The organism is Hymenobacter montanus (genome assembly GCF_014699115.1).
In the GTDB taxonomy this organism is placed as follows: domain Bacteria; phylum Bacteroidota; class Bacteroidia; order Cytophagales; family Hymenobacteraceae; genus Hymenobacter; species Hymenobacter montanus.
Genome location: NZ_JACXAD010000009.1, coordinates 1 through 115,343, shown reverse-complemented (window position 1 = coordinate 115,343; position 115,343 = coordinate 1). Strand labels below are relative to the sequence as shown.

Annotated in this window: 93 protein-coding genes and 1 pseudogene (1 of these 94 running past the window's edge); 41 read left to right on the top strand and 53 right to left on the bottom strand. The window is 59.2% G+C overall.

Translation table 11 applies throughout. The features are described 5' to 3' along the window. The 6 genes from IC235_RS09970 to IC235_RS09945 form a co-directional block, all read left to right on the top strand. On the top strand, positions 1-2,582 hold the 3' portion of the coding sequence (locus tag IC235_RS09970; protein ID WP_191005028.1) for a hypothetical protein. The gene continues 202 nt to the left of window position 1, outside the view; 2,582 of the gene's 2,784 nt are visible here — the last part of the coding sequence; the start codon falls outside the window, past its left edge; the stop codon is at positions 2,580-2,582. Positions 2,583-2,593: 11 nt separating this feature from the next. Beyond that, complete coding sequence (locus tag IC235_RS09965) at positions 2,594-3,304, top strand: ABC transporter ATP-binding protein (protein WP_191005027.1); 711 nt, start codon at positions 2,594-2,596, stop codon at positions 3,302-3,304. A gap of 860 nt (positions 3,305-4,164) precedes the next feature. Further along, positions 4,165-4,713 (top strand): cob(I)yrinic acid a,c-diamide adenosyltransferase, encoded by a 549-nt coding sequence (locus IC235_RS09960; protein WP_191005026.1) that lies wholly within the window; start codon positions 4,165-4,167, stop codon positions 4,711-4,713. A 169-nt stretch (positions 4,714-4,882) separates the two neighbouring features. Beyond that, the gene (locus tag IC235_RS09955) at positions 4,883-5,947 is read left to right on the top strand and encodes a branched-chain amino acid aminotransferase (protein WP_191005025.1); all 1,065 of its coding nucleotides are present in this window, start codon (positions 4,883-4,885) and stop codon (positions 5,945-5,947) included. 142 nt (positions 5,948-6,089) lie between these two features. Further along, positions 6,090-7,193: a glycine cleavage system aminomethyltransferase GcvT gene (gcvT, locus tag IC235_RS09950; RefSeq protein WP_191005024.1), complete on the top strand. Its 1,104-nt coding sequence runs from the start codon at positions 6,090-6,092 to the stop codon at positions 7,191-7,193. An 89-nt stretch (positions 7,194-7,282) separates the two neighbouring features. Then, positions 7,283-8,056, top strand: a complete 774-nt coding sequence (locus IC235_RS09945; RefSeq protein WP_223847188.1) for a 2-phosphosulfolactate phosphatase — start codon at positions 7,283-7,285, stop codon at positions 8,054-8,056. 269 nt (positions 8,057-8,325) lie between these two features. On the opposite strand, the gene IC235_RS09940 is transcribed toward IC235_RS09945, so the two are convergent. Together IC235_RS09940 and dtd are read right to left on the bottom strand one after the other, a co-directional pair. Then, positions 8,326-8,652, bottom strand: a complete 327-nt coding sequence (locus tag IC235_RS09940) for a nucleotide pyrophosphohydrolase (protein ID WP_191005022.1) — start codon at positions 8,650-8,652, stop codon at positions 8,326-8,328. A 35-nt stretch (positions 8,653-8,687) separates the two neighbouring features. After that, positions 8,688-9,134: a D-aminoacyl-tRNA deacylase gene (gene dtd / locus IC235_RS09935; RefSeq protein ID WP_191005021.1), complete on the bottom strand. Its 447-nt coding sequence runs from the start codon at positions 9,132-9,134 to the stop codon at positions 8,688-8,690. A gap of 114 nt (positions 9,135-9,248) precedes the next feature. Between dtd and IC235_RS09930 the strand changes: the two genes are divergently transcribed. After that, entirely contained in the window at positions 9,249-10,766 is a 1,518-nt protein-coding gene (locus IC235_RS09930) for a hypothetical protein (protein WP_191005020.1), read from the top strand. 475 nt (positions 10,767-11,241) lie between these two features. On the opposite strand, the gene mltG is transcribed toward IC235_RS09930, so the two are convergent. Beyond that, positions 11,242-12,282: an endolytic transglycosylase MltG gene (gene mltG / locus IC235_RS09925; RefSeq protein ID WP_191005019.1), complete on the bottom strand. Its 1,041-nt coding sequence runs from the start codon at positions 12,280-12,282 to the stop codon at positions 11,242-11,244. A gap of 173 nt (positions 12,283-12,455) precedes the next feature. Beyond that, on the bottom strand, positions 12,456-13,625 hold the full coding sequence (locus IC235_RS09920; RefSeq protein ID WP_191005018.1) for a ribonuclease D: 1,170 nt from the start codon (positions 13,623-13,625) through the stop codon (positions 12,456-12,458). A gap of 292 nt (positions 13,626-13,917) precedes the next feature. Here IC235_RS09920 and IC235_RS09915 point away from each other — a divergent pair, with 292 nt between their 5' ends. Continuing rightward, a complete protein-coding gene (locus IC235_RS09915) occupies positions 13,918-17,025 on the top strand; it encodes a SusC/RagA family TonB-linked outer membrane protein (RefSeq protein ID WP_191005017.1) in 3,108 nt (1,035 codons plus the stop codon). Between the two features lie 55 nt (positions 17,026-17,080). After that, positions 17,081-18,409: a RagB/SusD family nutrient uptake outer membrane protein gene (locus IC235_RS09910; RefSeq protein ID WP_191005016.1), complete on the top strand. Its 1,329-nt coding sequence runs from the start codon at positions 17,081-17,083 to the stop codon at positions 18,407-18,409. Positions 18,410-18,492: 83 nt separating this feature from the next. Here IC235_RS09910 and IC235_RS09905 read toward each other — a convergent pair whose 3' ends face one another. From IC235_RS09905 to IC235_RS09860, 9 genes are all read right to left on the bottom strand, one after another. After that, positions 18,493-18,666, bottom strand: a complete 174-nt coding sequence (locus IC235_RS09905) for a hypothetical protein (protein WP_191005015.1) — start codon at positions 18,664-18,666, stop codon at positions 18,493-18,495. Positions 18,667-18,947: 281 nt separating this feature from the next. After that, entirely contained in the window at positions 18,948-19,526 is a 579-nt protein-coding gene (locus IC235_RS09900; RefSeq protein ID WP_191005014.1) for an RBBP9/YdeN family alpha/beta hydrolase, read from the bottom strand. Positions 19,527-19,609: 83 nt separating this feature from the next. Further along, positions 19,610-20,041 carry a nuclear transport factor 2-like protein gene (locus IC235_RS09895; protein ID WP_191005013.1) on the bottom strand — a complete coding sequence of 144 codons (432 nt, stop codon included), beginning with the start codon at positions 20,039-20,041 and terminating at the stop codon, positions 19,610-19,612. Positions 20,042-20,163: 122 nt separating this feature from the next. Further along, positions 20,164-20,685, bottom strand: coding sequence for a hypothetical protein (locus IC235_RS09890; RefSeq protein WP_191005012.1), 522 nt, complete (start codon positions 20,683-20,685; stop codon positions 20,164-20,166). A 24-nt stretch (positions 20,686-20,709) separates the two neighbouring features. Then, positions 20,710-21,459, bottom strand: a complete 750-nt coding sequence (locus IC235_RS09885; RefSeq protein ID WP_191005011.1) for an SDR family NAD(P)-dependent oxidoreductase — start codon at positions 21,457-21,459, stop codon at positions 20,710-20,712. A 70-nt stretch (positions 21,460-21,529) separates the two neighbouring features. Further along, entirely contained in the window at positions 21,530-22,513 is a 984-nt protein-coding gene (locus IC235_RS09880) for an aldo/keto reductase (RefSeq protein ID WP_191005010.1), read from the bottom strand. A 127-nt stretch (positions 22,514-22,640) separates the two neighbouring features. Continuing rightward, the gene (locus IC235_RS09875; protein WP_191005009.1) at positions 22,641-23,549 is read right to left on the bottom strand and encodes a helix-turn-helix domain-containing protein; all 909 of its coding nucleotides are present in this window, start codon (positions 23,547-23,549) and stop codon (positions 22,641-22,643) included. Positions 23,550-23,938: 389 nt separating this feature from the next. Continuing rightward, the gene (locus IC235_RS09865; RefSeq protein ID WP_191005007.1) at positions 23,939-24,850 is read right to left on the bottom strand and encodes a prohibitin family protein; all 912 of its coding nucleotides are present in this window, start codon (positions 24,848-24,850) and stop codon (positions 23,939-23,941) included. Between the two features lie 104 nt (positions 24,851-24,954). After that, complete coding sequence (locus tag IC235_RS09860; protein WP_191005006.1) at positions 24,955-25,422, bottom strand: hypothetical protein; 468 nt, start codon at positions 25,420-25,422, stop codon at positions 24,955-24,957. Between the two features lie 149 nt (positions 25,423-25,571). Here IC235_RS09860 and IC235_RS09855 point away from each other — a divergent pair, with 149 nt between their 5' ends. Next, positions 25,572-25,814, top strand: a complete 243-nt coding sequence (locus IC235_RS09855) for a hypothetical protein (protein WP_191005005.1) — start codon at positions 25,572-25,574, stop codon at positions 25,812-25,814. Between the two features lie 235 nt (positions 25,815-26,049). Next, positions 26,050-26,373, top strand: a complete 324-nt coding sequence (locus IC235_RS09850; protein ID WP_191005004.1) for a hypothetical protein — start codon at positions 26,050-26,052, stop codon at positions 26,371-26,373. A gap of 234 nt (positions 26,374-26,607) precedes the next feature. Here the strand turns inward: IC235_RS09850 and IC235_RS09845 are convergent, their stop codons facing one another. The 3 genes from IC235_RS09845 to IC235_RS09835 form a co-directional block, all read right to left on the bottom strand. Then, a complete protein-coding gene (locus IC235_RS09845) occupies positions 26,608-26,937 on the bottom strand; it encodes a hypothetical protein (protein ID WP_191005003.1) in 330 nt (109 codons plus the stop codon). A gap of 110 nt (positions 26,938-27,047) precedes the next feature. Continuing rightward, positions 27,048-28,322, bottom strand: coding sequence for an S-adenosylmethionine:tRNA ribosyltransferase-isomerase (locus IC235_RS09840; RefSeq protein WP_191005002.1), 1,275 nt, complete (start codon positions 28,320-28,322; stop codon positions 27,048-27,050). 34 nt (positions 28,323-28,356) lie between these two features. Continuing rightward, positions 28,357-29,160: a class I SAM-dependent methyltransferase gene (locus IC235_RS09835; RefSeq protein WP_223847187.1), complete on the bottom strand. Its 804-nt coding sequence runs from the start codon at positions 29,158-29,160 to the stop codon at positions 28,357-28,359. 207 nt (positions 29,161-29,367) lie between these two features. Here IC235_RS09835 and IC235_RS09830 point away from each other — a divergent pair, with 207 nt between their 5' ends. Beyond that, positions 29,368-29,988: a hypothetical protein gene (locus tag IC235_RS09830; protein ID WP_191005001.1), complete on the top strand. Its 621-nt coding sequence runs from the start codon at positions 29,368-29,370 to the stop codon at positions 29,986-29,988. A gap of 80 nt (positions 29,989-30,068) precedes the next feature. Here IC235_RS09830 and priA read toward each other — a convergent pair whose 3' ends face one another. The 6 genes from priA to rpsF form a co-directional block, all read right to left on the bottom strand. Next, the gene (gene priA / locus IC235_RS09825; protein ID WP_191005000.1) at positions 30,069-32,612 is read right to left on the bottom strand and encodes a replication restart helicase PriA; all 2,544 of its coding nucleotides are present in this window, start codon (positions 32,610-32,612) and stop codon (positions 30,069-30,071) included. A 176-nt stretch (positions 32,613-32,788) separates the two neighbouring features. Beyond that, entirely contained in the window at positions 32,789-34,873 is a 2,085-nt protein-coding gene (locus IC235_RS09820; RefSeq protein ID WP_191004999.1) for a thioredoxin domain-containing protein, read from the bottom strand. Positions 34,874-34,939: 66 nt separating this feature from the next. Further along, on the bottom strand, positions 34,940-37,501 hold the full coding sequence (locus IC235_RS09815; protein WP_191004998.1) for a GSCFA domain-containing protein: 2,562 nt from the start codon (positions 37,499-37,501) through the stop codon (positions 34,940-34,942). Between the two features lie 97 nt (positions 37,502-37,598). Then, the gene (rplI, locus tag IC235_RS09810) at positions 37,599-38,042 is read right to left on the bottom strand and encodes a 50S ribosomal protein L9 (RefSeq protein ID WP_191004997.1); all 444 of its coding nucleotides are present in this window, start codon (positions 38,040-38,042) and stop codon (positions 37,599-37,601) included. Positions 38,043-38,156: 114 nt separating this feature from the next. After that, positions 38,157-38,390, bottom strand: a complete 234-nt coding sequence (gene rpsR, locus IC235_RS09805; RefSeq protein WP_035561439.1) for a 30S ribosomal protein S18 — start codon at positions 38,388-38,390, stop codon at positions 38,157-38,159. 58 nt (positions 38,391-38,448) lie between these two features. Beyond that, positions 38,449-38,826 carry a 30S ribosomal protein S6 gene (gene rpsF / locus IC235_RS09800; protein ID WP_191004996.1) on the bottom strand — a complete coding sequence of 126 codons (378 nt, stop codon included), beginning with the start codon at positions 38,824-38,826 and terminating at the stop codon, positions 38,449-38,451. Positions 38,827-39,314: 488 nt separating this feature from the next. Between rpsF and IC235_RS09795 the strand changes: the two genes are divergently transcribed. The 19 genes from IC235_RS09795 (at position 39,315) to IC235_RS09705 (ending at position 65,140) form a co-directional block, all read left to right on the top strand. After that, complete coding sequence (locus IC235_RS09795; RefSeq protein ID WP_191004995.1) at positions 39,315-40,667, top strand: cytochrome c3 family protein; 1,353 nt, start codon at positions 39,315-39,317, stop codon at positions 40,665-40,667. A gap of 150 nt (positions 40,668-40,817) precedes the next feature. Continuing rightward, positions 40,818-43,853, top strand: coding sequence for a TAT-variant-translocated molybdopterin oxidoreductase (locus tag IC235_RS09790; protein ID WP_191004994.1), 3,036 nt, complete (start codon positions 40,818-40,820; stop codon positions 43,851-43,853). Between the two features lie 21 nt (positions 43,854-43,874). Further along, entirely contained in the window at positions 43,875-45,332 is a 1,458-nt protein-coding gene (nrfD, locus tag IC235_RS09785; RefSeq protein ID WP_223847186.1) for an NrfD/PsrC family molybdoenzyme membrane anchor subunit, read from the top strand. Then, on the top strand, positions 45,325-45,852 hold the full coding sequence (locus IC235_RS09780; RefSeq protein WP_191004993.1) for a DUF3341 domain-containing protein: 528 nt from the start codon (positions 45,325-45,327) through the stop codon (positions 45,850-45,852). The genes nrfD and IC235_RS09780 overlap by 8 nt, the downstream gene beginning before the upstream one ends. Continuing rightward, positions 45,852-46,616, top strand: coding sequence for a c-type cytochrome (locus IC235_RS09775; protein ID WP_191004992.1), 765 nt, complete (start codon positions 45,852-45,854; stop codon positions 46,614-46,616). Before IC235_RS09780 ends, IC235_RS09775 begins: the two co-directional genes overlap by 1 nt. Positions 46,617-46,619: 3 nt before the next feature. Continuing rightward, complete coding sequence (locus IC235_RS09770; RefSeq protein WP_223847185.1) at positions 46,620-47,945, top strand: quinol:cytochrome C oxidoreductase; 1,326 nt, start codon at positions 46,620-46,622, stop codon at positions 47,943-47,945. Between the two features lie 102 nt (positions 47,946-48,047). Then, on the top strand, positions 48,048-49,121 hold the full coding sequence (locus tag IC235_RS09765) for a cytochrome c oxidase subunit II (RefSeq protein WP_191004991.1): 1,074 nt from the start codon (positions 48,048-48,050) through the stop codon (positions 49,119-49,121). 37 nt (positions 49,122-49,158) lie between these two features. Continuing rightward, the gene (locus IC235_RS09760; RefSeq protein ID WP_191004990.1) at positions 49,159-51,036 is read left to right on the top strand and encodes a cytochrome c oxidase subunit I; all 1,878 of its coding nucleotides are present in this window, start codon (positions 49,159-49,161) and stop codon (positions 51,034-51,036) included. A gap of 175 nt (positions 51,037-51,211) precedes the next feature. Next, the gene (locus IC235_RS09755; RefSeq protein WP_240540715.1) at positions 51,212-52,294 is read left to right on the top strand and encodes a COX15/CtaA family protein; all 1,083 of its coding nucleotides are present in this window, start codon (positions 51,212-51,214) and stop codon (positions 52,292-52,294) included. Between the two features lie 67 nt (positions 52,295-52,361). Further along, positions 52,362-53,213 carry a heme o synthase gene (cyoE, locus tag IC235_RS09750; RefSeq protein WP_191004988.1) on the top strand — a complete coding sequence of 284 codons (852 nt, stop codon included), beginning with the start codon at positions 52,362-52,364 and terminating at the stop codon, positions 53,211-53,213. Positions 53,214-53,307: 94 nt separating this feature from the next. Continuing rightward, entirely contained in the window at positions 53,308-53,895 is a 588-nt protein-coding gene (locus tag IC235_RS09745) for a cytochrome c oxidase subunit 3 (RefSeq protein WP_191004987.1), read from the top strand. Positions 53,896-53,916: 21 nt separating this feature from the next. Then, on the top strand, positions 53,917-54,690 hold the full coding sequence (locus tag IC235_RS09740) for a cytochrome c oxidase subunit 3 (RefSeq protein WP_191004986.1): 774 nt from the start codon (positions 53,917-53,919) through the stop codon (positions 54,688-54,690). Positions 54,691-54,788: 98 nt separating this feature from the next. Then, a complete protein-coding gene (locus IC235_RS09735; protein WP_191004985.1) occupies positions 54,789-55,133 on the top strand; it encodes a cytochrome C oxidase subunit IV family protein in 345 nt (114 codons plus the stop codon). 3 nt (positions 55,134-55,136) lie between these two features. Then, positions 55,137-55,811 (top strand): thioredoxin domain-containing protein, encoded by a 675-nt coding sequence (locus tag IC235_RS09730; protein WP_191004984.1) that lies wholly within the window; start codon positions 55,137-55,139, stop codon positions 55,809-55,811. Beyond that, positions 55,795-56,364: a DUF420 domain-containing protein gene (locus tag IC235_RS09725; protein WP_191004983.1), complete on the top strand. Its 570-nt coding sequence runs from the start codon at positions 55,795-55,797 to the stop codon at positions 56,362-56,364. Before IC235_RS09730 ends, IC235_RS09725 begins: the two co-directional genes overlap by 17 nt. A gap of 70 nt (positions 56,365-56,434) precedes the next feature. Then, complete coding sequence (locus tag IC235_RS09720) at positions 56,435-56,689, top strand: hypothetical protein (protein ID WP_191004982.1); 255 nt, start codon at positions 56,435-56,437, stop codon at positions 56,687-56,689. 17 nt (positions 56,690-56,706) lie between these two features. Continuing rightward, positions 56,707-57,078, top strand: coding sequence for a DUF983 domain-containing protein (locus IC235_RS09715; protein WP_317173551.1), 372 nt, complete (start codon positions 56,707-56,709; stop codon positions 57,076-57,078). 261 nt (positions 57,079-57,339) lie between these two features. Then, positions 57,340-61,227, top strand: coding sequence for a sensor histidine kinase (locus IC235_RS09710; RefSeq protein ID WP_317173550.1), 3,888 nt, complete (start codon positions 57,340-57,342; stop codon positions 61,225-61,227). A 73-nt stretch (positions 61,228-61,300) separates the two neighbouring features. Beyond that, on the top strand, positions 61,301-65,140 hold the full coding sequence (locus IC235_RS09705; RefSeq protein WP_191004981.1) for a hypothetical protein: 3,840 nt from the start codon (positions 61,301-61,303) through the stop codon (positions 65,138-65,140). Between the two features lie 49 nt (positions 65,141-65,189). Here IC235_RS09705 and IC235_RS09700 read toward each other — a convergent pair whose 3' ends face one another. The 10 genes from IC235_RS09700 to IC235_RS09655 form a co-directional block, all read right to left on the bottom strand. Further along, on the bottom strand, positions 65,190-65,801 hold the full coding sequence (locus tag IC235_RS09700; protein ID WP_191004980.1) for a 3'-5' exonuclease: 612 nt from the start codon (positions 65,799-65,801) through the stop codon (positions 65,190-65,192). 238 nt (positions 65,802-66,039) lie between these two features. After that, positions 66,040-67,758 carry a DUF6044 family protein gene (locus IC235_RS09695; RefSeq protein ID WP_191004979.1) on the bottom strand — a complete coding sequence of 573 codons (1,719 nt, stop codon included), beginning with the start codon at positions 67,756-67,758 and terminating at the stop codon, positions 66,040-66,042. A gap of 351 nt (positions 67,759-68,109) precedes the next feature. Next, positions 68,110-70,152 (bottom strand): beta-N-acetylhexosaminidase, encoded by a 2,043-nt coding sequence (locus tag IC235_RS09690; RefSeq protein WP_191004978.1) that lies wholly within the window; start codon positions 70,150-70,152, stop codon positions 68,110-68,112. A gap of 466 nt (positions 70,153-70,618) precedes the next feature. After that, positions 70,619-71,968, bottom strand: coding sequence for a DUF58 domain-containing protein (locus IC235_RS09685; protein ID WP_191004977.1), 1,350 nt, complete (start codon positions 71,966-71,968; stop codon positions 70,619-70,621). A 42-nt stretch (positions 71,969-72,010) separates the two neighbouring features. After that, complete coding sequence (locus IC235_RS09680) at positions 72,011-72,379, bottom strand: four helix bundle protein (protein ID WP_191004976.1); 369 nt, start codon at positions 72,377-72,379, stop codon at positions 72,011-72,013. 48 nt (positions 72,380-72,427) lie between these two features. Further along, a complete protein-coding gene (locus tag IC235_RS09675) occupies positions 72,428-73,576 on the bottom strand; it encodes an AAA family ATPase (protein ID WP_223847183.1) in 1,149 nt (382 codons plus the stop codon). Positions 73,577-73,733: 157 nt separating this feature from the next. Next, on the bottom strand, positions 73,734-75,227 hold the full coding sequence (locus IC235_RS09670; protein WP_191004975.1) for a DUF4350 domain-containing protein: 1,494 nt from the start codon (positions 75,225-75,227) through the stop codon (positions 73,734-73,736). A 17-nt stretch (positions 75,228-75,244) separates the two neighbouring features. Next, positions 75,245-76,003 (bottom strand): DUF4129 domain-containing protein, encoded by a 759-nt coding sequence (locus IC235_RS22600; protein ID WP_191004974.1) that lies wholly within the window; start codon positions 76,001-76,003, stop codon positions 75,245-75,247. Positions 76,004-76,067: 64 nt separating this feature from the next. Beyond that, positions 76,068-76,703: a hypothetical protein gene (locus IC235_RS09660; RefSeq protein WP_191004973.1), complete on the bottom strand. Its 636-nt coding sequence runs from the start codon at positions 76,701-76,703 to the stop codon at positions 76,068-76,070. Between the two features lie 331 nt (positions 76,704-77,034). Further along, positions 77,035-78,012, bottom strand: coding sequence for a stage II sporulation protein M (locus tag IC235_RS09655; RefSeq protein ID WP_191004972.1), 978 nt, complete (start codon positions 78,010-78,012; stop codon positions 77,035-77,037). Positions 78,013-78,247: 235 nt separating this feature from the next. On the opposite strand from IC235_RS09655, the gene IC235_RS09650 reads away from it, so the two are divergent. Continuing rightward, positions 78,248-78,979, top strand: a complete 732-nt coding sequence (locus tag IC235_RS09650) for an RDD family protein (RefSeq protein WP_191004971.1) — start codon at positions 78,248-78,250, stop codon at positions 78,977-78,979. 91 nt (positions 78,980-79,070) lie between these two features. Here IC235_RS09650 and IC235_RS09645 read toward each other — a convergent pair whose 3' ends face one another. Together IC235_RS09645 and IC235_RS09640 are read right to left on the bottom strand one after the other, a co-directional pair. Beyond that, positions 79,071-79,715 carry an energy transducer TonB gene (locus IC235_RS09645; RefSeq protein ID WP_191004970.1) on the bottom strand — a complete coding sequence of 215 codons (645 nt, stop codon included), beginning with the start codon at positions 79,713-79,715 and terminating at the stop codon, positions 79,071-79,073. 262 nt (positions 79,716-79,977) lie between these two features. Further along, the gene (locus IC235_RS09640) at positions 79,978-81,516 is read right to left on the bottom strand and encodes a carbon-nitrogen hydrolase family protein (protein ID WP_191005088.1); all 1,539 of its coding nucleotides are present in this window, start codon (positions 81,514-81,516) and stop codon (positions 79,978-79,980) included. A gap of 1,160 nt (positions 81,517-82,676) precedes the next feature. On the opposite strand from IC235_RS09640, the gene IC235_RS09635 reads away from it, so the two are divergent. From IC235_RS09635 to IC235_RS09625, 3 genes are all read left to right on the top strand, one after another. Continuing rightward, positions 82,677-83,327 carry a Crp/Fnr family transcriptional regulator gene (locus tag IC235_RS09635; RefSeq protein ID WP_223847181.1) on the top strand — a complete coding sequence of 217 codons (651 nt, stop codon included), beginning with the start codon at positions 82,677-82,679 and terminating at the stop codon, positions 83,325-83,327. 339 nt (positions 83,328-83,666) lie between these two features. After that, the gene (locus tag IC235_RS09630; protein WP_191004969.1) at positions 83,667-84,308 is read left to right on the top strand and encodes an NAD(P)-dependent oxidoreductase; all 642 of its coding nucleotides are present in this window, start codon (positions 83,667-83,669) and stop codon (positions 84,306-84,308) included. Between the two features lie 50 nt (positions 84,309-84,358). Beyond that, entirely contained in the window at positions 84,359-85,135 is a 777-nt protein-coding gene (locus IC235_RS09625; RefSeq protein ID WP_223847195.1) for an alpha/beta fold hydrolase, read from the top strand. Between the two features lie 104 nt (positions 85,136-85,239). Here IC235_RS09625 and IC235_RS09620 read toward each other — a convergent pair whose 3' ends face one another. The 6 genes from IC235_RS09620 to IC235_RS09595 all read right to left on the bottom strand — a co-directional run bounded on the left by IC235_RS09620 (position 85,240) and on the right by IC235_RS09595 (position 93,606). After that, complete coding sequence (locus IC235_RS09620; RefSeq protein ID WP_191004967.1) at positions 85,240-86,019, bottom strand: LytR/AlgR family response regulator transcription factor; 780 nt, start codon at positions 86,017-86,019, stop codon at positions 85,240-85,242. Then, entirely contained in the window at positions 86,000-87,109 is a 1,110-nt protein-coding gene (locus tag IC235_RS09615; protein WP_191004966.1) for a sensor histidine kinase, read from the bottom strand. The genes IC235_RS09620 and IC235_RS09615 overlap by 20 nt, the downstream gene beginning before the upstream one ends. 250 nt (positions 87,110-87,359) lie before the next feature. Further along, positions 87,360-87,788 (bottom strand): DUF2147 domain-containing protein, encoded by a 429-nt coding sequence (locus IC235_RS09610; RefSeq protein ID WP_191004965.1) that lies wholly within the window; start codon positions 87,786-87,788, stop codon positions 87,360-87,362. Between the two features lie 163 nt (positions 87,789-87,951). Then, entirely contained in the window at positions 87,952-91,041 is a 3,090-nt protein-coding gene (locus IC235_RS09605) for an efflux RND transporter permease subunit (protein ID WP_191004964.1), read from the bottom strand. Between the two features lie 12 nt (positions 91,042-91,053). Further along, on the bottom strand, positions 91,054-92,142 hold the full coding sequence (locus tag IC235_RS09600; RefSeq protein ID WP_191004963.1) for an efflux RND transporter periplasmic adaptor subunit: 1,089 nt from the start codon (positions 92,140-92,142) through the stop codon (positions 91,054-91,056). Between the two features lie 42 nt (positions 92,143-92,184). After that, positions 92,185-93,606: a TolC family protein gene (locus IC235_RS09595; protein WP_191004962.1), complete on the bottom strand. Its 1,422-nt coding sequence runs from the start codon at positions 93,604-93,606 to the stop codon at positions 92,185-92,187. A 435-nt stretch (positions 93,607-94,041) separates the two neighbouring features. Here IC235_RS09595 and IC235_RS09590 point away from each other — a divergent pair, with 435 nt between their 5' ends. After that, a complete protein-coding gene (locus IC235_RS09590; protein WP_191004961.1) occupies positions 94,042-94,626 on the top strand; it encodes a Crp/Fnr family transcriptional regulator in 585 nt (194 codons plus the stop codon). A gap of 317 nt (positions 94,627-94,943) precedes the next feature. Further along, positions 94,944-95,552: an NAD(P)H-binding protein gene (locus IC235_RS09585; protein ID WP_191004960.1), complete on the top strand. Its 609-nt coding sequence runs from the start codon at positions 94,944-94,946 to the stop codon at positions 95,550-95,552. A gap of 243 nt (positions 95,553-95,795) precedes the next feature. Here the strand turns inward: IC235_RS09585 and IC235_RS09580 are convergent, their stop codons facing one another. The 12 genes and pseudogenes from IC235_RS09580 to IC235_RS22595 all read right to left on the bottom strand — a co-directional run bounded on the left by IC235_RS09580 (position 95,796) and on the right by IC235_RS22595 (position 111,062). Continuing rightward, positions 95,796-96,455: a 3-oxoacid CoA-transferase subunit B gene (locus IC235_RS09580; protein WP_191004959.1), complete on the bottom strand. Its 660-nt coding sequence runs from the start codon at positions 96,453-96,455 to the stop codon at positions 95,796-95,798. A 76-nt stretch (positions 96,456-96,531) separates the two neighbouring features. After that, on the bottom strand, positions 96,532-97,869 hold the full coding sequence (locus IC235_RS09575; protein WP_191004958.1) for a serine hydrolase domain-containing protein: 1,338 nt from the start codon (positions 97,867-97,869) through the stop codon (positions 96,532-96,534). Positions 97,870-97,956: 87 nt separating this feature from the next. After that, positions 97,957-98,652 carry a CoA transferase subunit A gene (locus IC235_RS09570; protein ID WP_191004957.1) on the bottom strand — a complete coding sequence of 232 codons (696 nt, stop codon included), beginning with the start codon at positions 98,650-98,652 and terminating at the stop codon, positions 97,957-97,959. 204 nt (positions 98,653-98,856) lie between these two features. Then, on the bottom strand, positions 98,857-100,104 hold the full coding sequence (locus IC235_RS09565) for a carboxypeptidase-like regulatory domain-containing protein (protein ID WP_191004956.1): 1,248 nt from the start codon (positions 100,102-100,104) through the stop codon (positions 98,857-98,859). 228 nt (positions 100,105-100,332) lie between these two features. Continuing rightward, complete coding sequence (locus IC235_RS09560; RefSeq protein WP_191004955.1) at positions 100,333-101,280, bottom strand: bifunctional riboflavin kinase/FAD synthetase; 948 nt, start codon at positions 101,278-101,280, stop codon at positions 100,333-100,335. A gap of 138 nt (positions 101,281-101,418) precedes the next feature. Continuing rightward, positions 101,419-102,267 (bottom strand): tRNA pseudouridine(55) synthase TruB, encoded by an 849-nt coding sequence (truB, locus tag IC235_RS09555; protein WP_191004954.1) that lies wholly within the window; start codon positions 102,265-102,267, stop codon positions 101,419-101,421. After that, the gene (locus tag IC235_RS09550; RefSeq protein WP_191004953.1) at positions 102,264-103,094 is read right to left on the bottom strand and encodes an undecaprenyl-diphosphate phosphatase; all 831 of its coding nucleotides are present in this window, start codon (positions 103,092-103,094) and stop codon (positions 102,264-102,266) included. Before IC235_RS09550 ends, truB begins: the two co-directional genes overlap by 4 nt. Before the next feature lie 63 nt (positions 103,095-103,157). Then, complete coding sequence (locus IC235_RS09545) at positions 103,158-103,472, bottom strand: DUF3098 domain-containing protein (RefSeq protein WP_191004952.1); 315 nt, start codon at positions 103,470-103,472, stop codon at positions 103,158-103,160. A 118-nt stretch (positions 103,473-103,590) separates the two neighbouring features. Continuing rightward, a complete protein-coding gene (locus tag IC235_RS09540; RefSeq protein WP_191004951.1) occupies positions 103,591-104,490 on the bottom strand; it encodes a cell division protein FtsX in 900 nt (299 codons plus the stop codon). A gap of 517 nt (positions 104,491-105,007) precedes the next feature. Continuing rightward, positions 105,008-105,853, bottom strand: a complete 846-nt coding sequence (locus IC235_RS09535) for a class I SAM-dependent methyltransferase (protein ID WP_223847180.1) — start codon at positions 105,851-105,853, stop codon at positions 105,008-105,010. Between the two features lie 319 nt (positions 105,854-106,172). Next, positions 106,173-106,325 (bottom strand): annotated as a pseudogene (locus tag IC235_RS22050) (IS481 family transposase); the annotation flags it as partial. A 132-nt stretch (positions 106,326-106,457) separates the two neighbouring features. Further along, entirely contained in the window at positions 106,458-111,062 is a 4,605-nt protein-coding gene (locus IC235_RS22595; protein WP_191004950.1) for a translocation/assembly module TamB domain-containing protein, read from the bottom strand. Between the two features lie 276 nt (positions 111,063-111,338). On the opposite strand from IC235_RS22595, the gene tsaD reads away from it, so the two are divergent. The 4 genes from tsaD to IC235_RS09510 all read left to right on the top strand — a co-directional run bounded on the left by tsaD (position 111,339) and on the right by IC235_RS09510 (position 114,551). After that, entirely contained in the window at positions 111,339-112,352 is a 1,014-nt protein-coding gene (gene tsaD / locus IC235_RS09525) for a tRNA (adenosine(37)-N6)-threonylcarbamoyltransferase complex transferase subunit TsaD (protein WP_191004949.1), read from the top strand. Between the two features lie 348 nt (positions 112,353-112,700). After that, positions 112,701-113,144, top strand: coding sequence for a thioesterase family protein (locus IC235_RS09520; protein ID WP_191004948.1), 444 nt, complete (start codon positions 112,701-112,703; stop codon positions 113,142-113,144). Beyond that, positions 113,137-113,595: an SsrA-binding protein SmpB gene (smpB, locus tag IC235_RS09515; RefSeq protein ID WP_191004947.1), complete on the top strand. Its 459-nt coding sequence runs from the start codon at positions 113,137-113,139 to the stop codon at positions 113,593-113,595. Before IC235_RS09520 ends, smpB begins: the two co-directional genes overlap by 8 nt. A 164-nt stretch (positions 113,596-113,759) precedes the next feature. Further along, positions 113,760-114,551 carry a C40 family peptidase gene (locus IC235_RS09510; RefSeq protein ID WP_223847179.1) on the top strand — a complete coding sequence of 264 codons (792 nt, stop codon included), beginning with the start codon at positions 113,760-113,762 and terminating at the stop codon, positions 114,549-114,551. A gap of 244 nt (positions 114,552-114,795) precedes the next feature. Here IC235_RS09510 and IC235_RS09505 read toward each other — a convergent pair. Then, positions 114,796-115,343 (bottom strand): IS630 family transposase (locus tag IC235_RS09505; protein WP_191004945.1); only part of this gene is annotated, 548 nt, incomplete at its 5' end.

Genomic DNA, 115,343 nt, shown 5'->3' with positions numbered 1-115,343 from the left:
GTGGGTTTATCGTAAGCCTGACGCACGACGTGGCCGGGCCCTTTACCCAGCCTCTTGCGGCCAGTATTTTTTTAGTGCTGTTAGCCGGGCTGCTGGTGGGGTGGGTAGCGGTAGTGAGCACGCTGGCCCGCCCGGCTTTTGTGGTCGGCATGGTGCCGGTCATCTTCTTGCTATTATCGCTTAACACCGAGTCACTGGGTATTTTCAGTACTGGAGAGCGGTACTTTCTGTACCTGATGCTAGTTCTGGTGGGGGGCGGTGCCTTTGCCTTGCACGCCTTTGCCGAGCGGCTGTCGTTGGGGTGGCGCGCCGTTGCGATGGGGGCGGTGGTAGCTGGGTTGGGTGCCCTGATCTTAGCGCAAAGCCAACTGCCAGCCACCGAGACGGCGCTGCAGCTGGCGGCCTATGCTACGCCCGGCGGAGCCGTGCTCGTGGCGCTGCTGGTGCTCTGGGTTGGGATCGAGAATATCCGGGCGCTGCTCTGGTTTAACACCCAGGCCGAGCAGCCGGGCAGTCGGTTTGGGCTCGGGCCGTTTCTGGCAGCGAGCGGGCTGTACCTGGGTCCCTTGTTGCTGTATGTATGGAATGATGGCGCGTTGGAGTTGTTGCCGGGAGTGAGCCTGGACCCCCTGGTGCTGCTGCTGCCGGCCGTGCTGGCCGGCGGCCTGGGCCTGCGCCTGCGCGCGCCCAGCTACGCCGGGTGGGTGCCTTATGCTGGGGGCCTGGCGCAGCTTTACCCGCTGGTGGTGACGGGATCCGCTGGGGCCCTGGCCTATGCCTTTGCCACGGCCAACACGCCCTTGCTGGTGGCGGCCCGCAACTTTACGGCCCTGAGCTTTTTGCTCCTGGGGGGTAGCTTCTGGGTGTACGTGCTCATGAACTTCATGCCCCTCATTCAGCAGCGGCTGCGGGTGTACCGGGTGGTTTTCGAGCCGCGCCGGCTGCCTTTCTATACCGTGTACATCCTGGGGCTAGGCGGCATTGCCATCGTCCAAACCCGCCAAAACCTGACCATCCCGGATCAGGTACAGGCCGGCCAGTACAACAACCTCGGCGACCTCACTCGCCAGCAAAGCGAAGACCGCCCCGATGACTTAAGCCTGGCCCTGCTGGCTGAACGGTATTACGCCGAGAGCGGCGACGTGCTTTACCGCGCCAACCGGCACGCGCAATTCGGCCGGGCGGCGCTGTATCGCTTCCGCCAGCAGCGGCAAAATGAAATCAATGCCTTGCGGCGCGCCCTGCTACGCGGCCCCAGCGAGAAGGTATCCTTGCGCCTGGCAGCGCTCTACAACGAGCCCACCGACCTGTTTGAAGGCCTCGACGTATTGCGGCGCGGGCTGAAGGCGCAGCCGCGGAGCGCGGCGCTGGCGGCAGACCTGGCGCAGCTTTTCACCCAGACCTCCCTCACAGATTCGGTGGCGTTCTACTTGGATAAGGCTGAGCGGCTGGCGCCGGGCAGCTACGCCAGCCGGACCAACCAGTTGGGTTTCTTGCTGGCTCAAAACCTGTTGGCGGAAGCTCACAAGCTAAGTGATAAGTTAGCTGCAAGCGCCAACGAGCCCGCTTTTGCCAGTAACCGGGCCCTGTTGCAGCTGCGAAGTGCCCAGGCAGTAGATATGGCTTCCGACCCGCCCGCGGAGAACGTAGTAGAACTCGACGATGCCCGCTTCGCACAGCTTTACCACTTGGTGCTGCTGAACGTGACCAGATACAAAGACCGGCTTACCCCGCAGTTCCTGGCCCGGCTAGCTCGCTTAGGCAATCAGCCAGCCAACGCCAACTACTACGAGCAGTTGCAATTTTTGCAGGCGCTGGGGCGGCACGCGTTGGGCCAGGAGCAAACCGCCCGGCAACTGCTGCTGCCTTTGGCCACTGGCACTACGGCCAGCGCGGCCTATTACCAGGAACTGCTGGGGTTGTGGCAGCTCGAGCAGGGCCAGTACGTCACCGCGGCCGACCAGTTAGCTTTCGCGGCCACCCACGGCGCGGTCGCAGCCAGCGAAGCCCGCGTGTACGCGTTGGCCTTGAGCGGGCAACTCGACTCGGCCGGCGTGGCCGCCACCCGGTTGGTTAACGCGCCCGACTCGGCCCAACGGGCGCTGGGAAGGCGGGCGCAGCAGTACGTAGCGGCGGGTAATTTCATGCCGAGCGGGAATGGTCCGGCCCGCGTGGGCAGTAAGTGGCTGGCCCAGGCTCAACAAGCTGAGCAGCGAAACAACGCGGATGAGGCCGCTCGCTACTACCAGCGCATTGTGCGGGAAGCCCCTTTTAACGAAGCCGGGGTGTTGGCAGCGGCTCGCTTCTACACCCGGCGGCGCGACTATACGGCCGCCTACGAGGCCTTGCGTGTCGGCCTCGACGAAAATCCCTTCTCGCTGCCGCTGCTGAGGGCCTACGTACTGGCAGCGGCCGATGCGGGCCTCACCGACTACGCAGCGGATGCGCTGGCTCAGCTCCGGCGGCAGCTGGCGCCGGCCGCTTATGCTATTTTAGCTGCCGAGTACCGCGCCCGCCAAGCAGCCCGCGCCCACGCGGCCGACTCTTTCTCCGTGGCTCCGGCTGCCTCACCTCTGCAATAAGTTTTCTTGCCATGAACCCGAACGTTATTGAAACCACGGACATCGCCAAAACTTATGTGATGGGGGCCGAGGTAATCCACGCCTTGCGCTCGGTCAGCATCCAGATTCCGCGCGGAGAGTACGTGGCGTTCATGGGGCCGTCGGGGTCGGGCAAGTCGACGCTGATGAACATCGTGGGCTGCCTCGACACGCCCTCTAAGGGCCAGTACATCCTCAACGGCCAGGACGTGAGCCGCATGAGCGACAACCAGCTGGCGGAGGTTCGTAACAAAGAAATCGGCTTCGTTTTCCAAAGCTTCAACCTGCTGCCCCGCGCCAGCGCCCTCGACAATGTCGCCCTGCCGCTCATCTACGCGGGCCTGAACAAGCGCGAGCGCAACGAGCGGGCGCTGGAATCGTTACGCGCGGTGGGCCTGGCCGACCGCGCCTCCCACCGGCCCAACGAGCTGAGCGGCGGCCAGCGCCAGCGCGTAGCCATTGCCCGCGCCCTCGTTAACAACCCGAGTGTGCTGCTGGCCGATGAACCCACCGGCGCGCTCGACTCCAAAACCAGTCACGAGATCATGGACCTGTTCGAGGCGCTCTATGCCAAGGGTAATACCATCATCATGGTGACCCACGAGGAGGACATTGCCCGCTACGCTCACCGTATTGTGCGGCTGCGCGATGGGCTGGTAGAATCGGATGAGGTAAACCTGCAGTTAGCCGTGCACAGCGCCTAATGAGCCATTGCATGGTGAGTAGTCAGCCAAGCTTTTACTCTTGCAGCTTGCCTGTAGCAGTTTTCAGTTCCGTGTACCGGGCGCAGCCGGGAAAACCTTACGGGACCCCTACGGGGCCAACCTCTCTCTACAGGAGAGGGGAGCCTGACGGCGTGTACACGGACGAGGAAACGGCTCTATGTAGTTATCTCAAGTTGCGAAGTAGTCGCGTAGCGGCGCTAGGCTGGGTTGGTAGTAAAGCAAAGAGACTAAATGGCCGAATAGCCGCGTAGCGGCGGTAGGTTGGTAGTAGTTAAAGAGGTTATGTGGTTGAGAGCCGCGTAGCGGTGACAGATTCGGCGGTTGGCTCTGCCACCGCTACGCGGCTCTCGTTTAGCCAAGGTGACCATTCTCTACCAACCTACCGCCGCTACGCGGCTATTCGGCTGGGGAGGCCGCTAGTATGGCTTCCAGGAGGTCAATCATACCTGGCTGGAAGCAGAATGCCGGTCGTGCTAAGCGAAGCCAAACCGAAGCCCGCCTGTTTGACATCGTTACTTTTGTACGAGTAAAATTTAAAGCCGCATTTCCGGATGAAATTTCATGCCTAAGAGCGGGTTTAGATTTTCGCTCAACAGCCCATTAGAACATCCTGCTTGCTCTGGTGTCCGCTGGTCGAAACAGGACCAAAACCTAAATGCCCAAACCGGCTCTAACAAAAGGACGCGAGGCTAGTTGTTGGCTCCGTTCCCGCCTCAAGTCGAGAATTGGAAAGTGTGGCCTTCCGTTCATTTTAAAATAACTGCTAAGAACTTCGTCGGCGGTAGTGCTCCATCTATACACTGGCCGAGCCTCGCCGCTCCTCATTGCTGACCGCTTACATGAAAATCTACACCAAAACCGGAGACACTGGCCTCACCTCCCTGATCGGGGGCACTCGGGTGCCTAAAAGCAGCTTGCGCATCGAGTGCTACGGCACGGTAGATGAGCTAAACTCGCACATTGGCCTGGTCCGCGACCAGGACGTAAACGCCCCCCGTCGGGCCTTGCTGAAGGAAATTCAGGATCGGCTGTTCACCATGGGCTCGGCCCTGGCCGCCGACCCGGAAAAATCAAAAATGAAGCTGCCCGACCTGCACGCTGCCGACGTGACGCTGCTGGAAGACGAGATGGATCGCATGAATGCTGAGCTGCCCGAGCTGCGGGCTTTTATTCTGCCGGGTGGTCATCCGGCGGTGAGCCAGGCCCACGTGGCCCGCTGCGTGTGCCGCCGGGCCGAGCGCATGGTCATTCTGCTAAGCGAGAATTCTTTCGTGGCCGAGCTGGTAATCGTGTATCTGAACCGTCTGTCTGATTACCTGTTCGTTCTGAGCCGCTACATGGCGTACGAGCTGGGCGTGGAAGAGGTAACCTGGAAGGCACGACTTTAGGCCCGTTGCGGTTAATAGATTTATTAGGTTATCAGAGCCTAATATTTTCGGGTTCGATTAATGTAATTTTTTTGTCGATCTTTCCAGTGATTTTGCCATTCTACCCGCCTCATCTCGTTCCTACGTATTCGGAAAATCCCACCCATCTGCACTTCGAAATACCAACATTATGATTGACCTTCTTCCTATTCGCACGCAGCGCACCCCGGTCTCGCGCCTGGCCGAGCTCGACCCGGACAACCTGGAGTTCGGCAAGGTGTTTTCCGACCACATGTTTGCCATGGACTACCGCGATGGCGAGTGGCAGGAAGCCCAGATCGTGCCCTACGGCAATATGGTGGTGAGCCCCGCCAACTCGGCCCTGCACTACGGCCAGGCCATCTTTGAGGGCATGAAGGCGTACCGCTTGACCGACGGCGGCGTGGCCTTGTTTCGCCCCCTCGACAACTGGGCCCGCCTCAACACCTCGGCCGAGCGTATGTGCATGCCCCTCGTGCCGGAAGAGCTGTTCATGCAAGGCTTGCGCGAGCTGATTAGCCTCGATGCGGGCTGGGTGCCCACGGCCGAAGGAGGCGCGCTCTACATCCGACCGTTTATGTTTGCCACTGATGGCTTTATTGGCGTCCGGCCTTCGGATTCGTACCGGTTCATGATTTTTACCACTCCCGTGGGCTCGTACTACACCAAGCCGCTGCGCGTGCGCTTCGAGCAGAAGTACGTGCGCTCGGCCGAGGGGGGCGCCGGCTACGCCAAAAACGCGGGCAACTACGGCGCCGCCATGTACCCTACCAAGCTCGCCCAGCAGGAAGGCTACAACCAGCTCATCTGGACTGATTCGACGGAGCACCAGTACGTGGAGGAGTCGGGTACCATGAATGCCATTTTCGTCATCGATGGCCGCGTGGTGACGCCGGCTCTGAGTACGTCGATTCTGGATGGCATCACGCGCCGTAGCGTGCTGCAACTAGCCCGCGATATGGGCATTGAAGTAGAAGAGCGCAAGGTGAGCAGCCGCGAAGTCATCGCTGCCCTGGTAGCCGGCAAGCTGGAAGAAGCTTTCGGCGTTGGTACGGCGGCCACTATTGCGCCCATTGCCACCATCGGCTACCAAGGCCAGGACTACGATTTGCCGGTTGTTGGGCCCACGGCCTTTACCAAGCGCGTGACCGCAGCCCTTAACGCCATTCGTACGGGTGCCGCCCCCGACTTACACAACTGGATGGTGCGCGTGTAACGACCGCGGAATCAGCTAAACGAGTCGCGTTACGGGTCGCTCCAAAAGAAAAGCCGCTTCCGATTGAAGCGGCTTTTCTTTTTTGCCTCAACTTTGTACCCAATCCATCAATCTCCCCACCCGCTTCTCCTCAACTTGCCGCATGACCGTTTCCCTGAAAACCGTTACCCTCGACGACACGCACCGCAAACTGGGTGCTAAAATGGTGCCCTTTGCCGGCTACAACATGCCGGTGCGCTATTCCTCTGACCTGGACGAGCACCACACGGTGCGGCGGGCGGTGGGTATTTTCGACGTGTCGCACATGGGGGAGTTTCGGCTCCGGGGCCCGCGGGCTCTCGACCTGATTCAGCGCGTGACCAGTAACGACGCCAGCAAACTAACCGCTGGCAAGGCCCAGTATTCCTGCCTGCCCAACCACGACGGCGGCATCGTAGACGACCTGCTGGTATATAAGCTGGCCGACGAGGACTACCTGCTGGTCGTGAATGCTTCCAATATCGAAAAAGACTGGAACTGGATTCGGCACCACAACACGGAGGGCGTGGAGATAGAGGATATTTCCGACCGGACCAGTCTGTTTGCCGTGCAGGGCCCCAAAGCCACCGCGGCCTTGCAAAGTCTGACGGATGTAGACCTGAGCAGTATTCCGTACTACTCTTTTGTGCAGGGTACTTTTGCCGGCGCCCCCGACGTCGTTATCTCGGCCACGGGCTACACCGGGGCCGGCGGGTTTGAGCTGTACATTCCCAACGAGAGCGCCGTCGCCGTGTGGGATAAAATTATGAGTGCCGGCCAGGCTTACGGCATCAAGCCGATTGGCCTGGGCGCCCGCGACACCCTGCGCCTCGAAATGGGCTACTGCCTCTACGGGAACGACATCGACGACACCACTTCGCCCCTGGAAGCGGGCCTGGGCTGGATTACCAAGTTCACCAAGGACTTCACCAACTCCGACAACCTCAAAAAGCAAAAGGAAGCCGGCGTAACCAAAAAGCTGGTCGGCTTCGTGATGGATGGCCCGGGCATCCCGCGCGGCCACTACGAACTGGTCGATGCCGACGGCCAGAAAATTGGCGACGTCACCAGCGGTACGCAGTCGCCCTCGCTGGGCAAGGGCATCGGGCTGGGTTACGTCAAAACTGAATTCGCGGCTCCTGGTACCCCGATTTTCGTACAGATCCGGGGCAAGAGCCTGCCGGCTACCGTCAGCAAATTACCGCTCACCAAGGGCGCGGAAGAATAAGGTCCGCGCCCGTTGGGTGGCTAGTAGCGACGGGTGCGCGACTAGCCACGCAATGCTAGTATAGTACCGCATAAGTTCATAATTAACGTTTGATTCGCCGCCTTCGCGGCAGTACGCGCCGCGAAGGCGGCGCGCCACTTTTCATGCCCAAGCTAGACATTTGCTTCTCGCCCGAACTGCTTCCGCTCTATGATCTACGCGGGCAAGTTGCCGTTATCGTCGACATTCTCCGTGCTTCAAGCACCATCGTCACGGCGCTGGGGGAGGGGGTAACCCACGTTTTCCCGGTAGCTTCGCTGGAAGAATGCGCCGCTTATGGGCGGCAGCACGGCTGCCTGACCGCGGCCGAGCGCGATGGATTGCCGGCCCCGGGCTTTGACCTGGGTAATTCGCCTTTCGGCTTTCTGAATGCTGACCGGCCGCCGCACGGCCGGGCCCTGAGCATCAGCACGACGAATGGCACGGCGGCTTTGCGGCGCTCTCTGGCGGCGGAGGCAATTGTGGTGGGGGCTTTCCTTAACCTGGGGGCCGTGGCTGACTTTACCCGTCGGCAAGGCCGCGACGTGCTCGTGGTATGCGCCGGCTGGAAAGGACAATTTTGTCTGGAAGACACCATATTCGGGGGCGCCCTGGCGGCGCGACTAGCACCTGATTTCGATGTGTACGGCTCCGATGCAACCCTGGCCGCGCTGCACCTCTGGCAGCAGGGCCAGGCCGATTTGTCAGCCTATTTACTGCAGTCGGCGCATGTGCGCCGGCTCAACTCGCTGGAAGCCAACCAGGACTTCGCCTTCTGTCTGCAAATCGACGCCTATGCCAAGGTGCTTCCGCTGTGGCAGAACGACCGGTTGGTGATGGAGTAAGCTGGATGGGCTGGTAGGTAGCGGCTCGTCTCAGAGGTGCTGCCCACCGGTCTTTGTGGTGGAAAGAGTCGATATTACGTCTGGCAGCTGGCTTTGCGTTTGAGACGCGGCCGTTGAACAAGTTGGAAAGGACCAGTTAACAGCGCGGGCGGAGGTGGAAACGCCGAGCTAGCAGGCCCACGCGTCGCAGACGTGCGCCAGCCAATGGTGGTGGACTGTCTTCCCGTGTGCTGCGCGTCTTGCTCGCGGCCCTTAAAGCGTAGCGGGCGTTATCTTAATTTCTTGTTCTCCTGATGGCGCTGGCTGTCGCGTTGGGTTTTCTTGGCCAGGTTCCGCGTCATGGCCTCGGTTAAATCGACGCCGGTTTGGTTGGCCAGGCAGATGACTACGAAGAGCACATCAGCTAACTCGTCGCCCAGCTCGCGGCCGCGGTCCGACTCCTTGAACGACTGCTCGCCGTATTGCCGGGCGATGAGGCGAGCCACCTCACCTACCTCTTCGGTGAGGATAGCCATGTTCGTCAGCTCGTTGAAATAACGAACGCCCGTGGTGTTTATCCAGGTGTCAACGGTCTTTTGAGCTTCGGCCAGAGTCATGGGAAGGGAGATAAAAACAAGTAAATAAGCTCGGCTTAGGTAGGGGAATCCAGCACTATGGTAACGGGGCCGTCGTTAACAAGGCTCACCTGCATGTCGGCCCCAAAAATGCCGGTGGGAACGGGCTTACCCAATTCGGCGGCCACCAGGGCTACAAATTGCTGGTACAGCGGCTCGGCAATGGCGGGCGGGGCGGCCCCGACGTAGCTGGGGCGGTTGCCCTTGCGGGCATCGGCCAACAGCGTGAACTGACTTACCACCAGAATCTGCCCGCCGACATCGACTACGCTACGGTTCATTTGTCCGTTTTCATCCCCAAAAATGCGTAGCTGCACCAGTTTACGGGTCATCCAGGTCAGCGCAGCGGCGTTGTCGGTGGGAGCAAACCCGGCCAGCACCAGCAGGCCCGGACCGATTTGCCCCGTCACCAGGCCTTCGACGACCACCTGAGCTTCGCGGACACGCTGAATAACGAGGCGCATGGATGGGGCAGGGAGAGGGGAGACAGGCGGTTGTTGGTGCGTACTGACCATCAAAAATAAGGGATGTTGGTCGAGGCGTGCCGACCTTCGCGCTGGCTAGTGCCGCTTCCGCTCATGTTACCTACTGGTACAAAGAATAACCGCCCAACCAAGAGCCGTGTCTGCGGACTGCTGCTAGCTCTGCTGGTGGTGGCCGTGCTCCGGTTCTGGCGGCTGGCCGAGGCGGGGCCTGCCGATTACGATTCGGTGCGCAACTGGCAGATAGTGCTGGAACTGGCCCGCGGAAATTTTGCCCAGTTGTTTCACCACGGTAGTCCCGCATTCTTTTTGTTGTACGCGCCCCTGGCAGTCCTAACGAAAAGTTTCCTCGTCTTTCAAACCATCAATGCCGGGTTTGGGATAATCGCGCTGGGCCTTTTCGCCGCCTGGGTTGCCCAAAAAGCCTCACTTACTGGTTTCGAAGCCGCCGGGCTCACCCTGCTGGCCGGCACCTCGCTGCTGCTGACGTTCTCCGGGCGCGATTTTACCATGAGCTCTCTCACGCTGGTGATGTACGTGGGCTTGCTGCGAAGCCATTTTACCCGCCTGCATCAGCCCAGCACCACTGTGGCATTGCGCGTGGTCGGCTGGCTTGCCATAGGGCTGTGCTTCGGCTACAAGTTCTTATTCCTGGTGCCCATTTTAGTTGTGTTGGAGCTCGGGCAAGCCGACGGCCTCTGGCGGCACCGGAGCCTGTGGTGGCGGGCGCTCCTGCTGCTGGCGGCTCCCTATGTGCTGCTAGGTGCGTTTGGGGTACTGGTGGGTCTGCCCTGGTACCGCTGGCTGGGGTTTTACTTCCGCACGGTAGTACCAGCGACGGCTAACCTAGCGGGTCGGCAAAGCACGCTGCACCCAGATTTACTGTATTATCCGCAGTACTTAGCCAGCTATGAATCGCCCCTGCTGCTGATTGGGTTGGTGCTGGCGACGGGGCTGGTGTGGCGCGACTGGCGTAAGAAGCAGTTATTTTCGGGTCAGCCCCTGCCGTTGCTGGCGTACTTGCTGGTTTGGGCTGGGTGCCTGCTAGCGGGCATGTCGTTGCTGATCAAGGCCCCGCGCGGGCTCTTGTTCGCCTACTTGCCGTTGGCGGCGTTGGCGGTACTCAGTAGCCGGAGGGTGCTACCCGGGTGGGCGCTGGGAAGCGTCCTAGCGGCTGCCGTGGGCCTGAACATTTTTCGGATTCAGCGGGAGCTATGGGCCCCATTGCCGACCCAATACTCCCGAGTAGCGGCCTGGCTGCAGCAGCATGGCGCGACTAAAGTGGCCAGCACCGTTGGCCTGGGACTGGCTCCATTTCTGAATGATCAGCAAACCCTAGCTGTCGTTAACGACGAGCATGAACTGGCCCACCTCCGGCGCCAAGGCTACCAGTACGTGCTGCTCGACGGCTACTGGCGCGTAGCCGGGCTGCAGCGTTTCGACTCCTTGCGCTGCCAACCACCCGTTGCCGCCTGGGCCGCGCCCCAGCTTCAGCGGCCGCTGTTGTTCCTGGAGCATTCGGAGTTCACGGGCTTGGGATACGCCGAAACACTCGCCGCCTGCCGCGAGGCCGCCACTGATACGCTGCCCCTACGCTTGTACCAGCTACGTTAGAGCCATTTCGGCGTCAGTATCGGTTGTCGTTCCCGCGTTCGCCTCACGTGCCCCCTGCGTGGCGGGCCCTACCGGGTACGACCCCGGTTCGCTTGAGGCGCGAAGCCGCGGGAGAGGGGAGCCAAACGTTAGGTACACGGACCCCGAAATCGCTCTAGCATGATTTCCGGGGTGGCCTCACGTGACCCCTGTGGGGCGGGCCCTACCGGGTACGACCCCGGTTCACTTCATATGCAAAGCCGTAGGAGAGGTGTGCCAGACCGGTGGGGGTAGGGCCGGCCTCAGTTTGCTGGAGGTGCGAAGCCAAAAGTGAGGGAAACCCGGCGGCAGAAGTACGGGCCGGAAACGGCGCTAAATCGATAATGGGGGCACATCATGCTGCCTTAACAAGCGAACGCTCACCAAGCTTACCGACTGTTTAGGACAGGGAGTCCGCAACGGGCCACGGCATGCTATAGATAGTACCTTTCCAAGGTCAGCGCTTCACGCCCAGGCTATCGAGCCGGTGCTGGTAGCGGCGGGCGTTGCGCTTGTGCTGGGCGTACGTTTCGGCGAAGTCGGAGAAGCCGCTGCCGTCGGGCCTCGCGCAGAAAAACAGGTTTTTATTGTGGGCCGGGCGCAGCACCGCATTGAGCGAGCTTGCCAAGGGCGTAGTGATGGGGCCCGGCGGCAGGCCCTTATGGCGGTAGGTGTTGTAGGGCGAGTCTACTTTCTTATCCACATTCAGCACGCGTTTGCGCTTGCCCAGGCCGTGTAGCGGCCAGAGCAGCGTAGGATCAGCCTGTAAAGGCTGGCCGTTGCGCAGGCGGTTAAGGTACACGGCCGCGATGAGGGGCTTATCGGTGGCCTGGGCGGTTTCGCGCTGCACGATGCTAGCCAGCACGCTCACCTGCGTAGGCGTGAGCTTCAGCGAATCGGCCCGGCCGCGCTGTTCAGCCGTCCAGAACCGGCGGTAGGTCGCCGCGACCGTGTCGAGAAATACTTCCGGGCTAGTATTCCACAGCAGGCGATAACGACCGGGAATAAACAGCGTTCGGATGGTGCAGGTGTCCAACCCGTAGCGCGCGCGCAGGCCGGCATCGTTATCCAGCAAGAGCTGAAGCTTGAAAGAATCGGTTTCCAATTGGTGGCTCACCTGGCGGGGCAGCTGTTCGAGGTAGTGAAAGGGCTTCAACTCGAACTGCACCGTGTCTTGCATTCCTGCCGCTAGTCGCCGAACCAGCGCCAGGTTGCCCAAACCAGGGTCGAGCCGATAGCGCCCCGCCTTTACCCGGCGCGGGTACTCCTGCCACTCGCTTACCCAGGCAAAAGTCGCCGGCTCCACCAGCAACTCGTGCTTTTTTAGCGAATCCAGCACCGCGCCAAATCCAGTGCCGGTGCGAATGTATAAATAAGCCGGGCCTTCGGCAGACACGGTAATGTTAGGCCGATAAAGCACCCGCCAGACCGCGTAGCTCCCCAGACCCACCAGCAAAGCCAGGAAAATCACCCCACCAAATAGCAGCGAACGGCGCATGAGAGCTTAGCTAAAGCACGGATGAAACAGGTCTAACGAGTCAGCCGCACGACCCATCCACAAAATCCATGCAATCCAAAAAAAACGCTCGAACCCCAAACCACCCTTACAGTCACTTTACGAAGTCGTCCACAAAATCCGCGAAATCCGAAAAATCCGAGCGAATCCGTGGTTCAGATAAACGGCTCCGCAATTGATTGGTACGACTCGCCGTGCCGCTCGGCGGTGTCGCGCAGGAGCTGTTGTTGCCAGGGGCGCAGGGCCGCGTTGGCACCTTGCTCGACGATGTCGGCAATAAGCCGGTTGCTGAGCACCATGTTCGCCATCGTGGCGCCGTGGTCGGTGGCCAGGTGTGTTTTGAGGGTATTAAGGAGCGTTTCGCGGGCTTCGGCGCGCGTGGCGGCCGAGCCGCTGAGTCGGCGTCGAAACGGAAACTTGCGCTGCTCGGGGGGCAGAGGAGCATCGGGAGCCAGCTGGGTAGTGCCGATGGCCAGCAATTGCTCGGCGTAGGGAGGGCGTTTCAGCTCGGGGTGCAGGCCAGTGGCGGCGCGCAGCTGGTCGGCGGTTTCGAGGGGCTGACGGGTGAGCTCGACCAGCCGGTCGTTGCTGAGCACGTGGTAGGGCGGGCGGTCGAGCTGCCGGGCCACGGCATCGCGCAAGAGGTAAAGCTCCCGGAAAATCGGCATTTCCTGGTGCGTAATTTTATACTTAGCCGCATTGCGCGACCACGGCCGGGGGTCGTCGCGGCCGTAGCGCACGGCCTCCAGCGCGAGGTTTTCCTGGGCGGCCCAGTCGCTACGGCCCAATTCGGCCAAGCGGGCGCTGAGGCGGTCGGTGAGCTCAAACAGGTACAGCACGTCGTTGGCGGCGTATTCCTTCTGGGCTTCCGTGAGCGGGCGTTTCAGCCAGTTCGACTTTTGCTCGCCTTTGTCGACCTCAAAGCCAAGCTCGGCCTGAATAAGGCGGCCAAGTGAGATATTATTGTCTTCGGCCGCGAGCAGGGTAAACTGCACGCTGGTGTCGACGATGTTGCGGCAGTTGACGCCGAATAGCTCATCGAGCAACAGGATATCCGATTTGCAGGAGTGGAATACCTTGGCTACGGTGGGGGCGCGCAGCACGGCAAACAACGGCTCGAGGCCCGCGGCCATGTCGGGCAGGGAAAGTGGGTCGATCAGGTACGCTCGCTGGCCGTCAAATATTTGAATCAGTGCCAGATGCCGCCCGTACCGGTGGCGCATGTCGTCAAACTCCAAATCAATGCCGATTCGGGGCAGAGTGGCGAAGTGTGCGGCTGCGTCGGCAATAGCGTCGGCCGTAGTGAGATAATGAATCGTTGGCATTGAAGCGGAAAGGAAATCAGTGGGGCTGGTTTGGAGCACGGCTCCTTCGGCAAGGTAAAGGTAGGCATGTACGACAGGGAGCAATAGATTATTGCTAAAACCAGGGAATCGGCTTACTCCCTTACCTTAGCCGTGACATTACGGAGCGAAGCTCGTAAGCAGTCCGTTGTTTGAAAGCCGGCCAATCTATTTCTCAAGCTGGAAATTAGTCCTTTAAGTTCTTCGCTGGGGCGACTCCTTTCCCTACTTCCCACCAATTCCATTTCTACCCCTTCACAAAACCAAGTTTTTTATGAAGTGCAAACTTTCTACCCATCTCAAACTTTTTTCGCTGCTGGCCCTCTGGCTTTTCGCGGCGCCCATCCGGGCCCAAACGCAGTCCATTAGTGGCCGGGTATCAGCCTCCGACGGCGGGCCCTTGCCGGGGGCTACGGTGCTGGAGCGCGGTACGACCAACGGCGTCAGCACCAATGCTGAGGGTGCTTTCAGCCTCTCGGTACAGCCTAATGCCACCCTGGTGATCAGCTCGGTGGGTTACGCGACGCAAACCGTCGCAGTAGGCAACCAAACCACCATTAACGTAACGCTTGCTGCCGAGGCTACCGCCCTCAATGAGGCCGTGGTGGTGGGTTACGGCACCCAAACCAAGACCAGCTTGACGGGGGCGGTCGCCCAGGTATCTGGCCGGGAAGTGCAGAATGCCCCGGTGCCTAGCTTCGAGCAGGCTATCCAAGGGAAAGCGGCTGGGGTATTTATTGAGAACAGCAGCGGCAAGCTGGGCCAGGGCATCAAGGTGCGGGTGCGCGGCACGAGCTCAGTGAGTGGCGGCAACCAGCCGCTGTACGTTGTCGATGGCATTCCAATCATTTCGGAAAACCTGTCGGGCACCGATGCGGCAACCAATCCCATTGCCGATCTGAACCCGAATGATATTGAAAGCATGAGCATTTTGAAAGATGCATCGGCCGCCGCTATTTATGGTTCCCGCGCTTCTAACGGCGTGGTGCTCATCACCACCAAGCGAGGCAAAGCGGGCGATACCCGTTTCACGTTAGGGTACCAGACCGGCCTGAGTAAGCCGACGAATCGGAAAAAATTTCTCAATGCGACCGAATACGTAGAGTACTTTCGAGAAGCTGGTAAAAACGCCAATTTAGAAGCTTTCACGGAAGGTCGCTTACGGCGTTACTCGGCTGGTAACGACGATTACAAGACGGGTGCCGTGAATACGGACTGGCAAAATGAAGCCTTTCAGCGGGCCCCTTTCGAGCAGTATGACCTTAACGTAAGCGGGGGGAATGACAAGACCCGATTCTTTGTTTCCGGTCTGTACAGCAATCAAAGCGGTATTCTGATTGGCAACAAGTTTGAAAAGATGGCTACCCGGATTAACCTCGATCAAAAGGCCAGTGACAAACTGACGCTGGGCGTGAATCTAACCTTGAGCCGGACGCGCAACAACCGTATTTCGAACGACAACGCCTTCAGCTCACCCATGCAAATTGTGGCGCTGGCTCCGATTACCCCCACCATCGACCCGCGTACCAACCAAATAAGCGGCGCCCTGGACACCCTCACGGGCGACCCTAACTCGAACTATCCCACGTACTACAATCCCGTACTGAGCCGGGTTGGCGCGAGCTATATAGCCACGGTGTACCGGAATCTGGGCAACGTGTTTGCCCAATACGAGTTTATTCCCGGCTTGACGTTCCGTAGCGAGCTTGGGTTGGACTTGCTTAACCAAGAAGAGAACCAGTTCGCGGGCCGCGTTACGTCCCGTAACAACGGCCCCAACCGGGGCGATGGGTTTAATCGCCGCCTCACGGTTGCCCGCTTCACCACCAACAACTTCTTTACTTACCGCAAAACGTTCAATGAGAACCACACCCTTGAGGCAGTGGTGGGCATGGCCTACGAAGCGCGTCAACGAAAGTCGAACAGCGTAACCGGTCAGCAGTTTCCCAGTGACAACTATAAAACGATTTTCAACTCCGCACTTATTACGGCGGGATCTTCGCGGGAAACCAGCAACACCCTGCTCTCCTATTTTGGCCGGGCCAATTATGCCTTTGCTAATAAGTACCTGGTGAGTGCCAGCCTCCGGATTGATGGCTCCTCTCGTTTCGGGGTGAATAAGCGGTATGGTTATTTCCCGGCGGCTTCGCTAGGTTGGGTCGTGACGGAAGAATCTTTCCTGAAAGATCAACAAGTGCTGAGCTTTTTAAAGCCCCGGGTGAGTTATGGCCTCACGGGTAATCAGGAGTTCGACGATTTTCCGGCCAGGGGGCTCTATTCCGGCGACGCGGGTTATGCGGGGGTGCCGGGCCAGCGTCCTTTCCAATTGGCCAACCCTGACCTGAAATGGGAGTCCACGGCTCAGGCCGACATTGGACTGGAATTCGGGTTCCTGGATAACCGCATCAGTGGGGAGGTAGACGTATACCAGAAAAAGACCCGGGATTTAGCCTTGAACGTAAACGTGCCCGGCACATCGGGTTTTGTCCGGCAGTTTCGCAACTTGGGCAAACTAGAGAACCGGGGAATCGAAATGGCGCTGAATACGCGCAATTTCGTGGGTGACTTTACGTGGAGTACCAGCGTCAATGCCTCCATCAACCGCAATAAAGTTACCAACCTCGACGGACAGGTGATTGAGGGTGGGTTACTCAATCGGGCCATTGAAGGACAGCCGCTGGGAGCTTTCTACGGTCGGGAGTATGCCGGTGTCGACCCTGCCAACGGGGATGCGTTGTACTATCTTAATACAACCAATGCTGATGGCTCGATCAACCGGGCCACGACCAATAAGTACGACGATGCGCAGCGTGTCCTCATTGGGAATCCTAACCCAAAATGGACGGGTGGGGTAACCAACACGTTTGGGTATAAAGGCATTGATTTTAGCTTTAGCTTCCAAGGCGTTTTCGGAAACGACGTGTACGATGGCGGTGGCAAATATCAATCAGCTAATGCGACGGGAGGGTTCGACAACCTAACCCGCGATCAACTGAACCGGTGGCAGAAACCCGGTGATATTACCAATGTGCCCCGCGCCGTCCTTTTCGACACTCCCCGGCCGGGTAATAATTTTGGTACTGGCGGCGCCGGCGAATCTTCCCGCTTCCTGTCCGACGGCTCGTACGTGCGCCTGAAAACCGTTACGTTGGGCTACAACGTTCCATCAGCGCTCGTGAAGGTGGTCTACTTGCAGTCGGCCCGGCTCTACCTGAGCGCCGTCAACCTGCTCACCTTTACGAACTATAAAGGGTGGGATCCGGAAGTGAATGCGGACTACCTGGCCAGTGACGTGAACACGGGTAACATTTCGCAAGGCACCGACTTCTACTCGGCCCCGCAAGCCAAAACGTACACGTTTGGGGTCAACATCTCTTTTTAAAGCCAACGACTAGGTGCACACCGGTTGGTTTTTACTTCCCATCGATTCTACTATCATGAAAAAAACATTGCAATACCTGGCACTCGCGGTGGTGCTGGCCGCTGGTCCATTGGCTGGCTGCAACAGCAAGCTCGATGTCGAGCCAGTGGACTATGTGCTGACGGAGAAAGCCTTGCTGACTTCGGCCGACGTGGAGGCGGCCCTGATTGGCTCTTACAGCCTCATGAGTGGTAACCGGGTGTACGGCGGCTACATTCAGTTTATTGCTGACCTACTGGGGGCTAACGGGGAAATTGCCTTCGTTGGTACGGCTGTTCAGCCCCGGGAATTTATCCAGAAAACGACGCTGGTAAATAATACATTCTCGGCAGGTACCTGGACGGATTCCTATCAGGCTATCAACACGACCAATAACGTGTTAGCTAACCTCGACAAGGTGGTGGCCGTGCGCAAAGACCGGGTAGAGGGGGAGGCCCGGTTTATCCGCGCAGCCTTGTATTTTGAGCTGGTGCGCCTGTTTGGCCGCGATTGGTCCGATGGGAACCCCCAAACCAATCTGGGAGTGCCGCTGGTGTTCGCACCAACGGTCCGGATCGATGCCGCTTCGCAGGTAAGCCGCAATACGGTATCGGAAGTGTACGCTCAAGTCCTTTCGGATCTTACCATTGCTAAAGCCAAGCTTCCGGCCAGCAACGGTTTTTTTGCAACTAAAGGGGCGGCCTCGGCTATGCTGGCGCGGGTTTACCTGCAGCAGGGCCGCTACGCCGAAGCCCGTGATGCCGCCTCCGACGCCCTTGCGGGCAACCGTTATCCGCTGGTACCCTCTTTCAAGGATGAGTTTGCCACGACGACTAACACTTCCGAAGACATATTTGCCATTCAAATCACTGCTCAGGATGGGCTCAACGATTTGAACACGTATTATTCAAGCTCCCAGCGGGGCGACATCGAAGTCGACACCAGCTTTATTAAGGTATACGACGCGAATGACGAGCGGGGGAAACTTTTTAAAGACAAAACCTACACGCTGAAATACGAGCAGCAATACGGCAACATCAAGGTCATTCGTTCAGCCGAGATGCACCTTATTCGCGCCGAGTGCAACGCTCGGCTGGAAACTGAGGAGGGTGCTACGCCCCTGAGCGATGTGAATACCGTGCGTAACCGAGCCGGTGCTCCCGCCCTCACCACAGTAAACCTGACCAATGTTCTGGCTGAACGGCGTTTGGAGCTGGCCTTCGAAGGCTTTCGGATCCACGACGCCAAGCGGCTGAAAGAGAACGTCGGATCGTTGCCCTACAATTCACCGAGGTTGGTACTGCCCATTCCGCAGCGCGAGCGCGATGTGAACCCCAATCTGGTGCAGAATCCGGGCTATTTGTAGAGCCAGTAATTCTAATCCCTGGTGCATAAAAAACGCCTGGCAACAGTTGTCAGGCGTTTTTTATGCACTATGTAGGTTGTTAGTCAGCTACTTATCGCCCAGTAACAGCTGCGGCCCGTTGCCGCGCACCCCATGATGATGACCTTGGCGTTGGGCGAGGTGGCGATGGCTTGGTTAGGCTTGATGCTCTCGTACTGCAGCAGCCGGTCGCTAAGCCCCTCTCTGCTCACTTCCCTTACGCTGGATGACGTCCTCAACGGGCGTCAATTGGAGCTTGCTTTTGAGGGCTGCTACATCCATGACATCCGCCGCACTAATCTCCGATAATTGCGCCCTATCAGCCCCCAATTGGTACTCGCCCCGCGGTTTGGGAAGTAATGGCCAGCCGCCCCCGCTTAGTGTTGCCCATCCCGCAACGCGAAACCAACGTGAACCCCACGCTGATGCAGAATCCGTCGTACTAACTACGCTTATTGGCGAATTTGCCACAGCCTAACTTAACCAAAAAGCACCGTAGCTTTTATCGTAAAAACGGCCCTTACTGAAGTGTTGCTGCCCGAGTTGCCAGGCCGATTTCCTCTACTATCTCCTTCAGCTCCGTGACATTGTCGAAAGGTGCAAAATGCCCGCCTTCAGCCAAGACGATAAGTTTAGCGCCGGCTTCTTGCACGTACTTCAAGCCGTGCTGCACAGGCTCGGGTTGCAAGACGCGGTCGGTGGGCGTTACGAGCACTACCACTTTTTCGGCCTTTTGCTTCAATCCGCTGAAGTCAAGCGGCGTGGCAAAGAAATCCGCCAAGTTTGGGTAGCCCAGATCAAAGGCCGGCGGAGCTACCAGAATCACCAGCGGGAATTTGTCCGCTCCTTCGTACTGCTCCAGGTAGCGGAGTACGTTGATACAGCCTAGACTGTGCCCGATCAGCACCGTATTCGCGGGCGCTTCATCCGCTATCGGAGCAAACGCATTTTGCCAGGACTGTAGCCGTGAGTGCTCCGGGTCGGGTAACTGTGGAATCTCCATTTCAAACCCTTTTTGCGTCAGTTTCTGCCGGATGTAAGGGTACCAAGCCGTTTCGGGAGTGGCCGGACACGCGTGTGATAAGACGACTCTGTTCATTTCCACGTGGATGTGCTTAGTGTTCTTCCCGATGCTCTATAGCATCAAAGTTGTCGATGAATAGTACCGATTTGATAATTTAGTTATTTCAGAAACCCAATTGCGCGTAAAAAATCTTCGTGCTTTACTCGGTCATAGTATTCGGTTAGTTCGACAATCAAATTATCTTGTAGCCGAATCTTATACATAATATTATTTTTATAAACGCCACTCTTGTGTTTTATTTCTATTTCGTAGGTGGCGAAGAATAAATCTTGATCAGTACTTGGGGTTACAGTTAAATTTTTGGCATCAATCTTTGATACCGATGAACCAATATTCTTCATACTGTTTAACAACTGCTCACGATTGTTAGCGATAATAGTTGGAAAACCGTTCGAAGGATAGGCCAAAATATATTTGCCCTGCGGATGCCACAGCTTCGCAGTCCACTCATCAAACCGCATAGTGGAAAATAGCGTCAAATAATCGGCCATCAGTTCAGCATGGCTGTTTGAGTATTTCGTGTCGTTCATTGCTTTTTTGGGTTGAGCGAGAATAGTTTGACTGCTAATGAGGATGGTAAAAAAATATCAGCAGCAGTTTCATGGTCTTCATTTTAGGGGTATTGTTCTCTCCGGTCGGGCCAAGAAAAGAGTTATTGAAAATTGGCGCGATGCTCACTTATTCCCGCCGCGAGCTGCTCTCGAACCGGATATCCCAACTGCTGCATTTGCTCCATCACCGCTACCGAAACTCGTAGCACGTAAGAATCTCGCTTGGCGATGAGCCGAACGTCTGGGTTTGCTCGCAAGAAATCAATTTTGCCAAACCACTTACCACTTTCGTCGGTCGAACGAGCGGCTTTTTTCGGGCCTTTATCTGCTTGTGCCTCCCAGGCTCCGTACAGCAAAATCCAGTAAACATTATCCTCCAAAGGAATTTCTTCGTTCTGATCCACCGCAAACTCTTCAGTATGGGCGTCAAGCCATTTTAATTGCTCTTTGGTGAATTGCGTGAAGAACGGATTCTTAGCTATTTTCGATAAATTTTTGTGCGTAGCATTCATCGTATATTCCTTATTGCCTACTACTATAACTTTCTTCCTGCTTTGGCATTTGGCAAATGTGCCAACGGTCAATAGCAACCAAGTAAGCAATTTTGGTTTCGCCCATTTCATGTGGTAGGTTCTTTAGGTGAAACGTTAAATAGAATTGCCCCCATCGACTACCAAGTGCTGCCCCGTGATAAACGAAGCTTCCCTGCTGGCCAGGAAGGCTACCGCTTGAGCGATATCTCCCGGCTGCCCCAAACGGTTGAGTGGCGTTTGGCTTTGAATGTAGCCGAGGTAATGGTCGGTGGTGGAGGTGTTGGTGAATACGCCGGCGCTAACTGTTACACCCGGAATAACACTGTTGACGGTCACGCCGCGTTTGCCAATCTCTTTCGCCAATACTTCCACGAAGTATTTGGGCGTCATTTTACTGCCACCATACACAGAGAACCCCGGCAAGGAGAGTAAGGTAGTATTAGAAGAAATAACAATAATCCGGCCTCCCTCGCTGATGTATTTAGTTGCTTGTTGCATCGTGAAAAACGTGCCTTTTGTATTGATATCGAAAGCCTTGTCGAATTGTTCTTCAGTATATTCCATAAACGGGATTTCGATTAGCTCATAACCCGCATTAGCTACCACAATGTCTATTTTTTCAAAGGCTTCTAACGCCTGTTGGAACAGGTTTTCGATGGAAGCGGGTTTGGCAATGTCAGCCTGAATGGCCACTGCTTTTCGGCCCAACGTGGTGATATCTGCCACCACGGCTTGCGCTTCGGCGAGGCTGCTGGAATAATTGATAATTACGTCGGCACCTTCGGCGGCTAACTTCAAGGCAATAGCCTTTCCTATGCCCTTGGAACTGCCCGTTACCAAGGCCACTTTGCTGAACAGTCTCATACAAAAACTTAAGCGGAGAAGAAAAGAACACCTTGGCGAGCCTGCCAAGGCCTCTTTCCTAAGCAGCGGTTTAGTTTACCACGACTTGCATGTGGTTGGCATCGTAGCGGCTGCCTTCGAAAGCGCCTTCTGGGAAGGCTTCGCTGATTTGTTCCACCTCGGAGGGCGTCAGGTGCACCTGGGTGGCGGCTAGGTTTTCGGCCAGGCGGTGGCGCTTGGTGGTACCCACCAGGGACAGGATGTCGTCGCCCTGCCGCAGAACCCAGGCAATGGCCAGCTGCGCCGGTGAGCAGTTTTTGGAATTGGCCAGCGCTTGCAGCATAGCAATGCGTTTCCGGTTGGCCTCGAAGTTTTCGCCGGTGAAGCGTGGAGCGTGCGCGCGGAAATCGGTGGGCGCAAACTCGCCCGTCAGGGCGCCGGAAAGCAAGCCTCGGCTCAGTACGCCGTAGGCCACTACGCCCACGCCCAGTTCGCGCGCCGTGGCGAGCAACTCGCGCTCAATCACGCGCGTGGCCAGCGAGTATTCCACTTCCACGGCCGTTACGGGGTGCACGGCGTGGGCCCGGCGCAGCAGTTCGGGCGAAGCTTCCGACAAGCCCAGGTACTTTACTTTGCCCTCTTTGATCAGATCGGCAATGGCGCCCACCGTTTCCTCAATCGGGACGGATGGGTCGATGCGGGCCGGCTGGTAAATGTCGATAGCCTCCACGCCCAGGCGCGCCAGAGAGTAGGCGGCGAAGTTCTTGACCGCCTGCGGGCGCACGTCGAGGCCGGAGAAGCCGCCCGTGGGCGTACGCAGGATGCCAAACTTGACGCTGATCACCGGCTGTTCACTGCGGCCTTTCAGAGCCTGGGAAATCAGCAGTTCGTTGTGCCCCACGCCGTAGAAATCCCCCGTGTTCAGGAAGTTCACGCCCGCCTCAAGGGCGGCTTGGATGGTGGCGACGCTCTCGGCGTCGTTGCGGCTGGCTTTGGTGCCGTAAAAGTCGCTCATGCCCATGCAGCCTAAGCCGATGTCGGATACTACGGGGCCGTTGCTACCTAACTTTTTCATGGTGGTATGGTAAAGGGGTAAAAATCTTGCTGTGGTATAGGCGGCGCGTTACCGCTTATTGACGAAGCAAAATTGCACCCTCCAACCACCCCCGGTTCGGTATGCCTCTAAGCAAGTTGGGTATATGTCAAAGCGCAGTGGCCTTGCGGTATGCGGCCGGCGACTGGCCCGCGTGTCGCTTGAAGAACTTAGCGAAGTGCGATGTATCCGAAAAACCCAGTTGAAAGGTGATTTCGGTGATGGTCTTGGTGGAGTTGGTGAGCAGCGTTTGGGCTTCGGCTAGGGTCCGCTCCTGTATCCAATCGGTGGGCGATTTGCCCGTTTCGGCCTTCACCACGGTGCTCAGATAGTTTGGGTGCATGTGTAAGGCATCGGCGTATTCCTTTATCGACAGCACTTTACTGGCTTTGCCCTCGTACAAGCTTCTGAAGTTGGCTTTCAGCAGACCTTTGAAATCGCGGGCTATTTCGGCCCCGCGGTTTTGGGTTTTAATGGTCAGGGCCTGGTAAGTGACGAGCAAGCTCTTGGTTTTGTAGAGCAGGATGTAGAGGTAATTGGCCAGAATCGGGTTTCGGTACGGCGAGTGCGACAAATACTCCTGTTCCATTTGTTGAAACAGCACCTCCAGCCCGGCGAAGTCGCCTTGTTCCAGGCGCATTACGGGCGTAGTCTCGTGAATCAGAAACGGAAAGTGTTGATAAAAGTCGCTGGTAAAATACTGGCGGATAAACATCTCGGAGAAAGTGAGCATGTAGCCTTCCAGGGGCACCTCAATTTTGAAAGATTTCAGATGACCGGGGTTGGTGAAATAAAACGAGTAAGGCCCGAGGTCGAACACGTGCCCGTTGATGGCGTAGGTACTCTTGCCGGAGCGGATCAGGAGAAAGGAATAATAGTTGGTGCGAAATAGCGGAGCCTCTATAGGCTGGTCGCTGTGCAGGCCATCCAAGGGGTGCACCGTCAGCTCGGTATCTTGCTGCAAGGGGAGACCCATGGAGCGGAAGAAGTCCTGCAGGTTATTGTATATGTGCTCCATGACTTAAATTGTGCGGGAAAGGTGTGTTTGAGGGGCGGAAGTTTGGACGCTCGAAATTTGAGGTGGTCTAGCTAAGCCGGACAGAGTCGGGACGTGGTTTGAAAGTGGGTTTCGAAATGGTTGGAGGCGAAGTCGCCCAGCACTGAGTGGCAGCGTTCGGCGTTGTAATAGGCAAGATGGTGGCTAATTTCAAAGCCTGGCTTCGGACAGCCTGGAGAAGTGACCGCCGTCGCGCAGCTCGGCTTTGAAGCGGCTCCAAAACGATTCGGTGTGGGCATTATCATAGCAGTTGCCGTGTCGGCTTATGCTTTGCCGCGCGTCGTGTTTCACGACCAGGTTTTTGAAGCGGGTAGCGATGTACTGGCTGGCCTGATCGGAACTTAAACCGTTTACTTATCGCCCAGCAACAGCTGCGGCCCATTGCCGCGCCCGCCCCCCATGATGATAACCTTGGCGTTGGGTGAGGTGGCAATGGCTTGGTTGGCCTTGATGCTCTCGTACTGCAGCAGGCGGTCGCTAAGCTCGGTGTTCACGATGCGCTGGTAGTCGGCAATGCCTTGGGCCTCAACGCGCTTTCGTTCGGCTTCCTGCTTCTCCTTTTGCAGCACGAACTGCATCTTCTGGGCATCCTGCTCGGCCGAGATCTTGCTTTCGATGCTGGCCTTGACCGACTGGGGCAGTTGAATGTTGCGGATGAGCAATTGGTCAAGCTTCAGGCCGCTGGTGTTGAAGTCTTTCTCGATAGCGGCCAGAATGCGGGTTTGAAACTCTTCGCGCCGGGTCGAGTACAGGGCCACGGCATCGTAGTAAACGGCATTGTCGCGGATGCGAGTGCGCGAAATCGAGCGCACGATTTTATCCTGATAGTCTTCGCCGATGGTGGAAAGGATTCTGGGGGTCTGGCTCGGCACCACGTGGTAAAGAACGGTGAGGTCAATAACAACTTCCAGACCGTCAGCTGATAGAACGCGGATAGCATCGTCGCCGGTTTGCTGACCTTCATTATGCGTCGCCGACATGGTATAGTTCTGAGTCCGCGTGTCGAAGCGGGTGATGTCGACCAGTGGGTTCACTATGCTCAGGCCGGGCCCTAGCACCCGGGGTTGCACTTGTCCGAAGAGCGTCTGCACGCCTACCTGGCCCACGCCAATCTGCACCACGGTGCTCACCGCTACGCCCAGCAGCAGCAAGGCCGTGCCCAGGAAGATCAGCCCTCCGCGCAGGCCCGCTAAGCGTTCCGAGAACCGGGCGGCATTCAGGCCGACCATCAACAAGATGAAACCGAAAATGGCAAGGGTCATGGGAAAAAATGAAAAGTGAATAATCAGGAACGGAACCGGCCCAAGCAGCTACCACGGGGTGTTTTCAGGCCAATACCAGCCTGTCAGTCCACTCAAAAAGGCTCTTAGTCTTCGTCATCATCGGCGCTAAAATCAAGCGTACGGGCCAGGTTCACACCCTCTTGAGCCACTTCTTCGAGCAGCCGGGGAGTGTCGGCGTCGAGCGTGCGACCAAAGAGGTTGAGCAGCTCTTCGCCTTCCTCGTTCACGTACAGGTTTTCGTAGAGCCGATCAAACAAGCGGGCTTCGCCGCCCACGATGCGGTCAATGTCTTCCGGGGAGCGGGCAGTGCTCAGCGCCCGATGCAGCACGTCGAGCACTTGCCGGCTCTCGGCATGGTCGCCGAGCTCCGAAACCAGCTTGAGCAGGCTCATGGCTACGCCTAGGCGTACTTGCTCGAACCGGAAGGGGCGCTCGGCCGGCCGGGCCGCTTGCAGCTGGTCGTAGGCCCGCAGGGTGGTGGGGGTGAGGTAATATTTCGCGTCGTTGGGGGCGCTGAAGGCAAGGTGCAGCAACTGCTCGTAGGGTGTCATAAGCTAAAGCGGGCCGGGAGCCCGCAACAAGGCCCATTTTGGTGCGTAAGGACGAAAGGCGAAAGGTACGCCGGGAAACCAGGCCACTGCCTGCAGTGCGCCCGTTGCCGCTTCATTAACCCCTTGATATCGTTTTCATTATTTCAGCGATGACACACAAAAAGAAATGGCTGCTGTTTGCTCCCTTGGGTCTGGTTACCATCGGCGCCGGGGCCTGCATGGTTCAATGGGCTGGTAGCCTCATGCAGCAGCGCGTGCCGGCCAAACAGTGGGTAGCGGCCGGTACTGCTGCCCTGGTGGTTTTCAATGCCGGAATGAGCTTGTTTGGCAAAGGCGTGGCCGAGAGCGTTCTCTACCAATTGCGGGAAAAGTCCGGCAACACTAAGGAGTAATGCAAAAAATAGTTGTAATTTTGAAAACGAAGAGTAGCGAATAAAAGCGCTCGACAACATCAGTTGGCAGGATAACGATGAGGTGCTTAATATAATAATTTGACCCTTGACGACTGAGCTTGACACCTATTGGTCGCACTAAATGCCAATAAAAAAGTAAAAGCCGGTTACCACTCCAAGAATAAGGCGACACTGAAAAGCCAAACCACTAGGATAAATTTTTTTAAAACGCAAAATGGCTAAAATAAAAAACCTTGAAGGACTTTCAGTTGCTGACCTTAATAGAGAGTTAAGTAATGGGGCAAAGTTTGTTGTTTTCCAATATTGTATTTCAATTATAATAATGACTTTCAAGCGTGGGAGTGATGTTTACTTTATTAAAGCAGGAGAGTCAACGCTAAAGTATAGTATTGGCTTTACTTTAATAACCTTCTTTTTGGGCTGGTGGGGCATACCTTGGGGACCAATTTATAGCGTTAGCTCATTGTATTCTAACTTGACAGGCGGCAAAGACATAACGCAGAATGTCTTGGCCTCAATAAATTCAAGTAACGAGTAGTGCTAATGCCCAACCGCATTGTGGCGGAGTTGCGCCAAGCTAAGGAATGGTTATTCGATTGCTGTCAGGTGTGGTAACCCCAGATTTCTCGCGCTTGGCTACAACATCCTTATTTCTCGGATAGACTCTAAGTAAGCGCCGCTTCCACCTAGAAACGCCCGTGGCTGAGTAGAGCAACTAAAAACCCCGACCAAGGCCGGGGTTTTTGCATGGAGAGCCGAATAAAGCCAAGCTCTACTCTGTTTTAGCCTCGGCTTTTTGCGTGCCTTCCTTAACCTCGCTGCTAACCTTTTGGGCGCCGTGCTTCACGGCCGCGCCGGTTTTTTTAGCGCCGCGTTTAATGCCGCGCCCTGCTTTCTTGGCCACGTTACCGGCAGCATCGGCGGTGTTGTCCAGGGCTTGGCCGACGTTCGTTTTACCGGTTTTGGTTACCACCTTTTCGGTGCCGTTGTCGCGCACCTTCACCTCGGTGGTAGTGGTGGTTTGAGCGGGGGCGGGAGTAGTCTGGGCGAAGCCGGCGGTAGCAAAACCAGAGAGAGCGAGCAGCAGCGTTACTTTTTTCATGTTGGAAATTGGAAAATAAAAGCGGTATAAGAGGAGCCTTGTACGCGCTTTAACCCCAAAGGTTCTGAGCCAGGTTATTTCGAAAACCGCTGTTGCAAAGCTGATTGCAGCTATACCGCTGAGCTAGGGAGCAGCAGGGAGCTGTCGCCATAGCTCAGAAAGCGGTAACCGTTGGCCAGGGCGTGGTCGTACACGGCCCGCCAGTCGGGGCCCAGCAGGGCCGCCACCAGCAGAAGCAGGGTGCTTTCGGGCTGATGGAAATTGGTAATAAGCCCATCGACCAGCCGGAACTGGTAGCCTGGCGCGATAAGTAGTTGTGTACTAGCCTGCAAGGTATCGGTGCCGACTGCTTCCAGGTGGGCGAGCAGGGCGGTTAGCGCTGCTTCAGGGCTAATGGTGGCCGCCACGTCGACCAGCTCATAGGGCTGCCACTGATTTACGAGGAGCTCCCCGGTAGGGTGAGCGAGGGGCGAGGCTGCCGCATTCTGAGCCTGCAGCAGCGTAACCCCCAGCCAGTACAGGCTTTCGAGCGTACGCAGGCTGGTGGTGCCCACCGCCACCACGGGGCGGGGCCGGTGGTCTAGCAGCTGCCGCAGCAAAGGAGCCGTTACCAGAATGGGCTCCGTATGCATGGGGTGGTCGCCCATGCGGTCAGCTTTCACCGGCTGGAACGTGCCCGCTCCTATATGGAGCGTAATGTGGCCAATGGAGAAACCTTTCTGCGGCAGCTCGGCCAGCAGCTCGGGGGTAAAGTGCAGGCCGGCGGTGGGCGCGGCTACGGCGCCCTCGGTAGCGGCATACACGGTTTGGTAGCGCACCGCGTCATTAGCCGTATCGGGCCGGCCAAGGTAGGGTGGCAAAGGCAAGTGGCCCCCGGCCCGCAGCACTTCGGCGAAGGGCAGCGTGGCCGGCTCCCAGCGGAAATCAATTAAGGCGGTACCCGCTTCCTGCACCCGCCGCTCGGCCCACAGGGTCGCGGCCTGGCCGTCGGCCGTCTCAAATGCCAAGGTCACGGGCCCTTCCTTCCAGCGGCGACCGTTGCCGACCAGGCAGCGCCAGGTGCACTGGCCGGCGTGCTGCAAGGCCAGCTCCAGGCTGCGGTGGGGGGCTACGGGCTCCAGGCAAAACAACTCAACCTGCCCACCCGTGGGTCGTCGGGCCAGCAATCGGGCGTGCACCACGCGGGTGTTGTTGAAAATCAGCAAGGCACCCGCCGGCAATTCGCTGGGCAAGTCGCGAAACCCTTTATCAGAGATGGTGCCCTGCTTACTCACCAGCAGGCGGCTGGCGGCGCGGTCGGGCAAAGGTTCCGGCGCGATGCACTCGGGGGGGAGGGGATAAGTGAAGTCCTGGATGGAGAGTTGGCGCGGGTTGGAGGCAGTCATGCCGGCAAAGGTCGGGCCGAACCGGCATAGCCACTTACCTGGGGCGCCGAAATAGCAGCAAGTGCTGCTGGGGCAGCGTCTCCACGTTCTGCACAAATTCCAGCCCTACGGCGGCCATCTCCTTACGTGCTTGCTCCACGCTCATTTTGTGGATGCGCTTAATGGGCACATTGGGGTCTTCGGCGCGGTATTCCACCAGTGCCAAACGGCCGGTGCCCGGGCGCAGGGCCCGCCGAATAGACCGGCCCATTTCCCGCGGGTGGTCGAACTCGTGGTAGGCATCCACAATAAGCACCAAATCGACGCTGTCGGCGGGCAGGGCCGGGCTGGTAGTGGTGCCGAGTACGGGACGCACGTTGGAGGCCTTGAATTTGCGCTTATTGGCTTGCAGGGCAGCGAGCATCTCCGGCTGAATGTCGACTGCCAGCACCTGCCCCTTGGGGACTCGCTTGGCCAGCTGAAACGAGAAGAAGCCCGTTCCCGCCCCAATATCGGCCACCACATCGGTGGGCTTCAAATTCAGCTCCTTCAGCAACAGGTCGGTTCTTTCTTCTTGCTGGCGGCTGCTTCGTTCGAGCCAGGTGGCCCCTTCGTGGCCCATAACGTGGGCAATCTGGCGGTCGAAATAATACAGGCCAATGCCGTTGGGGTCGCGCGGCGGAGCCAGCACGTAGCCGCTGGTATCGGCCATTACCGCGGCCTGCAGGCGCCCGGCAGTGCTAGCCGGGGGACGGGTTTCGGCGGGCAATTGGGTGCAGGCAAACGCGACCAGGCCGATGCCCGCGCTGGCTCCTGCTCCCTGCAACGCCCGCCGCCAGGTTGAAAAATGATACTTCATACTAATTGCAAGTAAGCATGTTTGTCAGGTCAACAGGAATAAGGGCCAGGGCGTTCAGCCGGAAAGTAAGGCCAGCCTGGGCGAGCAAACCGTCCTGGGCACCGGCAACAAGTAGCTTTTTGAATACGAAATGCCTCAATAAAAATTGCCCATTTGTAGTTTTGACCGTAGAACAAGCATTTCCCTTCCCTTTATTTTCATTGATTCATGAAAAATACTTCCTCTTCTTTTGCCAAGCTGTTGGCCGTAGCCGCCTGTACTCTGACGCTGGGTAGCTGTAACCGCGCCGAATACGCCCTGCTACCCAAGGGGGCGTCCTACCACGGGGTTACCCGGGCGGCGACCCCGGCGCCGCCTGCTTCCGCGCCGGCCCCCGCCCTTACGCCCGCGCCAGCCAGACCGGTAGCCGACGCGCCCGCGGCCGAAGCAACGGATAAAATCGGAGAAGAGTCGGCGTCGGTAGTAGCTTCTGCGCCCGCCGCGGCCAAAAAAATCAAGAATCTGCCGGAGGTGCGGACTGCTGAAGCCACTGACGCGCCGGCTGCCACTACAAGCGCCACGGCTGCTCCCAAGCCAAATTTGCTACAGCGCCTGGCTTTGGCTAAAGTAACCCGCAAAATGGACAAGCTCATGCGCAGGGCCGGGACCGCACGTCAGCACGACAATACGGCGTCTACCACCCGATCTTCCATCAATGGTAACCTGCGCATTGGCCTTATCCTGCTACTCGTAGGCTTACTCGTTGGCCTCATCAACTCCACAATTGGCAGCATCGTCGCCATTATCGGCTTGGTGTTCCTCGTACTGTGGCTGGTTAACGAGTTGTAAGAATACCGCAGCTCTGTTTTTAAGTCAGGAGGCCCGCTCATCCGATATGAGCGGGCCTTTTTCGTTGCCGGGCGAGCCGGTTACATCGGGTCTACGTCCGCCACCAGCCGGGCCTGCTTGAATTCTTTGTGGTCGTGCACTACGTCCATGGCGGCGCAGATTTGCTCTTTGGCCCACTTTAGCACCGTGTGAGCGCGGTCGAGCTTGATGGTGATTTCCTGTAAGTAGAAATTACGAATGCGGAAAATGTAGGGCGCCTCGGGGCCCAGCACGGCGGCCCGGCCCAGGCGTTCGACCAGCTCCTGGGTGAGCAGAATGGCGGCCCGCTCCCCCAGGCCTTGCTCCACGTGCTTCACCGTCAGCTTGATAACGCGCATGAATGGCGGGTAGCCGTGTTCCTGCCGCTGCATGATCTCGTAGTTGTAAAACTCCACGTAATCGTTGCGGATGACTTTGTCGAAAATCACCTGGGTAGGGTCGGCCGTTTGAATGATGACCTTGCCTTTCTTGCCCTTGCGCCCCGCGCGGCCGCTCACCTGCACAAACATCTGGTAGGCCCGCTCGTGGGCCCGGAAGTCCGGGTAGTGAATAATGCTGTCGGCATTGATGATGCCCACCAGGCTCACATTGGCAAAGTCCAGGCCCTTGGTCACCATCTGGGTGCCGACCAGCACGTTGGTGGTTTGCTTTTCGAAGTCGGCAATGATTTGCTGGTAGCTGTTTTTGGCGCGGGTGGTATCCAGGTCCATGCGCTGAATATTAGCCTGGGGCAGCATGATTTTCAGGTCGTCCTCGATTTTTTCGGTGCCGAAGCCCTGGGTTTTTACGGCCCGCGAGCCGCAGGCGGGGCACTTGGACACCATGGGGTCGTGGTAGCCGCAGTAGTGGCAGCGCAGCTCGTGGCTGTGTTTGTGGTAGCTCAGGCTCACAGCGCAGTTGGTGCATTTCGGGATCCACCCGCAGTCCTGGCAGGCCACCACCGGCGCGTAGCCCCGCCGGTTCTGGAACAGAATAACCTGTTCCTGCGCGCCCAGCTTGCGCTCGATCTCGGTCAGCAAATCGGCACTGAAGTGGTTGTGCATGGTCTTTCGCTCGCGCGCCTTGCGGGTGTCGACCAACTCGATGTCGGGCATGCCCGCCTCGCCAAAGCGCTTGGTCAGCGAAACCAGGCCGTAGCGCCCCTGCCGGGCCTGGTAATACGTTTCCACGGCCGGGGTAGCGGAGCCGAGCAGGGTTTTGGCCCCTTGGAAGTTGGCCATCATCAGGGCCACCTCGCGGGCGTTGTAGCGCGGCGCCGGGTCGTACTGCTTATAGCTCGACTCGTGCTCCTCGTCCACGATAATCAGCGAAAGGCTATCAAACGGCAAGAACACCGCCGAGCGCACGCCCACCACCACCTGGAAGCGGCCCGACAGCACGCCATTCCAGACCTCGACCCGTTCGTTATCGGAGAACTTGGAGTGGTACACCCCCAGCCGCGAGCCGAATACGCGCAGCAGCCGGCTCACAATCTGGGCCGTCAGCGCAATCTCGGGCAGCAGGTACAGCACCTGCCCGCCGCTTTCCAGGGCTTTGCGAATGAGGTCGATGTAAATCTCGGTTTTACCGGCGCCCGTCACGCCGTGCAGCAGGGTGATGTCGTGCCGGGCGAAGTGCGCCATAATCTCATCCCGCGCCGTGGTTTGGGCCTCGGTCAGGGTGAAGTGCAGCTGGGCAGTGGGCTCGTTCTCCAGCGGAAAGCGCGATACAATCACGTCAAACTGTTCCAGCACCCCATTTTTGATAAGCGTGTTGACGGCCGAAGCGGAGAGGTGCGGGCTGCTGGTGAGGGCCGCCTTTTCGAGGCCCCCCTGGTTGGCATGCTCGTTTTGGTACACCGGCACGCGCTGCAAGTACTTCATCAGCACGTCCAGCTGCTTGGGCTTGCTGGCCAGGGTGCTGAACAGCTGCTCAATGGCGGGCTCCGCGATAAAGTGGTGCGCCAGCCGTACTTTCTTCACCACTTTGGGGGAATACTTGTCGGCCGTGTGCTCAAACAGAAAGATCACGTCCTTCTGCATCAAAGACTTGATCACCTTATGAAACGAGGTAATGCCGAGCAGCTCACCGACCTCGGTGAAGGTCAGAGCCTTGCCTTCCTCGGTCGTGCCCAGCGCGTCCACGATCAGCTCTTCCTGGGAAGAAAGAGGATATTCATTCTCCTCCCGCGAAAAGCCCGGGTGCAGCTGAATCCGCGACTCCGAGCTGAGCTTCAGCGCCGAAGGCAGGGCCGCGTTTATCACCTCGCCCAGGGTGCACATGTAGTAATCGGCCATCCAGCGAAATAGCTTGAGCTGCGGCTGGGTTACCACGGGCGCATCGTCGATAAATTCGAGGATGTACTTGGCCTGATAGTTCGCCGGTGGCCTTTCGTGCACGGCCGCTACGATGCAGCTCAGCGTCCTTTTAGCCCCAAACTGCACGATGACCCGTCCGCCAATCACCACGTTGTCGTTCAGCTCGTAGGGCACCCGGTAGGTATAAAGCCGCGGCAGGGGCAACGGCAGGATAACGTCGGCAAACAGCGTAACCCGGTCGGCTGCCGGGGCAGCAGCGGGAGAAATAAAATCGAGAGCGAGACTCAAAACAGAAACGGCGAAGAGGCGGATAGTAAAGATAGCAGAGCGGTTGCACCAACCGAACTCCCGGCCGCAGGTTAGGGCCAGAGCAGCTAAGGGACCAGGCCATTGGCCTAACTAGCGGACCCACCCGGGCTACCACGCCAGAAACCAGCCCAGGTCCGGTCGTTGCGCCCGCTACCCTAAATCGCGGCCAGGGCCGCTTGCGCGGCGGCCACCTCGTACACCGGCGCCAGACAAGCCTGGCTGCGGCACACGTGTATGCTCGTGCGCCCCTCCGAGGCAGGCTTCAGTAGCTTCAGCAGCGGCAGCTCGGACGGCTCGCTGGTGCCGGCAATAACCGCATCGAACAAAAACGAGCGGTTAAGCTCCTCCCGAAAAGAATCCGCTTCCGGCCCGATGATGGCCACCTCGGCGCCCGGCCGGAGCAGGGCCGCATACAGCGCGGCCCAGTTGCTGAGGTGCTGCGGCTCCTTCACTACCAGGGGCCGTACCCGCGCCAGCATATCGGCGGCCAGGTCCACGTAGCGGGTATTTTCGAGGTGCCGGCCCAGTCGGCGCAGGTTGTGCGCCATCACCGAGTTCGAGGCGGGAATAACGTTGTCGAAGAGCTCTTTCTTGCGGGCAATGAGCGGCTCGGCGTTGCGATCGGTGTAGAAAAACTGGGTTTCCGCAGGGTCGAAGAAGTTGCTGAGTACGTATTCGGTCAGCGCTTCGGCCTCGCGCAGCCAGATCTCGGCGAAGGTCACTTCGTAAAGGCTCACGTAGGCCTGAATGACCAGCGCATAGTCTTCCAGAAAGCCGTGGATGCTGGCCCGGCCGTTCTTGCAGGTGCGATAGAGCCGCGGCCCCTCCCGCAGGTTCGTCTGGATGAAACGGGCATTGCGCTCGGCGATGACCAAAAACTCCGGCTCGCCAAAGGCCCGGTAGGCGTCGGTAAGCCCCTGGAGCATCAGGGCATTCCAGCCGGTCAGAATTTTGTCGTCGAGCCCGGGGCGGACGCGCGTGGCGCGCACGGCCATAATTTTCTGCTTCCAGCCCGCCACCAGCTCGGGTACTACCCCGGGGGCTAATTGGTGGGCTGCCGCGAACTCGTCGTCGGTTTGGCGGCGATGCAGAATGTTACGGCCGTGTTCCCAGTTGCCCAGCGCCGTGCAGTTGTAATAATCGGAAAACAGCGGCTCCTCATCGCCGAGGATAGTGCGCAGTTCTTCTTTCGTGAAGACGTAGAATTTGCCTTCCTCGCCCTCGCTATCCGCATCCAGCGACGAATAGAAGCCCCCCTCGGCGTTGGTCAGCTCCAGCCGCACAAACTCGATGGTGTCGTACACTACTTCCCGAAACAGCTCTTCCTGCGTCAGTTGGAACGCTTCGCTGTAGAGGCTGATCAGTTGCCCATTATCATAGAGCATTTTCTCGAAGTGCGGCGCCAGCCACTCCGCGTCGACTGAATAGCGGGCAAAGCCGCCGTGGGCCTGGTCGTAGATGCCGCCCCAGGCCATTTCCCGCAAGGTGAGCACGGTTTGGTCCAGCACCGCCCGGCTGCCGCTGATGGCGTGAGCCCGCAGTAAAAACCGCCAAACGCTGGGCATCGGGAACTTCGGGGTTCGGTTCAGGCCCCCGCGTTCCCGGTCGAATTTTACGCCCAGGTTATATACGAGTAGCTTGAATTCCTCGTCGGAAACGCCCGCTGGCCCAGCCGTCGGCATTGGGTCAGCAACTACTGGGGCGTTATTCGTTTGTTGAGCGCCGTATTTCGCCAGCTCGCTGGTGCCAATTACCTCCATAAACCGCTCCGCCGACTGCTCCAACTCGCTCCGGTGCTCGCCGGCGTAGGCCTGGCCAATGTTCTCTAGCAGCTTCACCCACGAACCCTTGCGGAAGTACGTGCCGCCATAAAAAGGCTTGGCCTCCGGGGTGAGAAACACGTTGAGGGGCCAGCCGCCCTGCAGGCCCATGGCGTGCAGGGCATCCATGTAGATCTGGTCCACGTCGGGCCGTTCCTCCCGGTCTACTTTGATGCACACGAAGTACGCGTTCATCACCGCCGCCACCGCCTGGTCCTCGAAAGACTCGCGCTCCATTACGTGGCACCAATGGCAAGCCGCGTACCCGATGCTAACGAGGATCGGCTTTTGTTCGGCTTTTGCCCGGGCCAGGGCTTCGGGGCCCCAGGGGTACCAATCCACGGGATTGTGGGCGTGCTGTTGCAGGTAAGGGCTGGTTTCCTGAACGAGGCGGTTGGTCGACTGCGAATCGTGGGCCATAGCGGAAGGTTAGGGGGAGTACTGAAACAACAAACCCGGCAAAAAGAGCCGGGTTTGAAGAAATAATTAAGCAGGCTTGGTGGGCTTCTTCGGCGGTTTAGGCTTATCCGCCCCAGATTTAGCCCCCGGTTTAGCCTTGGCCGCTGGTTTTCGTTTAGTAACTGCTGCGGCAGTTTCCGCAGCGCTCGGCCCCGCCTCCGGAGTTGTTGGCGCTAAATCTGGTTTGGATTTCGTCGATTTAGCTTTCGCGGCTCTGGGGGGAGCAGCTGCTTGGGAAGCATCTTTTTTGGAGGCAACTGCTTTGGCGGACTGCTTCGGCGCTGCCTTCCCGGTTTGGACTGCCGGCTCGGCGCTTGCTTCAATTAGTGAGGCCGAAGTGCCCTTCATGCGGCCGGCCGCTACCTGCGTGCGCCCCGAGAGCGCGTCTGGCACTGGCACCACGGGAATATCCACCGCTGGCTTCTCCGTGCGTGCCCCCGTCACGACACGCTTAGCACGGTTGGAGTGGCGAGCCGGCGGCGGGGGCGTCGTTTCCGGCGCGGCGGGTTCGTTGGCGGCCGGAGCAGGATCCGTCGCCACCGGGGTTGGTCCCACCGGTGCGGGGGGGGGCTGCCTAACCTGGTTGCGGCGGCTGCCCTCCGCGCGAACGGGCTTAGGAGGGGTCGGGGTAGTTAACTGCTCCCCGTTATCGGATATTGGGGCAACCGTCGGGCCAGGAGCAGAGGCGCTGATAGCTGTGGGGGCCTCAACGGCCTGGGCCAGTACCTCAGCTCTTTTGCCCCGGTTACGATTGCGCCTCGACGTAGTAGGATTAGGCTCAATCCTGGATGTATCGCTACTACTTGCCTCTGCCTCTATCGGGGAGCTGGCTGTTTCAGAAGGCCGCGCGACTGCCTCAGTTGGAGTCAGTGTTTCGGCTGCTACTGGTGCCTCGGGGGCGGGAGCGTAAAGAGCCACTTGGGGTGGGCGTCTTGGCTTACCACGCTGCCCACTCAGCTTCTCTGGCGCCGAGATACCGCTGATAGGGGAGGGTACTTCTCCGAATTGTTCTCGGAGCGGTTCGTCCGCCGCCCCCGCCTCCGGCATAGATGGCGGCAGGGCCGCCGCATTTTCCGGAAGAACGGTATCTGCTGATGCAACCTCGCCAGTGGCCAGCCGAAGAGCGTTTTTGCGCGCCGTCCGTTTAGCTCCGCCCCGGGAACGACGTTTTTTCTTCTTCGCTGGCTGCTCGCTACCAGTTGCATCTGCTCCCAAATTGGCAGCCTCAGCAAAGGCCGTGGGGGCCACGGGCTGCTCGATTGAAGACCCATCAGCCAGGGGCTGGGTGGGGAGAGTCGGGGGATTTATGTCCGCCGACTGCTCACCAGCAAAGGCAGCCTTCTGAAATTGCTCGTTCTCGCCCGGCGTTTGCGGTTGGCCCGGGCCCCGACCATCGCGCCGCCCCCGTTCCGGCCGGCCTCCGCGGGCGTGGCGCTGGGTCCGGAATTCTTCGGGTGACAGGCGCGGTGACCGGCTCCCAGCTAAGGACGGCAACTCAGCCGTCGGCAATGCCATTTCTTCGGGCTTGGTAGCTGGCGAGTTCTGGCCAATGTCAATCCGCTCCTCGTCATCTTCCGGTACTTCCTCGGGCTCGGGCTGCCGAGGCGCGGGTAATGCTGCGATTTTAGCGCGTACTTCTTTCAGCTCCGCAGCCACTTCTACCTTGCGAAGGCTTAGCTGTTCGAGCTTCTGCAGCGTGTTGGCTAAAAACTGCCGGTGCTCCGGGGCGCCCGGGTGCAGCGGCCGGTGCCCCAACGACTGCCGTACCGCCGCCCACTCCTTGCGGAACCGGCCAAAATCCGCGTCAAAGTAGGTGCGGGCAAACTTATCCCAGATGTAATCTTCCGCTACTTCCGAGGGATGCAGCATGTCCGCCGCGTAGAAGCGGTAGTCGCGCAAGTCATCCAGCAGCAGCTCGTAGGCCGGGAAGTACGCCACATCGGGCAGCAGGTCGCTTACAATGTGCGTGGCCACCCGCAGCACCGACTTGCTCACCGCGTTTAACGGCAGCGTGTCTTTTAAGTGCCGGACTGGGCTCACCGTCAGCACCAAGCGCAGGCGCGGGTTGAAGCGCCGCAGGTACGCATGGGTTTCCGCCAGGTCATTGATAATCTCGTCGGGCGTCAGCAGCTCCCGGACGAACAAGTCGGCGGACTGCTTGTGGCAGTTGTTGACCAGCTCGCCGGTTTCGCGCAGGCGGTAGGCCCAGGCCGTGCCGAGGGTGAGCAACACCACCTCGGCGTTCCGCAGAAATTCGCCGGTTTGCCGCACCAGCTCCTGAATGGTCTGCAGCAGCTCCACCGGCGACTCGGCCCCGAGGCTGCCGTGCAGGTCGTAGCTCTGCCAGCGGCCGCGGGCCTGCACCAGGTGTTGTTGCCAGTCGACTTCCTCGCCCGCCGCCGCTCGCAGCAGCCGGGTCAGGGCCAGGGGCTGAAATACGGTGCCAAAGGGATTTACGAGGGTATCAACCTTATTGGCCGCCAGCCGGGAGCCGATGCTGTCGGCAAAGCAGGAGCCCATGGTGAGGACCCGCGCCGTGCGTGGTAGCTGGTTCGTGGCTGGCGCAATAGGTAGTTCAGTTCTAAACATTAAAGCAAAAATAGTCCGTAACCGGTGTCTGGCCCGAAGCCATAACAAAAAAGCCCCACCAGATGGCGGGGCTCTTGAAATTGCCGTTCAGCAGTGGCTACGCGGCTACCACGCGGAATTGCACCGTGTGCTTTACTTCCTTGTGCAGGTTAGCCGTTGCCGTGTAGTCGCCCGCCATCGTCGGCTCCTGGTCGAACGACAAGCGCTTGCGGTCGATGTCCACGCCTTTGGCTTTCAGCGCCTCCGCCAATTGCAAAGTAGTTACGCGGCCGAAAATCTTGCCGCTTTCGCCCACTTTAGCGGGCAGGTCCAGCACCATTTCGCCAATCTGGTCGGCAATGGCCTGGGCGTCGGCCTTGATTTTCTCGGCTTTGTGAGCGGCCTGGCGCACGTTCTCGGCCGTGATTTTCTTGTTCGTCTTGTCGGCCAGGATGGCCAAGCCTTGGGGCAGCAAGAAGTTGCGACCGTAGCCCGGTTTCACGGTCACGATGTCGTTCTTGTACCCGAGGCCCTTAACGTCGTCTTTGAGGATGATTTCCATATCTGGGTTTGGTTGTTGGTGCCTGGTGCGTGGTGCCTGGATAAAATAAATTCCGTCGCTATAGAACGGTCCATTTCACCAAGCACCAAGCACTGAGCACCAAGCACTAACAATTTATTTCAGAGCGTCGGCTACGTAGGGCATCAGGGCCAGGTGGCGGGCCTTGGCAATGGCCTGAGTCACTTTGCGCTGAAACTTCAGGCTGGTGCCGGTGAGGCGCCGGGGCAGCACGCGGCCCTGCTCATTCACGAACTTCAACAGGAAGTTGGGGTCCTTGTAGTCCACGTACTTAATGCCGTTCTTCTTGAAGCGGCAGTATTTCTTGCGGGTGTCCTGCGGCTTGTTCATAGCCGCCCGGTCGTTATTGCGGTTGGATGCGGGAGTTGCCATATCTAACTAAACTGGATTATTGAGCTACGGCTTCCGTTTCTTTGGCCGCCTTCTGCAGGTTCATCTCGCCGTTGCGGCGACGGTTGTTGTACTCCACCGCGTGCTTATCGAGCACCGTGGACAAAAACCGGATGACGCGCTCGTCGCGGCGGAATGCCAGCTCCAGTACGTCAACTATGTTGCCCGATCCGGTGTAGGACAGGCAGAAATAGTAGCCAGTGGTTTTCTTCTGAATCGGGTACGCCAGCTTGCGCAGGCCCCAGGCTTCAGTGGACAAAATGGCGGCGCTATTTTCCTTAAGCACCTGGGTGAACTTCTCGACCGTCTCTTGCACCTGGCTCTCGTTCAATACGGGAGTCACGATGAAGACCGTCTCGTAATTTCTTACTTCCATTACGACGGGGTGAAAATTTTGGGGTGAAAAAATTTGATGGGGGCGCAAAGGTACTGACTTTCCGACGGATTACCAAAGAACATAAGCACATCTTATAGGATAAGACCCCGAAGACGGAACCCTGGTTGAACGCGCCAGTACCCCCGTTGCCTGGCTTCATCAAAGGACTGCCTACCCAACTTTCGCCCTTGGTTTTATTTGATTCAGGGCGTAACAAAAAGCGGTAAACCGAGGTTGTATCTCAAAGCGTTATCAAGAACGGCGGCTTCAAAACCGGGGATAGCCAGCCGCGCCAGCATAAGTTAAGTAGTCGAAAGGGCCGTAGAGGGCAAGTGCGTACGGGAGCACGGAAAGGTCTTGCACGGCTGGTACCTGACCGGCCGGGAATGCCCAGAAATTGCGTTTTACTTTTTGCCGCCTACGATTCCTGACCTACATTTGTGGCCTTGAAATGCCCCTAGCATTTCGTTTTACTGTCTATTTTCTCTATGAATAGCAATCGACTGCGTTCCCTACCTCACCTGCTGCTGGCGCTCTTTCTCACCTTCGCCGGCGCTCATAAAGTTGCCGCTCAGGGAGCAAGCTCCAGTGCCGAAGTAAAGAAGGAGGGTGTAACACCCGGCGCAACTGCCGGGGCTACCGCTGCCACCGCAGTGGCCCCGCCCGCTGCCCCGGGAGGCGGCGACGCCGCTGCCATCGCCGCGGGCGATGCCTTGTTTAAAGCCAACTGCGCCCAGTGCCACGCGGTAAACGAGCAGGTAGTGGGCCCGGCTCTGGGCGGCATCACCAAGCGGCGGCCCATCTCCTGGATTATTCCCTGGATTAAGAACTCCAGCAAAGTAGTAGCCAGCGGCGACGCGTACGCCGTGGAGCTCTATAATAAGTTCAACAAGCAGCAAATGCCCTCCTTCGCCCTTTCGGACAAGGAGATTACCTCCATCGTTGCCTGGGTTACCTCGCAGGAAGGTGCCCCCGGAGCAATCGCGAAAGGCGGACCCACTGATGGCAACGCGGCCGCCACCGATGGCAAGACTGATGCCGGTGGAGCCGAGGCCGGAGCCGGCAAGTACGTCGACATCCTGCTCATCGTACTGGTAGTAGTGCTGATCGTGCTGGTCGTAACCCTCGTCATCATCGGCAACCTGATGAAAGACGTGCTGCGGGGCCGGAAAGACCTCGACGGCCGCGACATCGAAATCCTGGAGCAGCGCTTCGATTGGGGCAAGCTGTATCGTTCGCCGGTAATGCGCGGCATCGTAGGAACGGTTTTCGCGCTCGTCCTACTATACGAAGGCGTGCAGAGCGTAATGGCGGTGGGCCTCACCCAAGGCTACCAGCCCACCCAGCCCATTGCTTTCTCGCACAAGCTGCACGCAGGGGAGCACCAGATCAACTGCGCTTATTGCCACACTTCGGTGTACAAGTCGAAGTCGGCCAACATCCCCTCGGCCAACATCTGTATGAACTGCCACTCGCAGATCAAGACGGAGTCCCCTGAAATCAAGAAAATCTACCGGGCCATTGAGCGCAAACAGCCCATTCAGTGGGTGCGTATCCATAACCTGCCCGACCTGGCTTACTTCAACCACTCGCAGCACACCCAGGTGGGGGGCTTGCAGTGCCAGACCTGCCACGGCCCCATTCAGAACATGGAAGTGGTGTATCAGTACTCGGCACTCACCATGGGCTGGTGCATCAACTGCCACCGCGAGATGCCGCTCAACACCAAAGACAACAAGTACTACGATAACCTGGTGAAGCTGCACGACACCAAGAATGCCGGCGCGCCCTTCACCGTGTCGTCGAACGGTGGCACCGAGTGCTCGAAGTGCCACTACTAATTGGCTCAGCGAGCCTTTAGGTATCCCAGAGCTATGTAATGGCTCAGTAAGGCTCGAGTCTCATCACTGACAAATTCCGCTCAACAATCAAGTACCTCTCGGCTTAGCCGGCCCCAGCCCCTAAGACCCTGAGTCTCTAAGTCCCCAAAAATGAAGTACTGGAAAGGAATTGAGGAACTGGAAAGCACCCCGGAATTCATGCAATCGGCCTTCGCCGAGTTCATGCCGGTCAAGGAAAGCCATGAGAGCAGCGATGCTACCTCGGCCCCCCGTCGCGACTTCCTCAAATTAATGGGTTTTGGCCTGGCTGCTGCCACCCTGGCTTCTTGCGAAACGCCGGTCCGGAAAGCCATCCCCTACCTGAATAAGCCCGAGGAGATTGATCCGTCCATCTCCAACTTCTACGCTTCCACCTATTTCACCGGTGCCGATTATAACGCGGTATTGGTGAAGACCCGCGAAGGCCGCCCCATCAAACTGGAAGGCAACCCGGAGTCGCCCATCAACAACGGTGGTTTGTCGGCGCGGGCTCAGGCCGCCGTGCTGAGCCTCTACGATGGTGGCCGCCTGCAACACTTCGCCATCAAGTCAGGCAACAGCCACCAGAAAGCTGAAATCGCCGCCCTGGACCAAGCCGTGCGGGCTAAGCTGGCGACGACTACCGGTCGCATCGCCATTGTTTCGCCGACCATCATTAGCCCTTCGACTAAGCGGGCCATTGCGGAGTTTGCCTCGCGCTACCCCAGCACCACCCACGTGATGTACGATGCCCAATCGGTAACGGGCCTCTTGCAAGCTAACAACGGGGTGGTACCGGGCTACGACTTCAGCAAGGCCAGCGTTATCGTCAGCCTCGGGGCCGACTTCCTGGGTACCTGGATCTCGCCCGTAGAGTACAGCCGGCAGTACGCCATGACCCGCAAGATTAGCCGGGATAAGCGGACCATGTCGCGTCATTACCAGTTTGAGACGGCCATGACGCTCAGCGGCTGCAACGCCGACGTGCGCGTGCCGGTGAAGCCCTCGGAAATGGGCGCGGTGGCCCTGGCCCTGTACAATGCCGTTACCGGAGCTGGCTCCTCTTCTTACAAGAACGATAAACTCACCCAGGCCGCCAAGGACCTTACCGCTAACCGTGGCGCCAGCCTCGTAGTGTCGGGCTCCAACGACCCGGCAGTGCAGGCGCTGGTAACCGCCATTAACCAGGCTTTGGGTAGCGTTGGTACGACTATCAACCCCAATGCTCCGAGCTACCTGCGCCAGGGCGATGACGCCCGCATGGCCGCGCTGGTAAACGACATGAATAATGGCAGCGTTGGCGCGGTCATTTTCTACAACGCCAACCCGGTATATAACCACCCCCTCGGCGAGAAAATAAAGTCGGGCCTCACTAAAGTGCCCCTGACCATTTCGCTTAACGACCGGCTGGATGAAACCGGTGTACTCTGCCAGTACGCTGCTCCCGACAACCACTGGCTGGAATCGTGGAATGATTATGAGCCCAAGCGCGGCTTCTTAAGCTTGGCTCAGCCAGCCATCACGCCCCTTTTCGCCACCCGTCAAGGGCAGGAAACCCTGTTGCGCTGGGCTGGCAACAACACGACCTATTATAAGTATCTGCGCGCCACTTGGCGCTCCCTGACTCCTTCCGATGCGGCTTGGGACAAGGTAGTGCACGACGGAGTGGCTACGGGGGCGGTGCTGGCGCCCGCGCCCCCCATGATGAACGCGGCGGTGGACGTGGCAGCGGCGGTGGCCCAGTTGAGCAGCCCCGCCAAAACCAACAACGGCGTAGAGTTGGCTCTCTATGAGAAAGTAGGCATTGGCGCGGCCGGCTGCGAAGCGAACAACCCTTTCCTGCAGGAGTTACCGGACCCGGTTTCGAAAGCCACCTGGGGTAACTACGTGGCCGTGCCACGGAAAATGGCCGTCGACAACAAGTGGGAGCAGGGCGACGTCGTCAAAGTATCAGCTAACGGGTATTCGATCGAACTGCCGGTGCTGATTCAGCCGGGCCAGGCGAACGGAACCGTAAGCATTGCGCTCGGCTATGGCCGCACCCTGGCCGGCAAAGCCGGTGACCTGGTGGGGGCTAATGCGGCACCGCTGGCCGTGGCAACGCCCAACGGCGTGACGTACAGCAATGTGGTGACACTGACGAAAACCGACGCCACTTCGCCCATTGCCCAGACCCAGACTCACCACACGGTGATGGACCGCAAGCCGGTAGTGCAGGAAAACACGCTGGCTCAGTACATCAAGAACCCCAAGGAGGTAACCGAGTACGAAAAGATTGCCACGCCCGATGGCTTGGAAAAACCCAATAAGGTTTCGCTGTGGCAGGACTACCAGTACAATAACCACCACTGGGGCATGATGATAGACCTCAACTCGTGCATCGGCTGTGGCTCGTGCGTGATTGGGTGTCAGACCGAAAACAACATTGCCGTAGTGGGCAAGCAGCAGGTTATCAACCGCCGCGAGATGCACTGGATGCGCATTGACCGCTACTACAGCTCGGACCACCACAAGGATGAGTTCGATACCAAAGGCAAAGTGGCTACCTACGCCGCGATGGAAGACCCTTCGGACAACCCGCAGGTTATTTTCCAGCCCATGATGTGCCAGCAGTGCAACCACGCGCCCTGCGAAACGGTATGCCCCGTACTGGCAACCACGCACAGCTCCGAGGGCATCAACCAAATGGTGTATAACCGGTGCATCGGAACCCGCTACTGCGCCAACAACTGCCCCTACAAAGTGCGTCGCTTTAACTGGTTCTCGTACTACTCTAACGAGAAGTTCGAAACGGTAAACGGCCACATGTTCACCGATCTGGGCCGCATGGTGCTCAACCCCGACGTGACCGTTCGCGCCCGCGGCGTGATGGAAAAGTGCACGTTCTGCGTTCAGCGGATTCAGCTGGGCAAGCTCGAAGCCAAAAAGCAGAAGCGCCGCCCGGTGGATGGCGAGATTGTTACGGCCTGCGCTCAGTCGTGCCCCACCGAAGCCATTGTTTTTGGCGACATGCGCGACCCCAACAGCCGGATCAGCCAACTGATGCGCCGCGAAGATGGCGAGCGGGCCTTCCACGCCCTCGACGCGATCAACGTGCAGCCTAACGTGACGTATCTGACCAAGATCCGTAACGCCGAGTCCGAATTCTTCGCAAAAGAAAACGCTTAATAATCAGTAACCGATAAGATTATGCAGCACGTATCAGCCATCCGCGAGCCGCTCGTTACGGGGGGCAAAACGCTACACGACGTAACGCAGGACATCTGCTATCAGGTAGAAGCCAAACCCAATATTCGGTGGATGGCGGCCTTGAGCGTGGCTCTGTTTTTCCTAGGGGTCTTCTTCTACTCGGTCTACCGCACGGTGTGGTATGGCATCGGCGAATGGGGCCTGAACAAAACCGTCGACTGGGCCTGGGACATCACCAATTTCGTGTGGTGGGTGGGTATCGGCCACGCCGGCACGCTGATTTCGGCGGTGCTGCTGCTGTTCCGCCAGAAGTGGCGGTCCTCAATTAACCGGGCGGCCGAAGCCATGACGATTTTCGCCGTAATCTGCGCCGCCATGTTCCCGGTGTTGCACATGGGGCGTCCGTGGCTGGCCTACTGGGTATTTCCTTTCCAGAACACTTTCGGCTCGCTGTGGGTAAACTTCAATTCGCCGCTGCTCTGGGACGTATTCGCCATCTCGACCTACTTCACGGTATCGCTGGTGTTCTGGTACATCGGTCTGATCCCTGACTTTGCTTCTATCCGCGACCGGGCCAAGGGCACCATCGCCAAGTTCAGCTACTCCATGCTGAGCTTCGGCTGGAAAGGCTCGGCCAAGGCGTGGTCGCGCTACGAAACCGTGTCGCTGATTCTGGCCGGCGTTTCCACTCCGCTCGTACTCTCGGTACACACCATTGTATCGATGGACTTCGCCACTTCGGTAGTGCCGGGCTGGCACACCACCATCTTCCCACCCTACTTCGTGGCGGGTGCTATCTTCTCAGGCTTCGCCATGGTACTCACGCTGATGCTGATTACCCGCGTTGTGTTCCGGCTGGAAGATTACATCACGCTCGAGCACATTGCCCTCATGAACAAAATCATGATGGTGACGGGCTCCATCGTAGGGGTGGCTTACATCACCGAGTTCTTTATTGCCTGGTACTCGCAGGTTGAGTTTGAGCAGTATGCCTTTATCAACCGGGCTACCGGCCCGTACTGGTGGGCTTACGCTTCGATGATGACCTGCAACGTGATTTCCCCGCAGCTGGTGTGGCTCCGCCGGGTTCGTTACAGCATTCCGCTCACCTTCGTGCTGTCTATCATCGTTAACATTGGGATGTGGTTCGAGCGTTTCGTTATTATCGTAACCTCCTTGCACCGCGACTACCTGCCCTCGAGCTGGGCTATGTTCTCGCCCACCATCATCGATATCGGCTTGTATCTGGGCACCCTGGGCTTGTTCTTCACCTTGTTCCTGCTCTTCGCCAAGTTCTTCCCTGTGATTAACATGGCGGAAGTAAAGACCATCCTGAAGTACACGGTCGACAACGGCCCCACCTACAACCCTCAGAAGGCTGCTCACGCCGCTCACACTCACCAACCCGCGGTAGGAGCCCCGGCTTCGGCACCCATAAACTACACCAAGCATGACTAAGCGCTTTGCCGTCGGCATCTTCGAAGACGAAGACGTGCTGCTGCACGCCATAGAAAACATTCGCGCCGCCGGCGTGAAAATCTACGACGTGTTCTCGCCCTATCCCGTTCACGGCATTGATGATGCCCTGGGCATTGAGCGCTCGCGCCTCCCCATCGCGGCCTTCTTTTTCGGTATGACGGGCCTGGCCTTCGCGCTGTGGATGCAGATCTACATGCTGGGCTTCGACTGGCCGATGATTATCGGTGGCAAGCCCCACATCGCCCTGCCGGCTTTCATTCCCGTGGCCTTTGAGCTGACGGTGTTCTTCACTTGTCATGGCATGGCCCTCACCTTTTTTACCATTACGGGATTGTACCCCCGCCCGAAAGTGCCGGTAATCGACGTACGGGCTACCGACGACAAGTTCGTAATGGCAATTGAGCTAGATGAAAGCAGCTCGCAATTTCCTCGGCTGACTCAGCTGCTGCGCGACAACGGCGCCTCGGAAGTCAACCAAAAAGAAATGACCAACAAATAATGACGCATTTGCTGAACCTGAGCTTACGCGCCTCGGCGCTGCTGCTGTCCTTGAGGCTGGCTTCGGCCTGTACCTCCCGGCAAGACGATCCTGGGGTGGAATACGCCCCGGAGATGTACGATCCAATTCCTTACGAGCCGCTGAAGCAAACAGGCTTCAATAAAGTAAATGCCTTTGGCATCAACGAGCGCATGCCTCCCATTGCTACTATTCCTCGGGGCAAGGCTAACTACTACACGCACATCCCGAAAGACAGTGTACGCATTGCGGAGCGGGTTCTGCGCAACCCTTTCCCTTACACCAAGGCTAATCTGGAAGAGGGCAAAGTGCTGTACACCCGCATCTGCTCGCACTGCCACGGGGAGGCCGGTGACGGGCAGGGCCCCGTGGGCCTGAAGTTCAAAGGGGTACCAAACTATTCCGTCGGTACCTATAAAACCATGAACGACGGTCACATCTACCACGTCATTCAATGGGGCCGCAATCGGATGATGCCCCATGGCTCCATCGTAAACCCGGAAGAGCGCTGGAAGATTGCCATGTACGTGCGCGTACTGCAGCGGGGCGAAGGCCCGGATGCGCTGAGCAAGCTGGTTGCCAAAGGTCCCGCCGGCACGGCCGACAACTCCGCTGATTTAACCGACCGCGCTTATCAAGGTCCAGAAGGGCAGGCCCAGGCCAACAAAGCTTCTGAAACCCCGGGCCAGGGTGGCGCCGTTGCTCCGAACGGTTCTGGCGTTACCTATATCCCCGGCAATAAATAACTCATGGCAACTCTGACGCATCAAGAAAGCGCCACGGCTGAACAGCTCGTTGTTACGGGTGGCGCCCGTAAAACCTTTATCACCATTATCGTCGCTGGCGTAGTGGTCCTGATTCTTGGCCTGCTGGCTTCCATGCTGGGGTGGGGTGCGGCTGAGCATGGCGAAGCCGCGGGGCACCTCGGGGCCTCGGCCGGCCACGGCGCCGGGGCCTCCGTCCACGAAGAGGGAAGCCCGGTCTGGTTGAAGCGCTTGCTGGTGAGCCTGTGGCACAGCAACGTGTTCTTCCTGGGGGTATCCACCATCGGAACGGTGTTCATGGCCATCAACTACGTTGCTTACGCTGGTTGGTCGGTGCTGGTTAAGCGCATCTCCGAGGCCCTCAGCGCTTGGATCATTCCCGGCGCGGTCATTATGCTGGTCGTATTCCTGATTGGTCGCCACGACATCTTCCATTGGACCCACGAGGGCATTATGGATAAGGGCAATCCGAACTATGATAGCATCATCGCGGGCAAAAGCGGTTTCCTAAACCTGCCTTTTTACCTCATCCGTACCATCGTTTACCTGGCTATTTGGGCTTACTTCAGCTACAAGCTGCGTCAGCTCTCGCTGGCCGAAGACCAACTGGGCGGAACGGTATGGTTTCATAAGAGCATCAATGCTTCCGCGCTGTTTCTGGTACTGTACGCCGTGAGCTCCTCGATGTCGGCCTGGGACTGGGTGATGTCGGTCGACACGCACTGGTTCAGCACCATGTTTGGCTGGTACGTTTTCGCTTCGTGGTGGGTATCCGGCATCGCGGCTATTGCCCTGACCGCCATCTTCCTGAAACAAGCCGGGTACTTGAAAGCGCTGACTTCCAACCACCTGCACGATTTGGGTAAGCTGATGTTCGGTTTTAGCATTTTCTGGACATACGTGTGGTTTGCCCAGTTCATGCTGATTTGGTACGCCAACCTTCCTGAAGAGGCGGTTTACTTTAACCAACGCCTCGGCGGCTTTGAAGGGCACTATACCGGCCTATTCTTCTTCAACATCGTCATCAACTTCGTTTTCCCCTTCCTCGGCCTGATGACCCGGGATGCTAAGCGCCAGATGATTATCATGAAGATCGTTTGCATTGCCATTCTCCTGGGCCACTGGTCGGATTTTTATCTGATGCTGATGCCGGCAACTTTGAAGGGGGAAAGCGGGTTCTTGATAGAGATTGGCGTAGCCGCCATTTTCCTCGGCGCCTTCCTCATGCTTTTCACTCGCCGCCTGGCTTCTGCTTCGCTCATTCCCGTTCATCATCCCTTCCTGGACGAGAGCGTTCACCACACTACTTAATTTTCTTAGGACTGAGATTTTAGAACTCAGAACTCAATCCTTTTTTGTTTGAGATTCGGCCCCGATTCTAAGCTCTAGGCTCTCAACTCTATTATCTAAAAAATGACTGCTCTTACCATTTTGCTGGTGTTGGTGTTGCTGTTGGTCGTCTTCGGCCTGCTGTTTCGCTTGCAGATTCTGACATCTATTTTTTCGGGCACCTTCACCCGCGATATCGGCATGAGCAATAGCGTCAACGCTATTCTGATGCTGGTGTTCCTAATTGGCGGGGGCGCGTGGTTCGCCTATTCTTTTGCGGAGAACTTCAACAAAATGAATCCGCCCATCGCCTCGGTCCACGGCCATCAGATGGAGCGCATGTTCTGGACGACGATGACCATTATCGGCATCGCCTTCGTTATCACCCAGACGCTGCTCTTCATCTACTCTTACAAGTACCAGCATAAAGAAGGACGTCGCGCTTTCTTCTTCGCCCACAATAACAAGATCGAGGTTATCTGGACGGTGATTCCCGCCATCGTGATGGCGGCCCTGATTTTTGCCGGCTGGAAAGCCTGGACGCGCATCACCGGGGCGGCTCCCAAGAGCGCCGTGGTGGTTGAAGTAATGGGTAAGCAGTTTAACTGGCTGGTTCGCTACCCGGGCCGCGACATGAAGCTCGGCGTGATTAACTACCGCATGATCGATGCCGTGAACGAATGGGGCTTCGACCTGAGCGATAAATCGGCGCTGGACGACTTCACCTCCAACGAAATCCACGTGCCTAAGGGCGTGCCGGTACTGATCAAGATTCGCTCGCGCGACGTCCTGCACGCCGTGTACATGCCTCACTTCCGCGTGCAGATGTACGCCGTGCCCGGCATGCCGACCCGCTTCTGGTTCACCCCGACTACCACCACCAACGAAATGCGCGCCCGTCTGGGCAACCCCAAGTTCAACTACGAGTTGGCTTGTAACCAGGTCTGCGGGGGTAGCCACTTCGCCATGAAGGCGACGGTTATTGTTGACGAGCCCGACGAGTACCAGAACTGGTACGCCGCTCAGCAATCGTTTTCTCAGAAAAATCCTGAAGTAATGGCGGCTTTCAAACAGAAAGCCAAGCCATCGGTTTCTAAGACGGCTGAGCCGGCGGAAGCCCAAGAAGCAGCCCCCGCTCCCTTAGCTGCTACTTACTAATAATTACTTAACGAACGGTATCTCTATTATGTCAGACATGGCAGCCAAACCCAATCTCTCGCCCGGCGTGCAAGCGCAGGGCGGCATTGGTACCGCCGCGGTTCCCGCCACTGAACATGGCGACCACCTGCATCACGACGACCACGAACACCACGACCAGCATTGGCTGTGGAAGTACGTCTTCAGCCAGGACCACAAGCAGATTGCCAAGCAGTTCCTGATCACGGGCATGCTGTGGGCCGTGCTGGGTGGCACCCTTTCGAGCTTGTTCCGCCTGCAGCTGGGCTGGCCGGAAGGTAGCATGGAATGGCTAACGCCGGTCCTGGGCAAGTGGATTCAGGCTGGTAAGCTGAACCCCGAGTTCTACCTGGCCCTGGTGACGATGCACGGCACTATCATGGTGTTCTTCGTGCTGACCGCGGGCCTGAGCGGTACCTTCTCTAACTTCCTGATTCCGCTGCAGGTCGGAGCTCGCGACATGGCTTCGGGCTTTATGAACATGCTCTCGTACTGGTTCTTCTTTCTGTCCAGCGTGATCATGTTTGCCTCGCTGTTCATCGAAACCGGCCCTGCCGCCGCGGGATGGACCATTTACCCGCCCCTGAGTGCCTTACCGCAGGCTATTCCAGGCTCGGGAGCCGGCATGACCCTGTGGCTGGTGAGCATGGTGTTCTTCATCGTTTCGCAGTTGCTGGGTGGGGTTAACTACGTTACCACGGTTATCAACCTGCGTACCCGGGGCATGAGCATGAGCAAGCTGCCGCTCACCATCTGGGCCTTCTTCCTGACGGCTATTCTGGGTATCCTGGCGTTCCCGGTATTGTTCTCCGCCGCGCTGCTGTTGGTGTTCGACCGTTCGTTCGGCACCTCGTTCTTCCTGTCGGATATCTACATTGCCGGGCAGGCCTTGAGCAACCAGGGCGGCTCGCCGGTGCTGTTTCAGCACTTGTTCTGGTTCCTGGGCCACCCCGAGGTATATATCGTGATTATGCCCGCCATGGGCATGGTTTCGGAAGTGCTGGCCACCAACGCCCGTAAGCCTATCTTCGGCTACCGCGCCATGATTGGCTCGCTGATTGGTATCTCGTTGCTTTCGTTCGTCGTGTGGGCTCACCACATGTTCGTAACCGGCATGAATCCGTTCCTGGGTTCGGTCTTCATGTTCCTGACCCTGATTATCGCGGTGCCCTCGGGCGTGAAAGTGTTCAACTGGCTGGCCACGCTGTGGCGCGGCAACATCCGCTTCACGGCGGCCATGCTGTTCGCCATTGGATTCGTGTCGCTGTTTATTTCGGGGGGCCTGACCGGTATTATCCTGGGTAACGCCACCCTCGACATTCAGATGCACAACACCTACTTTGTGGTAGCTCACTTCCACCTGGTAATGGGCGCGGCGGCGTTCTTCGGCTTGTTTGCCGGGGTTTATCACTGGTTCCCGAAGATGTTCGGCCGCATGATGGACGAGAAGCTGGGCTACATCCACTTCTGGCTGACCTTCGTGGGCGTGTACCTGGTGTTTATGCCCATGCACTACGTCGGCATCGCCGGCTTCCCCCGTCGCTACTACGCCTGGACGGGCTTCGATGCCTTCTCGCAATTCGCGGACCTGAACCGGTTTATCTCCATCGCGGCTATCATTGCCTTCCTGGGCCAGTTCATCTTCCTGTTCAATTTCTTCTACAGCATCTTCCGGGGCCGGCGGGCTACCCAGAACCCCTGGAACTCTACCACCCTGGAGTGGACCACGCCGATTAACCCCGGTCACGGCAACTGGCCCGGCGAGATTCCGGCCGTTTACCGCTGGCCTTACGATTACAGCAAGCCGGGCTCCGAAGCGGACTTCATTCCGCAAAACGTACCCTACTCGCAGACTCAGTCATCGAACCTGCCCTACGAGCAAGACATGGCAGAGTAGTCTGTTAAGTAACAAAGTCCCGAAACGGGCCGCCTAACCGGCGGCCCGTTTTTGTATCCAGCAAACCACTTTTTCGGTGCTCATGGAGGACAATTACCCAGAAAAATTTGTTGTTGATGCAATGAGTAGCCTACAAATAAGCCCGGTAGTTCGCCGTTTCCGCTTCGTCGGAATATTGACAGTCGTTGCCGTCTACCTGCTGATTCTGGTGGGAGGAATCGTGCGTAGTACGGGTAGTGGCATGGGCTGCCCCGACTGGCCCAAGTGCTTTGGCAGTTGGGTGCCGCCCACGGAGATTAGCCAGCTCCCGGCCAACTATAAGGAAGTGTATACCGCGCAGCGGGTGGCTAAAAACCAGAAGCTGGCCCGCACGCTGCAACGCCTGGGCTTTACCCAAGTGGCCGGCAGCATCTTCGCTCATCCCACGCAGTACATCGAGACCGACTTCAACGCGGTGAAAACCTGGATTGAGTATCTGAATCGTTTGCTGGGGGCCCTGATTGGGGTATTTGTCTTCCTCACGGTTGTTTTCGCCCTGCCTTATTGGGGCCGGGACCGGTCGGTATTCTGGCTGGCCCTGGCCTCGTTTCTGCTCACCGGAGTGCAAGGATACCTGGGGTCGCTCGTGGTGTCGACCAACTTGCTGCCCGTCATGGTGACGGTGCACATGGCCTTGGCGCTAGTGATTGTGGCGCTGCTGCTGTACGCGGTGGAGCGGGCGCAGGGGAGGGCCGAACCGGATCTGAAGCTAGCACAGGCGGCCAGCCCGCAACCTCAACTTAGCAAAGAGGCCGGCAATGGCTTGCGCTGGGGACTCTGGGCGGCGTTGCTGCTCACTTTCTGGCAAATAGTACTGGGTACGCAAGTACGCGAGCAGGTCGACGTAGTATCCGCGGCGGCGGGGTACCTGGCCAGAGAAACCTGGGTGACGAAGCTGGGCGGCGTATTCAGCGTGCACCGCACGGTCTCGGCCGGGCTGTTGCTGCTGAACGTTTACGTAGGGTACGAGCTCTGGCAATTAGCCCAGCCGCGTTTGCGCCGCCTGGTAACGGCCACCCTGGGCATTATCGGGCTGGAAATTGTGGCGGGCATCGTTTTAGCCTCCTTTGCCTTGCCCGCCGCCGTGCAGCCCGTGCACCTTACGCTGGCCACCGGGTTGTTCGGGGTGCAGTTCCTGACCTTGATGGCCGTTGCCCGCGCCCGGAAAACCGGGGAAACAATTCCTCCCGTGGGTGCTGTCCGGCGGGTTGTTGCGTAACTTTGCGGGCCCGTTCGGCTGAGGTTCAATTCAGAGGGGATCAGCGACGAAATTACTAAGGTTATTGATGCTTAAGGCCCGCGCCTACTTTCAGCTGCTCAAATTCCGGCTTTCGCTCACGGTGGCGTTTTCCAGCGCGATAGGGTACCTGCTGGGAGCGCGCGAGTTTAGCTGGAGCCAGGCCCTGCTGGTGCTGGTGGGGGGCTTACTGGTAACCGGCTCCGCTAACATCATCAACCAGATTCACGAGCGGGAGCTAGACAAGCTCATGACCCGCACGGCCCGGCGCCCGCTGCCGTTGGGCATTATCTCCCCGGCCGAAGCCTGGGTGTTCTGCGTGCTGCTGGGAGCGGTGGGGCTGGCCTTGTTGGCTTATTGCTTCAACCCGCTTACGGCCGCGCTTTCGTTGTTGTCGCTCATTCTTTATGGGTTTATCTACACCCCGCTAAAAACCATTTCGCCGGTGTGCGTAGCCGTAGGAGCTATTCCGGGGGGCTTGCCGCCGCTTATCGGATGGGTAGCGGCTACCGGCCACCTCGGGGTGGAAGCCTGGGTGTTGTTCGGCATTCAGTTTATGTGGCAGTTTCCACATTTCTGGGCCATTGCCTGGGTTGCGGATGAGGATTACAAGCGGGCGGGCTTCAAAATGCTGCCCTCGCCGGGCAACCGCGACCTGCGCACGGCATTCCAAATCATGACCTACACGCTGCTGCTGATTCCGCTCAGCCTGCTGCCCCTGGAATTCAATATCTCGGGTCGGGTGTCGGCGCTGGTGGCCGTGGTGTGCGGAGTGCTCTTTCTGCTCCTGACGCTGCAACTGATGCGAACCCAGTCGCGCAAGGCCGCCCTGCGCATCATGTTTGCCTCTTTTCTGTACTTGCCCATCGTACAAATCGCGCTGGTACTGGACAAAATCTAGTTCTTAGTTGTTAATCAGTAGCAGTCGGGCGGCTCCGCGGCGTTAGCAATTGCCCCGGGACGGACCCGAATACCTATCAACCAACCACCACATAATGAACCCTTCCGAAACTTTATCCGAAAAGGAAGTAGGCCTCGGCTGGCACCCCAAGCGGGTGTTGCTCATCCTGCTCATTTTCAGCATTGTGATGATGTTCGCGGCTTTCACGAGCGGTTACATCGTACGGCGCGACGAAGGCAACTGGCGCGAGTTCGACCTACCCGCTTCCCTGCTGATTAACTCCATCATTATTGCCCTGAGCAGCGCGAGCATGCAGTGGGCATTTTTCTCGGCTCGCAAGGATGAGATAGGGCGGATGAAGATCGGCTTAGCCCTTACCCTGGGGCTGGGTTTGGCCTTCCTGATCGGGCAATTTAACAGCTTTGGCGACCTGGTAGCGGGCAACACCTACTTTGGGGGGGCCGACGCCAATCCGTCCGGCTCATTCGTGTACGTGCTCATGGGCGTGCACGCTTTTCACTTGCTGACCGGCCTTATTTTTCTGGCGGTCGTACTTAAGCGGGCGCTTAATTATCAGGTGCATTCACGGGCCATGCTTTCCATCGGGAATGCTACGCTGTACTGGCACTTCCTGGGCGCGCTTTGGCTGTACCTGTATTTGTTCTTACTTTTGAACCACTAAAACGACGTTACGCTGTCCGCTATGGCCCAACCGACCACTTTGCAGCCGCCTGCTGCTCCCGCTACCCAAGACGCTCCACGCACTGGCAACTGGGATGGCGGCAACGAACCCTTTAAGGCGAGCTACGGCAAGCTAATGATGTGGTTCTTCCTGCTTTCTGATGCTTTCACCTTCGCCGCTTTTCTGACCACTTATGGCATGATTCGCCATAAGCACGAGGTATTTACCGGCGAGGCCAAAGACTTTGTCTTCAGTTCGCGGTGGTGGCCTATTCCCGACCACGTCTTCAATGCTTTTCCGGGCATGGGCGAGGCCAACGTCCCCCTGGGCTTCGTGGCATTGATGACCATGATCCTGATTTTGAGCTCGGTGACCATGGTACTGGCGGTAGAGGCGGGCCACCGTATGGACAAGGCGGACGTGCAGAAGTGGCTGTTGTGGACCATCCTGTTTGGTACCACGTTCCTGGGCAGCCAGGCCTGGGAGTGGACCCACTTTATCCACGGCCACACCGAAGGCACCGTGATGGCGGACGGAACCGTGTTTCACGGGGCCAACCTGGCCATGAACCAGTATGGCCCGGTCCTGTTCGCCGACTTGTTCTTCTTCATCACGGGTTTCCACGGCACGCACGTTTTCTCGGGAGTCTGCCTGTTGATTTGGTGCTTCATTGCCACTACCAACGGCACGTTTGAAAAGCGGGGTCACTACGAAATGATTGAGAAAATCGGCCTCTACTGGCACTTTGTAGACTTGGTGTGGGTATTCGTCTTCACGTTCTTCTACCTCGTTTAAATCAATTAAGAATTGAGAATTAAAAATTAAAAATCGGCGCTGCTCCAAGGCCCGGTCACCATTTTTAATTTTTCACTTTTAATTTTTAATTATTCCTGATGGCTTCCCACGCAACTACTGAGCAATCACTCGCCCCTGGCGAAATTCCTAAGCCGAACACCGCCTGGATTTGGCGGGTGTTTGGCATCCTGGTCGGCATTACGGCCGTTGAATTCGTCTTCGTCTTCCTGATGCACCCGGGTACGATGCGCAACAGCATCTTCATTATCCTCACCATCTTCAAGGCCTTCTTCATCGTGGGTGAGTTCATGCACTTGAAGCACGAAACCAAAGGGCTGATCTGGACCATCCTCGTGCCTATTTCCCTGCTGGTGTGGCTGCTGGTAGCCCTGGTTACCGAAGGCTCGTTCATGGGCGAAGTACTCGAAAACATGTTCAAATAGCGGATGCGGCCCCGCCAAACCCTCCTGCTGGGGCTGCTGCTATTGGTGCCGGTACTGGCTTTTCTGTTTCTGTTCAGCTTCGGCTCCAACCGTTACGCGCTGCCCACTTACCTGCCCGACCGCGTGGATTCCACGCTGGTTGGCGGAAAGTGGCGGCGCGATACCGTTTTTCATCAGGTTGCTCCATTTCGCCTGGCGGCCTCGACGGGGCGGGCGGTAAATAGCCAAGAGCTGGGCCGGGGGGTGTACATCGCTCAGTTTTACGGCGACGACGCGGCCAGCGCGGGCGTGGCCCGCGCGCTGCTCCGGGTGCAGGAGAAGTTCCGGCACGAACCCCGGGTGCGCCTGGTTACGTTCGTGCTGAGCGCCGAAGCCACTAAGGCAGCGGCGCTAACCCGGCTGGCGGAGCAGTACGGGACTATTGCCGGCAAGTGGTTTTTCCTGGCCGGCCCGCCCGATACCCTCAAGCAGCTAACCTTGCACGAGTTTCGCCTGACTGCCGACCCGAAACGGTTGCCGGGGGCAGTATACACGGCCAACATCCCCGCCGGCCGGCTGTTATTAGTTGATAACCAACGCCGCGTGCGCGGTGTTTACGACGGCACCGATGGCCGGGAAATTGATCGATTACTCACGGAAATAACCGTGCAGCTTTACGACTATGAACACCCCCACTGAACGATTGCACCCGCCCGTGCTGGCCCCGGGCGACTACACCCGCTACAAGATCATCCTCGGTACCCTGGGCGTAGTGGTACCGCTGCTGGTAGCGGTGCTCTTTTCGTTTCCGGCCCTATTCCGAATTCCGGGCGCGGAAGTAAAGTTTTTGCCGGCCGTAAACGCCGTGCTTAACTCGCTGACGGCCTTGTGCCTACTGGCCGGCTATTATTTCATCCGCCGCAACCAAGTGCTGCGTCACCGGGCCATGATGGGTACGGCCTTTGTGCTGGGCGGGCTGTTCCTGCTATCGTACGTGGCTTACCACTCGCAGGTGGAAAGCACCCATTTTGGCGGTGTCGGCGCGGTGCGCTATGTTTATTTCTTCCTGCTACTCACCCACATCAGCCTGGCGGTTGTGACCGTGGGCCTGGTGCTGTTTACGCTGTACTTCGCGCTTACGGGGCAGTATACCAAACACAAAAGCATCGCTCGCTGGACCTTCCCGATCTGGCTTTACGTATCGGTAACGGGTGTTATCGTTTATTTCATGATTGCCCCTTATTACACCTAGGCTCAGTGGAAGCGCCGGCTGCCTTCATCTGGCTGCTCGAACTTTGCGGCCATCCCGGTGTTCTATTACCATGAAAAAGACCTTTTTTCTCGCAAGTTTTGCCCTGTTGCTAGGCTTGTTGCTCAGCTTGGCTCCCCTAACGGCGCGCGCGCAATGCGTGATGTGTAAGTCGCAGGTAGAGGCGGCCCGCCAGGAGCGCGACGACTACGATGTAGCCGGTCTCAACAAAGGTATCGTGTATATGATGGTCGTGCCCTACCTTTTGATGGGCATGGTAGGCTATTTCTGGTACCGCCGCACGCACCCCAAGCCGGCGAAGAAATAATGGGCGCGCCAGCGGCCGTGCTCGCTTTATTGGCCCTGCGGTGCCCGCGCTGCCGCCTCGGCAAGCTCTTTTCGTACTCCGCCCTGAACCTGCGCCGGTTCGATGAAATGCCGGCCCAGTGCCCCGTGTGCGGGCAGGCCTTCGAGCCCGAGGTAGGGTTTTACTGGGGCGCGATGTACATCAGCTATGGGTTTTCCACGTTGATTGTAGCCGTGGTGGGGCTGCTCTTGTATTTCCTTGGCCATGACCCGGCGGTGTGGGTGTACGTCGGGGTTGTAGCGGCGGCGGTGTTGGTGTTTACCCCCCTGATGTTTCGGTATGCGCGGGCCGTGATGCTGTATGCTTTTGGCGGCGCCAGTTTTGACCCCCGCTACTCCCGGCCGGCTTAATATCCGGCCCTCCTGGTAATGGACCAAAGTGCTGCCTTGGGGCGGCATTTTTTGTTAGGCGTGGATTTTGCGGAGAGGCTTACTTGAATTAAGCGGGCAATTGGGCGCAGGCTGGTAGCTGAGCTGCCAGCAGCAACCGCTATTTTAGGTTATTTTGCTTTTTAAGGGCCTAGACTTATTCGATACTCATTCGCTTAGGCAAGAGCTTGCTTGAGCCTGACTTCCTTTTTTCTGAAATCTTTTCATAACCTCAGCAAATCAGTGGTTCTACCTCGCACGTGGCGGCGTTTGCCCTCGTTGTTGCTACTGGCAGGTACGCTGTGCTTTGTGGGCAGCTACCTGGCTAGCCGCTACGCGCAGACGTCGGGAGTAGTATACCGCACCGACGTAACCCGCCTGCAACAGCTTGTGCGGGACGCTAAAAACACGGCTCATCGCGAGGCCGAAGCCGTAGCGGCGCAGCTACAGCTTGGGAATTACAGCTTTCAGAAGCTGCTGGCCCAAACCACCTACCCAACCTGCGTACTGGAAAATGGCACCCTGCGCTACTGGTCCGACGCCACCGTCCGGCCCGAAGCGGAAGCGTCCAGCCCGGATGCCGAACACCTCATCGAAAACCCGATGGGTCATTTTCTGATGCTGCGCCGCCCGGCCGGCCGGTACCTGATTCTGACCTACGTGCCGCTGCAGCAGCGGTACGGCATCAGCAACCGCTATTTACGGGAAGGGGGAGAACAGTCCTTATTCCGGGGCCTGGAGCTGCAAGTAGTCTCCGACAGCACGGCGCGCAGCGGAGCCCGCTTCGAGGCGGAGAATGGGCGTTACCTGTTCTCTATAAGGCGCCTGCAACCTAACCCCCTGACGGGGCAGTACGTGCCGCTGGTGCTGCTCGGGCTGGGCAGCGTGCTGTACGCGGCCGGGTGGCTGCTGTTGGCGTGGCGCTTGTGGCGGGTTAGGCGGGTGGGGGCGGCCGTGGCGGCCTTTGTGCTGCCCTTAATCGTGTTGCGGGGTGGGTTGCTGTATTTTGGGGTGCCGTATTCTTATATCGAGCTCCCGCTTTTCGACCCGCGGGTTTATGCGGCAGCATGGTGGGCGCCTTCGTTGGGCGATTTATTGCTGGACGCCCTGCTGGCCCTGGTAGTGGCGGCGGGGGGCAGCGCGCTGTGGCGCCACCTGAAGGTGCTGAAACGCGTGCGGGCGCCCCGCTCCCCGCGCGGGCAGGTACTGGTCATGGCCCTGCTCGGGCTGGCGTTTGGGGGGTGGCTGGTGTTGCTCTTCGGCTATTACCTGACGGCGTTCGGCAGCTCGCAGTTGAGCTTGGACGTAACGCGAAACCTGCAAATAACCAACTCCTGGATGTTGCTGGCCCTGGCCGTACTGCTTCATTCGGTAGCCTGGCTGGCCGGCTTTTTAGGCTTGATCCAGCTGGCCGGGGTGCTGTTGCAGCACGTGCCGCGGCGAGTGTTACTGCTGGGACCCGTACTGCCAGCCCTGCCGCTGCTGGGCCTGGGGCTCGCGCTGGGGGAGCCCTGGGTTTTGCTGGCGGGCATACTGCTGCTGTTTGCGGCGCTGGTACCCGCCGTGAAGCTGCAGACCATATCCACCGTGGGCAGTTACCAGACGTCGGTGCTGATTACCTTGCTCCTGGCGCTGGCCTCCGCTACCGGGGCCCTGGCGCTCTACTCGCATTTTGAGCGCCAACTGCTGGCCGATAAGCAGCGCCTGGCGGGAAACCTGCTCGTTGACAACGATTTTCAGGGAGAATTTTACCTGGGAGAGCGCATGCAGGCCATTGCCGCCGATCCCTTCGTCCGCCAGTCGCTGTCGGCGGCGTTTGGGCAAACGGAGGTGGTGCGGCAGCGGATTGCCCGGCAGTATTTGAGCGATTACTTCGACAAGTACGAGAGCAGCATCACCCTCTACGACGCCGCCGGCGCCCCCCTGGATGCGCCGCCCGGTACCCCTGGCCTGGTCGCCTCGCGGGCCTACCTGGAGCGCCACGCCACGCGGACCGACCAGCGCGGCGTGTACCTGTTGCATTCGGGCAATCCGTTCAGCTCGCGGCGCTACGTCGCGCAAATCACGGTTCCGGGCAGGCGCATCAACGGCTTCGGCCTCCCCCTGGGTGGGGTCCGGGTCGAGCTAACCCTCAAGAAGCTCACCACCTATAGCGTCCTGCCGGAGCTGTTGGTCGACCAGAAGTTCTTCCAGCCGGGGCTGGCTACGGAACTCAGCTACGCCGGCTACAAGGAGGGCCGGCTGGTGTACAGCGAGGGCGACTTCGATTACGCCAACAACCTACCGGTTTCGGCGCTGAGCCAGCCGCGCCTCTACGGCGCCGGGCTGAGTCTAAATGGCTACCATCACTATGCCGTGCGGGGCTCGCTCGACCGCACGGTGGTGGTGACCACGGCCACGTATTCGCCGGGCGACTGGCTAGCCAACTTCTCGTTTCAATTTCTGCTCTCCTCCTTTTTCTGGCTGGTGGTGAGCGGGGTCTTGCTGCTGTTGCGCGGCCGGGGGGCCGCCCCGCTGCGAATTAACTTTAGTACCCGCATCCGGCTGCTGTTGAACGTGGGCATCGTCGTGCCCCTGGTGGTGGTAAGCGTAGCCACCGCCAGCCAGCTCATCGACTCTTATCAGCGCGACCTGATTCGGACCTACGAGCGCCGCGGTCAACTGGCCTTGGAAAGCCTGCGGCGCCAGCGCCACCTGCTGTCGGATACCACCGCGCGCTCTACGCTGGCGGCGCTGGCCAAGAACGTAGCGGTTCTTACCGAAACCGACCTGAACCTCTACGATGCCCACGGCGAGCTCCTGGCCAGCAGCCAGCCCCTGATTTTCGATGCGGGCCTGCTGGGACCCCTGCTGAACCCGCAGGCGGCGGTGGCCCTGCGCGAGCGCAACGGCCAGCGGGCCCTGCTCACCGAGCGGGCGGGGTCGCTGTCGTTCAATGCGCTGTATCTGCCCATTCGGGCCGGGGTAGGGGAGGCGGTAGCGGCCGACTTGGCGGGCCACATCATCAGCCACGGCGACCCGCACCTGGCCTCCCACCCCGTTTCGGGGAGAGCGCCGGCCGCCCTGCGGCCGTACGTGTCGGATAATACTTCGACGGCCGACGACACTGCCCTCCCCACCGGGCCTATTCTGGGCTACGTGGGTATTCCGTTTTTCGACTCGGAAAAGGAATTGAACACCAAGCTAACGGAGCTATTCACCACCATCCTTAACATTTTCACGCTGCTGTTTCTGCTGTTTCTGGCGTTGGCATTCGTGGCGGCGCGGCACCTGACGGCCCCCCTCAAGCTCATCACCGAAAAGCTGACCCAAACCACCCTCACCGGTAAAAACGAACTGCTGGACTACCCCAGCTCCGACGACGAAATCGGCTTGTTGGTGCGCGAATACAACACCATGCTCACCAAGCTGGAAGCCAGTAAGCGGGAGCTGGCCGCCCAGGAGAAAGAAGCGGCCTGGCGCGAGATGGCGCGCCAGGTGGCCCACGAAATCAAGAACCCGCTCACGCCAATGAAGCTGAGCCTGCAGTTCCTGCAAAAAGCCATTGCCGAGCGACGCGACAATGCGGAGGAACTTATCAGCCGTATTTCCCAGACCCTCATCACCCAAATCGATGTGCTGAGCGACATCGCTACTTCCTTCAGCACCTTCACCAACCTGCCGGCCATGCGGCCCGAGCGGCTCGATGTGGCCGCCGTGCTGCGCCGCTGCGCGGCCCTTCATCAACCCGACACCGACGACGGCGCCTTGGAGCTCCACCTGCCCGACGATGCCGAAACCGAGGGCTACATCGTGTATGCCGATGAGAACCTGCTGGTCCGCACCTTCAACAACCTGCTGATAAATGCCCGGCAGGCCGTGCCCGAGGGCCGCGAGCCGCACATTCAGGTCTCGCTCACGCCGGTGGGTGCCGGCAGGGTTCGGGTCGCTATTCACGACAATGGCGCGGGCATCCCGGAGGAAGTGCGCGAGAAGATGTTCGTGCCCAATTTCACGACCAAGAAAAACGGCTCGGGCATTGGCCTGGCAGTGGCTCGACGCGGGATTGAGAGCGCGGGGGGACGAATTTGGTTTGAAACGGAAGTAGGGGTAGGAACCGACTTTTTCATTGAGCTGCCGTTGGCGGGCTGATGCCAGCTCGGATGCCGCCCCGGCACGAAACGACCCGCGTTCGTCGTTAAGCGTCAACCCTGACCTTTACCGCATGATTCGTCGCTTACGCCTGTGCTTCCCCTTCGCGGGCCTGCTCGTTGCGGCGTTGCTGTTTTTAGGCCAGTGGGCCGCCGCCCAGGGGCTCCCGGCCCGGCGGGGGGAAGCAGCCTCCCCGCCGAGCACCCGGCGCTGCCGCTACGTGCGCCTGAGCCTGGGCCGCGACACGACGACCTTTGCCCTTACCGACACGCTCACCGTGGTGCCTTCGTCGGTGGCCGCCAACGGCCAGGTGGTGACTTACGACGCCCGCACCGACCTCTACCGCTGGGTGCGGCCCGCGCCCCACGACAACGGCGGCACTCCGCGGCCCGACTCGCTGCTGCTGTGCTACCGGGTGCTGCCGCTGCGCTTGTCGACCGCCCGCTACCGCCGGCCCCTGACGCTGATGGACACCTTAGGCTTTCGGCAAGGGGTGATGCGGTTTGAGGACTTTTCGGTGAAGGAGCAGATTCTGAGCACCCCGGGCATCAGCAAGACCGGCAACCTAGCGCGCGGCATTAGCTTTGGCAACACCCAGAACGTGTTTGTGAACTCGGCCTTGAACCTGCAGCTGGAAGGCAAGCTGGCCGAGAACATCAACCTCACCGCGGCCATCAGCGACCAGAATGTGCCGTTCCAGCCCGAGGGCAACACCCAGCAGCTCCAGCAGTTCGATAAGATTTACATCACCCTCACCAACCCGAACTGGAACCTGACGGCCGGCGACGTGGTGCTGCGCAACCGGCCCGACTACTTCCTGCGCTACTACAAAAACATCCAGGGTGCGGCGGCGGAGGCCAATTTTGGGCCGCCCATGGCCGGGCTGGCCGGCTTTGGAGCGGCGCCGGGCGTCTCGAATGCCGTGTTTTTGAACGGGGTGGCGGGGCAACTGCCCAATGGTCTGCCGGGTCCCTCGCCGGCCACGCTTAATCCACCGGCTATCAGTCAGCCTCAACTCGCTGACCCTGACCGGCAGAGGTTGAGCGGAGCCGCTGCGCCGCCCCCGGGCGACCAAGGAACGGTTGCCGGGGCTACCGTGAGCAGCTCGGGCGTTCAGAAGGGCCTGAAATGGCGCTCTTCAACCTCGGTGGCGGGCGGGGTAGCCAAAGGGAAATTTGCCAGCCTTAACGTGTCCCCTATCGAGAACGTGCAGGGTCCGTACCGCCTCGGCGGGCCCAACGGCGAGCAGTTTATCATTGTGCTGGCCAACTCGGAGCGGGTGTACCTCGATGGCCGCCTGCAAACCAGGGGCTTCGATGCCGACTACACCATCGACTACAACCTGGCCGAAGTAACCTTTACGCCGCGCCACCTCATCACCCGCAACTCGCGGATTAAGATTGACTTTGAGTATTCGGACCTCAACTACGCCCGCTCGTTGGTGGCCGCGAGCCATTACCAGCAGGTGGGCCGGCTGAGCGTGCATGGCAATTTCTACCAGGAGGCCGACAACCCCGACAATGCCCCCAATCTCAATCTGGACAGCCTCCAGCGGGTGCGGCTGCGGGAAGCCGGTAACGTGCCCGTCGCCCAGGTGCCGGGCGGGGACTCGACCAGATACGACCGCCGCGTGGTGCAATACCACCGCGACCTGGTGCTGCTGCCGGGCCGCCCGCAGCGGGTGCCGGTGTTCACGTACGTCGGCAGCACCACGCCCGTCGACTCCATCCGGGGCTCCTACACGGTGCGTTTCACGGACGTGGGTCAGGGGAAAGGCGATTATCAGCTCAGCACCCGGTTTGGCAGCTCCAATGGCCGCGTGTACGAGTACGTGGGTCCCGGTCAGGGCCGCTACCAACCCATCCGTCTCATCCCCACGCCGGTGCTCAAGCAGCTAGTGACGGCAGGGATTAGCTACCAAGTTGATAGCAGCACGACCGTGTTTGTGGATGCCGCCCAGTCGCGCCTCGACCGCAACCGGTTTTCGCCCGAAAGCGACCAGGACGGGGCCCTGCGCGTGGGCTACGTGGTGCAGAATCGCCGCCTACCCCGCGCCCTGGCGGCGGGCGTGCTGCGCAACTACCGCCTGCGCTCGACCCTCGACTACGAATACACGGGCAAGCGCTTTGCCCCGATTGACCGTTACCGGGACATTGAGTTTGACCGCAACTGGAGCGCCACCAACTCTTTACAAGCCAACGGCAGCGCTTTAAATAACCGTGAGGATAACATCTTTAATTTCAGCCTGGGCTTGGCCAAGGACCTTAATAACAGCATCAATTACCGCGTTAGCCGACGCTTCCGGCCCGGGGAGGTGAGCGGCCTGCAGCACTGGCTGGATGCCGCCCAGAAGCTGGGCAACCTGGAAGTGCGCGGCTCTCTATTCGTGCTCAGCTCGGATGCCGGCCGCTTTCATTCCAACTGGGCGCGGGGCGAAGCCACGGGGCGGTTCGTAGGGGGCAAACTCGTGCCTGGCTATACCTACCGCTTCGATAAGAACCGCGTGAGCTCCACCTCCACCGATACCATCCGCTCGGCCAATTACTTCGACGAGCACAACGTGTTCGTTCAGAGCCGCGACTCGGCCCGCACCCAGTTCCGCCTCGACTACAGTTACCGCCGCGACCAGGCCCCTAACCGCGAGCAGAAGGCCCTGCAGCTGCGCGGCACCGCCCAAACCTGGCAGGGCACGATGGCCTCGCGGCTGGGCCAGACCCAGGACATTCGGGTCCTGGCTACCTACCGCGACCTTGATTCGCTGGGGCTGGCCCGCAACCGTACGGTACTGGGGCAGGTGTTCTACAACGCCGGCCTGCTGCAAAACCAAGTTCGCTCCGAGCTAAGCTACAGCGTAGCCACCGGCCGCGAGCTGAAGCGGGACTATTCATTCCTGCCCGTACCCGCCGGTCAGGGCACCCACTATTACGTGGATACTAATGGCGACGGCCTTCAGCAAAAGGACGAGTTCTTTGAGGCCCAAACCCCGGACGCGCAGTACCGCACTTACATTAAGGTGTACTTGCCCACGGCCGACTACCTGACCGCGTTTACCAATCGGCTCAGCTACCGGCTTACCGCGGCGGCCCCGCGCGGCTGGCGCGAAGCCGGGGGCTGGCGTGCCGTGGTGGCGCGCTTTGCCACGCTCAGCAGCATCACCGTCGACCGTCGTACCACCGACCCCTCCCTACTTTCGCGCCTCAGCCCCTTTAGCTTTGGGAAAGAAGACGACCAGCTGTTGGCCTTCAATCAGTTACTGCGCAATACCCTCTACTTCAACCGGTCCAATCCCATTTTTGGGGCCGAGTTCACCATCCAGCAAACGCAGCAGAAAACCTTGCTGGCGCAGGGAGTAACGCAGGGCTCGGACCGGCGCAACCTGAGCACCCAAAGTCTGCTGGTACGGCGTACGTTGGCCACGTCGTTTACGGGCCGTATTACCGGCACGCGCGACATTCGCGAATCCAATAGCAGCTACCTGCTCACCCGCAACTACCGCCTGCTGATTTACGCCGTTCAGCCCGAAATCAGCTACCAGCCCACGCCTTCGCTGCGCCTCACCGGTACCTACCTGCACACCTTCAAGCAAAATACGCTCGACGGCCCCGAAGCGGAATTAAACCCCGGCAACTTCGACGAGCTGGGCCTGGAAACCCGGCTCAGCCAGGTAAACAAGCGCACCGTGACGGCGGGCACCCGCTACACCCGCGTCCAATTCGACGGTACCAACCCCAACTCCGTCGTGGCCATCGAAATCCTGAACGCGCTGCGTCCCGGCAGCAACTTCACCTGGAACCTGAACGTGGAGCAGCGCCTCAGCAACGGCCTGAACATCACCCTGGCCTACGACGGCCGCAAGGCCAACGGGCTGAACACGGTGCACACGGGCCGCATGCAGGTGGCGGTGCTGTTCTAAGGTTTATTCGCGGTTCGCCCACAACCCCACGGTGCCAAACGGCTCTGGTTTACGCGTGGGGCAGCGTTATCCGGGCCACCCGCCGAGCCAGCCCCGCCGTGAGTTCGCGCTGCTTGAAGCACAGGGGCAAGGGCCGGCCCGACCGCAGGGCCCGTACGGTAATCTCAGCGCAGGCTCGCGCGTCGGAAAGGGCGTCGTGGTGGTTAAGGGGGATGCCGAAATGAGCCGCTACGTGGTCGAGCTTGTGGCGTTGCAGGTACGGCCAGGCCGCTTTGGCTAGCTTCACCGAGCACAGGCAGTGAAAGGCCGGAATGGGCAGGTCGTGGTCGCGCAGGGTGTGTTCGAGCACGCTTACGTCGAAGGCCGAGTTGTGGGCCACTACCGGCTGACGGTGCAGGTAGGGCAGCAGGTTGGCCCAGGCGTCGGCAATGCTAGGGGCGGCGTGCAAGTCGGCCTCGGCGATGCCGTGCACCTGAAAGTTACGCCAGTCCACGCGCAGCTCACGGGGGCGAAGCAAGGTCTGGTAGGTCTCGACAATTTGCCCGCCACTTACCCGTACCACCCCCACGGCGCAGGCACTGGCCCGGCGTTCGTTGGCGGTCTCAAAATCGATGGCCGTGAAGTCGAGATTGGCCAGGGCTTGGGTAATTTCTGCTTGCATACTACCAAGATAAGAGCGGCATCTCGTGAAAGTAGGAGGGAGGCGAGCAAACTAGAAATCATTAAACAGCTTTTGCTGATTCTCCCGAAATGGAGTACGCTATGCTAGCCCCTCGAAATAGCCTCCCATCAATGCCCCCGTTTTTCGTAGACACTCCTTCACTAAAGTCCCGGCTGTTTTGGGCTTGCTCTAGTATCCCAATGTAAGGAAGAGCCATAGAAATCAAATCAGGACCTGGTCACTTAGTCACCTCATACAGCCAGATGCGCCAGTAAGCCCCGGGCTGCTCGAACACGCCGGCCAGCCGTAGGCCGCTGCGGGCGGGCGTGGCCAACTGGGCGGCCGATAGGACGTAGCGCCCGCCTAGCTGCCGGAAGGCGGCGGCATCGAAGTCGAAATCTTGCACCACGCGCGGGGGAGCGGCCCCCACCCGGAAGTTCTTGCCCAGCTCCGCCGAAAACAGGTAGCAGCGGTTGGCCCAGGCATCGAAGTAGCGGCGCAGGTCCGGGCTCTTAGCCAGCTCGCCGGCTATAACAGGGCGGAAATGGTGTTTGTACGATAGCGGGTAGTTGTTTTGGTAGGAGTCAATGGTGTAGAAATTGTTGAGCTGCGGCACGGCCGGCGGCAAGCCCAGGCTGGCCACCCGGTACTGGGCCGGGGCCAGGCCGGTTTGCCGCTCGATGGCTTGCTGCACTTTCCGAAACAGGGCCGGAGCTACGTAGGCGGTGTAGTTGGGCTCGTGCGGGTTGGGGCGGCCGGCCAGCTCGCGCAGGTTGTTGAGCCATTCCGGGTTCATCCCGAGCCCTATTAGCAGCTGTAAGCCCAACACTGCCCCCTGCCAGCGGCCCGGCAAGCAGCGCAGCGCCAGGGCCAGCAGCAGAAACCACAGCAAGGGCGTCAGGAAGTGAAAACGGCCAAAGTTGAAGGCCACCAGTAGCGGCAGGCGGGTTTGGGCCAGCGCCACCAGCTGTGGGTAGAAGCCACTGAACAAGGCTATACCAGCCAAGGCTACCAGCCAGGGCGCGAAACGCCTTAGCCGCCCGGCTCGTTGCCCGGCGGGTGCCAGCACCACGGCCACTACTACGGCCAGCAGCACCGCCCCGCGCAGGAATCGGCTGGCGTGGTACTGCCCAAACAGGAAAAACTGGGCCGCGCTCTGTAGCCCAGCCTGTAAACTCATGTCCGTCAGCTGGGCCATATCGAACTCGAGGCGGTGCGGTACGAATTGTTTGGCTACCAGCAGCGAGTAAAACAGGCGCCATTCCACCACCAGATATCCTACCAGCAGCAGTACCAAGCCCGCTAGAAAGCGCCCATTGGGTCGGCGCGTGCGCCCCCAGTCCCAGAGCCACCAGCCGCCCAACGCCGCCAGTATGAACGGCCCCACGAATACGAACATGCTCCAAAGCGGAAACCCCACAATAAGGACCCAGTGCCACCACCGCGCCGGCCCGTGCCGTAACCCCAGAAACGCCAGGAGCAGCGCTGGCTGCCCCAGCACCGACACCCCATAAATAGTGTACATCGGTAGCACGGCCCAGCATAACGCCAGCGCCGCCGCCAGCACTGAGGAACGCTTTTCGACAAGGAATTCTCGCCGCAACAGCGCGTACATGCCGAGCAGACCAAGCAGTCGAACCAGCGCCTGGTGCACCAGGTATGCCGCCCAGGGTGGCAACAGTGCAAACAAACCAATGGTGGGGCTCAGGCCAGAGCGGAGCGCATTGCGTGGCAGGCCATTCATGATGGCTGGCACTACCGCCTTCGTATCGTAATTGAAAGCTACTCCATGACGGACCAGCAAATAGGGGATACTGAGCTCGGTATCCAGATTGTCATCGATAGTTAGGTAGCTATGCGCCAGTAGTATGCTATATGGCAAAGCGAACAATAGCAAGCCCAGCAGCGCCAGCCGCAACGGCGAAAGCCTTAACGCATTCAATGGAATTGATGGCACAAAAGAAGTTTTGATGCAAAATAATTTAATTTGTGTAACGGGTAAGTTAGCCTAAGCTGCAATGCCAGATGGAGTTTCTTCCTCCCAGGCATGGTCTTATGTCTGATTCTGCCTCCTCGGCCGGGCGAAGGCCCTTTTGCCGGGTAGAATCCGACGATCACCGCTGCTGTTGCACCTGGCAGGATTTCCGCAACCGGCCTCGCATAGCGTAGTCTCTTCCCTGAGTTTGCCGGCTAGCCCTCTGACTGTCTTTATTCTCGAACAAGAAGAACCAGGCCCAAGCAGAGAAAGTGAACACCCAGCTTGGGAGATTTCCCGAAATGCTATTTCAACGATGGCTACAAAGTTGGCTCAGACGCCGGCCAGCTTGCGTGCGGCCCGCACGATGGCCAGCTCCGCCTGCCCGGCCGGGGCCTCGGCGGCATTGAGGGTGGCGCGGGCGGCGGACCGCCACGCCACCGTTGGCGGTTGGCCGGTTTGCAACTGGGTTAAGCGCTCGAGTAATATCCGGGAAACAGCGGCGAGCTGGGTCGAAAGCGGGCCGTACTCCCGCAGAGCGGGATTAAGGGCCAGCAGCTTTTGCAGGCCCGGGTCGTTGGCCTGCCACCGCAGCAGCTGCGCCCGGAGGGCCACTAGCTGCTGGGGCAAACGCCCGGGGCGGCCCGCTACTCCGGTCCCACCCGCCACCACGCTATCCACCAGCGTGCCGAAGCGCCGGGCCACCTCCGATTCGGCCGGGGCCACGTCCACTAGGCGGTTCAGGGGGGTTTGGGTGGTATATTTGAAGCCCTGGAAGTGGCGCTTGTACTCTTTTACGGGCTCCAACACCTCGGCCAGGGTGCGCAGCGGAGCGGTGCTACCGGAGCCGGCCATTTGAGTCAGCAACTGTTCGGGGCCGCGGCGGTGGCGCAGGCCCAGGGTTTCTAGCTCGCTGGAAACTGCTGGCAGGCGTCGGTATAGGTCGGCCACGTCCTGGGCGGCCGCCTGGGGCGACCACAGCCGTTCGGCCACGGCTCCGGCCCGGGGCCAGATGCGCGAGTCCAAAATGGTAGAATCGGCAAACTCGGCCCACATGGCGGCCTCGCCGCCCAGCACCAGCTTTTGCTCGGCAGCCGTTAGCGGGGTATCAGGCGGCAGTGGGTCGGCCGCGTAGTGGCTGGCAGCGGAGTAGTTCAAATCGAGGTAGTAGCCGTTCGACAGCAGCACCGGGTGGCCCAGTTGGGCGGCATCGGTCAGCCCCTTTTTGCCCCGCCAGCTTTGCACGACGGCCTCTTTGGGCAAATCGGGCCCGAGGATTTCATCCCAGCCCACCATTATTTTGCCGTTCTTCTGCAGCATGGTCAGCACCCGGCGGTTGAAATAGGTTTGGAGCTGGTGCTTGTCTACAGTTTTGCCGTCGGCCTTCACGAAGCCCTTGGCGCGCATGAAGGCGCTAATCCGCGGGTTGCGGCGCCACTGCCGACCATCGTTCTCATCGCCGCCGATGTGAAAGTACGGGTCCGGGAACAGCGCCGTCATTTCGGTGAACAGCGAGTCGAGCAGCGAATAAGTCGTTTCGCGGGTGGGGTCGAGGGCCACGTTCAGCACGCCCCATCTGGTGGGTACGGCGTAAGCCGAATCGTTGGAGGCCAGCCGGGGATAGGCCGTAATCCAACTGGTGGCGTGGCCGGGCACGTCGAACTCGGGCACTACCCGAATGCCGCGGGCTGCCGCGTACTCAATCACGTCGCGCACCTCGGCCTGGGTATAAAACCCATTAGCACCGCCTACCTGGGATAGGCGCGGCAGCAGCTTGCTCTCCACCCGGAAGCCCTGGTCGTCGCTCAGGTGCCAGTGCAGCACATTCAGCTTCACGGCCGCCATGCCGTCGAGGTTGCGCTTGATGACGGGCACGGGCAGGAAGTGCCGGGCCGCGTCAATCAGCAGGCCCCGCCACGCGAACCGGGGCCGGTCCTGAACGTCGACTTCGGGCAGGTAGGGGTGGCGCTTTTCTCGAATGGGTAGTTGCTCGAGCGTGGCCAGGGCCCGCAGCACGCCCAGGCTCGTTGGTGCGTCGATGCTCACGCCTATCGGTGTTACGCGCAGGCTGTAGCGCTCTTCGTCGAACTGCTCGGCGTGGCCCGCGCGGCCGTAGCGGATTTGCAGCACGGGCCCGGTCGCCGGGGGCTTGGCCGACCCGTATAGGCGGGCCAGCAAGCGGCCGACGGCGGCCGCTACGGCCGGGTCGGGCGAGTTGTCGAGCTGCAGCTTGAGTGGGGTCGACAAGCTCAGGCGGCCCCGGCCCCAGCGCAGTTCCGCCGGTACCGGTAGCAGAGTGGGGGCCTCGGGTTGGGCGAGGCCCGATTGAGTGAGCAGCCCAAGCAGGAGAGCACAACAAAACCAAAATCTCATCATTCTGCCAAATTACGGCGGTCGGTGGTTCCCGCGGCGTCGAGGTTAGCTCACCTTGCCACTGGTGGTGTTGCTTTGGCCTCATGATGAAACCCCTTCCTGATTGGTTTGGCTGGTTAGTAGCCTGTTTATTATCAGTATAGCATTGACCGGCAATGGTATCGTGCCTCGCTCAACTGACCAGCACCCGGCTCTGGTTATCGTGTGGGAGGTGTCGGGCTACTACTTCTACCGGCCCGCCGGCCATCTTCATCCACCACGGCCTGAAGAAGTTGCGCTTGCTTCCCGCTAGAGCGGTTCTCAGGTCAGGTTACGGTTTTTAGGAATTAAAAATTAAAAATGAAGAATTAAAAATCTGCTGGTCAAATTTTTTAATTCTTCATTTTTAATTCTTTTCTCTGCGAGAACTGCTCTAGCTCGCACCCTGGCCGCTCTTCTGGGGTACCTGCTTTTGATGGCTAACGCCTGGCTAAATCAGCCCCCGGGCTTTGAATTCCAGGTATTTGTTGATCGTGTTCACGGTTAGCTCTTTGGGCGCGGTGAGCAGCGAGTAGATGCCGTAGCGCTGGAGCTCGAGCACAATCTGCCGCTTTTCTTGGGCAAATTTCTCGGCAATGGTCTGGTTGTAGACGTCTTCGGTAGTGGCCGCCGGGGCATCTAAGTACTCGCGCAGCTCAGTGTTCTCGAAGAACACGACCAGCAGCAGATGGTCTTTGGCCATGCGACGCAGGTAGGGGAGTTGGCGCTGCATGCCCTGCAGGGTTTCGAAGTTGGTGAACAGCAGCAGCAGGCTGCGCTGCCGGACGCGGGCCCGCACCGTGGCGTAGAGCAGCTCAAAGTCCGTTTCCAGGTATTTGGTTTTCTGGCGGTACAGGATTTCAAGCAGCTTCAGCAGGTGGCCGGGGCGGCGGTCGGCAGCCAGGGTAGCGCCGGGCCGGTTCGAAAAGGTGAGTAAGCCGGCTTTGTCGTGCTTGAGCAGGGCAATGTTGCTCACTACCAAGGTGGCATTGATGGCGTAGTCGAGCAGGCTCAGGCCCTCGAAGGGCATGCGCATCACCCGGCCCTTGTCGATGAGGCAGTATACTTGCTGGGCCCGTTCGTCCTGGTAATGGTTGACGACCAGGGAGTCGGCCGCGCCCGTACCGGCTCGGCGGGCGGTGGCTTTCCAGTTGATGCTGCGCGGGTCGTCGCCGGGTACGTAGGGCCGGATTTGCTCGAACTCCAAGCTGTGTCCTACCCGGCGGATGCGTTTCACGCCCACTTCCGTGAGGCGGTTATGAATGGCCAGCAGCTCGTACTGCCGCATTTGCAGGAACGACGGATACACCGGCACCATGGTGTCGTGGCCGTAGCGGAAGCGGCGGCACACCAGCCCCAGCGGCGAGGCGACGTAGATGTTCACCGTCCCAAACTGGTATTCGCCGCGCTTGGTAGGCCGCAACTGGTAAGTGATAATCTGCGTTTTCCCCGGCTTCACAGCCATCTTAAACAGCACATCGCGCCGCTGAAACTGGTGCGGAATCTCGTCGATAACTTCCGTTTGAATGGGAAAGCGGTAGCGGTTCTCGAGGTAGATCTGAATGTCGTTTTCCGAGCCATTGGTTAGTTTCTCGCCCATCACCCGGCGCGCAAACACGGGCGCCGCTTTGTTTTTGGCGGGAGCATAAAGCAGCAGCGCATCCAGCAGGGCGAGCACAATGAACATGCCTAGCATAATGCGCAGGGGCCCCAGCAGCCACGGCAGGAAAAAAGCCACTACGAAGCCCGTGATGAGCACCCCGATGGCCAGAAAGAAGCGCGGAGTCAGAAAGAAGGACAATTGATAATTAAAAATTAAAAATGAAGAATTAAAAATAGCCCATTATCCTTGGGGGGCTTCGGGGAGCCGGGCCGAAATAACGATGGCTGCGAGTATGCGCTTTAGCTCTTCGGCATCATCTATCAACGATTCAGCCAGTTTGGGTTCGAGACACTCGGTATCGCGCAATAGACGCAGCCAGTAATGGGTTTCGCGGGCCTCTTTGTAAGCTATGCTGCACTTGGCAGCGAAGTCACGACGTGAAAATCCTCCTACTGCTTCCTCAACATTAGCCCCAATCGAGGTACCGCAACGCAGCACTTGGTCGGCTAGCGAACGAGGCTGCTTGCTCTTCAACAGCATCTTGTGGAGCAGCACAGCACGCTTAGCAAAAGCGTAGCTCTTCATCAGTACCGCGTTGTCCTCTTTCATGCTCGAAACCTCTCATTTTTAATTTTTAATTCTTCATTTTTAATTCCCTCACCGCGGAACTTCAATTGTCTGCATAATCTGCTTCACCACCTCGTCGGGCGTGCCACCTTCCATCTCGCGCTCGGGCGTGAGCATAATGCGGTGACGCAGCACGCTGGGGGCTAAAAACTGAACATCCTCCGGCGTCACGAAGTCGCGGCCGCGCAGGGCGGCCAGGGCTTTGGCGCCGTTGAGCAGGGCCAGCGAGGCCCGGGGCGAAGCCCCCAGGTACAAGGACTTGTGGGCGCGGGTTTGGCCCACGAGCTTGGCGATGTATTCCAGAACATTGGCCTCGACGCGCTGCTGCCGCACTTGCTGGCGCAGGCTGTGCAGGTCAGGAGCCGAAAGAATGGGTTGGACGGTGTCGAGGTTGGTGCTGCCCAGGCCGGCGTGGTGGCCGTTCAAAATCCGTATTTCCTCGGCCAGGGAGGGGTAGCCCACGTGCAGCTTGAACAGGAAGCGGTCGAGCTGGGCCTCGGGTAGCCGGTAGGTGCCTTCCTGCTCCACCGGGTTTTGGGTGGCTAGTACCAGGAAGGGCTCCGCCATGGGATAGGTAGTACCATCCTGAGTCACGGTCCGCTCCTCCATCACCTCAAACAGCGCCGATTGGGTTTTGGCGGGGGCGCGGTTGATTTCGTCAATCAGGACCACACTAGCGAAAACCGGGCCCGGCCGAAACTCAAAATCCGCCTTGTTCTGCCGGAAAACGGAGGTGCCCAGCACGTCGGAAGGCATCAGGTCGGGGGTGAACTGAATGCGGCTGAATGGCACCGCCAGGGTGCGAGCCAGCAGCTTGGCCATAAGAGTCTTGGCCACGCCCGGCACTCCTTCGAGGAGCACGTGGCCATCGGCGAGCAGGGCCGTGAGCAGCAGCTCCAGCAAATCGGTTTGCCCGACAATGATTTTGCCGATTTCCTGGCGGATGGCATCGGTTTGGGCCGTGAGGCGGGCGAAGTTGGTGCGGGGCGCAAAAGCGGATTCGGTTGCCGCTTCGGGCGCTACCGGTAGGGCTTCAGGAGCTACTGGTAGGGGGCTGGCGCCAGCATCCGGGCTGGCCTGATTAGCGGGCCCACCGTGCGCCGGAACGGCCGGGGCATAGGGAACTGAGTGGTCGGTCGGGGTGCTGCCGGAAGCGTTATCGGGAAGGTCGTTTTCCATGAGATGAAGCGGTGGCTGATGCGGCCGGGGGACGAGTCGAAGTAAAAGCTAAACAGTTGTAAGAAAACGGAGCCTGATTACGAGATCAGTATAGCGCGGTTAGCAGAAAAGTACAATCTTTGAAAAACCGGATTTCTGAGGAGAGTACAATGAGGAATTATCGACCGGCTTCCCGCTTGAAATCACTCAGGGCCTTGCTTAGTTGCAGCAATTGGTGGTCGGTCATTTGGGGAGCGGTGCGGGCAAAGTTTACGAGGCGAATCAGCTCATCCACGCGGGGCCGGGACAAGCCCGACTTTTGGCTGAGCCGTTCGCGGAAGTCCACATCGCCAAGGTCGGGGTTGGCTTCCTGAAAGCGGGTGCGCAGGTAGTCCATAAATAAACCGACTTTTTTCTCGGCAATGAGCGTATGGCTGCGGCCGTGGCGGTAGAGGCTGGCCACGGTGCGCGTAAATAGCAGGGTGGTGTTGGGCAGCGGCTTAAGGGTAGGAATGATGCGCTGGCGGCGGCGCGCCTCGACAAACACAAAGAGCAGCCCTCCCCAAATGAGGAGGTAGTACGCGGTGCTGAGCGCTTCGTGGCTGCTCACGAGGCGGAGCAGCGACTGCTCGCCGGGCCGGCCTTGCTTCTGGTACTCATCCCACCAGGTGAGGCGGGTTGGCAGGTAGGAGAGGGCCGTCGCGGCAAACTGGCCGGTGCGGGGCCGCAGCATAAACTGGTTGCTGAAAGCCTGCGGCACCGAGCACAGGTAAAAATGCCCCCGGCCAAAGTTTAGCCGGACGAGCACGGGCCGGCCTTCGGCATCGGCGGCCAGGGTGTGGCCCACCTGACCGGAATCAACAACCAGCCGCACGTTGGAAACCAGGCCCGGCAGGCGGTGGCGGGGCCCGGCAAGGCTCGGGTTGGTGAAGTGCAGAACTGCCGAATCAGCTACTGGCAAGCCCTGCGGCCCCGCGTGAGTGGGCACGTCGACAATATCGGTTCGGACGCCCAGGGTGTCCAGAAAAACGGCCGTAGAATCGCCAAAGTCCTCGGCGGCAATAAACACGTCGTTGCCATTGGCGACGAAGCGGAGCAAGGCGTGGGTGTCGGGAGTGCCCGCGCTAAATTGCGTGTTGACGAACAGGTAATTGGCCCGGGTCGCAACCAAAGGAATCTCGGACGAACCCTCTTCGTCCTCTTCACTCTCGTCTTCGTCTTTGGCCGGGGTATCAGGAGCCGTCGAGTCGGAGCGTGGGGCTCGGGCCTCGGAGGGACCGGGCTTGGTGCTATCGGTAGCGGGCAGTGACTCCGTGGAGGGTGAAGCAGTAGAATCTGAAGATTCTGTCGATTCAGCCTCGGTCGAGGTAGCACCGCTGGTATCGGGCTCAATGGTTTGCGTGGTGGTCTGGGCGGATTCCAGGGCATCGGTCACTGCCAGCGGGATACCCGTAAGCTGGTTATAGATGGGCAGGCGCGTGGTTTCGATGGAATCAGTGCCCAGCAGGCGCGGCAATTGATCGTAGAGCACGTAAGTGCCGTACGGAATCTTGTCTTTGTTGATAAACGTGGGGCGCCAGTCCACCGGTTTGGGCTGGTAGTATTCCAGGGCCACGTAGGCGCCGAACAATGCCAGCAGGCCCACCCAATACCAGCGAAACGGAGAAGTCATGGCAGCTAAAAGATAAATCAGGCGGCGCGACGAACTCGTCCCGCTACTTGTCCATGAAAGGCTTGGTGGTCGGCGCGCACCCGCTCGTACAGTTTACCCGACAACGCTATCTCGCCATACCACACGAACTCAAACTGCCGGGTGATTTCGCGAAACTCTTCGCGCAGCCCGCTGGGCGGCAGTTCGGCCAGGTAGGCGTGGTTGGTTTTATCGGGCTGCCACTGAATGAGCCCACCGTCGGAGAGTGCTTTGAGTAGCCGCAAATAGCCCAATCGCACGGCCAAACGCAGGTTACCGGCCGCCTCGGCTTCGGCCAGGCGGGTGGCAAAATCCACTTCGTGGATGTTCTCGCTCGCGGTGTCGTAAGCCAGGGCTACCCGCCGGGGCGTTCGGCTAAACACGGCCGTCAGGTTGATCTGCATCAGCTTGAGTACCACGAATACTCCGGCCACCAGGAACAGGGCGTAGAATACCCAACGCCAAAAGTGGTTGTAGCTTCGGCTGCTCAGCCAGCGCAGAATGGCCCTCCAGACTTTCTCCTTGTATACTTCCCAAGCGCTTTGCCCAGGCTGGGCGCGGGGCTCTTCGTACTGAAACTCGCGTTGGTTGCGCAGCTCCTGTAAACGGGTAGCATCCGGCCGCCGCAGGCGCGGGGCCAGGCCCTGGTCGGGAGGCAGCAAGTGCGCCCCAGGCGGGGCCGCCAATGCCGGGCCTGCCCAGCCTAAAGCCAGCACCAGCACCATTATTACCCGAAACCCAAAAGAAAAAAAAGCCACTGCGGAGGAATTGCAAAACGCGGGGAAGGCGATGGAAAGAATGAGTCGGCTTACGGATAACGGTTTAGTATTCACCTTCCTCATCGGGACGGTAAGCCGCGTTTTCAACGGCCGCCGGGGCCTTACCGAGTTGGTTCACCAGGTTGCGCAGCCCCACCCCTTCGTGACGCTCCACGAGGTTGAAGTACTGAAAAGCAAGGGCAATCAGCAAAGGTGTGTAAATAAACAGGTTGAATAAGCTCCCAAGGGTGGAAGCAATCACTGCGAACGCCCCCGCTGCGGAGCTGCCATCTTTATAAAGCCCAAGGACCCAACCCAGGCCCCCGACAATGCTTCCTATGATCCCGCCGGCAACGCCGAGGGCCATCCCCAGCATCATGGTCATGACAAATAGCAGCCCAAAGGTAGACCACCATTTGCCCCGCGTGAGCTGCAGCGAACGGCTGATGGAAGTGGTGAAATCGCTGTCTTCCAATACCTTAATTGCATAAAACAAACTTAAACCAACCAGCAGGTAAACGCCTGGTATGAAAAAAATAATAAAGCCAAAGCCCACTATACAAGAGATGCCAAAGTACGAAACGAGCGAACTGAAAAATTGAGCCCTCACCACGGCCCAGACTTCACTGACCGTAATTGGTGCATCGGAAGGGGTAGGGCGCAGGCATCGGAGTATGTAGGCGTACACCGTAAGCATCATCAGGATAAGGAAAGCGACACCCATTGCAACGCCTAGCCAGTATAGGGGCGAGGCGAATAAGGTACTTAGGGCAGCGAAACTTTCTAAGGGGTTAGCCCTACCCGCTGACATCGTGCTCAGCTGAGAAGTAACGAGCAGCTTTTGCACGAGGCCCGAGGCGATTCCTTGCAGCAGCGCGGCCGGTAGCACGATGAACAGCAGGCACCGGCCCAGGTTGCGCCAATGAGCCCCGATAAATTCAAATGTGGCCGAAAATTTCTGGCCAAAGTCCCGTTGTTGGCGGAAGTCTGACTCCTGATTATAGGATGGACGCATGTAAAAAGAAAAAATATTAAGAACGAGCCATTAGGGCCGAGCTAACCAGGGTAATGCCCCGCCGCTGCAGCTGCCGTGGGTACCACCCAAAATACCAGAAAATAAACGCGGCCGACCCGCCAATGATGGCTAGGCTAGCCGCGATGGGCATTTCGGTGTGGCGCGTCACGAAGCTTTCCAGGAACCCGGCCAGCATAAAAATGGGTACCAGCCCTAGGGCCAGCTTCCCGCCTTCGCGCGCCGCGTACCGGAAAGACTCGGTTCGACTGTGCGTGCCCGGAAACAAGATGCCCCGAGCCATGACAAACCCCGCCCCGCCCGCCAGCACGATAGACGAAATTTCCAGCGTACCGTGAATCCAGATGGTGAGCACCGACGCCTTGAGGACGTGCTGCTGATAGAAAAAGTACTGGAACGCGCCCAACATTAGCCCGTTATAGAATAGCAGATACCCCGTGCCCACCCCCAGGGTAATGCCCGCCGCGAACGTGAGCAAGGCCACCCGGATGTTGTTGAACGTGATTTGGAGAAACATTGACGTTGAATCATCGCTCTTATAAATGGCCATGGGGTCGCCCCGGCGAATATTCTCCAGGGTCCGGTTCACGTATTCATCGCCTAGAATGGAGCGCACGAAGGTGTCGTCGTAAGCCGTTGAAAGAGCGCCTAACGCCGTGCAAAGGGCGAAAAACGCCAGGGCCCAGCCCAGCGCGGGGTAGTGGCGGCTAACCACCAGGGGCAGCTCGCGGGCCCAGAACTGACCAAAACGCCCCCGGGCCTCGGACTTATTTTTGTAGATGGCCTGGTGGAACTTGCCGGTCAGAGAGTTCAGGTACGCCGTAGTCGGCGATTCGGGGTAGAAGGTTTGGGCGTAAGCGAGGTCATCGGTAAGGGCCACAAACCGGGCAGCCAACTCATCAGGATTGGTCGTCGGCTGGGTTTCGTATTGCTGCCAGCGAGCCTGATTTTGCCGTAAGAAAAGAGCTTCACGCATAGATCATCGGTTGGAGACCTAAAGGTAGCAAACGGCGGCAAAGTCCCGTTCCGATTTAAATAATCATTTTATATGTTGGAAAGGTATTATTCAGTTGAAATAATGAAGGATAGCGCGGCAGCAAAAGGAACGGCCAGCTGAACATTACCCACAACCCCGCCCGATTTGCCGGGAGCGCGCAAAGCGGAAGGCGAATCCGCCGTACTTTTCCCAGCTGATTGTCTTGTCTGGCCTGATGCCTTTTTTTCTTATGAGCACCATCCGCATTCAAACGACTCAAAACGTAACGCTTGAATACGAAATTGCCAGCGTCGGCGACCGTATTGTGGCCTCGCTCATCGATTACGGGCTGTATATCACCTGGTTTATTGCGGCTGGTCTGCTGGGCTATAAATTACGCATTGGTATGGGCGGGTTTCTGACTATTCTGCCCACCACGTTTTATATGCTCGCGTGCGAGGTCTTTTTCAATGGCCAGACGCTCGGCAAAAAGGCCCTCCACCTGCGCGTTGTGCGCCTCGATGGCACCCGGGCAGGTCTCGGCGACTACCTGTTGCGCTGGCTGTTACGGCCGGTTGAAATCGTGATGTCGGTGGGCGTAGTCGCGCTGATTACCATCCTAACCAATGGCCGGGGCCAGCGCCTGGGCGACCTGGCGGCCGGCACTACCGTTATTACTCTCAAAAAGCGCGCGCAGCACCTTTCGCCCATGGCGGCCGAAGCAGCCCTTATTGAAGGCTACCAACCGGTATTTGCCCAGGCGGCGGCGTTGTCCGACCACGATGTCGCCCTGATTCGTAAAATATTGTTCCACCACTCCAAGCAGCAAAACTACTTGTTGATTAACGAGGTGGCCAACAAAGTCAAAGCCATCACGGGCATTCGCACCGACCTGCAGGATGACCCCTTTCTAAAAACAATCCTGCGTGACCACGCCCATCTGGCCGCGATGGAAAATCAATCGTAGGTGGCCATAACCTGGTATAGAGAGGGCGGGTGGGGTGAGCGTAAGCATGCTATTGCCTATTGAGCGGGTTTCGAGCGGCCGGGCGGTGCAACTAACGAGACAGGTATTCGCGCCGGGTGCCGCGTTCAATGGCCAGCGCCGTCACTACTACTTCGTGCGCGTAATGGGGCCGGGCGGGGGGCGGGGGAGGGGCAGTGCTACCAGGACTTTGGACCAACCGCTTGCTCTCGCGCTGCACCCGGTCAAAAGAGGCTTCGTCCATCATCTCAAACCTCACGGCCAGGTAAAACCGACTAGGCGTGGGGCGGCCGTTCTGTATGGCGCATATCCAGTTGTCGGGCAGCAACGTCAGAACCCGCCACACTTCCTGGTCGCAGTCTGGGCTCATGCTGCTTTCCACGGTGAAGTCTTTGGTGTGGCCGGTCACGTCCACGGTGTAGCCTATCACCACGGTGCCTTGCAGTTGCTCGCGCAAAGCACTACCTGGGTAGCGCAGATTCCGCTGGAGATCCTGCAGACGTTGGTCGCTGCTTCCCAACACGTGTGGGGCACGGTCCAGGCGTTGCGGCACCCAGCTGTCGCCGGTGCGCACCAAGTAGCGGGTGGTGTCGGGCGACCGGAACGTAATGCGACTTGAATCGTAGTCATACGTCAGCTCCAATTCTTGCTTGCTGGTATAGAAATTCCACTTGCCGATCCGTCGGCCATCCGCGGTCGTACTTCCCTGCTCTAACATAGGTAGGGCGGCTTCTTTGGGTTTGCGTTGTGCCTGGGCACCGAATGCATACAAACTGCTGATAATTAGAACAAATAGCGAGGCAACCTTCATGATGCGAGTCAGGGAGCGAGCGGTGACTAGGAATAAATGAAGATAAAAAATAGTCACCTAGCCATTGCCTGCAGCCGGCTCTTGGTATTAGGCACAAAAAAGAGCCCCGCACGGTAGCGCACGGGGCCCGTTTCTCAAGGATAAAAAAATCGTGGAACAATGCTGGGGATTACCCAGCTGCCACGGCCTTGCGCCGGCTGGTGCGGGGCAGGCGTTCGGCCCCTTGCTCCAGCAACTCATCGTCGCGCTCGCTCTTTTTAATCGACCAGCTCAGCGAGTACAGGTCCTTGCGGCGGTCGCGCAGGTTGCGCACGGCACCGCTGGTATTCAAATCCTTCAGCAAGTCGAGGTCAAGGTCTGCGATGAGGGTCATCTCCGTGTTTGGGGTTGCCTCCGCCACGATGGCATCGTGCGGGAAGGCAAAGTCCGAAGGGCTGAATACGGCGCTCTGCGAGTACTGAATGTCCATGTTCTCGACCCGGGGCAGGTTGCCTACCGAGCCGGTAATGGCCACGTAGCACTCGTTTTCGATAGCCCGGGCCTGGGCGCAGATGCGCACGCGCTGGTAAGCGTTCTTGGTGTCGGTCCAGAACGGAACGAACAGAATTTTCACGCCCTCGTCGCTCAGCATGCGGGCCAGCTCGGGAAACTCCACGTCGTAGCACACCAGGATGCCGATTTTGCCGAAATCAGTGTCGAAGCACTTGAGCTTGTCGCCCCCGCGCATGCCCCAGTAGCTGGCCTCGTCGGGCGTGACGTGCAGCTTGTACTGCTCGTCCACGGTGCCGTCGCGGCGGCAGAGGTAGGCCACGTTGTGCAGCCTTTCGTTTTCGTACACCGGCATGGAGCCCGCCACAATGTTGATGTTGTAGCTCACGGCCAACTCCATCATCTTGGCCTTGATGGGCTCGGTGAAAGCGGCCATGGCCCGGATAGCTACCGCCGGGGAGTCTTCGTTGGTGAGGGCCATGAGCGGCGCGTTAAAAAACTCGGGAAACATCACGCAGTCCGACTTATAGCCGCTCACGGTGTCGACGAAAAACTCAATTTGCTGCAGCAGGTCTTCCAGGCTGCGGGTGGCGCGCATCTGCCACTGCACAATGCCGATGCGGACGTTGGACTTGGTGTTACCAATCAGCTTTTCCTCTTCCTCGTAGTACACGTTAATCCACTCCAGCAGCGTGGCGTAGGCCTTGCTTTCGGAGTCGTAGGGCAGGTAGCCGCGAATGATTTTGCGCACGTGAAACTCATTGCTGAGCTGGAAGGTGAGGATGGGGTCGACCACTTCCTTGTTACGCACCATTTCCACGTACTTAGCCGGAGTCATTTCGTTGGCGTAAGCGGCGTAGCCGGGAATGCGCCCCCCCGCCACCATGGCGCGCAGGTTCAGGTTCTCGCAGAGCTCTTTGCGGGCGTCGTAGAGGCGGCGGCCCAGGCGCAGGCTGCGGTACTCGGGGTCGACGAATACGTCGACGCCGTAGAGGGTGTCGCCGTCGTCGTTGTGGGTGTCGAACTTGCCGTGCCCGGTGATTTTAGCGTAGGTGTGCCGGTCGCCGAAGTCGCTGTATTGCACGATGATGGCCAGAGCCGCGGCCACCAGCCGGCCGTTGTCCTCGATGCCAATCTGGCCTTCGGGAAACTTACGGAGCAAGGCCGCGAACTCGTCGGCCGTCCAGGCTCCTTCCATGTTGGAATACACCTTGTCCATGATTTGCTTGATGGCTTTGAAATCGGAGCGGCGCAGCGTGCGCAGCACCAGCTTGTGAGCGGGTACCGCCGTGGGGGTCAGGCGCTCGGTCGGGGCCAGCGTCGGGCCGGGCTTGCCCACTTTTTTGGCGTGAGCGCCGCCGGTAACGGTTTTGCCATTAGAAGAAGGGGCCGAAGCGGAAGCTTTGCCGTTGGATGAGGTGGCCATGGTATAGAAAAAGAAGCTACTTAAAAACGGGCGGAACGCAGTACCAAGGTAGCGGACGGGCTGCCAGTTGGTCGAAATTACCCGTACAAAAACCCGTTGGCAGCGGTTGCCAACGCGCTGATAAACGAAAATCCCACCGGAACGGTGCGATTACGCGGAAATTAGTTCCTGACCAGGATGGCCCCAGGCTGCTGGTATCGGACTGGCTGCGTTCGAACGCCGCGCCTGGGGCGGGGCGTTGAAGCAGGACCCGATATACCATTACCATAAAATGTAAACGATGAAGGCAACCTGGAAGACTCCCCCCGAATCTGAGGACGAGGTGTTGAAGAGGGGGCGTAAAATCCGGTAGAGCCTACAGCCTCGGGTCCCACACTTTAATGCGTGAATGCCCTGCCTGACGACCAGTTTCGATAAGATAATCTGGTATCTTGGTAAGTTCGCAAATCAGAGTCTGATGGGCTTGACGGGTGGAATTAACCTTTTTCAGTATGCGCCGAATCCGATTGAGTAGGCTGGTGCTCTCGGATAGGCTCGGTTTGGCAGGTAGCCCCCGGTCGGTCGTGGGCGAGTCTGGACAGATTCACCGCCCGAGCACCAGGGGAGGAGCACCTGCACTTTCAATGCCCTGGCCGGGAAAAGAAGTCGTTAACTAAAGATGATACCCAGAGCCACAATTCTGTTGAAGGCCTTACCAAGGCAGAGTAAAGATTATCCAAGGAGTAAGGAGTTCGGGTTATGAAAAGCCTTCGTGGTTTTAAGGCATTCAGTACGGCCTGGGGTGATGATCAATTAATTTGCTTGCGCGAGAGGTTTATGAAAGCAGGACATTGCACTTCGCTTTTGAATCTCTTCGCGCTTAACGCTGCCGTTTAGCGAGGAATTGTGAGCTATTTCCTATATTGCTACAGGGTTCCGGAAGTTAGAACAGTAACTTATTTGCTTCTTTACTTTTGTGGATAGCTCAAACTCTCCAAGTATCTTTATTAAGAAAAAACAGTTATAAATTGGAAGAAGCCATAATTGCCTATTTAAATTCAGTGAAGGAGCTTTGCCCTAAAGTGACTGATGAAGAATTGAAATACTTGATGAACGGCTTAACAGTTTCTGAGCTAAAGAATAGGCAATTTTATATTCAAGCGAACACTGTTCAGAAAGAAATCGGGTTTGTTTTTTCAGGATTACTGCGCGCATTTTATACAGACAGAGCTGGCAATGATTTCTCAGTGAATTTTATTAGTGAAAACCAATACGCGACGCATTACTCCGCTTTTATAACGCAAAATCCTTGTAAATACTATTTCCAATGCATCCAACCCTCTATTATCGTTAATCTACCCTATGAACATATTCAAAACGGCTACAACCAGTTTTCAGGCCTGGAACGATATGGGCGGTTAGTAGCCGAGAACGTTTTGACAGCCCAGCAAAGACGCATTGAGAGTTTTCTATTTGATAATGCAGAAACCAGATACCTCGATTTCGTAAAAGGTAATCCGGATTTATTCAATAGGATATCTCTATCCTACCTGTCCTCATATTTAGGTATCGAGCGGCAATCTCTAACAAGAATACGGAAGAAATTAGCATACCGCCCACTTTGAGAGCTGGTGCCGTTTCGGTTGCGTTCGTCGTTGATCAAACTGAGTGGGCACGTGGTGCATGACCATGACCAGCGAGCGGTCGCCGGACTTGCGCATGAGACTGGCGTGAAGAACACATAGGGCTTTGACGATGCTGGCCTGGCAGGTCGTGTATAATTACTTGGCTTTACCGGCTTGGTGCTACGCCGTGCTACCGCACTTGCCACAGGAAAACCCACCTGGATCATGCTCCTATACGAGAACCCTACCTTTTAGACCACCGCTCGTTTTGACACTTTTGTGTCAGGTACGATCAACAAAGATTCTCAAATTTTGCGTTGAAAATAACCAGAATTAGAAATGAAAGTAGTCATTTTTGGCGCCACGGGCTTCTCGGGTAATGCTATCCTGAAAGAAGCATTAGCACGAAACCATCAGGTAACCATATTGACCAGGGACAGATCTTCCATCACTATCAATGATAGCAATCTTACCATTGTTGAGGGTAACGTAATGGATGAACATGTAGTTGCCGAAATCCTGGAGAATACGGATGCAGTAATCCAATGCCTCGGAATTGGCGGTAAAGGTAGTGGAAAGCCTTCGGTATTTATTTCTGAAGCGACGAAGATTATCGTAGAGCAAATGAAAAAACAAAAGATTAAACGACTCATTGCAATGAGTAATGTCGGCGCAGGAGATAGCATAGAATTTCAGCCTTGGATTTTCACAAAAGTTATTCTGCCTTTTTTTATGAAATGGTTGAAAGCAATAATCGATGATAAAAACCGGATGGAGCCAGTTATTATGAACAGCGAGTTGGATTGGACGATAGTTCGCTGCCCCAATATAGTAGCCAAGCCCGCTAAAGGAAGCTGTTGTGCTACATTGGATGGCAAAGGTTTGAAAATGTCAATTACGTTAGGCGACATGGCAAAATTTATGATTGAGCAATTAGATGATAATGCTTTTATGAAGCAAGCGCCTTCAATAAGCAATTAATCAATTGACACGAGGCATCTAAATACTTTAACTTTTTGCAAGCTTCAATTATGCATGTAGAAACGCAAATAACTCACGTATTAACCAGGGTTGGGAGAGTAGCAGTTTATATAAAAGAGAGTTCCTCTGGAAAGCTACCCCTTATTTTTCTTCACGGTGTGTACCTCGATCATCACTTGTGGGATGAGCAGATAGAAGCAATCAAAGACCGAATGGTTGTCGCAGTTGATATGCCTTTACATGGAAGCAGCCGGGAGAATATAAAACCGGATTGGACGGTAAATGACTGCGCGGAAATGCTTGTAGATATTTTAGATAGCTTGCAAATACCCCAAGTGATAGCAGTTGGCCACTCATGGGGAAGTATGACTATTTTAAGGGCTGCGTACCATCACCCGGAGCGTTTCGCCTCCATTGGGTTATGCAATATGCCATTTCACGCAGCCTCTGGCAAACAAAAGCTTGTTTTCGCACTTCAGCATACAATGTTGATGTTCAAGAATTTTTATACCACGCAAGCGGCTAAATCCTTGTTCGGCAAGACTTCACTAAGAAAAGACGTATCACTAATAGAGCATCTAAAACGCACTATGAATATCCTGTCTGGAAAGGATATCAAACAAATTGACAAAACAGTTATTTTAAATGCAGATGATGCAACTGAATTAATTCGCAATTTACAAGTCAAAGCCATTGCTCTAAAGGGCCTTGAAGACTATGTGCCAACACCACCTGCTATCGAGACCATAATCGTGGAAGGGGGCCACATTAGTCCTTTGGAGCAGCCGCAAAAGGTTTCTTACTTAATTAACGAGTTGTTGAATTAATACAGCTGCTTAGGCAAGTAGCTAACGGGCGGTTGCAAGCGTAGGGTAATTTGATTGTTTGACGGTCTTTTTTAAAGCGTGCGTCCCCAAACCACTACGTGCCCTTACTCCAGCCAACGCTTTAGGGCCGGCGCCCGCTCGCGGCTGACCAGTACCTCCTCGCGGGCGGCGGGCAACAGTTCTAGCTTCAGTTTGGCGCCTAAATAATTATAGATCTTAGCCACGGCCGGCAGCTGCACGAAATATTGCCGGTTAACGCGGAAGAACTGAGCTGGGTCGACCAGCTTTTCCAGCTGGTCGAGCTTGTAGTCCACCACGAAGCGGCGGCTATCGGTACGCACCAAGTACACGATTTCGTTCGCGGTATAGAAATAGGCTATTTCAGTGACCGGCACCGGCAAGAGCTGCTCGCCGGTGCTCACCAAAAAGCGCTGCCGGTAGCGCGGCGGATTTAGCGGCAGCGCGTCGAGCAGCTGCTGCATCTGCACGAGCTGGGCGTCGCTCAGGGCCTGCTGGTGCGCGGGTGTCTGCTGCTGCCAGAACTCGTATTTGCCTAATGCCCGCCGCAATTGCCCGGCATTGATGGGCTTGAGCAGATAGTCCACGCTGTGCACCGAGAACGCCTTGAGAGCATATTCGTCGTAGCTGGTGGTGAAGACGATGGGACTGCGAACGGGTACGGCGTCGAAAATCTCAAAGCTCAAGCCATCAGATAATTGAATGTCGGCGAAGATGAGGTCGGGGGCGGGATGCCGGGCAAACCAAGCAACGGCTTCTTCCACACTGGCCAGGCGGGCCGTCACCTGCACTTCGGGGTGCTGGCTAAGCAGTTGAGTCAGGCGCTGGGCCGCCGGGGCTTCGTCCTCAATTAGTACGGCTCGCATGGGGGTTGAGCAAGGGTAGTTTGACGGCAAACTGCGCCGGGCCGGACTGGATCAGCATCTCCCGGCCGGCCAGCAGTTGAAACTGCTGCTGCAAGTTGCGCAGGCCCACGCCTTCGCCGCGGGCGAGCTTGGTTTTAGGCTGCACGTTGTTGGTCACGCTCACGTACCCTTCCTCGGCGCGCAGCTCGATGCGCAAGGGCCGCTGCGGGCTGGCGGCATTGTGCTTGAGCGCATTCTCGACCAGCATCTGAATGGCCAGCGGCGGCACGCGGCGCTGAAGCACCTCGGCCGGCAAGTGGTTGTCGACTTCCACGGCGTGCTCGTAGCGAATGCGGTTCAGGTACACGTACGACTCCACAAAGGCCATTTCCTCGGCTATGGTCACGGTAGTCTGGTCGCGGCGGGTGAGCACGTAGCGGTACACGTTGGCCAACTCGTCGAGGTAGGCCTGGGCCGGCGGGTTGTCGCCCACCAGCGCGGCCAGGGTATTAAGTGTATTGAAAAGAAAGTGCGGGTCAACCTGCTGCTTCAGCGCGGCCAGCTGGCTTTCGGCGCGCTCGGTCTCCAGCCAGGCCGCGCGCAGGTAGTAGCGCTTCCACTCGCCGAAGAAGTAGGTGCTTTCGTAGATGGCCATGACGATGGCCGTTGGGATCAATGCCAAGAGCAGACAGTGCCAGTAGCCCTCGAGGACGGGCGGAAGAAAAGCCGGCTCGAAAACGTAGTGCAGCCCGGCAAAGAGCACCGCGGCGGTGGCCGTGTAGAGCAGGCAGGCCCCCACTTGCCAGCTTAGGCGCCGGGTCGTGGACTCGAAATCGGGGAAACGGCGGCGCAGGGCAAAAAGTATCCCGCGGTTGCCTTCCCAACAGATGGTCGTGCAAACAAGGCTCAACAGCAGCGACAACCACCACGGCCCGCGGCCATCGGCCAGCCAGATGGCCACTGCCACCGCCCAGGTGCCGCCCAGGCGTACCCGCGGCTCACTAAGCTCCCAGCGGTCGAGTCGCAGCAGTATTTGGGGCGAAATACGGTGGTGCGGGGCCCCGGTCAGGGTCGAAGGTCCGGCGGACAAGAGAGGGGCAGCGGCTTCCATAGCCTTAAGATAACATTTTGGGTGATACTCAAGGGGCATAGGCCGGGGCCGGGAGCCCGTTCCGAGCGCAGCTACGCCCGCCGCGCCCCGTGCGCAAGTTGCCGATGCGCGCATCGGGAATGTCAATATGAAAACCCTACTCCAGGTCGACAATCAACTTCGGCACTGCCCGCGACTTCAGCTTAAGGTCTTCTGCAAAGCGTATGTTGGGGTGCGGCCCGTGGGGCAGCGGCCTGCTGCGGATGAGGCTTCAGGGCAGGCGCGTCCAGACTTCGGTGCGGCCGAGCAGCGAGATGCCCACGTAGCCGCGCACTTCCAGGGTGTTGGCATCGCGCAGCTTCAGGGTGCAGCTGTAGGTTTTGCCGTTGTTCGGGTCGTAGATGGTGCCGTTGTCCCAGGTGCGGGCGCCGTCGAAGCGGAAGTTCTGGAGGATGACCGTGCCCAGCAACTCGCGGCCGCGCAGCTTGGGGTTGGGGTTGTGCTCGTCGCGGCGGCTCGGCTCCGCGGGCCCCGCAATTTTGCCGAAAAACTGATTTTGCTGCTGGTATATCTGGATGATGCCCATCTTATCAGCCGTTTGCCAGCGGCCCAGGATGGCGGCCGGGGAGGGCGGGGCCGTCGTGGGCGCCGTAGCGGCCAAGCTCAGTGAGGAGAGCAGAAGCAACAAGAGCGTTCTCATGAGTGAAGATTGAAGAGGATTGGATGGTTGGAGTGTTTGAGGTTATCAATTAAAGTTGGCGGCGAGGGAGAGTAGGCGGAGCTGCCCGCCTCCGGCTGCTCGCCCGCGCCTGGTCGCGGCACCGGAGGCCGGCCTGGCCGAAGAAGAATGTCGGCGCCAGCACTTAGGTCGGGACCAGTTCGGTGGGGGCTTCGGCTACTTCGGTTTCGTGGGGCTGGGGCAGGGTGGGCGGCAGCAGCTTGTAGAGCACCGGCGTGACGATACGCGTGAGCAGCAGTGAGGAAATCAGCCCGCCGATGAGCACCCAGGCTAGTGGGGAGTAGAGCGGGTTGTTTTCCAGTACCAGCGGCACCAGGCCCCCGATGGCTGTGAGGGTGGTGAGCAGGATAGGGATGAAGCGTACCTGCCCGGCTTCCTCAATCGCCTCCTCCAGGCTCCGGCCCTGCCCGCGCAGCTGGTTGGTGAAGTCCACCAGCAGGATGGAGTTCTTGACTTCGATGCCGATGAGGGCAATCAGCCCGATGACGGCCACAAAGGAGAACGAGTTGCCCGTGAGGAGCAGGGCCAGCACCGCCCCGATAACGCCCAGGGGAATCACCGACAGCACGATGAGGGTGCTCTTGAAGGTGCGGAATTCCAGAATCAGCACGGCCAGGATGCCGAAGACCGTAATAATAATGATGGTGCCCAGCCCGCCGAAGGAATCCTCGGCGCTTTCCTTCTCGCCGGCGGCCACGTAGCGGTAGCCGGCCGGAAACCGGAGGGTGTCCAACTGCTTCAGTACTTGAGCGTACACGTTGTTAGTCAGGAAGCCGGGCTTCACGAAGGCCGTAATAGTCACGAAACGGTCCTTGTCGTAGTGGCGCACGGTGGTAGGACTGGCTTCCAGGCGGATGTCGGCCAACTGGCGCAGGGGCACCAGGGCGCCGCTGGCGCTGCTCACGTAGAGCCGGTCGAAGACTTCCAGGGTCTGGCGCGGGCCTCGGGGCAGGGTCACGTTGATGTTGTAGTCGTTGTCGTCGCCGTCGAGCTGAAAAGTGCCCACGTTCAGGCCGGCCACGCCCAGGCGCACGGTGCGGTCAATTTCGGCCGTGGGGATGCCCAGCAAGCCGGCTTTGTCCTTGTTGATGGTCACCTTCAGGTCGGTGCCCAGCGAGGTAAGCGGGTTGTTGACGTAGATGGTGCCCTCGTTGCGGGCCAGGAGGGTTTCGACACGGAAGGCCAGGCTGCGCAACGAGTCCAGGTTGTCGCCGAAGACGCGGATAGCAATGGGTGCTTCCACCGGTGGGCCCTGCTCAAACTGCTTCACCTCGACCTTCGCGCCCGGCATGCCCGTCAGGCGGCCGCGCAGCTTGGTGATGAAGGCTTCCAGCTCCTTGACCGGCAGGGGCTGGGTCTGCACGAAGACCTCGGCGAAGTTGGCGGCGTTGTTGTGCGGCACCACGTTGTAGTAGATGGACGGGTTGCTGCGGCCCACGTTGGTGGCGTAGTTGCGCACCTCGGGGTGGCGGCCCAGCTCCGCTTCCACCAGCCGGGTGATGCGGTCGGTTTCGTAGAGCGAGGTGCCCAACGGGGTTTCCACGTTCACCAGGAACATGGGCTTTTCAGAGCGCGGAAATACGCTGAAGCCCACTTTCGGAATCAGTGCCAACGCGCCGACGAAGATAGCGCCGGCCACGGCCAGGGCCAAGTAGGGGCGGTGCAGGGCGGCATCGAGCAGGGGCTTGTAAGTGCGGTTGAGCAGGCGGTTGAGACCACGCAGGAAGAAGTTGCCCTCCGCTTGCTCGTGCTTGGAAAGGATGCGGCTGGCGAGGAAGGGTACGATGGTCAGCGCCACAAACAAGGAGGCCAGCACCGTGGTAATCACCGCTATCGGCAGAGAGCGGATAAAGTCGCCGGCGCCTTCGGGCAGAAACACCAGCGGCAGGAAGGCCAGGATGAGCACGGCCGTGCAGCCTACTACCGCCAAAGCAATCTGCTCAGTAGCCTTGATGGCCGCTTCCACCCGGCCGTAGCCCTCGCGCAGGTAGCGCTCGATGTTCTCAACTACCACAATGCTGTCATCGACCAGCAAGCCCAGCGCCACCACCAGGCCCACGATGCTGAGCTGGTTGATACTGAAACCGAGCAGGTTCATGAGTGCCAGGCCAATGGCCAGGCAGAGCGGAATGGAAATCATGACCACCACCGAGGCCCGCCAGCCCAGGGGCAGCAAAGTCAGCAGCACCAGCCCGATGGCAATAGCGAAGTCGCGGGAGAAGCCGTCGAGGCGGTGGGCCACATTGTCGGCCTGGTCGAAGCTCTTGACGTAGCGGATGCCGGCGGGTAGTTCCTTGGTGAACTGCTCTAGAATGGGCGTGAGCTGCTTCCGGGCCGCAATGATGTTCTGCTTGTCCTTGAGCGCCGCCGTTACGAACACGGCCCGCTGCCCGTTGAGCCGGCCCAGGTAGTTTTCTTCCTCGTAGTTGAAGCTCACGTCGGCCACGTCTTTGAGGTACACCACGCTCTGGGCAGTAGCCTGCACCACCGTATTCTGAATTTCGGCTAAGTTGGCGTAGCGGCCGCTGGTCTTGATGTTGAATTTCTTCGCGCCGGCCTCCACGCTGCCGCCGGGGATGTTCACGTTTTCGCTCTGCAGGGCGCCCAGCACCCGGGCCAGGCCTAGGTTAAGGCGCGCCATTTTCTCCAGGTTCAGACTCACGCGCACCTGTCGTTGCGGGTAGCCCCAGGTTTCCACCTTCTTCAGAACCTTCACCTTCTGCAGACGGTCCTGCAGCTCCTCGGCCTGTTTTTGCAGCTCGGCGTAGGGCAGCGTGGGCGCGATCAGCGCTACCTGCAGGATGTTGACGTCGGAAGGCGTGAACTTCTGCACCTCCAGGCTGGCCAGGTCGGCCGGCAGCTCGGGGCGTAGGTTGTTGACTTCGCGCAACACCTCGGCGTACTTGTCGTCGGGATCTTCGGCGTACACGAAGTCGATGCGCACCACGGCCAGGCCGTCGTCGATGGTGGTGACGAGCTTTTTAACGTTATCGAGCTCATTTAGCTTTTCTTCCAGCGGCTTCACCACCAGGTCCTCCATGTCGGTAGGGTTGGTGCCGGGGTACACGGCCACTACGGTGAAGCTCGGGGCATTGGTGGAGGGGTCTTCGGCCCGGGGCATGGTCAGCAAGGCGTTCAGGCCCAGGCCCAGCGCCAGCAGAAAGACCACCAGCATGAACTGGTAGTTTTTGACGGAGAAAGCAACAATACGCATGGGAGTCAGACTTTAGCGGCGGACAACATCAGTGGCAACAGCGGCAACCTTCACCCGCGAAGCCGGTGTGAGATAGCCGGCGCCGCGGCTGACCACGGGCGTGCCCAAAGGCAGATCGGTACTGATGGCCGCCAGGCCGCCCGGCAGCAGGCGCAGCACGCGCACAGGGTGCCGCAACACCCCACTGCCGCGCACCGTGTAGAGGTAGCCCCGTCCGCCGTCGGCGCTGACCAGAGCCTCCACCGGCACGGTGGGCACGGCGGCCGTTTGGCGCGGGCTGATTTCGACCTCGCCCACCAGTCCCGAGACCAAGCGCTGCCCGGCCGGCTCCACGGTGATTTCTACCTCGTAGGTGCCACTGCCCGGGTCGCTGGTTTGAGCAATGCGCGTCACGTGGCCGGCGAAGTCGCGCTCGGGGTGAGCATCGAGGTGAACTTGGGCCGCGTCGCCGGGGCGAACGCGTACCACATCGCGGTCGGCGAGCCCCACGCGTAGTACCCAGGCGGCATCGGCCGAGCTGAGCACGAATACCGGCGTGCCCCCGCCCACTAGCTCACCGGGCTCAACGGTGCGCTGGAGCACCCGCCCGCTGACCGGCGCCACGATGGTGGCGTACTGCTGGTTGAACTCGGCGATGCGCAGGGCCGCCTGCGCGGTTTCGGTGCCGGTGCGGGCGTTCTGTACTTGCTCCAGGGTGGCAACCGAGTCGCGGTACAGGTTTTCGCTGCGCCTGAGGCTGCGGCGGGCCTGGTTGTAGCCTTCGCGAGCCTGCACTACCTGGGCACCAATTTCGGATTGGTTTAGCCGGGCGAGCACCTGGCCGCGACGCACCAGATCTCCTTCGCGGGCATGCAGGGCCGCTACCACGCCGCCGATTTTGAAGCCCAGCCGCAGCTCCGAGGCCGAGCTGAGCTTGCCACTGGCCCGGATGCCCTCAACCAGCGGCCGGGCGGTGAGCGGCACGGTCTGCACCGGGATCAGCTCCGTGCCGGTCTCAACCTTCACGGGCGGAGCGGCGGTCTTGGTTTCTTTGGAGGCGCAGCCGCTCGGCCCGCTCAGCAGCACCGCTGCCGGTAACAGAAGTAGGGTAGGACGTAGCATTTCTGGAATGATTTGGCGTCTGACGAGGAACTGAACGGGGGGCTATTCTTCGGCGGCCAGCGGGTAGGTAGCCGCGCTGCGCTCGGTGTGGGCGAGTTGGCCGAGGTAGGCGTACCTGGTCAGGATGACGTTTAGCTCGGCGTTGGTGTAAGTGGTGCGGGCATCGATGAACTGCAGCAGCGGCGTGAGGCCCTCTTCGTACTGCCGGCTCATGAGGCGGAAGGCTTGCGCGGCGCTACGCGCCCGGTCTTCGGCGGCTCGCACCTGGGCCCGGGCGGCTTGCAGCTCGTAGTAGTCCTGGCGCACTTCCAGGCCGATCTGGGCCTGCACCTCCAGTAGCCGCGCAGCTTGTTGGCGCTCTGCGGCGCGGGCCATGCTCAGCTGGGCACGGTTTTGCAGGCCACTGAATAAGGTCCAGTTCAGCACGAGCGAAGCCTGCGTGAAGCGGCTGCCGTCGCGGTTGCGGAAGTCGTAGCGCGGGCCCTGGTAGCCGTGGTCGACGAGGCCGCTGATGGTGGGGTGGTAGCGGGAGCGGGCCAGGCCCAGCGTCAGGCCGGCAATGTCCACGGCTTTTTGCTGCTGCTGCACTTCCTCGCGGGTAGCGCCGGCCGAGGCCGTCAGCTCCGGCAAGGGCTGCGGTTCGGGTAAGCGCAGCGCCGAATCGGGTAGGGCGGCAACGCCTTCCTCCGGCGAGCGGTTGAGCAGGAAGTTGAAATAGGCGCGGGCCACCTGCTCGTTTTTGTGGGCTTCGGCCAACTGCTGCAGCACACCACTCACTTCGGCTTGAGCCCGGTACACCACATCAGGCGTAGCGCGCTGGTTTTCGACCAGCTTTTCGTTCACGCGCTTGTTGCGCTCCACCAACTTCAGGGTACGGTCGTAGAGCGCAATAACGCGCTGCGCCGCCAGGTACTGGAAGTACGCTACTTTAATTTCTTTCACCAGCTCGCGGCGGTAGCGCCGCACGTCCAGCGCTTCCACCGCCGCCTGTTCGCGGCTGATGGCCTGGTTGTAGCGCAAGGCCGGCTGGTATACCGGCACCGACAGGCGCAGCTTGGTTTCGTGTTCGCGCGGGCGCAGGAAGGGGGTGCTTTGGTTTTGCAGCTGCGGAAACCGATCTGAGCCGGTGAGCTGGTTCAACGTGGCGTAGGCGGGGTTAAGCAGGTCGCCGACCGGTAGCTCGATGAGGCGCCCGCCGTTGGCGACGCTGTAGCGGGCGTTGAAGTCGAGGGTGGGATAGAACAGCGCCCGGGCGCTTTGCAGGGCCATTTTGGCATGGGTGTGGCTCTCGCGGCGTTGCTGCAAGGCCAGGTTGCTTTGCAGGCCCTGAGCGATGTAGCCATCGAGTAGCGAAGCACCCGGCGAGGCTGGCAGGGGGTATTGCGCGTGGGCAGCAGGCGAAACAAGCAGCGGCAGCAACAGCGCCATCGCCGCACGTCGTAGCAGGAGAATAAGGTGCGTCATGACCGGGCAATAGATGAACGACGCTGCGAAACACGCCGTGAGAGCTACTGCCCGCTGGGAAATTCATGTGAAGCGGGGCATAAGTCGACCTGAACCGGCTAAAAGCGGGGGTGAACCCTTGCCCCCGCCAGCCGGTGTACCTGAGTCCCGCGGAAGGTTACGTTCAAGGCAGTTGCCGCCGCAAGCTGTTCGTGCGCCGTTGGCCAGCCCGCAAAAGCCAACGCGGCGTGGGCAACCCCCCACGAGCAGCTCATCGTCAAAGCCAAAGGACGCAATCGGGCTTCTATTACCTTCCGCAAAAACTCCTTAAAACAAGTCTGCTCCTTTGTTGAATTCGGCATCCGGTACCCAGCCAAACCACCACTTGACTTTAAATACAGTTTGTCAGGTATGCGCTTGTGCGGTTATCAGCAGGGGCCGCTATATTACCGGCTTATGAGAGACGTTCTGCAACGGCTTGCCGCCTTCACCCCGGAGGAGCTGCGGGCCATCGAAAGCCTGGCCACTCGCCGTACCGCGCACGAAAAGCAGCAGGTGATGATAGCCGGCCCGCCGTTCACCCGCCTCTGGTTCGTGGCCGCCGGCTTGTTGCGGGCTTACCGTATCATCGATGGCGAGGACTTCACGTACTTCTTCTTCACGGCCCAGGACTTTGCCGTCGATTACCAGAGTTTCCTCACCGAGCAGGCTAGTTCGCTCTATTTCGAGGCTTTGGTAGAGACGGAATACTACGAATGGTCGAAGGCCGACATCCTGCGGCTCTACGACCAGCACCCCCGGTTCGAGCGCCTGGGCCGCCTTATGGCCGAGCGGGCCTACCTGAGCGCGGCCGAGCGCCTGATGCAGCACCAGACCGACGACTTGGAGATGCGCTATCGCAAGCTGCTAGCCAAGAACCCGCAGCTGTTCCTCTCCATCCCGCAGTATCACATTGCTTCGTACCTGGGCGTCAAGCCCCAAAGCCTGAGCCGCATCCGGGCCCGGGTTGCCCATTATCCCGGGCGGGCGGATATAAAGTAACCTAAGTGAATGACCCGGGGTTGCGGGTGGAAGTAGGTTTGTCGTGTACCCGTGCTTGCACTAACCGCTCACGACCATGCCCCCTTCCTTGCCCTCCCCGCGTTGGGAAACCGCTCGCCACGTCGGCTTCCGCAGCCATGCCTCCGGCTATGTGGCCTTCACCACCCTAACCTGGTTGGTCTGGGTGCTTACCTGGTCTGGATGGCTCATGTTGGGCTGGGGGCTGCTAGACCATCACGCAGGCGTGTACTGCCGCGCGTGGTTTTCTACGGGCCGCAAGTTTCGCCGCCCTGGAACAACAGCTAGAGCCCTGAGCCGTGGCTAAGTTCGTGCAACACATCCTGGTAATCAATGCCCAACTGCCCTCCGCCCGGCTGTTCTGCCAGGTTGCCGGCCAGGCGGGCTACAGCGTTACGGCGTACCTGACGGACGAGCCGGCTACCGCGGCTGCCGATTCCGGCGTCCGGGACCTGCTCGAACGCGACCAACTGGCTGCGCTGCACGTCGGCCAGAATGCCGTGGTGTTCTTTTGGGAAGGCAGCCTGTGCCACCCGCGGGCCGCCGGGCGCTACCTCGCAGGCCTGCGTAACGTAGTGTACGCCATGCACCGGGTCGGGCTCACGCGGCTGGTTGTAACCCATACGGGTCGTAACTGGCGTAGTTGGCTGGTATTCAAAGCTTGGTGCCGCAGGGTTGGCGGTCCGGTCGCCGATCAGGTGCAGGCGCTGCTGCAGGCCAGCAACCTACGCTACCTCTGGGTCACGGCCGGCGCCGTGCGCGACGGCGCCTACCGCACGCGCACCACCGTTACCAACGGCCCCGCACCCGGCACCGGCCAAGTGAACCGGCTCGACCTGGTTGATTTCCTGCTGCAGTCCCTGTACCGCGACCGACTCGACGGCACGGCCGTGCATGTCGCCAGCTAGCCTCTAGGTTTCACCCCTCAATTCTAGATGAGGAGCCTGAGGTGGGGCCGACTAATCAATATGTATAAGGTTAAGGTGTTTTGGGCGTAGCTGCCCGGAAGCTGTGGCCAGGGCCGAAGGACTGTATAACAGCCCTTCGGCCCTCAAGACTGGGCCGTGGGTCTGCACTGGAGAACCCGTGGAACCCCAACTAGAAAGACAGACGCAAAAAAGCGCGGCTGATGCGGTGCGCTGCTGCTAAAGCTACACGCCCTGCATTTCCGGTACTTCGCCTTCGGGCACGACCAGCTGGCCGGCTGTGGCGGCCACAATTTGGGCTACGCTCACGCCCGGCGCCCGCTCGCGCAGCACGAAGCCGTCGGGGGTGACGTCGAGCACGGCCAGCTCAGTTACGATCTTCTTCACGCAGCGCAGCCCCGTGATGGGCAGGGTGCAGTTGGGCAGCAGTTTGCTCGATCCGTCCTTGGCCACGTGCTGCATGGCCACGATGATGTTTTTGGCCGAGGCTACCAGGTCCATGGCCCCGCCCATGCCCTTCACCATCTTGCCGGGAATTTTCCAGTTGGCGATGTCACCGCGCTCCGACACTTCCATGGCCCCGAGGATGGTCAGGGCGACGTGCTCGCCGCGAATCATGGCGAACGAGTCGGCTGAGGAGAACAGGCTGGAGCCGGGTAGGGTAGTCACCGTTTGCTTGCCGGCGTTGATGAGGTCGGGGTCAACCTGGTCTTCGGTGGGGAAGGGGCCCATGCCAAGCAGGCCGTTTTCGGACTGTAATTCGACGTTGATGCCCGCCGGAATGTAGTTGGCTACCAGCGTCGGGATGCCAATGCCGAGGTTGACGTAGGAGCCGTCTTTTACTTCCTGGGCGATTCTTTTAGCGATGCCGTGTTTGTCAAGCATAAGATCTGAACCACGGATTCGACGGATTAGTCGGATTACGCGGATTTTGTGGGTGGGAAGTTAAGAAAGCGAAACGTTACTTACTGATCGGGGCGGCCGAGGGTGCTGGGGTAGTTGCCGGCCGGGGAGCGAGGACCTGGTACACGGCCGTTTTGAACTTAGCCGCCAGGTCAACCGCCGTGCCGCTGGGGTATTTCTGCGTGTAAAGCAGGGCTACCAGCTGCTGCTTAGGGTCGACCCAGTACGTAGTGCCGAAGATGCCGCCCCACTCGTAAGAGCCCTCCGAAAGGCCGCCGGGTTGCCGAGCCGCGTTTTCCGCTGTGGTGATGCCGAAGCCCAGGCCAAACTTGTTGCCACCCTGGTTCAGCTCTCCAATCTGGTTTTGAGTCATCAGGGCCACCGTGGCGGGCTTGAGTAATTGGCGGCCGTGGTAGGTGCCGCCGTTCAGCAGCAGCTGCAGAAAGGCCGCGTAGTCGTCGATGGTCGACGACAGGCCCGCGCCGCCCGAAAAGTACGTGCCGGGGGCTAGGGGGTAGTCCGGACTCATGCCGCCCTGCGGCGGCATGGGCACGGTCTGCTTGCGAGCGTTTTCGGTGTACAGCTTCGCCAGCCGGGCCCGTTTGGTGGGGGGCAGGTAGAAGTAGGTGTCGCGCATGCCCAGCGGCTCAAAAATCCGGGTTTGCAGGTACTGGTCCAGGGGCTGGCCCGACAGCACCTCAATCAGCCGGCCCAGCACGTCCACGCTCAGGCCGTAGGTGAACTGCTCGCCGGGCTGGTGCATCAGCGGCAGGGCCCCCAGCGCATCCATGGACCTGGCCAGGCTGCCCATCGGGGTGCCAATACCGCTCGGAATGCGTGCTTTGGCGTAAATCGCCCGGGCCTGCGGGGTGCCAATCACCGCGTAGCTGATGCCCGAGGTGTGCGTGAGCAGCTGCCGGATCGTGATTTCGCTCCGGGCTGGTACCGCCGTGTAAGTAGAGTCCTGCTCGTTGAAGGTAGCCAGCACCCGGGGGCTGCCGAATGCTGGCAGGTACTTCGAAATGGGGTCGTCCAGCTGAAACTTGCCCTCCTCGTACAGCATCATTACCCCCACGCTGGTCACGGCCTTGGTCTGCGAGGCGATGCGCATAATGGCATTGGCCTTGAGCGGGGTTCGGGTTGCTACGTCATCCACCCCGAAAGCTTTGCGGTAAACCACCTTGCCGTTGCGCAACACCAGGGCAATGGCGCCGGGCACGCGGTTATCGGCCGTGTATTCCCGCAGCAGCTGGTCTAGGCGCGAAACATCGGTTGGGCGCGGAGCCACCGTCGCCGTGGTACTCGGCCGCGCGTGCTTCGCGGCGGGAGCCGCAACTTGCGCAAAGGCCCCGTAGCCGCTCAGGGCCGCCAGTAGCAGCAGAGAAGTTCTTTTCATATGGCCGTCAAAATTCTGGTAAAGCAGGGGCCTGTAGTTTGAATCAGCACCTTAGCCTTATTGCCACTACAGCAATTAGGCAACTTATCAGCTGCGTACGGTGCGCTGCTCGATGCGCTTCTCGTAGTGCTCGCCCTGGTAAATGCGCTGCACGAAAATGCCCGGCGTGTGAATCTGGTTGGGGTCGAGCTCGCCGGCGGGCACCAGCTCTTCCACCTCGGCCACGGTGATTTTGCCGGCGGTGGCCATCATGGGGTTGAAGTTGCGGGCGGTGCCTTTGTAAATCAGGTTGCCGGCGGTGTCGCCCTTCCAGGCCTTCACCAAGGCGAAGTCGGCAATGAGGGCGGTCTCGAGCAAGTACATTTTGCCGTTGAACTCGCGGCTTTCCTTGCCTTCGCCGACCTCCGTGCCGTAGCCGGCCGGGGTGAAAAACGCCGGGATGCCCGCCCCGCCGGCCCGGCAGCGCTCGGCCAGGGTGCCCTGCGGAATCAGCTCTACCTCGAGCTCGCCGCTCAGCAGCTGCCGCTCAAACTCGGCGTTCTCGCCCACGTAGCTGGCAATCATCTTCCTGACCTGCTTGGTTTGCAGCAGCCGGCCGATGCCGAAGTCGTCGACGCCCGCGTTGTTAGAGATGCAGGTCAGGTTCTTCACGCCGAGGCGCAGCAGCTCCTGAATGGAATTTTCGGGGATGCCGCAGAGGCCGAAGCCGCCGAGCATCAGGGTCATGCCGTCGGCGATACCTTGGAGGGCTTCCTGGGCGTTGGGAACGGTTTTATCGATCATGGGTGGGGTTTGGGCGGCATCGAGCCAGCGTTGGGGTCGAAAATTACATCAGCGCGCGGGCTTGGCCGTCGCTTTAGGTTAGCCATTGAATCAACACTTGGCTGACACCACTCCCGCCGCAATCGGGAGGCTGCTGCAGAAGCTACCAGGCAGCCAAGCGACGCCCCTAGCCCAACCAGCAAAGCGGAAGCAAAATGGGGTGGGCTACCGCGGCTTGGTCGGGGCGGCCGGAGCCGGAGCCGGCGGGACGTAATCGAATGGTAAAAATTCGCCGATGCGCTCAAAGCCCCAGTATTCGCCGTTGAATGCCTCCAGCGGGTTCAGCAGCGACCCGTTAGCTTGGATCTCCGCTTCGGAGCCTTGCAGCTTGAGCCGCGACACCTGCCGCTTGGCGGGGTAGGGCGTGCGCGAGGCGCCGAGCGTAGACATCGGCCGTTGGTAGCGGGGGTCGGGAGCCTCGCCGAAGTGGCACACCTGCAGCTCCCCGGTAAAGCGTAAATAAGTGTGCTTCCCGTCGGGCGACACCCGGCGCAGGCTGTCGATGGGACGGGGGGCGGAGTTGAGCGTGGCCACCATCGGGGCCATGCGGCCCCACCGCGTCAGCGAGTCCCGCTCGGCCGCCGTGAATGGCCCATTGGGCCGGCTCTCCAGTAAAGCGCGGCGCTGGCTGTCGGCCTGCTCGAAGCGGGGGTTGGCGGCCACGCGCACCTGCTGGGCCAGGAAGCCATCGGCCTGGAGGCGGTTATGGTACACGCTGCGCAGGAAGTGCATAAATGAGCCGGTATACGCCGTGAGGCGGTTGGCTGCCCACTGCTGCCGCTGCCGCTCGTCGCGCGCGGGCATTTCTTCGAACACCGGCTGGCCGTAGTAGGCAATAGACTGGTCTTCCTCGTCGTAGGAAAAGTATAGCCCGTAGTACTTGAGGCGGTAGCCCAGGGCCTCGTTGTCGACCTGCACAAACTCCTTGGCCTGGGCCGTCAGCTCCCCGGTCGATTCGTCGTACGACACCCGCACCTGGTCGGGGTTACTGATGTGGCACTGCGCCGAGAAGCTGGTGCCCCCCAGAAAGATCTCGGAAAATCTCTGGTAGTCCTCGGGCTTGTTAGGAGCCGGTTGCACCACCACTTCATCCAACTGGTTGCCCGTCGGGGCCAGTTGCAGCGTTACCTGCTGGGGGGCCGGGCCTACCGTGACAGACTGCTTGCCCAGGCGGTAGCCCACGTAGGAGCCCACTACCTCGTAGGTGCCGGCCGGCACCTTGGAAAATTCAAACCGACCCTGCTCGGTGGTGGTAACGCCCAGCGTGGTGTTGGCCAGAAACACGCTGGCGAACGCCAGCGGCTCGTGCGTGACCGAATCCTGCACCACCCCACTGAGTTTCCCCTGAGCCCGGGCCATCCCCAAAGCCCCTAACCAGCAGCAGCCTAGCAGAAATAAACGTAAGTAATTCATTGCAAATAAACTATTGAAAGATAAGCTGCTTAGTACTCTTGCAGCCGGGCCCGGCCAGCAGGCGGGTGGCATACCAGCGAGAGGTATCCGGGGTATCCTTTGAGCTGAAGCGCTTACTGCCGGGGCTAACGATGCACCGGGGCTGCTTCGTCTGTGCCCGTCGCGCACGGCGGGCCGCCTGCTCGGCGGCTATTACTGCGTTTTCGGCTAGGTGAAACAAAAAAAGGGTTATGCCAGGGCGGCCCGCGTGGCTTCCGCATCCCGCGCCAGCTGAGCCGTCAGGGCTTCCAGTCCGTCGTATTTTTCCTCGGCCCGCAGCCAGGCCACGAACTCTAGGGTCAGCACTTGGTTGTATAAATCACCGCTGAAGTCCAGCAGATTAACCTCAATGGTTTGCGCCAGGTCGTCGCCAATGGTCGGTCGCACCCCAATGCTGAGCATGGCCGGGTGCCGGGTGCCCGCCGCCGTGGTGGCCCACACCGCGTAGATGCCCCGCGCGGGTACCAGCTTCAGCGGCTCGGCCGGGGCGAGGTTGGCCGTGGGGTAGCCGATGGTGCGGCCCAGCTGCTGCCCGGGCACCACCACGCCACTGAGCGGATACTGGTAGCCCAGGTAGCGGTTGGCCGTGGCGATGTCGCCCTGGCGCAGGGCCTGACGAATGCGGGTGCTGCTCACGCCCACGGCGTCCACGTCTTCGCGCGGTATTTCTTCGACGGTCAGCCCGTAGCGGTCGGCGTGCTGGGTGAGGTAGTCGAAGCCGCCTTCCCGGTTTTTGCCAAAGCGGTGGTCGTAGCCGATAACCAACTGCTTGGCCCCAACGGTTTTCAGCAGCAGCTGTTGAATGTACTCCTCCGAAGTCCACTGCGCGAACTCGCGGGTAAACGGCACAATCAGCAGGTAGTCAACGCCAAATTTAGCGAGCTTGGCAATGCGTTCCTCCAGGGTATTGAGCAGCTGGAGCGCCAGCAGCTCGGGGTGGGAGAGAGGCGGGCCCAGCACCAGGCGCGGGTGGGGCCAGTAGGTGATAACCACCGAGGGCCCGCCCCGGGCTTGCGCCACTTCGCGTAGCCGCGCCAAAATGCGCTGGTGCCCGACGTGGACGCCATCAAACGTGCCGCTGGTGACGACGGCGTTGGCGAGAAAAGGAAACTGGGCCGGGTCGCGGATGACGTGCATGGGGCGCCGGAGAAGCGAATGAATAGAAGAGAAGCACCACGAAGGTAACGGCCGCATCCCTGAATTGCGCGCCGGGGCGGCGAGCCGGCAATTGTCGGGCCCGAGCGGAGTATTCGCCCCGGCTAAAGGTACCGCGAGCTACTGGTCGCCTGGGCCGGGCGGCGGGGCCATCGGGTCGGGGCGAGGGTCCTGCTGGTGCGGGGCGGCCAGGGTGTCGGCCTGCCGCGCCGCGTAGTATTGCAGCCCGGCCCGGTTTGGGGCCGGCCGGGACCGTTCGGGGCGGGGCGCGGCACCTTCCGGACGCGGCGGACGTAGCGCCTCAATGGCCGCCAGCGAAAACGCATCTGCTACCCGAAACTCGCCGATGCGGGTACGCACCAGCTGGGTAAGGTGAGCGCCGCAGCCCAGGGCCTCCCCCAGGTCGCGCGCCAGGCTGCGGATGTAGGTGCCCTTGGAGCACACGATGCGGAAATCTACCTCGGGCAGCGCGATGCGGGTGAGCTCGAACGCTTTTATTTCCACGGTTTTAGCTTTGATTTCCGCGGCCAGCCCCTGGCGAGCAATTTCGTAGGCCCGCTGGCCCTCGATTTTCACGGCCGAGAACAGGGGTGGGGTTTGCTGAATGGTGCCGGTGAGCTGCCCAACGGCGGCCGTCAGTTGCTCCGTCGTGAGATGGGCGTAGGGCCGGACCAGGTCCACGGCGGTTTCCAGGTCGAAGCTCGGGGTGGTTTCGCCCAGGCGGAAGGTGCCCGTGTATTCCTTCTCCTGAGCCTGGATCTGGTCGATTTGCTTGGTTTTCTTGCCGGTGCAGAGGATGAGCAGGCCGGTGGCTAAGGGGTCGAGCGTACCGGCGTGGCCGATTTTCCGGATGCGTAAGGCGTTTTTCACCTTGCGGACCACATCGAACGAGGTCCAGGTCAGGGGCTTGTCGAGCAGCAGGACTTCGCCCGCCTCAAAGTCGAAATCCGCTAAGCTTTTCGTACTCATAGCAGTTGCAGGTTCATATGCAGGCCGATGAGCAGCAATAGCAGCCCGCCCGCGATGATGCGATAAATGCCAAACGCGCGAAAGCCATATTTGGCCACGAAGCCGACGAACAGCCGGATGGCCAGCAGGGCCACCACGAAGGCCACCACGTTGCCCAGCACCAGCTGCTTCACCTGCTCAGCCGTGAACAGGTGCCCCAGGTCGGCCCCCTGGGCTCGGGCATCCTTGTAATAGTCGTACAGGTCCTTCACGGCGGCGGCGGCCATGGTGGGCATCGCCAGGAAGAACGCAAACTCGGCCGCTGCTTGGCGCGTGAGCTTCTGGGTGAGGCCGCCAATGATGGTCGCCGCCGAGCGGCTTACCCCCGGCACCACCGCCAGGCACTGGAACAGGCCAATGACGAAGGCTTCTTTCCAGCCCGGGTTCGTGACCGGGTGCCCCCCCCGGTTAGGCTCTTCCTGCGGAAACCAGCGGTCGATGAACAGCAGCACGATGCCCCCGAGCAGCAGCATCAGGGCCACGGTCGTCACCGATTCGAGTAGGGCATCGATGTGCTTTTTCAGCAGCAGGCCCACGATAATGATGGGCAAAAAGGCCGCCAGCAGCTTCAGATAAAAGTCGATGCTCTGAAAAAAGCGCCGCCAGTACACCGCAAATACCGAAAGAATCGCCCCCAGCTGAATGATGACCAGGTACAGCTTAAAGAACGGCGTGGGGGTAACGCCCAGCAGGGCCGAAGCAATGATCATGTGCCCGGTGCTGGACACGGGTAAAAACTCGGTGATGCCCTCCACGATGGCCAGGAGCAGCGCGTGCCAGTAAGTCATTAGCAGTTATCTATTGGACAGGTATCGGGGAGCGGCTGCCAACGGTGCCAACCGCGCCCACGCTTACGGGCGCTTGTAAGCGGGCGTCGCGGGCGGGGTGGCCGGCGGCGTCGCGCCCGCCGAAGTCAGGCTGGCCCCGGCCGGGGCGGCGGGGGCTTGCGGGGCCAGGGTTTTGTCGCGGACCATAATGGCGGCGAATTCGATTCCAAACCCGATAAACAGCAGCAGCGGGCCCAGGGTGATGCCGATAAAATCTTCGCCGTAGTTGTCTTTGTCGCCGAACATCATGGTGATGAAGCCGGCGGCGAGGACGGCCAGGCCCAGCCACATCAGGCGGTAATTGCGAGGGCCGAAAGCGAAGTGAGGCGTAGGATTCATTATAACAAGGCGGATTTAGCAGTGAAGACCCCTCCAGCGTCGGGCGACGGCCCGCTGAGCAGAAGGGCGAGCCTCTCATCAGGGGGATGAAGGACGGGAAGGAAGGCTGGTTAAGTGATTAGTACAGGTCGTCGAGCGACATTTGCAGGTATTTGTGTACGGCCCGGGCCGAGCTGAAAAAGCCGATGACCATCCCCAGAATCACCACGCCCAGCAACACCAGACCCAGCCGCAGGTCGTCGCGCAGCAGGCGCAGGGGCTCGACCTGGAAGTAGGCGTACTGGATCAGGGTCAGCAGCAGCAGGGCGGCGAGTACCCCGCTGGCCAACCCCTGCCAGGTGGCCCGCCGCAAAAACGGCTGCTGAATAAAGAACCGCGTCGCGCCGACCAGTTGCATCGACCGAATGAGAAAGCGTTGCGAGAACAGCGCCAGCTTAATCGTATTATTAATCAGGATGACCACGACCAGCACCAGCACCGCCGCGAAGCCCAGCAGCACGAGGCTCACCCGGGTCAGGTTGTGGTTGATGCTGGCGAACAGGTCTTGCGGGTACTGCATCTCAAACACCCCGCGCTGGCTCGAAACGCTCCGCTCCAACTGGTGCAGGTGCAGGGTATCGGTAAATTCAGGCTTGATTTTGAGCACGTAGGCGTCGCGTAGCGGGTTGTCGCCGAGGAACTGCCGGAAGTCTTCGCCCGTGGTTTGCAGCAGCTGGCGGGCTCCTTCCTCCTTGCTCACGAACCGAATCAGGGGCTTGCCCCCGCGCTCGGCCACGTAGGGCAGTTGGCCGAGGTCTTGCTGCAGGCGTAGCAGCTCCGTCTCGGGCAAGTCGCGTTCGAGGTACACTTGCACTTCCAGGTTCTCGCGTACCATCTCCGAGAGTTTTTGCGCGTGAATCAGCAACAAGCCAAACAAGCCAATGACCACCAAGGCCAGCGTAATGCTGAACACCACGAGCAAAGTAGGGTAGGAGCCAAGCTTTTTCTTGCGGGTAGGAGAAGCGGTGGAGGTAGCCATATGCAGGCAAAGGTAGTTTTTGGCTACTGAAGTAACGAGATAGCGGGGAAAATAACCACTACTACCCGCCTTCAGCTGAAGTTCCGCGTAGCTAACTCAAGAGTTGCAGACTAGCCACGTAGCGGCGGCAGGTTAGTAGCATGGGCAGCCGGAACGGGGATAAAGCCGCGTAGCGGTGACAGATTCGTCCGGTTGCTCTGCCACCGCTACGTGGCGCTGGGTTGTCACGGGGTAAATATTTGTATAGTCCCAAAATTTATCTGTGCGCAACGGCAACAGAACCCCACTAGCTTTACCCGAGACCTAACCCACCTTGGGACTATACATATAGTCAAAAGCGCTACTGTATGGCTCCCGGTATGCACTTCGAGTTTAGCAGCTGCTAAATGCGGCGTTCGGACCAAACTTTTAACCAAGGCCACTCTTACGGCGTATTTGTGCCTTATCAGCATCGGTTGAGCTGCTTAGCTCCTGAGTCGGAGGTTTCCCCTATTTGTTTAACAATGCTCCTGTAGCGCTACTTCGTCGCCACGTAAAATAAATCTGAACTCTTGTCAGGGTCTTCACTAACAGAGAAATCAGCGCAGCTAATTTCCAGCGCCGCCTGTGTGCTAGCTACCAAACGATTGCGATTGTAGCGATTTAGCAGTTCATAAGGCAACCGAAGTAGCCAGGGGGGCAAGCGGTATTGAAGATTAAGCACATCGAAGCGGGTGATTTTTCGCACGGCCTCCGCATGGTGCCAATTATAAGTTTGTACCCGACTATTGCCCTGGATGCCTTGCCGCTTAATGGTGGAAAAGTGTTTGCCTAGCAGCATGGCCAGGCTGTCGGCGCAGTACTCCCGAACGTGCCAAGGATTGCGAGTTAGTGAAAAGTTCTTATTGATGGTTGTTAGGAACAACTGTCCACCCGGCTTTAGCACGCGGTAAGCTTCCTTTACAAAGGAGTCATCGTCCTGAATGTGCTCAATTACCTGGAAGGAAATAACCTGATCAAACGTATTATCTTCCAGAAACTGAAGCGAGGGAATAGAGGCAGCTACAAAATTGGCCTGGTGATGGTTAGCCCGTAGTATACTAATTAACTGCTGGTTTTTATCAATACCAGTGTAGTGGCTCGCCTTCGGCAGCAGTAGTGCTAAGCCGCGCCCCCAGCCGCATCCCAATTCAAGGACACTGCCGGCAATACAGCTCGCCACTTGCTGATAAGGAAACAGCAACCGTTGGTGAATAGGATTGTCAGATGCAATGGTACCCGAGCTAATCTCCGTAGTGTTGTAGAGCCCCGTTAGGCGACTAAACGCTAAGGCAATAGACCACTTATCCGCGCGAGAAGTGGGCTGAGGAGGTAACATTGGCATTGGCAAGCGAGAAATGAAGTGGTTTCCCAGCTTGACCGGCTAGCAAGTGTAAACGTTGCGCGCTTTACCCTACTTTTCTTGCAGCTAATGGGGAATTAGTCAATTTTATCGCCAACCAGTCCAGTAAGGCTACGACGAGTCGAACGAGCTTGTGCTGGTTATCAGTGGCTGGACGGGTAGGCTTCATGAGAACGAGAAAAGAGAGTGGCAGTCAAAAGCAACTATTAATAGCGGAAAAACAATAGACAAGCCACTTACCAATAATATACTTATATCCACACGGATTCCCAGCAGTGTCCAAAAACCAATCTTGGCCTTCATCAGCTGTGGTGGCGCAGTTACGCCATTTGGCCACCGTTTTGGGGTTGACCCCGTGCCGGGTGGCTAAGCGCTGTAAGCTTTCCGGACGTTGCTGGATAAGGCGCCGTACTGCCGGAGTTGTCCGGGTACTGCTGTGAAGCACTTGTCCCATAAGGGCTGGCGAAGTTCAGTAGTAAAAACTACACCACTATATGGTGGGGTTATACATCTAATCAGTCCCGTTTGGCTTAGCAGTTAGCTGCGCTAACCTTTGGCTGGTAAGGAAGCTTGTCGTTCCGCACCCTCACAGGGTTGTGCGCGGGTCCTCGTCCACGTTCAGCACTTCCTTGCTTTGACGGGCTTTTTCGGTGTTGCGTTCCTTACGCTTAGGATTTTTGCGTCTGAAGAGCTCTCCGAACGTATTAAACTGCTCGGTGTGAAGCAACGACAAGCCGGCGCGGGGCTGGTTGATGGTTTCCAGGTCGCGCGGGGTGGTTTCGTAGCGCAACTTGGCGCGGAACTTCCCATCGGGCCGCAGGTAGTATTCGAGGCTGAGGTCGCCCAGCAGCGAGGCTTGGCCGGCCGTGTTGCCCCCACCCGGCAAGCCGTTGCCGGCATTTACCAGGTTAGCGTTGCTGGTGAAGCCCCCTTCGCGGGTTACGCGCAGGCGGCCGTTGAGAAAGGAGTAGCTCAGACGCACTTGCAAGGCTTGCAGCTGCTGGGCGTTGAGGCCGTTGATGTTGAAGTCGATTTCCAGGTTTTGGTCGATTTGCGACGTGAGCAGGCCTAGCTGCGTGCTCAGAATCTGGCCCAGGCTGTTTTGCACCGTGTTGTCCTGGCCGCGCAGGGAGATGGTGCTGCCAAACGAGCCCTGCGGCGAAAGCTGTTTGAACACCAGCAAGCTGAACACCTGCCGGTTCAGCTCCTGCTCGTCGTTGCGCAGCGAGGCGGTGAAGGCCGCCAAATCGCCCTGCAGCGTGCCCGGCGCGTCGTTGAACTCCAGCCCCAGCCGGATGGCCGGCAGCAGCAGCGGCCCGGTCAAGGTCATGACGGCCGTGACGGGCACCACCGCCGCGCTGCCGTTGCTGGCCGTGCCCAGGACCGGCGCCAGCGAGGTGCGCTGGGTGTAGGTGGCCGTTACGTTCATCTCGCCGGCCAGCGGGTCGCCGTTCCAGGAGATGAGGCCGCCGGGGCGCACCACGAATTCCTTGTTCACCAAGCCCTGCAAGGTGAAGTTGTAGGCGCCGCGCACGATTTCCACCTGGCCGAACATGTTGAACTCGCCCCGGGTGTCGATGGCCATGCGCAACTGCCCGGCCGCCGAGCCGCGAATCACGTCGCCCGTGCTCTCGTCGAGCAGAATCTCCAGGTAAGCGTCGGGCGTAACCGTCAGGTTCATGTCGAGCTTGAGGCCCGACAAGTCGATTTTGTCCTGTGCCGATACCGCCACGGCCTTTTTGGTGATGATGGTATCGCCCACCGGGTTGTTGTTCACGAACTTGATGTAGCCGGCTTTTTGGGCGCGGGCGGCGTTGTCGAGCGGCAGCGAGAGGCGCGTACCGGCCTCGCTGCTGGCCCGGACCACGATGTTCAGGTCGTCGGTCGGGCCGGTTACGCGGGCCGTGCCCGTGGCGTAGGCCGTTCCAAAATACAGCTCGTTGTCGCGGCGGGTAGTGTTGAGCACCTGCAGCTTGCGGAAGCTGGCCGCGATGTCCAGGCTCATGTCCTTGAAGCCGCGGTGCTGGACCACACCATCCACGGTGCCGGTGTTGCCGAATACATCGCGCAGGCGCACATTGCGGAAGGCGATGCTGGTGCTCATGAAAGTCACGCGGTCGGCAAACGTGTACGTAGTGCCCAGATAGCCGAACGTCAGGCGGCCATCGCTCACGTCCACGGCGCCAGTTAAGTTAGGCGACTTAAACAAACCGGTCAGCCGTAGCTCGCCCCGGCCGGTGCCGCCCAGGTTCCTGAACAGAGAACCCAGAAACGGCTGGGCCAGCACCACGGGCGCGTCGTTGAGCGTGCCCGTTAGGTCGAGCTGGTTGGTGGCGTCCCGCGGAGCAAAGGCGCCGACCACCGTCAGTACCGACTGGCCCGCCCGGGCCACGTCCAGGTTCACCCGCAGCTTGTTGGCGGTGTTGTCCCAGTTGCCGCTGCCGGCCACCTGCCCGATAATGGTGCCGTCGTAGCTCAAGGAGTCCACTCCCAGCGTGCTGCTGATGCTCAGGGGGCCGTACACCCCACTCACCGTACTCTGGGCATTTACGCGGCCCCCCAGGCGTTGCCCGGTCAGGGCGTTAAGTGTGTTTAGCTCGAAGTCCTTCACGACCAATTGCAGGGGTGGCTTGCTGGCGTCGGGCGAGATAAAACCCTGCGCGCCCACGAACTGCGCGCCGTTGCTGAACGTCAGGTTCCTGATATCGAACTCGCGCCCCAAGTCGGAAATCCGCACCGAGTTATCAGCCGCGATGGTCCAGTCTTCGTCGAGCAGGTGCAGGCCCGATTGGCGAAATACCACCTCAATGGTCCCCGGCAAGAAGCCCAGGGAGCCGTTGATCGCGGCCCTGTTAGTACTGCCGCTCTGCGCCAGCGAGGTCGAGAAATTGATGCGCTGTTGGTCCCACACACCTTCGACGACAAACTTTTCGGTGCGCCCCACCGTGGGCAGCACCTGCCGGTCGCTGGTGACGCTGGCCTGGGCCAGCACGTCGGACTGGTACGGTAGCTTGGACGTCAGGAAGTCGAAGTTGGTATTTACCATCTGCACTGGGCCGTAGCGCAGGCTGTCGAGGTGGCCCCCGAACTGAAAAATCGACGTCTCGCCGTTGCGAAACGAACCATCGATGCGGCTGCCATTTGCCACCTGCAGCTCGGGCAGAAACAGCGCGATCAGGGGGTTCGGGCGCTTTAGGTTCACCAACAAATCGAGCTGGTAAACCGGCAGGGCCCGTTGGTGCTTGCGCCGGTAGTAGTCGGCCGTCGCGGCGGCGTTGCTTTCAAAATTGAGCCGATACTCGGTGATGAGCGTTTGCACGTCGCGCACTACATCGGAGGTGTTGAACGTACCCGCCATGCTTGCATCCACGGCTTCCGAACGCAGGGTGACGCGGCGCTGGTTGCGGCTGTTGCGGGTACTCAACAGATCGAGCGTGTCGAGGAGTAACTGACGGCCACCCAGGCGGAAGCGCGAGTTGCGCAGGCGGGCGTAGCCAATGAGCGAGTCGAGCTGCACGCCTTTAAACTTCATAGTGGCCGTCGTGGCCACGGTCAGGGGCTGTCGGGTGAGGCCCAGCGCGCGCAAGTCCGCCTTATCGATTTTGGCCTTGATGTCTACGTCCTGGTGCTCCCGGTCCAGGTCGACGTGGCCGTCGCCCACGAGGCGCACCAAGGGGTCGTCCACGCTGAAGTGGCCGTTGAAGGCTTGCTGGTGAAAGTCACCGTTGAGGGCGATGTTGCGGTAGCGGTAGCCATTCAGCCAGATGCTCGGTACCGTAACGGTGGTCTGGCCCCGTGCAAATGGCGGTAAAAAGCCCATGCCGGCCACGTGTCCGTTCAGGGTTACATCCCGAATCACGCTTTCGTCGCCCAGGAACTTGCCCAGCTCAAAAGCCGTGGCCCGTACCGTGCCCTCGTATACCGCGTGGGTGAGGTCGGTTTTGGTTTTAAGGTTCATGTCCGTGGCGACAAAGCCCAGGGCGGTGTCGAAAGAGGCATTGGCCACGAAGTCGTTGTAAAAGCCCAACACCTGGCCCTGCAGCTTCACGGTGCCCAGGCGCTGCACCACCCGGTTGGCCGAGGCGGGCAGCCAGCGGGCCAAGTCACTGGCCAGCACCACTGAGGGCAGCAGGCGCAGGTCCACAAAGCTCTCCCGGTAGTTAGGCAGGTTGTCGGCGTGGGCGCGCTTGGCGACAATGTGGGTGCCCCGGCCGTAGCGCACGTCGAGGTTGTTCACCTTGAAGTCGCGCACGTAGCCCGAGGCCTCGCCGGAAATAATCACGGACTCGTGCATAGTGGCCAGCTGCGGGGCAAATTTGGCAATGTCGTCGGTGAAGACTTGCGAGCCGCGCAGGTGCGCGATGGTCTTCATCGAGTCGTTGTAGTCGGTGAAGTTGCTGAACACCCGGTACTCAAACCGTAGGTAGTCTTTGATTTGACTGCGTCCCACCCGCAGGCTCAGGTTCTTGAACTCCCAGAAATGCGGATGGTAGCGCATGTCGGCCGTGATTTCGCGCAGCTGCGTTTGCGAGGGCGTTTCCACCGCGTGCAAGTGACTGATGCGTAAGCCCAGCGTGTCGCCCAGGTGGATATTCGAAACGTCGGCGTAGATGCTGTCCACCACCAGGTGGTCGTAATCGATGCTTCGGCCGTAAGTGGGGGAGTGCGGTCGGTCGGCCTTCTCGATGGCAAAGTGGCCGTTGCGCAGCGCAATGCCCCCAATCTGGAAATCAAACGGGGCTTTTCGGGTGGTGTCCGTGGAGGGGCCCACCAGCCGCTTCACCGCGGCCATAAATTGGCTGAACGTCGTGGTGTCGGGCTGGCCGGGCAGATTCTTCAACACAAACCGGGGCTCGTTCAGCGTCAGCCGGCTGATGTGCAGGTGCCGGGGATCCAGCACCGAGAACAACGAAATGTCGGCATCGGCTTGCCCAATGCCGAACAACTCGCCCCCGCGCTGGTCCTGCACGCGCACCCCGTCCAGCAGCACCCGGGAGAAGGGCCGCACGTCCACCCGCTCAATCACCACCCGTTGGCCGAGCCGCTGCGTCAGCATATCTGCCACCTGGTGCGCCAGCTGCGTTTGCACCCGGGGTACTCGCAGCGCAATCATAGCTCCCACCACGGCCAATACTACTACCAGCGCGAGGCTGAGCAGTATTTTTAGCAGAGTAGAGAAGAAACGACGCACCGGGAGGAGAAAAAAACGGAAAATGTGGATTAATACGCAAAGTTGCGCTTTTTAGCCGTTTCCGACCAGCCTCTAGCGCGCCCGTCAAGGATCAGGCCAACGGAGCGGACGAGGCCGGGCCGCGTTGCAACTCGCTCGTTCCGCCCACTAACCTGTGCTGCTACCTTTGTAAGCTCCGAAAAGCAATCCGCAGGGCTCCTTGGCGGGCTCCGTGGGCTTGCGCTTCTTTATCAGAATTTTAACCGGTGAAGCCCGCCAGGCTTTGCGCTAGCGTCCATGCCCGCCCATCCCATTATCCTTGCCATTGAATCTTCCTGCGACGACACCGGCGCGGCCGTATTAGCCGGCGGCCAGCTGCTAAGCAACGTCGTGGCCACCCAAAAAGTACACGAGCAGTATGGCGGCGTGGTGCCCGAGTTGGCCTCGCGCGCCCACCAGCAGCACCTGCTGCCCGTCGTGACGGCGGCCCTGCGGGAGGCGGGCATCACCAAAAACGACCTCGACGCCGTGGCCGTCACCCAGGGCCCGGGCCTGCTCGGCTCTTTGCTGGTGGGCGGCATGTTCGCCAAAACCCTGGCCCTGGCCCTCAACAAGCCGCTGCTGGCCGTGAACCACATGCGGGCGCACATCCTGGCCCACTTCCTGCGCGACCCCAAGCCCGACTTTCCCTTTCTCTGTCTCACAGTAAGCGGTGGGCATACCCAGCTGGTGGTGGTGAAATCAGCCCTGGAAATGGACGTCATAGGGCAGACCATCGACGACGCCGCCGGGGAAGCCTTCGACAAAACGTCGAAGCTGCTCGGCCTGCCGTACCCTGGTGGGCCTCACCTCGACAAGCTGGCCCGTCAGGGCAACCCCCTGCGGTTTGCCTTCCCGATTGGCGCTATGTCGGGCTACGACTTCTCCTTCAGTGGCCTGAAAACCTCGGTGCTGTACTTCCTGAAAAAAGAAACCGCGGCCAACCCCAATTTCGTGACCGAAAACCTGCCCGACCTCTGTGCCAGCATTCAGCACACCATCGTCGCCACTCTGCTGCGCCAGCTCCGGCGCGCTGCCGCCGCTACCGGCCTGACGCAAGTAGCCCTGGCCGGCGGCGTGGCGGCCAACTCCGGCTTGCGCACCGCGCTGGAGGCCGAGGCGGCGGCCCAGGGCTGGCAGGTGTTCATCCCCGACTTTGCCTTCTGCACTGATAACGCCGCTATGGTGGCCATGACCGCGCATTTTCAGTACGAAGCCGGCGAGTTTGCCACCCAGCTCACCAGTCCCGACCCCAGGTTGAAACTGACGTAAGCGCCTGCGGCAAAAAGCTGGGGCGTTGGCGTGGGGCTCCAAAACTCGGTGTGGTGTTCCGCCAAGTTTCGGGCCCTCTAGAGCGGATTTCAGGTTAGTGTGCCGTTTTTGTAGGAATTAAAAATTAAAAATGAAGGATTAAAAAATGGGTTGGTCAATTTTTAATCCTTCATTTTTAATTTTTAATTCTTTTTCCCGATGCGAAAACCGCTATATAATACCGAGCTAGGCCACCGCAGTGTTTGCTGAATGGCCACCTCTGAATAATGAACTACCGTTACCTAGCGCTAAATTATACCCCTGGCTCTGCCCCAATACGCGACGCCAAGGCTTCGTTCCCCTTACCCCATGACCAACCCCTTCGGCCCCGGGGCCACTAAAACCCACCACTACCTCGTTCGCTCCCAGGACTTCGCTGATTTTGGCCCCGCCACGGGCGGACTGGTGCACCAAGTGCTCAGCACTTTTGCTCTGGGCCGCGAAATGGAGTGGGCGGCTCGTCTTTTTGTGCTGGAAATGAAAGACGCGGATGAGGAAGGCATCGGCACCGAACTGTCCATTCAGCATCACGCCCCGGCCTTTGCGGGCGAAACCGTCGTGCTGACGGCTACCTTTGAGGCCCTCGACGGCCCGGCGCTGCGCTGCGCCGTAGAAGCCCGAGTGGGCAGCCGCCTCGTAGCCACGGGCCACACCGGCCAACGCATCGTGCACCGGGCCCGGCTGGCAGCCCGCTTTTCGGCGTTACAAGCGACGCCCCCGCAACCTTCTGAACCGCATCATTCGCATGGCTAAAGACGATAAACCCGCCATCATCAACATCAAAAACCGCCGCGCCAGCCACGAATACACCTTCCTGGCCAAATACAACGCGGGAGTCATGCTCCAGGGTACCGAAATCAAGAGCATCCGCGAAGGCAACGTGAACCTTACCGACGGCTACTGCCTGTTTCACACCGACGGCAGCCTCTGGATCCATTCCATCCGCATCGCGCCCTACTCGCTGGGTACTTACAACAACCACGACGCCATGCGCGAGCGGAAGCTGCTGCTCAACAAGCGCGAGCTCAAGCAGCTGGCCGGCAAAAGTGTCGACCAGGGCCTGACCATCATTCCCTTGCGCCTGTTCGTAACTGACCGCGGCTTCGCCAAAATTGAAATCGCCCTGGCCCAGGGCAAGAAGCTGTTTGACAAGCGCAACGACCTCAAGGAAAAAGCCCAGAAGCGCGACATGGAAAGAATGTGATGAATGTGGGAGATGTGAAGATGTGAAAATGCAGGTAGGGAGAACCACTTTGGGCAAGGGTAGCATCTTTGTAATGGTGGAAGCATGAGCTGATGTTTCATTTTCACATTCATCACATTTTCACATTCATCACATTTTCACACCACCTTCATTTCCACATTATTTTGAACCCCGGCATCTGCGCCTTGAGCGCCGTCCCCGTCCGCGCCGAGCCCAGCGACCGGGCCGAATTAGTTACCCAACTCCTTTTTGGCGAGTGCTACCAGGTGCTGCTCACGCAGGACAGCTGGCTGCAGGTGCGGCTCGCGGCCGACGACTACGTGGGCTGGATTGATTTTAAGCAGCACACGCCGGTTTCGCCCGATTATTACGCCGCCTGGTGCGCCCAAGACCACCCCCGCACCCTCGACGTGGTGCAGGCCGTGAGCGACGCCACGACCAAAGTTCCACTCACGCTGGGCTGCCGGCTGCCGTTTTTCGATGGTCTGAACCTGCGTGTCGGCGACCGGCAGTACTTCTTCAACGGCACGGCCACTAACCCCACCGCCGCCCCCGACCCGGCGCGCCAAGCTGCCCTGCTGCGTAAAACGGCCCTGCTCTACCTGAGAGCGCCTTACGTGTGGGGCGGCAAAAGCATCTTCGGCCTCGACTGCTCTGGCCTCTGCCAGCAGCTTTACGGCCTGGTGGGCATTCAGCTCCCGCGCGATGCCTACCAGCAAATCGACTACGGCCGCCCCGTGCACTTCGTAACCCAGGCCAAACCCGGCGACCTCGCCTTTTTCGATAACGCCGAGGGCCGCATCGTACACGTGGGCATGGTTATGGACGAAGGCCAGATCCTGCACGCCCACGGCGAAGTCCGCCTCGACCCGCTCGATCACAACGGCATCTTCAACCGCGACCGGCAGCGCTACTCCCACAAGCTCCGCCTGCTGAAGCGCCTGCTCCCGGAGTAGGGGAGGAGTGCTGCGCCTCAGCCGTCATTGCGAGGCGGATCCAGGGTATTCCTTCCCCTTGCAGCCATTCCCCTTAGAAGTTATTTACGTTAGCTTGTACTGTAATTCAGGTACTTCAACGAAAGATAGGGGTTTGTAATTCTACGCAAATGCCACATCTGCTAGCATCACTGAGCATTCAAGCTGTAAAATGATGCCTGAAGCATGCGTTAGAAGTTAACGTAAACAGCTTCTTAGAGCAGTTTTATAATTGGTGTAGATGATAGCCGCAGTGGTCAAACCAGTTTTGCGCATCTTGGCTGGTAATCCAAGCCACGGCTTGAACCAAGGCGCGCTCCAAGGCGTCGCGAGTGCGGGCCATGGCCGTGCGCAAGGCTGTTTTGAGGTTGCTCCACGCTTGTTCGATGGGGGCGAAATCGGGCGAATAGGGCGGCAAAAACAAGAGTCGGGCCCCGCGGTCCTCGACGAGTTGGGCCATGCCGGCCACTTTGTGCACAGGCAGGTTGTCGAGCACGACCACGTCACCGGGCACGAGCGTGGGGCCGAGCACCTGGTCGAGGTAAGCGGCGAAGCTGTCCCGGTTCAGGGCCCCGTCCAGGCTCATGACGGCTTCCAGGCCGTTGACGGTCAACGCCCCAACGAGCGTGAGGGGCGTGCCCACACGCAACGGCACGCCTTGGCCCACCCGTTGCCCGCCCGGGGCGCGGCCGTAGCGGCGGGCAAAAGCCAGGTGCAGGCCCGTTTCGTCCACGAACTTGAAGCGGCGCGGGTCTTCGTGCCGGGCTACGGCTT

Excerpts from the sequence above, each read along its gene's own strand:
- IC235_RS09700 (WP_191004980.1), bottom strand. The coding sequence starts at position 65,801 with ATGCAAGCAGAAATTACCCAAGCCCTGGCCAATCTCGACTTCACGGCC.
- IC235_RS09965 (WP_191005027.1), top strand. The coding sequence starts at position 2,594 with ATGAACCCGAACGTTATTGAAACCACGGACATCGCCAAAACTTATGTG.
- IC235_RS09865 (WP_191005007.1), bottom strand. The coding sequence starts at position 24,850 with ATGACCCTTGCCATTTTCGGTTTCATCTTGTTGATGGTCGGCCTGAAT.
- IC235_RS09580 (WP_191004959.1), bottom strand. The coding sequence starts at position 96,455 with ATGCTTGACAAACACGGCATCGCTAAAAGAATCGCCCAGGAAGTAAAA.
- IC235_RS09605 (WP_191004964.1), bottom strand. The coding sequence starts at position 91,041 with ATGCGTATTGTTGCTTTCTCCGTCAAAAACTACCAGTTCATGCTGGTG.
- IC235_RS09725 (WP_191004983.1), top strand. The coding sequence starts at position 55,795 with ATGAACACCCCCACTGAACGATTGCACCCGCCCGTGCTGGCCCCGGGC.
- IC235_RS09600 (WP_191004963.1), bottom strand. The coding sequence starts at position 92,142 with ATGCTACGTCCTACCCTACTTCTGTTACCGGCAGCGGTGCTGCTGAGC.
- smpB (WP_191004947.1), top strand. The coding sequence starts at position 113,137 with ATGGCTAAAGACGATAAACCCGCCATCATCAACATCAAAAACCGCCGC.
- IC235_RS09880 (WP_191005010.1), bottom strand. The coding sequence starts at position 22,513 with ATGAAAAAGTTAGGTAGCAACGGCCCCGTAGTATCCGACATCGGCTTA.
- rplI (WP_191004997.1), bottom strand. The coding sequence starts at position 38,042 with ATGGAAATCATCCTCAAAGACGACGTTAAGGGCCTCGGGTACAAGAAC.
- IC235_RS09520 (WP_191004948.1), top strand. The coding sequence starts at position 112,701 with ATGACCAACCCCTTCGGCCCCGGGGCCACTAAAACCCACCACTACCTC.
- IC235_RS09960 (WP_191005026.1), top strand. The coding sequence starts at position 4,165 with ATGAAAATCTACACCAAAACCGGAGACACTGGCCTCACCTCCCTGATC.
- nrfD (WP_223847186.1), top strand. The coding sequence starts at position 43,875 with ATGCAGCACGTATCAGCCATCCGCGAGCCGCTCGTTACGGGGGGCAAA.
- IC235_RS09915 (WP_191005017.1), top strand. The coding sequence starts at position 13,918 with ATGAAGTGCAAACTTTCTACCCATCTCAAACTTTTTTCGCTGCTGGCC.
- rpsR (WP_035561439.1), bottom strand. The coding sequence starts at position 38,390 with ATGAACAAGCCGCAGGACACCCGCAAGAAATACTGCCGCTTCAAGAAG.
- IC235_RS09830 (WP_191005001.1), top strand. The coding sequence starts at position 29,368 with ATGAAAAATACTTCCTCTTCTTTTGCCAAGCTGTTGGCCGTAGCCGCC.
- IC235_RS09845 (WP_191005003.1), bottom strand. The coding sequence starts at position 26,937 with ATGAAAAAAGTAACGCTGCTGCTCGCTCTCTCTGGTTTTGCTACCGCC.
- IC235_RS09770 (WP_223847185.1), top strand. The coding sequence starts at position 46,620 with ATGGCAACTCTGACGCATCAAGAAAGCGCCACGGCTGAACAGCTCGTT.
- IC235_RS09705 (WP_191004981.1), top strand. The coding sequence starts at position 61,301 with ATGATTCGTCGCTTACGCCTGTGCTTCCCCTTCGCGGGCCTGCTCGTT.
- IC235_RS09610 (WP_191004965.1), bottom strand. The coding sequence starts at position 87,788 with ATGAGAACGCTCTTGTTGCTTCTGCTCTCCTCACTGAGCTTGGCCGCT.
- IC235_RS09760 (WP_191004990.1), top strand. The coding sequence starts at position 49,159 with ATGGCAGCCAAACCCAATCTCTCGCCCGGCGTGCAAGCGCAGGGCGGC.
- IC235_RS09655 (WP_191004972.1), bottom strand. The coding sequence starts at position 78,012 with ATGCGTGAAGCTCTTTTCTTACGGCAAAATCAGGCTCGCTGGCAGCAA.
- IC235_RS09615 (WP_191004966.1), bottom strand. The coding sequence starts at position 87,109 with ATGGAAGCCGCTGCCCCTCTCTTGTCCGCCGGACCTTCGACCCTGACC.
- IC235_RS09625 (WP_223847195.1), top strand. The coding sequence starts at position 84,359 with ATGCATGTAGAAACGCAAATAACTCACGTATTAACCAGGGTTGGGAGA.
- IC235_RS09815 (WP_191004998.1), bottom strand. The coding sequence starts at position 37,501 with ATGTTTAGAACTGAACTACCTATTGCGCCAGCCACGAACCAGCTACCA.
- IC235_RS09675 (WP_223847183.1), bottom strand. The coding sequence starts at position 73,576 with ATGGAAAACGACCTTCCCGATAACGCTTCCGGCAGCACCCCGACCGAC.
- IC235_RS09690 (WP_191004978.1), bottom strand. The coding sequence starts at position 70,152 with ATGATGAGATTTTGGTTTTGTTGTGCTCTCCTGCTTGGGCTGCTCACT.
- IC235_RS09570 (WP_191004957.1), bottom strand. The coding sequence starts at position 98,652 with ATGATCGATAAAACCGTTCCCAACGCCCAGGAAGCCCTCCAAGGTATC.
- mltG (WP_191005019.1), bottom strand. The coding sequence starts at position 12,282 with ATGCGCCGTTCGCTGCTATTTGGTGGGGTGATTTTCCTGGCTTTGCTG.
- IC235_RS09535 (WP_223847180.1), bottom strand. The coding sequence starts at position 105,853 with ATGCCAATGTTACCTCCTCAGCCCACTTCTCGCGCGGATAAGTGGTCT.
- IC235_RS09895 (WP_191005013.1), bottom strand. The coding sequence starts at position 20,041 with ATGAACGACACGAAATACTCAAACAGCCATGCTGAACTGATGGCCGAT.
- IC235_RS09775 (WP_191004992.1), top strand. The coding sequence starts at position 45,852 with ATGACGCATTTGCTGAACCTGAGCTTACGCGCCTCGGCGCTGCTGCTG.
- IC235_RS09720 (WP_191004982.1), top strand. The coding sequence starts at position 56,435 with ATGAAAAAGACCTTTTTTCTCGCAAGTTTTGCCCTGTTGCTAGGCTTG.
- truB (WP_191004954.1), bottom strand. The coding sequence starts at position 102,267 with ATGAGTACGAAAAGCTTAGCGGATTTCGACTTTGAGGCGGGCGAAGTC.
- IC235_RS09930 (WP_191005020.1), top strand. The coding sequence starts at position 9,249 with ATGTTACCTACTGGTACAAAGAATAACCGCCCAACCAAGAGCCGTGTC.
- IC235_RS09835 (WP_223847187.1), bottom strand. The coding sequence starts at position 29,160 with ATGAAGTATCATTTTTCAACCTGGCGGCGGGCGTTGCAGGGAGCAGGA.
- IC235_RS09890 (WP_191005012.1), bottom strand. The coding sequence starts at position 20,685 with ATGAAATGGGCGAAACCAAAATTGCTTACTTGGTTGCTATTGACCGTT.
- IC235_RS09640 (WP_191005088.1), bottom strand. The coding sequence starts at position 81,516 with ATGGACAAGGTGTATTCCAACATGGAAGGAGCCTGGACGGCCGACGAG.
- IC235_RS09920 (WP_191005018.1), bottom strand. The coding sequence starts at position 13,625 with ATGCCAACGATTCATTATCTCACTACGGCCGACGCTATTGCCGACGCA.
- rpsF (WP_191004996.1), bottom strand. The coding sequence starts at position 38,826 with ATGGAAGTAAGAAATTACGAGACGGTCTTCATCGTGACTCCCGTATTG.
- IC235_RS09765 (WP_191004991.1), top strand. The coding sequence starts at position 48,048 with ATGACTGCTCTTACCATTTTGCTGGTGTTGGTGTTGCTGTTGGTCGTC.
- IC235_RS09590 (WP_191004961.1), top strand. The coding sequence starts at position 94,042 with ATGAGAGACGTTCTGCAACGGCTTGCCGCCTTCACCCCGGAGGAGCTG.
- IC235_RS09850 (WP_191005004.1), top strand. The coding sequence starts at position 26,050 with ATGGCTAAAATAAAAAACCTTGAAGGACTTTCAGTTGCTGACCTTAAT.
- IC235_RS09940 (WP_191005022.1), bottom strand. The coding sequence starts at position 8,652 with ATGACTCTGGCCGAAGCTCAAAAGACCGTTGACACCTGGATAAACACC.
- IC235_RS09955 (WP_191005025.1), top strand. The coding sequence starts at position 4,883 with ATGATTGACCTTCTTCCTATTCGCACGCAGCGCACCCCGGTCTCGCGC.
- IC235_RS09575 (WP_191004958.1), bottom strand. The coding sequence starts at position 97,869 with ATGAAAAGAACTTCTCTGCTGCTACTGGCGGCCCTGAGCGGCTACGGG.
- gcvT (WP_191005024.1), top strand. The coding sequence starts at position 6,090 with ATGACCGTTTCCCTGAAAACCGTTACCCTCGACGACACGCACCGCAAA.
- IC235_RS09795 (WP_191004995.1), top strand. The coding sequence starts at position 39,315 with ATGAATAGCAATCGACTGCGTTCCCTACCTCACCTGCTGCTGGCGCTC.
- IC235_RS09630 (WP_191004969.1), top strand. The coding sequence starts at position 83,667 with ATGAAAGTAGTCATTTTTGGCGCCACGGGCTTCTCGGGTAATGCTATC.
- cyoE (WP_191004988.1), top strand. The coding sequence starts at position 52,362 with ATGCTTAAGGCCCGCGCCTACTTTCAGCTGCTCAAATTCCGGCTTTCG.
- IC235_RS09860 (WP_191005006.1), bottom strand. The coding sequence starts at position 25,422 with ATGACACCCTACGAGCAGTTGCTGCACCTTGCCTTCAGCGCCCCCAAC.
- IC235_RS09885 (WP_191005011.1), bottom strand. The coding sequence starts at position 21,459 with ATGAGACTGTTCAGCAAAGTGGCCTTGGTAACGGGCAGTTCCAAGGGC.
- tsaD (WP_191004949.1), top strand. The coding sequence starts at position 111,339 with ATGCCCGCCCATCCCATTATCCTTGCCATTGAATCTTCCTGCGACGAC.
- IC235_RS09900 (WP_191005014.1), bottom strand. The coding sequence starts at position 19,526 with ATGAACAGAGTCGTCTTATCACACGCGTGTCCGGCCACTCCCGAAACG.
- IC235_RS09790 (WP_191004994.1), top strand. The coding sequence starts at position 40,818 with ATGAAGTACTGGAAAGGAATTGAGGAACTGGAAAGCACCCCGGAATTC.
- IC235_RS09545 (WP_191004952.1), bottom strand. The coding sequence starts at position 103,472 with ATGAATCCTACGCCTCACTTCGCTTTCGGCCCTCGCAATTACCGCCTG.
- IC235_RS09620 (WP_191004967.1), bottom strand. The coding sequence starts at position 86,019 with ATGCGAGCCGTACTAATTGAGGACGAAGCCCCGGCGGCCCAGCGCCTG.
- IC235_RS09730 (WP_191004984.1), top strand. The coding sequence starts at position 55,137 with ATGCGGCCCCGCCAAACCCTCCTGCTGGGGCTGCTGCTATTGGTGCCG.
- IC235_RS09550 (WP_191004953.1), bottom strand. The coding sequence starts at position 103,094 with ATGACTTACTGGCACGCGCTGCTCCTGGCCATCGTGGAGGGCATCACC.
- IC235_RS09740 (WP_191004986.1), top strand. The coding sequence starts at position 53,917 with ATGGCCCAACCGACCACTTTGCAGCCGCCTGCTGCTCCCGCTACCCAA.
- IC235_RS09670 (WP_191004975.1), bottom strand. The coding sequence starts at position 75,227 with ATGACTTCTCCGTTTCGCTGGTATTGGGTGGGCCTGCTGGCATTGTTC.
- IC235_RS09645 (WP_191004970.1), bottom strand. The coding sequence starts at position 79,715 with ATGTTAGAGCAGGGAAGTACGACCGCGGATGGCCGACGGATCGGCAAG.
- IC235_RS09540 (WP_191004951.1), bottom strand. The coding sequence starts at position 104,490 with ATGGCTACCTCCACCGCTTCTCCTACCCGCAAGAAAAAGCTTGGCTCC.
- IC235_RS09875 (WP_191005009.1), bottom strand. The coding sequence starts at position 23,549 with ATGGAGCACATATACAATAACCTGCAGGACTTCTTCCGCTCCATGGGT.
- IC235_RS09560 (WP_191004955.1), bottom strand. The coding sequence starts at position 101,280 with ATGCACGTCATCCGCGACCCGGCCCAGTTTCCTTTTCTCGCCAACGCC.
- IC235_RS09565 (WP_191004956.1), bottom strand. The coding sequence starts at position 100,104 with ATGAATTACTTACGTTTATTTCTGCTAGGCTGCTGCTGGTTAGGGGCT.
- IC235_RS09735 (WP_191004985.1), top strand. The coding sequence starts at position 54,789 with ATGGCTTCCCACGCAACTACTGAGCAATCACTCGCCCCTGGCGAAATT.
- IC235_RS09780 (WP_191004993.1), top strand. The coding sequence starts at position 45,325 with ATGACTAAGCGCTTTGCCGTCGGCATCTTCGAAGACGAAGACGTGCTG.
- IC235_RS09660 (WP_191004973.1), bottom strand. The coding sequence starts at position 76,703 with ATGATGCTTACGGTGTACGCCTACATACTCCGATGCCTGCGCCCTACC.
- dtd (WP_191005021.1), bottom strand. The coding sequence starts at position 9,134 with ATGCGCCTCGTTATTCAGCGTGTCCGCGAAGCTCAGGTGGTCGTCGAA.
- IC235_RS09595 (WP_191004962.1), bottom strand. The coding sequence starts at position 93,606 with ATGACGCACCTTATTCTCCTGCTACGACGTGCGGCGATGGCGCTGTTG.
- IC235_RS09910 (WP_191005016.1), top strand. The coding sequence starts at position 17,081 with ATGAAAAAAACATTGCAATACCTGGCACTCGCGGTGGTGCTGGCCGCT.
- IC235_RS09680 (WP_191004976.1), bottom strand. The coding sequence starts at position 72,379 with ATGAAAGAGGACAACGCGGTACTGATGAAGAGCTACGCTTTTGCTAAG.
- IC235_RS09745 (WP_191004987.1), top strand. The coding sequence starts at position 53,308 with ATGAACCCTTCCGAAACTTTATCCGAAAAGGAAGTAGGCCTCGGCTGG.
- IC235_RS09840 (WP_191005002.1), bottom strand. The coding sequence starts at position 28,322 with ATGACTGCCTCCAACCCGCGCCAACTCTCCATCCAGGACTTCACTTAT.
- IC235_RS09820 (WP_191004999.1), bottom strand. The coding sequence starts at position 34,873 with ATGGCCCACGATTCGCAGTCGACCAACCGCCTCGTTCAGGAAACCAGC.
- IC235_RS09650 (WP_191004971.1), top strand. The coding sequence starts at position 78,248 with ATGCCTTTTTTTCTTATGAGCACCATCCGCATTCAAACGACTCAAAAC.
- IC235_RS09855 (WP_191005005.1), top strand. The coding sequence starts at position 25,572 with ATGACACACAAAAAGAAATGGCTGCTGTTTGCTCCCTTGGGTCTGGTT.